The following is a 115343-nucleotide window of genomic DNA, read 5'->3' as shown; positions in this document are numbered from 1 at the left end:
ATCATCAACTTGCACAAGGATCGGCATAACAGCCGTGACACCAACGCTCCGGAGGAGAGCCAAAGTGTCGTTGCAGGCGACTCCTTCATGGAGGTGATTTAGTAGGACCAGATCAATGTCCAGCTCGGCAACCTTCTCCGGGGTAACCTCGCTGCAAGGAAGTGATTCCACCTCCACTCCTTCTGAAGTGAGCATTGAAGCAACTTCGCTTAACTGCGCACTTTCGCTGTCCACAACAAGGACGCGCTTGTTACTGAGTACTGACATATATGAAATAATAGCACCTAACCTTGGCGTTACATGCTAGTAACTCACAGACTACTTGGCATTCTGCTCTTCCAGGTATTTGATCTCATCACGAATGATGGCAGCTGTTTCAAAGTCTAAAATGGCTACGGCTTCCTCCATCTGTCGGCGCTTTTCTTTCAGGACTTTCTTAGGGTTTTTCCTAAAGAGCTCCATGTCTACCTTGAGTAATGTGTCTACCGTCTCGTCGTGATCAGTGCGGAGTTGATCAGCAATCGACTTGATCTCTTTAGCGATAGTCTTTGGTGTGATCCCGTGTTCCTTGTTGTATGTCAGCTGCATTTCACGACGACGTGTTGTCTCACTGATCGCATATTCAAGTGAATCAGTTATCTCGTCCGCGTAGAGGATCACCCGACCGTTTACATTTCGAGCAGCACGACCAATGGTCTGAATGAGGGCTGTTTCGCTGCGGAGAAACCCAGCTTTGTCAGCATCGAGAATCGCAACCAGCTCTACTTCAGGTAGGTCGAGCCCCTCGCGCAGGAGGTTCACACCGACCAAGCAGTCAAAGGTCCCTTTTCGAAAGTCGGTCAAGATCTCAATCCGTTCGATGGTCTCCACATCACTATGAATATACTTGGTCTTGATGTTCTTTTCTTCAAGAAACTCTGCCAAGTCTTCAGCCATTTGCTTCGTGAGTGTGGTTACGAGCACGCGCGCTCCCCTGCCGATCACTTTTACCGACTCATCAATGAAGTCCTTCACTTGGCCTGGATACTCACCTTCCTCGACGATCCCGCGCACATCGATCTCGGGGTCTACCAGTCCGGTCGGGCGGATGATCTGCTCAATTGGCTTCAGACCCTCTTTTTCAAGTGCTGCCAGCTCAAACTTGCCAGGTGTTGCGGTAGTGTAGATTTGTTGCCCGACACGTTCTTCGAACTCCGCGAACTTGAGCGGTCGGTTGTCGACCGCGCTCGGGAGACGGAAACCAAATTCAACCAATGTCTTCTTGCGTGACTGGTCGCCGGCGTACATACCATTGAGTTGTGGAATCGTCACGTGTGATTCGTCGATAATGGTTAAGAAATCTGGCGTACCGTCTTCCTTGTGTGGGAAGTATGAAAGGAGTGTGTATGGCGCTTCGCCGGCCTTACGACGGTCGAAGTGGCGCGAGTAGTTTTCGATACCATTACAGTACCCAACCTCTCGAATCAGCGCGAGATCGTGCTCGGTTCGTCGTTTGAGACGCTCAGCTTCAAGGATCTTCCCTTCCTTCTTGAAATATTTGAGTTGTTCATCAAGCTCAAGCTTGATGTCAGCCATAGCGACCTTTCGTTCGTCCTCTGGAGTAACGAAGTGCTTGGCTGGAAAAAGGAAGAATACCTCAGGTTCATCGATGATCGAACGTGAAACGCCGTCAATTTTTGTAATATTCGATACCTTGTTGCCAGAAAAGCCAAGTCGATAAATAACTCGCTCGTTGGTCGGCATGATCTCTACTGTGTTCCCTACTGCTCGAAAATGTCCTGGAGTGAGGTCAGCATTGGTGCGCTCGAAGTACATGTCTACCAGGACTCGGAGCATGTCAGTGCGAGTGGTCTCGAAACCACGTTCAATGCGCAAATGCTTCTTTTCATATTCTGCCGGAGAGCCCAGGCCGTAGATGCACGAGACAGACGCCACAATGATCACGTCTTCTCGGGTCAGAAGAGCTTGAGTACTGGCGTGACGAAGTCGATCGATCTCTTCGTTGATCTGCGCTTCCTTCTCGATATAGGTATCACTGGTCGGCATGTATGCCTCTGGTTGGTAGTAATCGTAGTACGACACGAAGTAGTGTACGGCATTGTTTGGAAAAAAATCTTTGTACTCTTGTGCCAGCTGTGCTGCGAGTGTTTTGTTGTGTGCGATCACTAGGGTTGGCTTCTGGATCTGCTGGATCACGTTTGCGGCGGTAAAGGTCTTACCGGAGCCAGTCACTCCCAAAAGCGTCTGGTGTCGATTACCAGCTTTGATCCCCTGTACCAGCGCCTCGATCGCCTTCGGTTGATCTCCGGCTGGTTGCTTGTCGGTTGCGATCTCAAATTTCACCTTGCTACTATAGCGTGAATGAGTAAATGTGGAAACAGCGCTAATTCTGGCAGTTTACGCAGTATCCTGGGTGGTTGATTGGCTTCGAAAGATGCGAACGACAAGCGCCTTCCACACAGTAGTAGACTGCACTATTGATATCAAAACTAGCAGCCCAATCTGCGTCTGGGAACTTACATTGTGCAGGTTGTCCGATCGGGCAAAAACGAATACTGACCTGCATGATCCGCTTTGATGGATCATCTGGGTCTTCCCAATTGTCCCAGTCAAACACACTGCCAGGCCACGCTGCGTCGGGCCAGATACCAGGGCCGAGGAACTCTTCTAGACCAGGGGGGATATTACGGTTGGTATCAGCTGGATACTCACCATATTTTGAACGGTACTGCACTAGTGATTTGTGAATTGAGCTTAGCTCTTGTGTCGCTCTAGCAAGACGCGCTGATTCTCGTGCTTCCCCTAGCTTGGGAAGAATAATGCTCGCAAGAATAGCAATGATACTGATGACGATCAGCAGCTCAATGATCGTGTAGCCACGATTGTTATTTTTTTGCAAAAATGCGTTCTTTCTTATAGCGTGCATACACAAAAAGACAGAGTAAAAAGATATGGATACCAAACGCAGCGCGATATAGATAGTACGCTGGTTCCCCGACATCGTATGTGACACGGCCATACACAATGAGCGAACTTAATGCTACATGCAGTAGCGCGAAGAGCCATCCGAATAATGATACTTTGTACCAAGTCATATTAAAAGTATAGCACTTAGAAAATAAAAAAACCGGGAGTGTCCATACTCCCGGTTTAGGCTAGTAAGTCGTGACCCACTTCACTGTCTTCGTTGTCATACATGTGGTCGGACTTGATCTGCTCGGCGATCGCTAGGTGTAGCTCACGCCAGAGCAGCTTAACTTGATGCGCCATGGGCAAGTAGTAGATGGTAGTCTCCCGTATCTTGCTTTGCTTCTTCCGTGGTGTGCCCCAGAGGGTGAGCATGTTGTGCAGCCTGTCTGCCAACTTGAGGATAATGGCAATCCTGCCCCCCATCCGCACCTTGTTAGCAGTGGCAACTGCGTGCCGTTCTGTCTTGCCGCCGTAGCGTGAGTACTCTGGCTTGGTCACTGCACGCACGAGATTCGCGACACGTTTGCCATACTTAGCTTCGATCTTGCGAAGCGTCCACAGGTGTGGCTTGTCTTCGACCAGATCGTGCAAAAAGGCTGCGATGATAAGATCAGCATCGTGGATCTTGAGCCAGCACAAAATGATGATCACGACTCCAAGCACATGTCTGAAGTAGCGCTCACCGCTATCGCGTGTCTGATCTCGATGCCCCCGAAAAGCATCACAGTACGCTTCCTGGATATCAGCGTATTCAGCCGAACCTTTATCCCACACTTGTGCTACTGCCCGCATGACAGATCGCTTGTCAGTGTGACTTTCAATGAGCTCCCAAATATGAGGAAGCATGACGAGTACCTCCTCGCATTACTTGGTTAAAACTACCGTGATAGTGCCACAAATTCACAAAAACGCAATCCTACATGCGCATGATCTCCTCACGTAAACGCTTTGTAAAATTCACTATGTAATAGAGATTGTGGAGGCTGGCGAGGTGTGGCCCCAGCATTTCTTGGCTGCGAAAGAGGTGTGCGAGGTAGGCTTTGGTGTAGTTCTGGCACACATAACAGTCACACGATTCATCCGGCTTGCTGAAGTCGCGTTGATATTTACTATTTAAAAGGTTTGTACGCTTATGTCCTTCATTAGTGCGCTCGTAGATGGTGCCGGTGCGAGCAATGCGGGTTGGTGCGACACAGTCAAACGTATCACAGCCAAGTTTTACGCCCTCAGTGATATCTTCTGGCTCGCCAATGCCAAGGAGATGTCGTGGCTTGTCTTCCGGCAAGATCTCATTTACTACCTGTACAGCCTCACCCAAATCTTCCTTAGTGAAGCTACCGCCAATTCCAAAGCCAGCAAAATCCATAGCGCCAAGTATTTTGGCGCTTTCGGCACGGAGGTCGAGATGACGCCCGCCTTGCACGACGCCGTAGAGACCTTGCTTCTTAAGCGCGTCATGGTTGCGCATGTGCGCCAAAATACTGCGCTTAGCCCAGCGGTGTGTACGATCCATCGCTTCGCGCTGATAGTCCTTATCAGCCGTTGGGCTGGTGCACTCATCAAACGCAATGATGATATCGGCACCGATATTATGCTGAATGTCGATCGAGCGCTCAGCGGTGAAGCGATGCATAGAGCCGTCGTGGTGTGAAGTAAAGGTCACCCCTTCTTCATCGATCACACAGAGCTTGCCATGGTCTTCTGCCATTTTCTTAGAGTAGACATTCAGCTCAGACTTTTCAGGATTTTCAGACACTTCTCCTTTGGCGAATTTAGTTACACCCTTTCCAAAGGCCGCGCCGAGTGAAAAGACCTGAAACCCACCACTGTCAGTGATGGTTGGCATGTTCCAGTTGGCAAACTTATGGAGTCCACCCGCTTCCTTGACCACATCATCACCCGGCTGCAGAAAGAGATGGTATGTATTGGCTAGGGCAACTTGATTGCCTACGTAGTCGCGCACGTCTTCTGGTTTGATGCTTTTCACCGTACCCTTTGTGCCGACTACCACAAAAGCTGGGGTTTGGATGTCCCCGTGTGGTGTATGAATTACGCCAGCACGCCCTAGCGTGCCCGGAATACGTTTTTCAATTTCAAATGTGATCGGATTACTCATAGGTCGCTTAGTCGCTCAGTTCTTCTGACGACCATACCGGCCTTCTGCGGGCCGGTATTGACGCTTCGCCGAAGACTTTCTGACGAAAGACCAAGCACTTCGGCTCCAGAGTCTCGTCAGAAGGACTGAACGACACGCTAGGATAGTATTTTTACTTGATTTCCATTAGCTCAATCGAGAAGACTAACGTTGCTCCACCAGGGATCGGGCCAACTCCAGAGTCACCATAGGCCATCGCTGGTGGAATAACGAGAATTCGCTGTCCGCCTACTTTCATGCCGACTAGTCCTTTATCCCAACCTTCGATTACTTGACCGCCACCAACTTTGAATTCAAATGGTGCTCCTCGCTTGTGCGAGTTATCAAATTCTTGTCCGCTTTGGAGTGTTCCAATGTAGTGCACTGCAACCACATCCCCCTCTTGTACTGCATCGCCTGTTCCAAATTTTACATCGTCAATTACCATACTTGCTAGTTTACCTTGATCATTTGCTGCTTGTAGAAAAGCGTTCGTTCGTGCCTGCTCAACATTGTCAGACGCCTCTACCACCACGATGCCTGGCTGTGCATCGATCGCCTGAGCGGATTGTGCTCCAACCGGACCTGAGCTGAAAAGAAGTGACTCTGCCTGAAACAGATAGAGACCGAGAGCCATAAAGAAAACACTTACACCAGCTCCAATGAGTTCAAATTTATTAAACATACTTACGAATTTACACGTTCAATCATAGCCATTTTTGATGAAGATGCAACCGAGATCTTCAACGGTAGCACACCAGACTGTATATACGTAGAGAGCTCTGGTGTACTCTTCTTGGCTAGTTCTTCTAAAAATTCTTGATGATCTTCTTGCTTCATCCCGTGCGGTTGTGAAAATGTGGTCTCACTCGTAACAGGAAGAAGTGAAACAGTGGGCGTGTCTTCTAGTGTTACATGCAGCATGAGCCCTTCTACAGTCTCCTTATCAGCGTACTGATCAAAGATGTAGTTGCCAAGCGAATAGAATACCGGCACGGCGTCGATGAGTTCGATCTCCTGGACAACGTGTGGGTGGTGTCCAACAATCATATCTGCACCAGCTTCGACTAGCTCTTTAGCGAGTGCTTGCTGCGTCGTATCACTAGTTTCTTTGTACTCGGTTCCCCAGTGAACATAGACAAACTGATACTCACTTTGCGTATTTGCGTAATTAAAAATAGCTGTCAGCTCTGCCTGAGTCGGTTTTCGCTCTAGTGCATGGAGCGCAATGAGCGCAACAGTAGTATTGTCAATTGTTACGAAAGTCACTGATCGTTCAGTGAACTCTCGCGGATGGCCAAAAGCAGTAAGTTGTGCTTGCTCCAATTGCGACACAGTATTTTCAAAATCGTGTAGGCCGAAGTCAAAACTGTGATTGTTAGCAACTGAAAAATGGGTAAATCCAGCTTTGCTCGCGACTGTGAGATACTGTGGATCAACCGAAAAGTTCAGCATGAGCATTTCAGTTGGTTTGTGTACCATCGGAATAGCTGACTCGAAATTACCAACAACCATTGGACTGACAGCATAATCACTGAAATGTATGCCTGAGAATGGATAATCTGCACCATTCCTTTCCATCAAGAATTCAACATTACGCGCAAGCAGGACATCTCCCACAAAAATGAGCGCATCAGCATTAGTATCATTAGCAGCGACAAAACGTGCCGGTTGAAAGGAGGGTCGTATTGCGTCTTCAAGTTCTGCTAGACGCTCTCCGATTGCTCCGTGTAGTGTGCTTGGCACGATCGGAATGATCTCGATCGACAATAGTTGGACCAGCAGTATGCTTGAAAGAATTCCACAAAAGAATGCGCGAACGGTCATTACCTATTTCTTAAAGAGTGTTAGTTGATTGCTGGGGTGAAAAAGACCGATGTGATGCAGGTTCATGTAATACAGGACGCCACCAGCCGCAAGTAGAATAGAAAGGATGCCAACAGTGAGTATTTGTAGGCCACTGAGCTTTCTGGTGCGAGTTCGAATATCTATCTCATCCTGTATCTCTACATCAATTCCAAGTAATTGAGAGATCTCAGTGGGTCTAAGCGCTTCGTCTGTGCGAAATATCTTGTGTAGACCATCGACACGAGTCTTGTTGGTCTTGGTGTTTTCACGAAGGACCATCATAGCTGTGTCAACTTCATCCTTTGTGTACCGTGCACTCAAAAGTACAGACCTGATCTGTTCATCTGGTGCTGTTGGTTCAATACCGTTGATCTTTAAAATAGCTTCGATCTGTTCCCTTCCGATCATACTAAATCTTCTTTAAGTCCTTCTTCAGTTATTTTTTTCTCCTGAACTATATACTGATTATATATCTCAAGAAGCACCAAAAAGAGAGTTACCACCACTGGACCGATAACGAAACCAACCGGACCAAAGAGTGAGATACCCCCAAGTACAGAAATGAGAATGATGAATGGATGCAAGTTATTACCTCGACTGATCAAATATGGGCCGATTAAGTTGTCTACCAATCCTACGATCAACATAGACCAAATGAGCAAGATAACGCCACTCACAAGATGGCCTGTAAAGAACAGATAAATGATAGCAGGTGCGGTCACGATGGTTGTGCCAACTCCCGGGACCAGAGCTCCTAGTGATGCGATCGACCCCCATAAGATGGCACGTTCACCAAGACCAACGATCGAGAAGCCGACAGCAACAAGTGTTCCTTGTATCAAAGCAACGAGCAGTGTGCCAGTGGCAACAGCGCGAACAGCTCGTCCCATGCGGTCAAAAATGATCTGGTCTTCATGGTCTGGTAGTGGACTGGCCTTGATCACTAACTGCAAAAACTCTTTTCCATCACGGAAAAAGTAGAATGATCCGATCATGGCAATGAAGAAAACAAAGATGGTAGAAAGTGTGCTTGCAAAGATAGCGCCTAGATTACCAGTGAGCCATTGTGCAGTTACCTTGATCTGTTCGGTCAGATCGATCTGGAAACCAGGAGCAAAAGTCTGAATCGAACTCTCAAGAGTAGCAATCGAGTTTTGGAAGGAGTGACCACCAGTTTCAAGTTCTTGATAAAAAGAGACAATCTCTTTTACGACCAGCGAGGATACAATGGTTACAGGAATGATCACCGCGATCAGGACGATCATTGTCGATGCGAAGGCGGCTAGAGATTTGTTTTTCCTCGGGACAATTTGTCTGATGCGTGTGTACAACGGGTGACAAATAGTGACGATAATGGCTGCTAATGCTAGCGCACTCACAAACGGCGCCATGATAAGCCACACCATGTAGCCAGCTAGACCAAGCAAACCAAAAAAGAACGCATACTCTACGACACGACTTAATTTCATGCTTCTAGTATACCCTATTAGTTTTGAAATTTAAAAAGCCGGCATCTGGGTAGAAGCCGGCTTTTCGGTTAATTCTGGAGCTGTGTTTGTAGCTGTTGTTGTGACACTATCGCTGCCATCTCGATCGTTTTGAACGATTCACGAGCAGCGCTGTCTAAAGCTGCAAATGCAGATCCGAAGAACTGCGATAATCCCCATAAGAGGATCAAGAGACCAATTGCTTTGAACATATCGTTCTGTGTTGCGAACCGAAACCTCATCGACGAGGCTCCACTACATATGGATGGGTCGCAAAGGCAGTCGATCTCTACTTCTTAAATAATAAACTAGAAAATTGATTCTGTAAAGACCTTAATTTCCAGTGTTTTCTTGCAATTTTCCTTGCAGTTCAGAAGCATTAATTCGACCTCTTTTTCTATACACCTCATTTCCATTAGGGCTGAAAATGATTGTTTCTGGCATAGAGAATGAATCAGTTGAATGGTAGAAGTGGTCATCAGGGTCTAAAATATAGATAACATCCCCTGCCAGTTTAAATGTATCAAGAAACGCACGCGCTGTTGCTTTGGGCTCAGCTCTATTAATTGCCAGAAAGACTACCTCTTCAAGATCATAATTTTGTGAGATCCTGTTAAATAAAGTGAGGTCAGTGCGACATTCAGGACACCAGCTTGCCCAAACAGTCACTACCAAAGTACGACCCAAGAAATCAGTAAGAAGAACTTGATTGCCGTCTAGATCAGTGTATGGAGCATAACCAGCAGATGAAAGCGATCGTTCAGCTGGGGTGGGGATTGTTTTACTCGTTTTATTTTTACTACTGACGTACCAAACAGCGCTGGCTAAAAGTAAGACAACGATAAGCATTATTGCTAGTGTTACAATCCCGTCCTTTTTCATAAAAATTAGCCCTTAATAAACAATTCAAACTCGTCTGGGTTTTCACCTTCTGCTGCTGGGATCAGATTGAGTTCAATGTGGCGATCCATAAAGTGTGCGCTGATCTCAGCTGCATCAGAAGCGGTAAACGAAACCTTGAATCGCTGTGGCGTCAGTACTTGCGCGCAGGTGTCAGCATTGTTAATAACGTCAAAGTCAACATCTACTTGCTCTGGGTATGATTCCATGACCATGGCAGATGTCTCAAGCAGATCACATGGTGTCGGGAAAACAATCTCTCCCACTAGGGTGTGTACTCCATCAATGAAATAATGCTTCGCATCGATCCGAGTGATATCAGGATATGGTACTGATGCTGGTTCTTCAGTGACTGTTGGTGTGTCTAGTGGTTGTTGGAGTTCCCCCTTTTTGAGATTTGCAAAGATGAACATACCTACAACAATAAGCACAAAGAGTGTCACAATGAGAACGATAGATTTTTGACTCATATTTTTTAAATGATTACGAGTAATAAGCTATCTCTATTGTACCTCATTTTCGAAATCTCGTCCGACATAGACCGTGATTGGGACGTCTGCATCTGATGCCTCAGCAAAAGCCGAGAGGAGCGCGCCATTGATAAGCTGGCTGAGCGCAAGTGCTTCCTCTGCGTATTCAGGAGCATACACAATGACAGTGTTGTTTTTGTCGGCATTCAGGTCAGTACTGAGATCAGCGATTGTGTATCCCGCAGCCTCTAGCTCGACTCGAAGTGATGCGGCGAGACCAGGAATGCTACTTTGGTTGACTATCCGGAGGGTTGGCAGCGAATCACTTGTCGTAGTAGCGTTTCCGAGTGGTGCGGGGGCACTATCGCGCAACGCTTCATATTCTACGTCCTCAGAAGTAATTGTGACTGGATGCTCACCAGTACCTATGGTCACTTCATACGACCGCTCCTGGGTTGAGGCAAGTAGCACGAACCATACAATAAGAACCACTCCAATTACCATGAGTGTACCTGCAACAAAGAATGTTCGGTTTACTCGTACAAATTCGCGCACTGATGTTAGTTTATCGGAAAGGCTATCCGAAGTCTTTAGGCGATCGCTTAGGTCTAGGATGCCCGCCTCGATCGGCGCTACGACTGATACTTTTCGCGGTGAACCTTGTATCCTCCGGACCCTTCCTTCTGGAGCGACGCCTGCCATTGAGAGCATTTTGCGCACGTATGCTTTGATGGACCAGGTAACAATCACAATAAACGCCGTCACAATGAGTAATACGATCATGAGCGCCTTTAGAGGTACTACCCAAAAATTAGTTTCTGCTGAAGCAAACTTTCTTCCCTCTTGTCCGTACGCAAGCGTTGCGACCGCTGAATAGCGACCAATATCTCCGATCGACCACTGTCCAGTCCAGGTAAAATCAAACTTTCTGACACTGTCTGGCAACACATTTCCAAAAAGGGTTTCGCGGTTGATCGGTATTACTCCGCGCTCTTGTCCCCACATATTCGTAATACGGATCTCACCCTGGGGCAGCAAGTGAACATTGCCTGTGTTCTGGAATCGCAACTCAAACTCAACCTGCGGCTTATCAAATAGGTATTCCGTCGGGCGGAATGATCTAATGATTCCACTTTCTTCAACGTCCCCGCTCACTCGTAGCAACATGAGAGAGGTGATGATCTGCGAAGTTTCTACTTTATTACTTCGGTTATCGCCTTTGGGTGGCTTGGTACCGACGAGAATGGCAGCAAAATGACCACCTGGCTCAGCGTCTTCTGGAACATGCACTGTAAACGGCACCTGGACTGTCTGTTCGGGTGGGATGAGTAGCTCCGTTTCGCTGAGTTCGATCCATTCGGCGATCGTATTTCCTTGTGCTTCTCCATCGAGCACAGGTAAGAACTGCGCATTGCCCTGTTCCCCTCTTGGTGCAAAGTTCACAACATCTAAGTACACTTGCAGCTCTTGCGGGTTTGAATTGATCACTCGAATACTACTCTGCCAATCCTGGCTAGGATTCGCAGACATATCAAATATGGTCGGAGAGACACTGAGCGATACGGTTTCTTGTGCGCTAGCTGACGGCACTCCAAATACTGCCAATAAGAAGAAGCTGGCAAAAAGAGTGAAAAGGCCTCGTTTATTCTTTTGGCTTACTAAGGTCGATATCATGTTCATGTGGATCAGCGTCGTGGCCTTCTTTGATATACATTGTAACCTCATCTGTCCCGTCGTGGAACTCCTCACTCATGAAAGTGCGCTTGAAGAGGAAGGTTACTAGCAATGAACCAAAGATAACAAAGATCAGTCCAATAATGAGGAGGTGTAGTGGCACTATGTAAAATATGGTGCTGTCATGCAGTGAAGCTGTTTGCTTTTCTCCGTAGTCGAGTGTGAGGTTCGCTTTGAAACGACCAAGTCCCTCTCCAAGTGGCACTTGACTATGAATGGTTGCTGTGCCACCCGGCTCAACAACAGTGCCTCCGTCCTGGTTCACCTCAACTGAAGTGATCTCAACGCCGCGTGAGTCGTAAAAGATGATCTCCCCTGTTGGTGCTGAGGCGATATCCCCTTTGTTTTCAAGCGTGATATCGATCGATCGATTATTTTCGCCAGTAACAAACCGATCCACCTCAAAGCTGCTGATACGCATACTTTCCTCCCGCTGATCAGAGATGGTTATCTTGACCACTACTCCGTCTGCTTCACCGTCCATGGCGATTCGTTCGGCAGTCGGTCGATTTGGAGCTGGAACAAATCCAATGAATGCATGGTATGTTCCTGGCTCAGCATTTGGGCTGATCCTGAAAGTGACGGGCACTTCGATCTGTTCCCCTGGCGGTATCTCGATACGACTGCGTTTTACCTCGATCCAACTCGGAAGTGTGACTGAACGATCAGTCATGACTGGCGAGACGAACTCCTTTATCTCGCCTTCTTTGTCAACGGAGATCTCATTTACTGTTGCGAAAATGACATATTTCCGGATCGGACTATCATTGGTGAGCAGTACGGTATCAGTGATCACGTCGCGCGGCACTGCCGTGTGATCGAGTAAAAATGGCCGGACCGTGTATTCTCCTGCAAACACAGATGAAGCTGGCAGCATAAGTGCAAACAAGAGCGCTGTAAACAAGAAGTTTTTCATGTTCTCTATCATACCACCTAAAAAACAGGAGTCACCAAGTAACTAATAGCAGCTTCGTAATCACCAGCTGGTTGGTATTGAGAAACAAACATTCTATACACAATACTATGAGTGTCGTCGCTTGGGATAGAACTGTACATAATTTCTGCCGCACCGGTACTGAGCGCCGCGTATGAATCGATCGGTGCGAATCGGGCAGATGCATTTTCTAGGACCGCATCAGTTGTATGGTAGCCAAAGCAACTAACTGCTGTTGCCACACATCCAGTTGCCCAGCTTACCGGTGCTGCGTTTGTGCCTGTGATAGGTTTGATCTCGTCACCGTATGCATTTTCAAGCTGTTGATCAACAAAGAGAAAGAGCTGGTAGCCTTCTGTAGCGTTTGTGTTGATGGTGAGGTGTTGAGCTGCCTCTTGTGAAGTGCCTATAGACACACTCCCGAAACCAATAGCTGTCGCAGTGGTGGTCGCATCTGTCACAATACCAGCAATTGCGGTTCCAGCATCTACACCCGAAAGTGTGGAGACAAGTGTCGGGCCCTCAACTACGAGTGATGGATATGATGAACTAGCGACAAGAGGCTGGTCGAATGAAACATCGTATAATCTAAAGTAGTACACTGCATTGACCCGAGCACCCGCGTTTTTGAGCGTGAACTCAAACTCAGCATTAGCACTTGCTCCATGAGTGAATGTACTAGTAGTCGTTGCAGCTTCGTTATGGGTTCCACACCCGCTACCAACACCACCAACACAACTGTCAGCATCACTCAGAGTTGCGTTTGTAACAAGATCACCATCAACACCTGCTCCATCTGCGTAACACCAGATTGAGTTCTCAACGCAGGAACTTGTGCTTGTAAGGAAGGTTCCGCCGTCAGAGAAATCGGCGTACTCTGAGTACTGCAATGCAAACTTGACGTTGGTACCAATTGCATTTTCAACTTCTGCTGCAGTGACTCTCAGTTTTATTGTGTTTTGATTTGCGATATCTGTGGGTGCAATATTCTCTTGATCGAGTGGACTAGACGGTGTCACATTGATTTCGTCATCGTACCATCGCCAGTTCGCTACAATTGGTGTGTAGCCTGTTGTGCGAATCACTGGGTAATTGATGTATCCAGCGATTTCACTGTCATCACTATTCACAACTCTAAAACAATAGTCTGATCGTTGTGCTGCACCGTTGTGCTGCACTACCCAGTCGTACTCAACATCCTCCCCAATATCCACTTTGTAAGGATTAACTGCAGAATCATTTTGCTCCTCATAGGTACCAGCTACATCAGACGGAGTAAGAAGTAGTGTGCCAGCTGCAGGTGTGCTGGTCGCAATAGCTGTGCCGTCAACTTCTGTTCCATTGTAACCACGCCAGATCGTTCCGCTTCCTGGCGTACCTACATCAGTCCAGGCGCTAATTGCTGAGCAGGTTGTTTCCTGAAGCCCATACTGTAATTTAAAAGTTTTGGTTAATTCCGGTAGGGTAGCATTACTGATTCTTAGAGACATTCGGATGCGCACACGTTCTCCTTCACCAAGCGGATCATCTGCAGCAGTCAAGGTGGTATTCTCACCCAGATCTTCAGCACCCACAGGCCAGGCATCAGTTGGTGTGAGACTGTCGTTATCAACATAAAATCGATAGTAATTTTGTCGCACCGCAGTTTCAGCTACTGGCCATGTGACAATCTCGGTACGGTACGTTTGCGGCTGTCCAGTGTCGGAACGCCAGTACTCGATCTCTGTTCCCGAGTTAACCAGTCGCACTCCGACAATTGGACGAGGAAACAACGTACCTGATCCCGAACTCCTGTTGGTCACCCACGGTGAAGCATTAGACTCATTGACGGCCGTGATCGAAACAACTTCGGTACACGGCTCTACTCCACCACAAGGTGTATTTCGTGCCAGAACTCCATTCGATCTCTGAACACTCATCGCACCATTACTGCTTTGGGTATTTTCAATTACCCAAGCAACACTATAGTGATTAGTAGGACTGGTTACGCCAGATTCTAGTGCAAAGGAAAGGTATCCAATACTAGAAAGCCATACTTCATGACCTGTTTCATCGAGCCCGTGTTCAGAGGTGCGTTTTTGCGCATGGACGAACGCTCGTGAAAGACTGTTTACTGCTGACACAGACTCGACCTCAGTTACACCACCAGCCGCGTAATTATGTTCAATTCGCTGCACTTTCCAGTTATCACCAGTGAATTCAACAACCGCATAACTAACCTCACCTGTGTCACCACTAACACCACGAGTGAAGACAGGTTCATCAGTAGAACTAGACCATTCAGAAGTGTACAACCCCGTACTGTAATTAGTGCCCGTATCCGTATTGAGCTGACCAGTGACAAACACGACAATATCACTGTCGTTTGAAACTCCTGAAACAGTTGCCCCAGTAGCAGTCAGATCTGTAGTACCCAATGAAACAACACCATGATCACGCACGATCATTTCATTATCGCCACCAGCAATGCCAATATACTCGATGATTTCCCAGGCCACACGCGTGTCATCAGAAGCACCAGTAGGACGAGCAATAACAATGTTGTTTAAAATATTGTCTGGGTTTTCAATATACGCTGTAACATCATCAGCATTTTGGGTCGCGTTTCCGGCGCTACGGCCCGCACCAGTAAGCTGTGTGTTTGTAATTCTGATGAATGCTGCATCTGCTGCAGAAGGTGCAATGTAATCAGTCCCAGCTACTAAAGTGGTGCTTGTGCCAGAAACAAAAGTGACTCCCCGTTGAATGTAAAAATCCTGCTTCTCGCGTGTAGTCAGTTCTGCGTACACATCATACCCTTGCAGCTCAGTACCAGAATCAGTGACCCTAAAACAGTAGGTCGTATCATACCCTGAATCAACCGTTGCTTCGATAGAATACTCGAGTTCAGTGAATTCAGTTGTGGTCAATGTGATCGCACCAGACTCAGAGGTAGATTCACGCAACGCCCCCACTCCATCGAAAGTCGTATTCTCATTGGTCAGCGCACCATTAGCGCCAAGCGCAATATCGCTTGTGTCGCCATCAGCAATATTTGAACTTAAGGCCATGTCCCAGGCTCCAGCGACTTCCCCAACATCTGTCCAGGTCACGACAGCATCGCATGTTGTGATTTTCGTACCATACTCCAAGCGAAAGTTGGTCGCCAAGGCATTAACAGTCCCTTCGTTTGACACTTCAAGTCGCAAACGTCTGATCGACTCTTTAGGCACTGCACTGATCGGTGTATCTTCCACCCCACCGCTGACTGAGGTTGCCCCAGATTCAGTACCGTCATCATTCCGCCAGTGGTAGTGCATCTGTGTCAGTATTGGCCCGGCGATAGTAGTACTACCGGTCGGAGAGACTGCTGTGCTTGGGCCAACTGATGAACCTGTCACCACAACATCAGAAGATGGACTAGCAATCTTGATATCGATAGTTTCTCCGTTTGATGAACTGGCAGTGGTGTCGTATACCACATACACACACATACTGGTTGTTTCGTTTATATTTACCCCAGCAGAAGTAAATTGAGATGTTCCGTCCGAACCAGAGAATCCATTCGTGTCAGTCGATCCAAATTGTGTTTCTCCCCCACCGTAAGACTCTCCGGTACAGTCATACGGCGCTGTAGTATCAAGGTCGTACCAAAGTTCAATGTTATCAAGTCCCTCCTGGCCATCAACTGTTCCTGATTCAGTGATGGTGATGTCTGTAACTGTTCGATTTGTTCCTGGTCGTTCAATAACAAAGACCCCACCAAGGTAATTATTAGCCGAGTTAAAACTCACACTCGTAGCTTGTGTTCCGCTTGCACTCACATCGACATCAGCCGAAATGGTTCCTTCTGCATACACGTCATATCGGGGTAGTGGTGTTCCATCATCACTCAACCTAAAACAGTAGGTGTTACCTTGTGGTGCGCCACTGGTCGGCTCGATCGCAAACTCCAGCTCAACAAACTGCGTACTCGAGAGGATAAGCGAACCTGTTTGTGAGGAAGTGTCTCGTACACCGCCATTTGACGAGAGGAAACTACTGTTTTCGTCAGTTAGAGCACCGTAAGCGGCTGAGGTGATGTTGGTTGTGTTCGCGCCGTTGGTGACATGTGTAGAATCAACGACATCCCAATCTCCACCGTCGGACACTCCAACATCAACCCACTCTGAAAGTACGTTACACGCTGCAGTTTTAGTTGCGTACTCAAGCTGAAACACGGTTGGAAGTGATGACGTGGATCCTTCGGCAGAAACCTCAAAGCGGAGCCTTCTCACTGTGCCGTTAGCGAATCCAATAGCTGGAGTGTCCTCTGCACCTTCGATGGACGTTGCTCCCCCTGCATTGGTCGGCTGCAATGAAAAAGTGAAACCATTTGCTTCATTGCTAGCTAAACTAAATGTCTTAGCGCCGGTTGCTCCTACTGTTGGGTATACTGCATATACGATTCCAAGTGCTGCACCAGCGTCACTAGCTGGACCCCAACCGCTGTTCACGACTGTAGAACCTGTCGGAAGTGCTGTAAAAGTCGCATTGTTATCTTTAAATGCAGCGTGAAATACGATCTCATTTGTTTCAGTGGTGGTCACGCTTGGAGCATTGATGCTGGTTTGATTACCAGTGAGTAGATTAGTGTTAAATTCACCCCAGCCTTTCACATTATTGAGCAAAATCAGTTGCGCAGCCTGTTCCTCGCTGCCAGCACTGTCTTGCCAGGTATAGGTCTTGGTCCCCGCATTGGCCTCATCATCAGCTGAAACAAACTTCGTATAGATCCAAGCGGCCGGAGGTGAGACGGCAGCTGTACCGTCAACTGGCATCAATCCAGACTCTTGGAGTGTCCAGGTTTCACTACTCGGGGGTGTCGGGGTTTGTGTTGGGTTGTTATCATCGGTGGTAAAAATAACAACCATATAATCACCCTCTACAGCGTTTGCCGGAACAGTGAGCACAGGGTCATTACCAGCAGTACTGGCGCCAAAACCGCTTGAAGTGGTGTTCTTGACTGTCGGTGTGGCATTTGCAACTGTATCTGTCTCGTCGCCATCATCGTTACGCCAGTGGTAGTGTGTCTGCGTCAGATCAGCACTCCGGAGAGTCGTCGCTCCACTAATCGCCTGTGTTGTTGCGGGGCCGATTGAGGCACCACCAGTTACTACTACATCAGTAGTAGGATTATCGATTGAGAGTTCTATAGTATCACCATCAGTTGCGGCAGCAACAATGTCCATGACAGGATAGAGACACAGTGCTTTAGTGGTTGTAATCGCTACAGAATCAGAAAAGCTAGAACTGCCGTCTGCGCCCGAGAAGCCGTTTGTATCAGTACTACCAAACTGCGACTCTCCTCCGCCGTAGGATTCACTAGCACAGTCATACGGACTCGAAGTATCGAGGTCATAGTACAGTTTGATGTTATCAAGACCATTTGCCCCATCAACGGTACCTGACTCAGTGATAGTGACATTCGTGACATTGCGTGATCCAGAATTTTCCGTGACTACAAATTGTCCACCGACGTAGGTATTGCTGGTTGGGATGTCGACAGCTGATGTCTGTGTCCCGCTAGCGCTAACCTCAACGTCTAGACCAAAAAAGTTATCATTGAGTGCGATACCTTGGAGCGCTACCCTCCCAGCATTAAAAGTACCGTTTTCTGGTGCACTTGTTGTCTCATCTATATATTTGAGGTGTACGTAGTCAGACGTACCAAGTCCATTCAGCAATATGGCACCAGAAGCACCGCCACTAAAGGTACTGTTGCTGCGGTTAAACGCCCCAAAACCACCGTAATTTTGCTGCGAGCCTGTTTTATTCCAGTCTATTCTGAAAGGTTCTCGATTATTATCAGAATTTGATGTAGTTGAGTAGGCAGTTGCAAAGAAAAGATAGTCTCCAGCAGCACTTATAGTAACTCTGTCTTGGTTGGCTGAAGTGCTGTGTCCAAAAGCCGAAGCATCAACCTCATCATTCGTGTCAAAATAAAGAGGCTTTGAAGTTAGGGCTGGCTGTTGAGTACCCGAGTTATCAGTAAGACGTACCACTTCAGCAATGTCTGGCAAGGCCATGATCGCAAGACCTGCTTTGTCGCCCTGTATCACTGTGGTCGCGCCACCAGTGGATTCACGCCTGATCTCAATATTGAGGGTCTGATCCGAGGCTGAAGTCTTGCTGATGATTCCCATGTATGCGAGCGTCCCATACCAGGTATTGTCTGAACCGCGCAGGTATGTGGTCACGCGACTACCAGGCACTTCAACTCCGTCAAGTGTCAGTCGCATTTCATAATTTTGACGAGTGGTTCCTCCGCCCGATACGTAGAGACCAACATTAGCAGTGATCATAAAGTTAGTACCTGCTGCACCTTTCATAGTGATGTTTCCAGACGACGGCGTAAAAGCAAATGAGCCTGTATCGACCTCATCAGCAGTATCCCACACGACATCGGTAAAGCTGGTGTTAGCACTGATACTTGAGCTCGTGGCTGCAATTCGCGCACGCAAATAATCAGCAGATTCAGGAAGTTTAAGCACCGATATGCCATTTACACCAGGTTGCAACTGAGTGCCAGCGGTTGCATTACCATCATTTCGCTTAATGTAGGCTTCGAGGTCATCTCCGGCAGCAGCACTAATAATAGCGCCTCCGTTCGCATACGCGCTTGTATCACCCTCATTGTCCCGGATGTAGCCAGAACCGCGACCGTATGCAAGCGGAACGTTATTGAGTGTAAGATATGTATCTACTGTACGTCGATTAGTACCACCAGCGGTGCCTTCATAAGCCCATGCACTGTAGGTAACAAAGTATTTGCCACCATCTGCTAGATCTATATCCGAAGTATTCGCTTGTAGACCAAGGTTAGCATTAGAGCTAATCGTAGTATCCCATTTGATAGCAACTGGGGGTCCGCCTTGTGAAATTGTGTCACCAGCGGTACTTTCGCGGAAAGTGGCGAAGTCTCCTGTAGCTGCAAATGCGGTGCTGGGTCCAATCGGCGCATGGTCACGGATAATGCCCGGTAGCAGCTGAAGAAGCGGGCTAGTAACATTAGAAAAAAACACGAGCAGTACTAAAAGAAAAGAGGCCGCTCTTCTATACAGACCAAATCTACTTTTTTGGTTCACAAAATAAACCCTCAAGGTTTCCCACTGAAGCATAAGTATATTTTACTTTATGAGACAGTCATTACTAGGTTATTCCTGTGTACTAGTGCTGATCTTAATCGAAGTGGTGCCGAGCTCATATCCAGTATTTAGTATCGAGTTAGTTGAACTTGCATTCTTGGTGATCACTAGGTCATACTCTGTGAGTTCAAATTCTGGAATTTCTGGCAGTGTCGTACTTGCCAGATCTGGATCTAGGTCCGGCTGTGTGTCAATCACAAGGGCTCCTGAAGAAGTCGCCGTGCTACTTGCAAGGTCAAGATCCACATCATTGTCAGCCACTGGCACGGTCACTACGTCTTTATCTTTCTGGGTAGACTTATTCTGGATCAAAGCACGGATCTCCCCCACTGGATCAGGTTCTGGAATATCAAATGGCAACTCTGCAGGTTTGGCAGAGACAGGTTGTGCCAAACCAGTTACCGGGTCGAAACCAACCGTGACCACGTCACCGTTCTCAAACTTAGTGTCGTACACAAGCACAAAGCGAGGATTTGCAACCGTACCACCTTCGTGACCAGAGATCGTCATTCGTTCGCCGCTTTCTAGTGAGTACACTCTCGCCTCAGACTTCTCACCACCAAGTACACTCCATAGGATGTACCCATCTTCTATAACTGGAGTAACATCCTGAATTCCGTCATTCTGAGTGATCTGATCAGTGAATTTCCCGTCAAAATACATGATCTCCCAGTCAGTACCATCCCAGGCTTGCCATACAATGCCCTCCTTCGATACTTTTGGTTCCATGCTGTTGTTGCGAGAGAATGTCAGCTGAGTTTCTTCACGTGTCTCTAGGTCGTACGAAATGATCTGGTATCGTCCATCAATGATACGCTGCCATACCACGCGCATAGTAGCGAGATCAACATCTGGTGATGTATCATCAAAATCATTATCGGTGAGCTGCTTGATGTCACCTTTTGAAGTACGTAGGTAGATCTCCATATCACCGTCAGCGTCTTGTTCTGCATACACCGCGCTATCAGGATCAAGCGCAGTTTGTTCCTTGCTTGTACAGTGGTACGTACTATCACCTACAGCAACACAAGACTGCTTACTGAATTGGTAGTAGTTTTCCTCCGTCACAAGCTGTCGGGTAAGATTCACTACTTCGTTGACTACATTATCAACAAGGCCAGTAACACCATCCTCGATAGTGTCTGCGTCGATAAGATCATCTGGTTCTGAAGGATCTTCAGTGGTATCAGGCAGAATTTCATCACTAGCTTGATCTTCCTCAGACGTGCCATCATCAGTGCTCGATGCCGTTGTTGTCACGGTTGAAGTACTGGCGCTGTCGGTTGTGGTCTCAGTTGAGCTCGCTGTACTGGTGCTTGCTGTATTTGTTGTGCCTCCAGTATTGCTGCTGCCTCCTGATGACCCGCCCGAGGTGGATCCTTGGTCGTTAGTGTCAGTTTGTTCAGCATCGGTAGAGCTTGCCTGGTCGTCAACAATCTCTGTTTCAGTGTTGGTCGATGTTGGCGTCGTTCCTGTGTCGATAGGATCTTGGGTTGAAGTGTCTGTCGTAGTACTTTTGGCTACGTTAGCAGGTTCCGCCGTGTCACTTTCAGCAACATCGTCAGTAGTGTCATTCGTAGACACTTGCTCCTCAGCTTCTCCAGTTGCTTCGTCAATTACTATGTCGGTACCGTCACTATTCTCAGCATTTGTATCTGAGCTTGGTGCAGAGTCAGAGAGCACTTCTGGCTCGTCGCTGGTTTGGTCTCCTGCATCTGGAAGTTGCTCTTCAACCTCAGCTGGCAGTTGTGGCGCCACCTCTTCAACTTGTTGTTCTGCAGCTGCCTCATTCGCGTATGCTTGATGAATTGGTTGTAGAAGGAAAGATCCAAGTAATATAAAAACAAGTAACACAGAAAAACGACTGTTAAAAACAACAGCGTATATGTACGAAACTGGTCGCTTACCGTTAGGTAGCAGTCTTGGCGCTTGAATCATTTGCTCTACACATAATTCAAGCTCTACGTTATACATCAGCCAGGTAGAAAACCTCGCTGATTATAATAATACCAGCCTCTCGTGTAAGACGCTGGTATTCTTATCAACAGATATGCGGCCTATTTGAAGAAGAAATCAGCCAGAATGATCGAGAAATCTCTGAACGTCATTCTACCATCGCCGTTGAAGTCATAAAGCACCTTTTTATCATGCCATGCGGACATAAAGGCACTAATATCTCGCAGGTCAACTTTTCCGTTTCCGTCAATGTCGGTAAGAATTCTAACTTCGACGTTAACACCTATACTCTCAGGACTAGTATTTTCATCGTAGACGAATAAGCTGACTGATGAATCAGTTGTCTGACCTATGCTTACTGGAGTACCTGCTCCATCACCAGCAAGCAGTACCACATCGGAAACAGAGAAACTTTTTTGTCCTGTCTGCAGTGAGCGCAGGTTTATCGTGGCGATCAAGTGCTCAGACACAAACCCCTTTCTATACGTACCACCACGGAGTGTTACGCTGTTCTTTTCGATGACAGGTTCCTCTGTCCAGATCGTGATAACAGACTGTCCTGTATCGACACCAGTAACCTCGACCGCATTGCCGTCAAACTTAAGTTTGATATCGACTGCATTTACTGGAACGTGTGCGTAGGCATACACCGCAATTGAAAATGGTTGTCCTGCTTCAACGGTCGCAGACGAGCTTTCAAGGCGTACATACGAAACGTCATCAGCTGTGATCACAGCAGCGCCGAGCACTGCTGCAAACGAGATCACTGCAGGAAACATGAAACGAACTGTCCGACTTCTCGACTTTAGTGTAAGTGCTCTTTTTAGAAGTTGAAAGATTCGATCCATAATTCATACCTACAATGCAACAAGGCTGGTACGGAGATCAGATATCTGCTTTGTCACAACTATAAGGGTGTCTTGCGCTTCGCGTACCTCATACAAGATTGGTGTCATTTCAGGCGATGTTGCACTAGCACCATTGAGCAATGTGGCAATGATCTGATCTTGTAAGTTAACAAGAGACGCAAGCAACTCACTGCGCTCTTGCTCATTTGTAGCTAAGGCTTTCCACTCAGCTACACGAAATTCTTCCGCATGATCTTCGCCAGTGACCGTACTTAGCTGCTCTACGTAACTTTCATAGATCTCTGTCTCGCGAGACAGACGAGAAACCATCATTGCTTTTCGTTCTGAGTAGAAACTACCACACCGACCAAACAACCGTTCAAGTTCAGTGAGCTCACTGTATGAAAGTCCTTTATCCAAACGACCAAGCAAAGTGTCAAAACTACTTCGTTCAGTAAGTGAGCAGTCCTGCACCACTCTCTCAGTTACCGCATCAGCACCGTTGCGTGCGGTTGTCTCAGCGATCGCAGCCAGCAGTACTTCTTGATCAGAAAGTCGATCTCTGATGTTTTGCTCAACTGCCTGCATGCGAGTATCTACCACTGAGGTAACGAGCATGTACGTCAGTACTGCTCCCAAGAGCGCTACAAATATATTCTTCTTGGTGATCCATCCTGTCTTATGATTTTCTTGCATACGGTTATTCTTGTTTACGGGTTAAATCTGTAACATCTTCGATCTCCTTCTCTACCTTCATCTGTGATTGCTGCAATGCCCTATCGAACACTTCGATCATTGCTGCCTCTGCCTTGGTAAGCTTCTTGGTCTTGCGTGACTGCTGCAGGGCTGACTCTTGCTGACGTAAGGTCATTTGCAGGTCGCCAAACTCGCGACGAAGGATCTGCATTGCTTCAGTCGACTCAACACGCACACGACGACGGAAGCGCCGCGCATACATGAAGAGATACCAAACACCAAAAATGAGAGCAAAGAGCAGTACAATGAGTGGTACGATCACTGAAAGAACACTGACTAAGAATGAACCAATACGAAGGTATCCGGACTGCTGCACCGCGATCCTGATCGCATCAGACACTTCACTCCTGGCGCCAAACTCGTCTGTAGCAACTGCTGTCAGCTCATAGACACCAGTCTCAAACCTGCCCTCTGGTATGAACACAAACTCACCAGCCGCATCACTTGATATGGTATACAGCACCGCATCACTTCCAACACGGCTGAGTGAAACCTCCACAGAGGCATTTGAACGTGTCTGACCCTTGATCACTGGAATCACCTCTGGAGTGATCTCAGTTGGATACTCAGTGAATTCCGGTCGATCAAATGATTCAAGCATGAAGGCATGCGTACCGACAATGAAGTTGCCTGCTGCATCGTATGCCTCTATAACAATAGTGTGATGACCCGGTTCTAGTGAAGGAAGTTCAATGGTGCTCGAGCCAGTTTTGTCGATGTACTCATACTTGTCAGCGCCGTCTACTGATATCATGAAACGATTCACAGGCGAGAGGTCATCTTTCACCTCTACAACTAGGGTCTGGATCGGGTTCGCAAGATTTGCTCCTTCTGGATGTTTGATCACGATCGAAGTTGGTGGTCGTGTATCAACTGCCAAACGGTAGTGATTGATCACTCCCCAACCATCTTCATTCTTGAATTGTAAGTGGAAGTACTGCACTCCCTCATCAAGATCTGACAAGGTAATTGAGCTAACTGGATTGTCATAGACCTTTGTGGGAACACTGGATGATACATCGTCGAGAAGTGTACGGATCGCAGTAATGCCACTTGGCAGTGTCCAGGTCAGCTCAGCTTTATTGTTTGCGTACCAGCCATCAGGGTCAGGATGAGTCTTCGATGAAATAACTGGCTTACCTGGAGTGTTTGCCGGAGCAACATACTCTATCACTTCTGGTATCGGAGCCTCACTCTTTGCTTGAATGGTGTATGTTCCACCGCCCATGGAAGTGAGAATATTCGTCCCGCGTCCGTCATTGGCTAGCACTGAACCGTTCTTGAAATTTACTTTTGCTGTACCAGCACCCACTGCACGAAATATGATGTTCATCACCGTACCTGAATTGCCACTATACCCTGATGGCACACCACCGCTGAAGGAGATCGTTCCAGCACTGTTTGAAAAAGTAGGCTCAGTGACCCAAAGATTGAATATGGAGCCAGTTCGATTCACAGAGACAACTGCAAGTTCGTTTGGATTAAAGGCCAGAGTCCCTTCTGCCGCATTGACTGACTTCCCTTGCGGTTGCACTACTACCCGCGCCGTAAACGTGTTGCCTGACGCATAGACACCAGTCGCTGGTGAGAGTGAGAGAGTTGCAGCGTCAGCAACCGCTACAAATACAGCATGAAGCACTAACGACACTGCCAGTGCGACGAGATACTTGCCAACATGCTGCATTGTACAGTGATACTTAGTCATGTTCAGTTTCGATTACTTCTTCTGCATCACCCTCGTTCTCTTCTGGAAGAGAATCTTTGCGCTGCTGGTGTTTTCGTTTTATGTAACGAATTAAAGTGATCACTATCGCTAGGACAAGCAGTACGATGAGAATAATGAATAGAACCATGATCATCGACGCTTGAGAAAGCGTTCGCAGTGAGTCTTCAGGTATAAAATGAGCGACGTATTCATTACCAGCCTTATCAATCGCTTTCACGCGAATGATGCTATTGAGATTTTGGTCTTGAAGTACATATGGACTACGTGCTTCAATCCACGGTGCATCAGAGGCGCCCCAACGGAAGGATCTGAATTGTGAGATCGGCTCTTCCATGACCTGGTACTGGTCAATACCTGTCTGCTTGTCAGTTGTGTTGAATACAATGTAGTACTGTCCTCGAGACTCAGAACCAGGTGTGACCAATTCAATCGTGAATGGCTCAGGAGGGATATTGTCAGCAGCGACCTCTGTGCGCCAATCATTCTTGAGCTCAGTGCCAAGACGATCGTTCAAAGCTATTTTTGCACCATAAGTAGTAAGGGATGCCTTTGTACCAAACCCATCGTTTAGATACGCAGTCGTAGCATCCTCAAAAAACACCTCTGCCTTTGTGCGGTCAACATCACCACCACCAACAAGCACACCAGGAGAACGAAATACGATCTCAGCAAGAACGTTGGTCAAGCGAGGGTCTCCAACAACACGACCACAGTATCCATTTGGAATTCCGCCTGCAAAAGTGATGGTGCGGCTCTCTCTGTTGATGGTTGGACTTTCAACCCACATGCTAAAGATCGAGTCACCGACCGAAACATCAATTGGTTCGATCGATTGAGAATATGAGATGACTGCATCAACTGCATTGACGCACTCACGAGCATTTTCGTCAGTATCGACTCGCACTGCCATGGTGACGGAGTCCCCACGATTGAGTTCGCTAGTGGCAGGATCAATGTATAGTGAAGCGGCGCTGGACACACTTGGCGCAGCAAGGAAAAGTAAACTGAAGTATAACCAGCTAAAACGTCCCGACATTCTCTTCATGTACCTTAAGTATAGCAATGGCAAGCAGTGATTTTAAGTGACTGTACACAACGTGCACAAAGGAGTTTATGCCTGTTCTTAGAGCATTTGTTCACAGCTCGCTACCGCCAGATTCCGAATCGTGAAGATTTGACACGCCGATAATTTGCTTTAGGAAATAAGCAAATTACTGGCGTACTTTCGCCATAGTCGCTCCGCTCGTTGGCTCAAGCAACAAAAAACCCCACTCGTGGTGGGAGATAGGGTTTTTTGCGTTTTAACTCCAAGCTTAGAGCCAATATTCTTTAGAATACTGGTGTTGCTACGTATGTCAGCGTAGCTTCATAGTCCGTTGCAGCTTCCTGCAACGCACTCACCTGCACGGTGTATCCTACTCGCGTCGTACTAGTACCAGTTGATGGGAAATTAACACCATCTACAGGACTATCGTGAGTAAAGATCTGCACTGCTGTTGTCGATGCTGAAACGTATGTCTCAGTTGCGGCAAAGATGTCCGTATCGTCTGAGGTAATACCCCAGTGACCATACGTATTTTCCTGACCGATCGTCACACTTGGTGCTTCCCATGCCTGTGGCGTATCATCGTAGCCCCCGTTTCGGAAACCATCGATGTCAGCACCAGTAATAGAATCAAGCTGACCGTCTGAGGTCACTGTCACCGTGAAACCATTTCGAGCGTTAGTCACAACTGTAAGATCCTGGGCGGCTGTACTGGCTGAACCAGCGGACAGTTCACCAAATGGGATCAAAGTTGCACTTGTTGCTCCACCTGTCGTCGTTCCATTTACGGTTTGTCCGGATGTTACTCCAGCTACTGAGAACTGGAAGTATGTATCAACCGAAGCAGTAACTGTAACTGTATCAACGATAGCAACCCGTGTTTCTCCTAGGTCAGAAGCTCCTGCAGTAAGCGGGATCTGATATGACCCAGCAGTTGGGTTTACAAGTTTATTTGTACCTCCGATTGCAATGGTAGTTGTTCCATTAGCTGGAATACTATAGCCTTCAGAAGCACACAATGTCAGTGTGAGTGTACTGTCATTGGTACCGAATGCAGCTCCAATCTGCTCACCACCACCACAAGTTGCGGCTACGGTGAAGGCAGAAGTTGTTGAGACAGCGATATCGGTTGCTGTAATAGAACTTGTTCCGTTGAAGGAAGAAAGGTCAATGGTAATTGTATTGTTGTTTGCAACACCTGAAGGGGTTGTAAACACAATAGTGTGATCTGCGGCAACGCTCGGCTGTGAGGTCGAGAGTGTGTCGCTGTACGAAGTGACATTTGCAGCTTCCGCAAAGTGGAATGATGGTAGGCCGAATGACCAAAGGATCACTGCGAAGCTTACGATCGCTGCTGTTGCTTGGAGCACTGAGAACGTGTTGGACGCTCTGTGCATATACTCTACGTTGTATTAGTCTTACAGCCTGTATTCCGTGGTGTGGTTATACAGACGAGCTTCGCTCGTACCAAGAAGTGGTCTCCACTCCGCTTCTTGTGATAATGCACTGTAAGCATACCTGCAAAGTGACACTCGGCTGAAGTGCTCACGCATTTAAAAAAACGCGTGCAGTGATACTAAACATGATCACCTCCTTTGCAGATACAACCTAATTGTACGACATCACACTTTTCGAATGTGTCACTTATACACAAATTTTGCTCAAATAAAGTAAAACACTGACGGTCATCAGTGTTTTATCCGGTCCAGTTAAATAGCAAAATAGAAAAGTCTTCCAAGCTAACTTGTCCATTCTGATTAATATCAGCAGGAGGATCAGAATCGCCACCACTTGTACCCCACCAGAAGATCAGAATAGAAAAGTCGATCAAGTTCACGAGGCCGTCGCGATTAAGGTCTGAAGGTTGACTTATCTGTCCATCAACTCCAACAAACAACTGTAGTGAGGTACTAAATGCACTCTCTGTAGTAAGTGGCGGAGTACCAACTACTGTGCGGGCTCGAAGTATGTGCTCAGCTATGCTCAGCCGACTGGTGTCTAGAGATATGGTCCAGTTTCCATTTGAACCCGCGGTGGTGGTTTCTACAAGATCGCTATCGTCTACATGCAACTCAACTCGCGCACTTGGAACACTCTGACCTGATACGGTAATCACCGCACCAGGGTCAATGTTTTGACTTTGCACAGCAATGGTTGGTGGCAGTAAGATTCCGTTTAAGTTAGTGATTGCTCCTTGTGTAATATCAAAGGTATTGTTTAGAGTAATTGAACGCCTCCCAGAACTATCGGTGGACCAGATTCCAAGAGTTGCAGTGCCTGGTGAAGCGTCAGTCGCAAACTCAAAGTTACCCTCACGATCTGACTGCACAGTTCCGACAGATTCTGTGTCTAGCAAAAAATTGATGGTACGAGATGGGTATCCGCGCCCAACAATATTCACGATAGTGTCGCCGAGTTCTGTATCTCTTCCTCCCCCGCCACCGGTATTACCGCCAGACGAACCGCCGCCGCCAGAACCTGCCGGTTCAATGCGACATACTGCTGAACAGAAATCCCCGTCATCATTATTACCATCGTCACACTCTTCACCGTGTACTGTTTGCAGAATACCGTCTCCACAGTACGGACCCCAGAGACACTGTGGTGTACACTGACGACCAGCAATGGTTTGGCTATAGGTACCGATTTCACCAATGACATCACAGTCCTCCCCATCATCAACAAGTTCATTACCACAAATACTCAAGGAGAGAGTTGTTGTTGCATACTGATTACCAGCCCAGACTGAAACTGGAAGTACGAAGAGAATGAAAGCGATACAATAACGAACAAGTGCAGCCATACTACATGCTGGTCATTTTGTTACGTCTGCGTGCATGCAGTACGTAGAGACCAGCAATAATCACTGCAAAGATCGGCAACAAGATTGAGACCTTGTGTGCGAGTGAGAGCCCGATGAAGCCAAATCCTGCCACGTCCAATGTTCCAGCAGGCAGTACATTCAAGGTTAGATCTCCTTCTTGCACTACGTCCTCACCATTGTAAATTTTATATCGAGCAATGTATCCACCAGCGGGCAAACGAGTTGGCAGAGCTGCTGTAACGGTTTCAGTACCATATGGTGCCACTTTTACTATTTTACCAAGGTTAGTAGTTTCCTCGAGCAGTACCTTGCCTGCACGATCAAATATCCTGAACTCTACTTGAGATGGTGCGACATCTACATTTCCTGTATTTTCAATCATCATGTCAAAGCGAATCTTTCCAGGAAAAAACAACCAAGCAACTTTTTTACCTTCGTTCAAATCATGTACTGAAATTCTACGTACTCTAAACTCCTTGATTTCTCTATCGATAACTGAGAGGTCAATGTCAACACGTGCCCCGAGTGAAATATTAACTGCTCCAGAGGGGACTTCACCGCTAGCTGGAAGTGTACGAATACGGATAGCGCCCTCATAATCCTTGAACTCAGCATCGCTCGGCACTTTGATTCGTACAGTCATTGGCACTTTTTGCACACCCTTTGGCATTGGAATAACTTCACCTTCAACAATCTCGATCCAGTCTTGGATCTCAGGAGCATCAATTGAAACTTCAGCATTATGTGCAACGTTTGCTTCACCGCGCACCAAGAGAATCTGTTGCTCATAAATGGAATTACGAGTCAAACTAGTATTACGAACATACGGCGGTGTAATACCGAATCCAGCTAGCACTTCAGAAACACCTGTACTGAAAAACAGTACAGGCACAAAAAGAGCCAAAAATAGCAACTTTGTCGCGCGCACTTTCATGTATGTATACCTCCCTATTATCAGAAATTAAAGGGCAAAAAGCAACAGCCGCTGTTGGATAACAGCGGCTGTTGCAAAATGTGAGTCACCTAGTTCCAGAGGTCTTCTGACGCCACCGCGTAGAAGGTGTTGAGTCCAGTATACGAACCTGCATAGGTGATACCTGACGGGACCCCAATACCCCAGTAAGTGTCCTTTTGAACAGGGCTGGATGTAGACGTACTCTTGAATGCATTTGTCTCAATCTCCTGAACTGTTGTCGATGATAGCTGAAGTGCTGGAGCAACACCGTATGAGAATGCAGTTGATGTTCCAAACCATTGATTGTTAGCATCGATTGTAGAAGTAGCTGAACCCTTACACAGTGATGAGAGTGAGAAAGTATTACACATTGACTCTCCTTCAATATCTTGGTCGAGTCCTGTATTACCAACATTGATCAGTGTTGAAGTGGCAATGAGCGTTCCTGTATCACTTCCTGGTTCAAGCTGACCGTAGGCAATATCTGCAGCAGCAATATCAATAGCAGCATAACCATTGAGTTCCTTTGCATTTGAGGTGGTTGCCATAGTACCGGTAGCAAAGTCATCATCTACACCGTAGACACCGGCTGACCAATTGTCTGCTGAGAAAAGTACTGAGCCAGCATCAGTAGGGTCAGCCACGAACCACAGCGGGAAGGTACACGTGTATTCAATGTTGTCTTGTGATGGCCCTGAGCAAGTTGTGGTAGCGGTACACTGAAGATCCCAGACTGCAGAAGATACACCACTATCGTAACAGTTGTTAGGGTCATAATTTGTCCCCGAACCATCACAGGTTGTAGTGCCGATGCTTGAACGGAAGACTGAAAGACCGAATGAAACGATCTCGTCACCACCGCCAGCCTTTTCACAACTGTTATTGTCAGTAACCTTAAAGTCAATCGTACTACTTGGAGTTTCACCTCCTTCCACTGAGAGTACTAAGTTTGAACCAATGCCAGCGTCACCGTACAGATCTATGTCTCCACCAGCAACATACGGCGGTACGTTATTAACAACGTATGGCGCATAGAATGGACTTCCAGTTGCAGTGTGGCCATGCTCATCAAAGATGTACGCGTACGCAGCATAGCCCTGGTCTTGCATCGGTGCTGGAATAGTGATTGAAGTAGAGGCATTTGAATAGACGCCAATGGTACTAGAACCAAGTTCTGTAGTACAAGTGTTCGTTGAACTGCTGTAGTTTGAGTTGGTTGAACAAACAAGAATGTAGATGAAGTCATCGTTAACATCATCGTCCACCACGTCAGGGTCAGACGATGTTGAATAGAAAGTAAGCGTCGCAAGCGGATCGACGCCACCGTCGTTGTAGAAATTAATGAGCTGTGGTCGATAGTTCATGTGCCACGGCGATGATGAGGCAACAGTTGAAGTTGGCCCGGTTACAGAGTAGTTGTTACAGCGAGGACTGGTCGGATCATCGTCACATACCCAGGCATACCACTCTTGCTTCTCAGCAAACTGCCCACCTTCTTCCGTAGTAGTCGACACAGTAGCTACTGCTCCACTGACTGTCGCAGCAGAAACACCCCACTGTATGGCACTACCATCACATTCTGGTGGTTCTGTACCAAGACTAAATGAGTCTAGCGCTGCGTTGGCTGTTGGCGAGGCGTTATTGCTACAGATGAGGAGGAAGTACGGAGCACTGTTACTGTCTGTACCGATAGCAGCCCATTGCATAACATCACCAGAGTTAGTTGGAGTTGAGGTTGAAGAGTCAGTTACTTCGTACGCGTTAAGCGTGAATTCAGGCGGGGTATTCAACACAGTCAGTGTTGTGGTAGCAGAGTCCTGTGCCTGCACTTTACTTAGCTCCGCTGCACCAAAGTCAAACATCCAGGTCATGAAAAAGACAAACAACCCGACTGTGGCTGTCAGGATGGTTACTTTTCCTGCTGTGCGGACATAGCGCGGAAACTCTTCGTGTTTATACATCATACATACTAAATAACTAACTAAACCTTTGTGTATATTGTACCGAGAACAGTCTACTGAATCAGTCAGTTATACACAGCATTTTACGCTAACTGTGTATAACTTTACTCGTAGCGAATCGCATCAAGCGGATTGAGCTTTGATGCGCGACTAGCTGGGAAAATACCGGTCAAGTACCCTACTGCAGCAGAGAAAAGTGCAATGAACAGCAAAAAATCGAACGGGAACGAGAAGAGGCTTACAGCTTGACCACCCTGGCTCTTCGCTAGCCAGTTAAGAAGCACATTTACTGTGAACCCAAGCACCACACCCATTAAAATTCCCGTTATTCCTCCCAGAAAACCTACTACGATCGATTCCGAAACGAACAGATACTTTACGTCGTTTGGCGCTGCTCCAATGGTACGCATAATACCGATTTCTTTCGTACGCTCCAAAAGCGTTACTGTCATAGTGTTGAACATGCCGATGGCCGACACAACTAGCGCAATACCACCAAAGACCGCTAGTACTGCCTGGATGCCTTGAAAGATCTTGGAGGCTTGTTCAACCGTCTTAGACAAAGCAGTTACTCTAAACTTTTTCTCCTCTACGAGCCATTTTTCAACAACTGGTAGCGCTTCATTGTCGATCACGTTAACCTGAATGCGTTCATATTTATCGATACCAACGTAGTTTCTGAGCTCTGGAAGCATCATCATCACATTGAGTACTCCCTGCTCTTTAGTTATGCCGCGCACAGTGTACTCTTTCTCGATCACGATTTCGCTAACATCTTCAGGGTTGGTCTCCGAAGGTACTAAAAGCCGGAATGAAACTTTCTCACCAATAAATGAATCCATCTCATCATCAGCAACTCCGAAAAGTTTCAAAACGGCTGGTGAAAGCATAATGGTATTTGTGTCACCCGCATCTTCATCAGTAAAGGCTTCTCCAGCTTCAGCAGTTACACCCGCAAAGCGCAAATATGGTGGCTCAACACCTTGAATGAAAACGTTACCTGTTAATCCTTTATACGTGACAAGAGCTGGAAAACGTGCGAGCGGTGCAGCGTCTACCACCAATTCATTTTCCTCGATCTCCTGAACAGTTTCTGGAGTAAGCTGCAACTCTTTCGCGCTACCACTTGCTGAGACACCGAGAGAAAGCAGAGAATCACCAAACACGATCTGCTCAAGAATGATCTTCTGGAGACCAAATCCAAGCCCCACCAACACCACCACCGCGCCTGTCCCAACACCCATACCAAGAATAGTCAACCATGTACGGAGTGGATTGGTCTTGAACATACGAGTTGAGAGTTGTGCTAGATCTTGGACGCGCATATCTATTTTTTGTAACTTACGTCTACTCCTTGAGCAACGATCTTTTCAAAATGTCGCGAGAGGTCGTCTGCCTCCTTCTCACTCAAAGCCAAACCACCAGAGCGTATGCCCTTCGTCATACGTTCGTTCATCTCTGCCGCTTCAGTTACCCCTGTTACGCGGTCAGCGATCAGTTCAGTCATGTTGTTATTTTGCTCTTTGGTAAGCTTAATCCGATATTCATGCATCAGATGATCCCGCATACGCTCAGCCAGCTTATGCTGACTAAAGAACACATTGTCATTATCCTTTCTAGCTCGATATCGCTTGATATCAGCCGCCTGATCGAGCATGCGCTCAGTGACACTTGCCATACGGCGTGCTTCTGTCTCACTCACCTCTACCCCACCACGCTCGAGTGGAAGTATCAGTGCTTTGATGAATGAGTCTCGATCGATCTTGCCTTGAATAAACAAACTCGTTGCTCGTTCAAGACGCTGCAACTGATCAAATGTGTAGTCCTGAGTCAGGTAATTGACCATACTTTTTACTCGCCAAGTGTCTACAGAGTCATACGGATACAGACGTGCAAGCTGCTCAAGCTCAGTCACGATCGTCTCCCCTTCTCGGACAGGCTTTATCTGCTTACGCTGTGGATTGACCACCTCGCGCAAAATACGTCCGTCCTTGAGGTAGTACACCCGGTGCGCATAGCTCAGGTGAGCAGCGTTGTGGGACACCATGATAATGGTACGGCGGTCAAACGTGTTGATCTCATCGATCTTGTCCATTACCTGCTGTGTCGAAACGGAGTCAAGGTTACCGGTTGGTTCGTCGGCCAAAAGGATCTTCGGGTCATTCACCATGGAGCGTGACACAGACACACGCTGTTGCTGACCTCCAGAAAGCATTGCTGGGATCTTGTGTGACACGTGACCTACGCCAAATCGATCAAGGAGTGATTGCGCGCGACGGTTACGGGTCTGCTTATCTTCATTACAAAAGATCATTGGAAGCGCTACATTGTCGAGCACTGAGAGTGACATGATGAGGTTGAACTGCTGGAAAATAATACCCATCACGTAACGCTGGAAGTAGACACGCTCGGCCGGCGGGTACGAGTACACATCATCACCCTTGATAAGCAAGGTTCCTTCTCCCGGCGGTAGAGAACCTTGGATCGAATACATGAGGGTAGATTTCCCACAACCAGACGGACCGAAGAGAATAATGTACTCACCTTCGTAGATATCAGTGTTCACACCCTGGAGGGCTTTAAATTCATTCGACTTACCCTTGTTGTAAATAATCGAAAGATCCCTAGCTACAATGAGCGGTTTTGCCATGTTTGTATTATCGCATCATTAGTATGACTTCTACCAGCGAGTCGTCCACACTAGCCTACGCGCCGATATTCTTTACCCAACCAAAGGTTGATTCAAAGTTCTCGATGATCAAGTCAATGATGTTTTTCTCCTGGATCGGTGTGAAGAGTACATAATTTTCTGACTTTATGTCGTTACCAGCTTCATCTGCACACACAAGGAAAAACTGATACACCGTCGCTGGCGCAAAATCAACTACCACTTCAACATGGCTGGTCTTGTACTCTATTTGCTCTTTTTCAATTGTAACTGCCTCTTCAGCCAATGCACCGCTTTCGTTGTATGTCATTAGACAGTACGAGGGTTCGTCTGTGTTCCACTCAACAATGGTCTGAATTCGTGATTCATCACCCGGAAAGAGCGTGGATTCGTTTGTTACATTGGTGATGATCGGAGCTACCACGTCGCGGACGGTAATGAACTGAATTGGCTGACTACGCACGCGGTCACCACCTGAGTTTTCTGCAGTTACAAAGGCCACGTATCGAGTGCCCAATGTAAGATCAGAAAGGCGCATCTGGTGAGTCGTAGCCAAGGTCGGACGACCGACAGACTGCTGCTCACCGGTGGTTTGATCTTGATACTCTACCAGAGCCTTTGCTGGAACGTTTGTGTCCCACGCGAGTGTCGCAGAGTTTTCTTCCACCTTAACCACCCGAAGATTGCGAATATCTGGAGCTGTGGCCTTGGTCTTAAAGGTAAAGTTGCGACTAGCACCCTCAATACCGTATGTGTCAGTAGAAAGCACCTTAAAGCTGTACTCGGTAAACGGATCGAGACCAATAAGCTGCACTTCGTGATCAGTTGTATTACCAGCTGTAGACCTCTGTGAGTATGCATAATTTGTCCCATCAAAGCCCTTTGTTGGTGAGAAAAGCACCTCTGAGGACGCTTCACGATCCGTGGTCCAGCGCACAATTGCTGTGGTAGTTTCAGGAATAACTGTTGGCGGACCAACAATGGTAAGGTCTTCGGTAATACCTTGGATCGCCTTGACAGTTTCGTTCACGATCTCCTGTAGCACTTCAGGGTCAGTGATCTGTTGGATCTGTTCCATTACCTGCTCAGTGGTCTGACTCTGGGTCTGGCTTTGCGTTGTGCTTTGGGTCTGCGATTCTGTTTGGGAACTATCACTATCACCCGCTTGTTGTCCTGCGCCGTCGCCTTGCGCCGGTGAATTGCCTTCGCCAGTACCGGTACCGTCACCAGTCTGTGGCGTACCTGAGGTCTGCACTCGGTAATCAGCAGAGATGCCTTGGTTGCCGTTATCATCTGCTGAGACCACGCGGAAGTAATACACGCGACCTGGCTCGAGATTATCGAGTGTGATCGAGTGAGAGGTACGCTCAGCAACTGGAATACGCACAATACCGTAGTCTGGCTGCAAGCCGTAGTTCACTGCAGAGTCAGCATCCTCGTCTGTCTCCCAGGTGATCGTCACAGATGTTTCAGAAACTTGAGAGACTTCTACATTTGTAATGCCTGGAGCCTCTTTGTCACTCGATTGAGCCACAGCAAGGTGAACACTAGAGGAAAACAAGAGTAAACTGCATATCAATAAAGCTACAGGGGCCTTCATTCCTGTCAGTGTAACATGTAGTTTTTGAAACAAATGAGCACTCATGTTACTAATCTGAGATTGCTGTAAAAGTGTTGACGCCACTATGTGGGTTACTTGCAACTCCGAATGGCACCTCTACTCCCCAGTAGACATCATCACTAATAAGCGGACTATCGACGAGTGGCTTATTCAGATCTACCTCAAGATCACTACCAACTACACTCAGAGCTGAACAGCTAGTACAGGATTCATAGTTAAACGTGGACGTTGCATACAATTGCTGAGCAGCTGGGATAATCGATGCGACACCATCGGTCATATCAGTACCAGCAATCTCAACATCAATCGCCTCATTTCCAAGATTCAGAAGTGAAACAGAAGGATTAAATGCTCCGGTATTTTGATTTATATCTACAGTTCCATAGTTGATTGCACTCTGGACTTCAAGTGCCCGTAGAGTCAGTAGTTCCACGCCAATAGATGTGTCAAAGTCAACACCTCCTCCAAGATCGCTTACTTCCATAAAAGCAAACCATTCCTCGCCACCATCATTATCAGTTGGATCTGCGTGGAATTGGAAATCAGCGCTACACGACAGCGTACACGTAGTTGCTGTGCAGCTACTAAAGCTACAGGTACTGGTAGCAACATAACAATCATTGTTATCTGGTGTACAGGACGCACCAACAGAGGTCTTGTAGAAGGTTGTGGTTGCGAGGTACAAATCAGCAACACCATTTAGGTCAGTAACTGTGGTGGAGGCTACAACTGTCGTGGTTGCTCCTGGTGTCAATGTGATATCAAGACCACTGTTAAGGCTAACAGTATCCAACGATGGGTCAAATGCGAGCGTTAACTCAGGAAGCTTCGCGTAGGAGTCCAAGGTTGCACCTCCATCAGTTACTCGGAAACAGTATGCGTCATTGGTTGCGTTCACCGTCAGAGCAATAGCATATTCAACTTCAGTGTACCGATTCTGAATGAGATCAAGATTGCTGGTCTGATTACTGGTATTTGCCACAATTTCACCAGCCACAAAATCACCAGCTGCTGTCACCAAATGATCCGTTGTCGGATCGCCATTTGTAGTACTCGCAGAAGTGGTCATACAGATTGCTGAAGTGCCACAACTAGCAGCAACCGGCACCGCCGTAAACGAACCACCTGAGACAGCCTGACAGCTCGGAGCAGCGAGGCGAGGAGCGAACTCAAGTCTGAAGTTTTGATTCTCAATATCGAGACCTGTATTTTCAATACCGATACGCAAGCGTGCTGTTTCATTAAAGGCCAGTCCACTCAGCGCAGTATCTTGAGCAGCAGCCCATGTTGCACCGCCTGTTACTTGCTCGTCACCAAAGTACACCACCGGTACAGAATCTGTCCGCGGCCATGCGACGACACTATCCCAGCCACCATTTTGGAACCAGAAGGTGAATCCAATACCTCCTGATGAATACGTACTGTCAGTGGCTGAAGTAGTGGCTACCAAACTTCCTGCAGCCGTATAGAGCGCAACATCAATGGTATCGTCAGTTTGCCAGTCAATTTCAACTTCATACCAACCGGTACTAAATGTCGCATTAGCAGTATCAAGTAGCGTACCTGTTGAATCTGTGTTCTGCACATCCTTTACCAAAGAGATTCGATCTGTTCCAAATTGTTCAAGACAAACAGCATAGTTGTTGTTATTGGTCACTGGAGACTGCACCGCGAACATGGTACACACCTCATCACCACTACCGGCTGTAGTATCGACATACTGCATGTATCTGATGATCTGCCCTTGCGAAACAGTTACGTCGGTACGAGCAATACCATCAGTCGCTTTAGCGCTCTCATTCCCGGCAGTATCAAGTCCATATCCTCCACCGTAAGCAAAGGTGCCAGCCGTATTGAACAAGTGTGTATCACCTGAATATTCACTGATGTCATTGTCCTCAAAGTCATCGTACACATCAAAGGTATTGCTCGCATCACTACTTGATGTAGCAGACACATTACCGTAGTACATGTAAATCTCTGTTACTGCATCAGCAGCAAGTGTTGGCACCTTAATCCACACTGTAGCTTCCGAGCCAGTATTGTAGCGCTCCTTCCAGTATTCAATTGAAGTTGTGCCTGATGCGTCAGTAAAGCGAAGATCATCGAAGTCAGTTTGCATGTCGGCATCGTACGGCACTGTCAACTTAACTGCGACGTCTGTGTACGGTGTTGCGTCAGAGTTAATGACACGAACTCGTTGCCGCTTACTCCAACTGGTGTTGAACCAAGTACTCGAAACAGCTCCTTCCCCGCCATCATCATTTCTCCAGCGGTACGTAGTTTGTTCAGTGAGGAGACACTGACTATCGTCCCAACGCACCGAACTACAATCATCGCTTCCATCAACGTCATATGCCTCACCCCAGAGATCACCCAGAGATCCTGTAAAGCTCCAACTGTTTGTGGTTGTTGCGTCAAGTGTGACGTTAGCCCCAGGAGTGAAGCCACCAGTCGCAAATCGAGTATCTGTAATGAGTAGTGACGCGTTTGTGTCCAACGTCGTCGACGCTAGTGTAATTAATGTCCCGCCGTTTGCTGCCTGTTCAAAATCACCATCATCCAAAGAAGTGATCATTAGCGTGCCGAGCAACTGCAGACCAGCTGCATCGAGATTTCGGAAGGAGTAGGTATCAGCATTCAAGATACCATCTGTCGCACTAAAGGTGTACGTACCAGAACCCTGATTAGTTACTGATGTCGTTGCACCTGAGCCGCCAAGCATATTGAGCACACCACCATCGAGAGTCACTGCTGCACCGCCCGCAATTGAAACCATAGCCTGTCGTGACGAACCACCAAGAGCAGTTCCATCAAAATCTGTCGAGTAGTTCCAGTATTCAGTCGTAGTGGCAATGTGATAATCACCATAAATGTTTAACGCACCATCAGTACCAGCATGATCTTGCGAATACCATGAGGCGGTCGCAGCAACTACGGTCGCGGTCGCAGCAGTGTTCCAAGTACTAATATCACTGTTTGCACCAATCTCAAGAATATTGTATTGCTCAGTACTGATCAGTTTACCACCAATTTCGTACTCATTGGCTCCGTCAAGTACTATGCGTGTACCTTGCCAGTCAGTCGCACTACCACCAACGAGATTGGTGAAGACTCCACCAACGTACAAGCGAGTTCCTGAACTCATGGTGAACGAAGTCGCTCCAGTGAGTGCAAAGTTACGTGTGGTCGTTGCATTACTCAACACTGTCCAGCCACCAGCTAGACTACCGAAGGTTGCATTATAGAGAGCATTGTCACCCAGATCGACCGTTTCTCCAGTATCACTTGAGTTGAACAAGACGGTACCATTATTGTGTGCAAACACTGCAGCACTCGTGTCAAAGGAACCAGCAACAGACAGCGTGCCAGCACCAGCAGTGAAAGTGCCTGAAGTGATTGTCAGATCACCAAGAAGTGCCGCTGACGCATCAGACAAAGTGTAGTCACCACCACCCGCCTGAACATCAACGCTATACAGATCACTGCCGCTAAGTGTAAGGATTGAGCTACCAGCCGTATCGATAAGCTTCACCAGACCGTTGTTGTGCAGCACCGTATCGAGCACCACAAAATTTCCATCAACAGTTATCGTTCCACCTGGGAGTGTCACTGTACCGTTTGCTACAATAAAGTCAGCCGTTGTTGTTGCTCTCACATCTGACATCGACCAACTACCTGCTCCAGCAAAGAACACAGTTGCAGCATCTGATCCATTAAAGGAGACATCATTCCCTGCGTCACTCGCTGTGAACGCAAGAACGCCGCTATTTGCGTCGAATGTACCGCCACTAACTGTGAAAGATCCGCCGATGGTGGTTGTCGCAGCCGGCAAAGTAATTGATCCAGTTGACTGCACATAATCACCTGCAACTGAAAGGTTTGTGTCTGAAACTGTCCAGCTACCACTACCGTTAAGCTCAAGATTGTAGAATCCACTTTCGTTTGTATCGATAGTTCTTGCTGCACCCGATGTTGTGAACGTGGTGGTTGACTGTCCTGGATTAAAGACTGCACTTGATCCAGAAATGAGACTTCCACCGATCGTGTACACCTCGCCAGAGCCGCCACTAAAGGTTGCGCCCGTTCGAAGCTCAAACGTTCCATCATGCGCTCCTCCAGCACCACCTCCAGAGATAGTGACGTCGCCATTTGGATCAAATTGCTTATTGTTCCATACGATCAATTTTGTATCTGATGGGAGTGTCAAAGAGTCGCCGCCCGCTGTCTCAACATCGAATAGTACATCGGGGTCATCGTCACTATCCCATGTGCCCATATCAGCCACTGTCATCGGAGCCGCAGCTTCATGCTTAATGATGACTCGATCTTCATACAAATCAAAATTGTTAATTGAAGAAATCGGATCTTGAGTGATGGTTGTAGCCTTTTCAGCCTCTCCATTAATATACACAGTCAACGTATTGCCCAAGCCATAACTAACACCTGTAAATGAATACACACCCGTACCAATAGCACATGTCGTGTCGTAGAAGGTTGAACCATTCACGCTGAGGCGAATACTATTTGTAGAACTATCACAAACCGTCGCACCCATTGGTGATGAACCTTCATCACTGTAGACAGTACCAGAGATGTTGATAATAGCAGCTGAATCTTGCCAAGTGATGTAGCCAGGATCTCCCCCCGGATCAACATCTTTTGCTTCACCGCCAAGGTTCCCGTATATGTTCACATAACGCCACGCACTCGCACTGGTTCCAGTTGCAGTTACGTTGAAGGCACTTATCGCTGTCGTAGTTGCCATACTGATGTAGTTGTATTCTTGTGCTGGATTTACGTCGATTACCATGCCACCCACTGTCATGGTCGAGCCGCCTGCAATCGCCACTTCAAAATCACCATATGACAGATCCGAAACATTCGGCACACCGGTGAAGATGAGACCATCGCTCGTAGTGTCTCGCACCACGTAGTAATTCATTACCACATCAGTGTCACCTGCAAGTGTCATTTCGTAGGTTCCGCTCGTTGCTGAGATGGTTGTTGAAGCTGTATCAGCGCCAATGACAGAAAGCGAACCACTTGTGTACAAAACCGAACCTCCGCTCTCGATCTCTACAACCGCCTGACGTGACGAACCGCCAAGTGCAGTTCCATCAAAGTCTGTCGCGTAGCTCCAATGATCGTCGTATGTGTCACTCATCAGATCACCATAAATATACAAGTATCCGTCAACACCTTGATGATCCATTGAATATAGCGAACTTCCAGCTGCTGTGGTAACTGCGGTAGTGGTCGAATTCCAGAATCGAGGATGCGTATTATTTGATACAACTACATTCTCATACGCATCGCCTGTAGACTTACTATTTATTACATATGCCGTTCCACTGTATAAACTCAAAGTTGTGTTGGTCCAGGTTGTGTTTGTGTCTGACATGCTGTTCGTGAACGAGCCACCAACCGCCAAAGCCTCCCCGCTCGCTAAAGTAAATGAGCCAGTATTCAATGTGAAACTCGCTGTTGCAGTAGCACTCTCTGTAAAGGTGTATGTCGCAGTACCAAGAACATTGACATTTGCAAATGATGATCCGCCCGCAGCAACCGATGCGCTACCACCAGACTTAGAGAACTGGACTGTTCCACCATTCGCAGTAAAGGTTCCGTCGTTATCCCAGTTACCGAGCACAGTCAAAAGTGCTGAGTTACTTCCAAGCAGTGAGCCAAGCGTGCCAATATGCACCGATCCACCAACAGCAGTTACAGGGTCATTGGTGTTTAGATTAAGAGTCGAAGTACCAAGCGCACCAACGGTTAGATTGCCCAAGACCTGTAATCCAGTACTAGGCGCAGCCGCAGTGACACTACCGCCACTTTCAGTATCAATGACTAAGTTTCTATATGTAGTACGCAAGACATTTGGTGTCGCACCACTATATCGAATGGTACTCGTTCCTTCGAGGAAGGTTCCACTCTCAACAAACGTGTTGCCGTTTCCTTGAATATCCCACACAGAACCAAAAGCATCAAGGAAGTGCGCCGTAGAAATCGTAAGAATGTTACGTACTGTAGTTGTCGCATTTGAGGCGCGAGTAGTAACACCGGCAACAGAGCCACTACCGAGCGTTAGGTTATAGAAATTCCATTCGTTAGAACCACCTAGTGTGTTTGTATTATTGATTCTTGTCGTGCCTCCGGTCATATCAACAAGACCATCACCGTAGAGAGAACCATTAGTAACTGTTACATTTGCAATACCGGAAAGCGTACCATCAGCCACAAGAATGTCAGTCTGGGCTGTGATAGGAGTCAATACGCGCCACTCACCTCCAGTTCCCGTGAACGCAAGATCGTAAAAAGTAAAGGTAGAACTTGCAGACGAGGTTATAGTTTGTCCAGTTGAGGTCGATGTGAAGGTCACCAAACTTGAAGCACCAGTAAAGGTAGCACCTGTCTCACCATGGAATGAGCCGCCGATAGTAATGCTATGGGTACTTGAACTGGTGAAGGTCGCCCCCGCACCGATTGCCAATGAGCCATCAGCCGTAGTGGTACCGTTACCCTGGAGATCAATTGTTCCGTATGGAGCGAATTCTTTATTGTTCCACACGTAAAGACCACTGCCTGGCAGTATAGCGAGGTCATCAGGAGATCCGGCAGTAGCACTAAATGGGAGATCAACATCATCACTGTTATCAAAGATCACCATGTCAGCAATAGTAAGCGGTGCTGAATCTTCATGACGCACGATAACTCGATTCTCGTACAGATCCATATCAGCGATTTCACTCGGGACTGATATGGCAGCAGGACGAAGTGCAAACTGTCCAGTATTCACGTCGTCAGTGCTACCACCGGTAATCACAGCTGCGCCGGTATTGCCGTATGATGGCATTGAGCGGCCTGCCAGAGCCAAGAGGCGATTATTAGTGACAGCGTCCTGAACAAGCGTGTCCCAAGGAGTGCCTGGCATATCCAAGTTTGAATCATCAATGACGTACCACGCAGCAAGCACATAGGCTCCATCCGTCACGGTGGTAACTGCCGGTGCAGCAGGTGAAGAATCGTTTTGGAGATTACTCCATGACGGAGAAACATCAAAAATATTTGTCGTATCTACCCCATCAAATGACCCGATCCAGTATGAGTACTCCTCAACACTAGTATCATTACTCGTAAAGTTGTAAGTCGACGGCTCTAATCCAGCATTGGTCACTACGTGATACCAGATTGCAGTGTACATATCATTACCGGTAGCCTCGATTCGTTCAGAACCAAGCACCCAACCAGATGGCGCTGTAATATTGAAGTCGTCTTCCTTACCAATCACCACCACTAGCACATCACCATTTTCAACATGTGGACTTGGTACAACAATATCAGCTGCTGCAGCAACAGTGCCGTAATCATTTGCCTGGTCTCGCAACATCACCACGCCATACGGAGAACCACTATTACCAAGCGGTGTCTTTGTGACTGCTGCCGCAATTGCCGAACTACTGCCTGTTGGACTTGCCGCAGGACGGAACACAAACTGACCTACATGTGTCTCACGACTTGCAATGATACCTGTGGTGGTTGCATCACCAGTTGCCCCAGCAGTTGGCATCGCAAGCGATGCAACGCTCAAGTTGTTCGTTTCAGGACCTACCAAATTGTCAGCTCGACTCTCCCATGCATAAACTGGTGGCACAGTTTCGGTATCACGATAGGTATACCAAGCAGAAAGTACTAAGGCACCATTGGTAACCGTGGTCACTTCTGGAGAAACTGCTGCATATTGATTCTGTAACTTCGTCCAGGTACTCGCCACATCAATCGGTGTGCTTGTATCAACATTTATTAATGAACCCATCCAATAACTAAATCCCTCACCGTTATCAGCAGTAAAATCGTATGTGGCGGGTTCCGTACTTGCATCAGCTACCACTCTGTACCAGGCACCGGTATCAATTTGATCACCCGTAGTATTACCCAAGGTATCGATTGCGGTCCAACCGGCTGGCTCAGTGATAGTCGGATCATCATCTTTACCGGCAATCAGCACCAACACCGACCCATCAACTACACTTGGCCGACTCACTGTCATTACACCGCCCCCCACTGTGCCAGTACCAGTAGTCTCATCGTAAATTGACACATTGACCTGCGGCGTTGCAGCGCTACTTTCAAGATACGTAACTATCTCAGGCTCACCAGTATACGTGATACCAGTAACAGCATAACTACCATCAAACGGATCACATGGTGCAGTGTATGTATCAGTACCATCAAGCACAACAGTTACAACTTCGGTAGAACCGTTACATACTGGGTACGTTTCTGGAGTCACGCCATCATCTTGGAACACGATACCTGAGATCGTAATTGCGAAGTTACTATCATCCCACTGAATCGAACCCGGATCTCCATCATCATTATCAAATGCTTCACCGTATAAATTGCCTGAACCATTTGAGAAAAGCCAAAAAGTAGAAGGAACGCCATCGACTGAAACGTTGTACTGGAATGTCTGCGCGGCACTGGTCGCATAGAAAGCGCTAGGTGTCAAAAGGTTATTGTACTCAGCATCAATGCGCGCAGTCGATGGTTCAGATGTTGTAAAGCGCAATTCGTCGATATCGATATCCATGTATGTACCACCTGTATACCGACCGATCTGGAGACCGGTCTGTGAAGGATTTTCACCACTAGCGGTCTGCGGATACGTATCGCGCAATATGTTGTCCTCATAAATATCAACAGACTCTGTATCTGCAGACCGGCCAATTGTCGTGAAATGATGCCAGATGGTATTGTTGCGAGCAAAGGCATAGTCGCTACCAGTCAGTTCACCAAAGCGGTTATACCCAGTAGTACCGGTGTACCACGGTAGGAACGCAATACAGGTATCAGCAACACAACTAGTTCCAAATTCCCACAATGCTCCTGTATCAGCCGCTGACTGGAAGTACAAACCTGAAGAAATTAGATCTTGACCAGCTGGCCACGTCCAGCCAATACTTTGCAACGTAACATTTCCTGCTGTCATATCGATCGCCGTACCTATCTGGCCAGACGTTGTAGCCGCAGCACCAACAGTTGGAAATAGGTTGCGTTCATTCCCTGTCATATCAGTAATCTGAATTGATGGATCTTCATCAAAGTGGTACACCGCTTCGTAATTTACCCATACAGCATTTGCGCCATATTCATCATCTGCACCATATGCTGTTGCGGCAGGATTATCAAAGTGGATGTAGAATGCTGTGTCATTAACAGTCGATAGTTCTGGTGCTAAGAAGTGCAATTCACCAGTCTGTGCAGCGCTATCAATTTCAACTAGGTCGATTGGCAACTCAACTCCCGCATCAGTGGTCACACGAATGTCTCGACCGTCAGACTGAACTCCCGCCCAGAAACCAGCACCCAAAGTTGAAAGATCAACATACAACGGGAACTCAGTCATTGTCTCACTAACCACCCCTGACGGCACAGTAACAACTACTTGATCATTCCAAGCTGGCTCGTAAATACTGTTTGCAGAAGAAGTTGCGAAGTACACGCTTCCGAACTCAGATGACGGCTGCGCATTAACCGTATCTGCATCTACAGTGATACCTGAGCGACCGCCAGCAACTGAAAATGCAGCACGCGTCAGGGTAGAGACTGATGTTCCGCCCGTAAGTGCCAAGCCAATTTTGCCGGTATTTTGGAATGAAGCATAGTCAACAGCAACTGTACCAGCATTAACAGACAGTGAGTATATTCCGGAGATCGCAGAGACCGAAGTGGTAGCACCGCTTGCACCGATCACACCCAACGTGGTTCCCGTTGCCATTTGCACACTTGCACCATGACCAAGCTGGACGGTTACTTGTCGCTCACCACCTCCAGTGAGATCAGTACCATCAAAGTCAGTCGCATACGACCAATACTCACTGCCGCTAGTGCGGATATAGTCACCATAAATTCTCAACACCCCATCGCTGTTATTGTAATCTGGAAGGTAAATTGATGAAGTATCGCGGACTGATGTTGTCGCAATACTTGAATTCCAGATGACAATATCAGTATCACCCAACACGATAACTGTTGCGTAACTGTCACCAGAATCTAGCCGTCCTGTTACTGTATAATCCCCACCTGACAGAGCCAGCGTACTTTGAGTCCAATCTGTTGCAGCAGCTGCAAATTGATTTGAGAAGATACCACCTACTGCCATTGTTGTGTTGGTTGCCTGAGTATAGCTAGCACCATTTGCAAGGGTAAGATTCGCTAGAACTGTCGTTGTCGAAACAGTCCAACCGCCACCAACTCCGTCAAACGCAAGGTTGTAAAAAGAAACATCCCCAAAATCAAAAGTCTCGCCAGTGTCATTACTGTCGAATGTTGTCGTCGCATTATTTGGATCATACGATCCACCAGTATTCTGAGCGGAGCCACCAATGGTAAAATTATTGCTTGGTGCCACCAAATTTGAGAAGTAGATCGAGACATCACCATTGACATCAGTAATAGACTCACTAAGAGTAAATGACGGCACTACTTCCAAATACGCTTGTGACGATGTGCTGTAAAAATTAGCCACATCGGTCAAGTTGTTGTACTCAGTCTCGATCCAGACAGAGCTTGGTACCGTTGTTGCAAAACGCAGCTCATCGATATCAATATCCATGTATGTGTTAGTAGTAAAGCGTCCAATCTGGAGACCGGTCTGTGAGGGGTTTTCTCCTGATCCTGACTGCGTGTACACATCTCGCTGCACGGCATCTTCATAAATCTCTACCGACTCACCATTGGCAGCACGGCCAATAGTCGTAAAGTGGTGCCATACGGAATTGTCTCGTGTGAAGTTGTAGTCAGTTCCCGTCGTTTCACCAAAGTTGTGATACCCTCGTGTCGCATTGTCATACCAAGGTCGAAACGCCAAACAATCATCTGTGGCACATGAAGTACCAAATTCCCACAATGCTCCTGTGTCAAAGTTGTTCTGGAAGTAGAGACCTGATGAAATAAGGTCATCTCCAGATTGCCAGGCCCAGTCAGAATCTTCCATCATAACGTTTGTAGCTGTAGTATCGAGAGCTACGCCCAGTAAACCAGCCGTAGTCGACGGCGTACCGACTGTTGGCGCCAAGTCTTTACCGTTGCCAGTGACGTCAGTTACACCAAATGTTGGATCTTCATTGAAGTGGTATACCGCTTCATATCCAACCCACACATTTTCTGAACCGTACACGCTGTTTGCAGCGGGCAGTTCAGCCGAGGTGTTCCCAAAGTATAGATAAAAACTTGTATCAGCGATACCTGATAGTAATGGTGCCAAGAAGTGCAATTCGCCAGTTTTGGTGCCTGGATCGATCTCAACGACTTCAACTGGCACTTCTGTACTACCGTCAGCTGTTGTAACTCGAATGTCAGCACCGTCTGAAGCAACTGCCGACCAGAACGTTGCTCCAAGAGATCCAAGATCAACATACACTGGGAAGTTAGACAGAGCTCCCGGAACTGACGTTGATGCGATCTGAATGTAGATTCTATTATCCCATGCTGGATCGTACCACCCCGCACTAACACCACTCTGTCCAAAGGACACATCTGCAAATGATGAACCACCAGTCATCACACTCTCATTTTCAAGTGACGCAAATACTACCAAGCCTCCGTTTGCATTAAATGACCCGCCGGTGTTCTGTAGTGTGCCCCCTATACTGAGAGTGCCTGATGGGAAAACAACAGTACCGTCATCGATGATCAGATCACCGCTTGTTGTTGCGTTCGCGTCAGTGAAAGTAAATGTACCTGATCCGTCGAATGTCACATCATACAGAGCGTTGAAGAACTGCGTTCCGTTCAATGTGATCGTAGCAGCGCCGTTACTTATGAACTCAACTTCGGCATTATTGTGCATGAAGTATGAATTGTTGATGAATGAACCACCAACAGTCAGCTTACTATTTGGCAATGTTACGGTACCAGTCGCCACTGTGAAGTCCCCATTCACCACCACCGATGCTTCAGTGAACGCAGGAGTGGTCGTAGCATCGTCAAATGTAATGTGATTGAAAGCTGAGCCTCCTGCAGTAATATTGTGAGTTGCTTCATCGATAACCAGATCTGCAACATATGATTCAATCGAACTCGTCGCATAGAAATTTTGCGGCGTGTACTGGTTGTTGTACTCAGCAGTCATCCAATCCGTGTCGCGAAGCAGGGCGGCAAAACGCAATTCATCAATTTCAGCCTCGAGTGAGCCTGTGGTTCCTTGTCGACCGATCTGCAAACCAGTTCCGTTTGTATTACCAGGATTAGCCACAGTCTGAGCCTGTGACTCTCGAAGAATATTGTCGTGATAGACATAGTTAAAGTCACTGGTAGAAGTCGCACCTAGTGTGAAGAAATGGTTCCAGTTAGAGGTATCACGCGGCGAGAATGTGTATGTATCACCAGTAGTGTTACCAAAATCAAACTCACCATTGTTGGTGGCGTACCATGGGCGGAAGAACAGCTGATCTGGATCTGCGCCGGTACCAAACTGCCAGATAGCTTCACCTGAGGCAGCAGGCATCTTGTACCAGCCAGACGTTGTAAGTGGACTACCTGTTGTCCACTGGAAGTCAGACGCACGCAGCAAACCGCTTACCCCTACTAACGAGATACCGTAACCAAGCTGTCCAGTCGAAGTAGCCAGAGCTTCTGTCTCCACAAGCAAATCATACCCATTACCAGTAGCGTCGGTCACTTGATTACCGATGGTCGTTGGATCATCATGCATGTGGTACACAGCAGTGTACTCAGACCAAACCGCGTTTCGTCCGTATGTGCCAGAGACAAGGTAACCACTCGCGCTTGGATTGTTGTAATACAGGTAGAACGTTGTAGTCGCTGTACCACTGATAGAGTTAGCCAAGAAGTGCAATTCACCAGTTTTGTTTGTCGGGTCAAACGACACTATCTCGTACGGCAACTCAGTCTGACCATCACTTCTAGTAATACGGATATCGTCACCGTCGCTTTGCACATCGCTCCAGAAGTCATCACCTAAGTGAGAAAGGTCCACGTACACCGGGAAATTGGTAAGCGTGCCCGGCACTTCACTGTCTTGAATCACGACCGGAATACGGTCAGTGAAAGCTGTATCTGCATACCAGTCCGCAGAACCGGGGATAATCGGCGGGTACGTACGGTCGTCAACTGTTACCTCAACTGTACTTGACTCAGCATTGAACGTACCTGCATTGACCCAGTCACCGCCGACGTAAATAGTATTATTGCCACCAGCTAACGTATCGTTTGCACCGATAACGACATCATATGCGGCCACATCCGTAGTAACCGTTAGGAAGGTGCTCGCCCCATCAACGACCACATTACCGATATTCTGAGTAGCAGGATTGTTATCGGTCCAGGTCTTGCTGCCAGAGCCGTCAAAGGTTGTGGTTCCCGTACCACTCCAATATCCTCCAGTTCCATTTGTAATATTGCCAGCAACGGTGAAATCATACCCATCACGCGCCAATGTACCACTCGCTACTGTAAGATTTCCTGAAAGATCTAGATCTGCAGCGATGGTAAATGTCGCACCACCCGCACCACTACCAAAACTTAGATTATGGAAGGCTAATGGATCTTCGCTGCTCACGATGGTTTCTGTTCCGGTAGACGCAGTGAGGTTAATTGTAGAAGTATCATTTGATGAGGTTGCGTTGTTGTACCAGGAACCAGAAATATTGAAGGTATTACTATCAAGCTCAATAAAACCATCATTTACAAAATCATGTGTATTCGTAACAACACCTCCAGCACTATTTGGAATGTAAATGTTACCTGAGCCAACATACAAATTGGCATCAGTACAGGTCCCTTGACCACACACAGTGAGATTATTGAATCCGTCAACCTGGTAGAAAATGTCTTCATCACCGATTGCGGTACTGTCGTTGAGTCCGAGCAACGCATTGGTGGTAGTACCATTTTCATCAGCTGAAATTGAGAGATGTTGTTCAAACATCTCAACTCCGGTGATGTCACCAGTTCCGTCGTACACAAAGGCGGCAACAGCTTCATTAGCCTCTGCGGCACCATCAACCCACACCGTCACAATGTCTCCTGCAAAGGCAGTAACATTACTCATTGTCCACGTTCCCGCGCTGATCGATCCGGTGCCAGCAACAAGCGATCCATTAACTGCCGCACGCACCGTACCTGACGTAACATTAGTTATGCGATCATACTCCTTGATTGTGCCCGACATATTGACTCCTTCACCCCACTCGAGCTGCCAATCATCCAAAGTCGGACAACCACCCCCGCCACACGTCAGCGTTGCGTACGCCCGAATAACTGGGTACGTATTTATGTCGACACTAGTCAGGTCAATTAGACCACTGTTTATGCCGCTACTGTTGCCAGGTATTTGAGAATCTGGGACAAGCGCATACACGCCTTCACTCACTCGGTATTGTATCTGCACTGTAAGATCACTTGTACCTGCCGTGGTGCTACTCCAGGAGAAATTATCAAACTTCGGGCCAGCTCCATCACTAAAGATAATATCTTCACCTGCGATCGTGCCACTCAGTGCTCCAGTATTATGTCGATCAATAAGACCAGAACTATTCTGGAAAGCGATCACACTTACAACTTCCTGCGTATGCTGATCAGCTGACGCACCATCTTCTAGAATACTCATGAAGATTGAAGTTCCGTTCTGCGTGCCAGAGGTGTCTTTAAGCGCGAAACCTCCGTTACCACCGTCCTCTGCGTTATTGTGGACGACCGTTACAGCTGGTGCGCTTGCAAAGGCAGTCGGGAATGTCTGTGAGTAGCCACCATTGGTTGGCACGTCGTCAACAGCGTCGTTTGAATTAAACGCCTCAAATTGCACACTGTTGTTGGTACCGTTGTTCTGAGGCGCCATGACTATGTAGTCAATGTCTTCAGGTCCCGAATGTGCACTCGTAGTATGGCGACTTACCGCGAGCGCGAGACGCATAGTTGATGCTGTAACCTCGCCATCACGCGTGCTTCCTCCGTCCACATGAGTCGCAATCCAATTGCTGTCGTTGTTACTAGAGACTGTTGCGAGCACCACCGGCGGAGTTGAGAACGCTGGACTGAAGTTGATTGTTACACCAGTCGTATCGTTATATGTATCGATCTGAACGTCGGAGACATCAGCCTCTGTACCAGCCAGTACGCGGGTACCAGAACCTCCATCTGCGATGGTCCAATCTCCTGCTTCCATGACTATGTAGTCGACAATGGTTGAGCCTGTGAAGCCGTCTGTATAATCATCAACCTTGATCTCAAAACTATCAGTTGTTTTGTTGCGTATCCGTGGCGTACGACTATTGCCATGCGAAGAGCCGTCAAACTCAGCCGAAGCAACCACCACCATATCAGTGTATGAGCGCAGGGTGTTAATGGTGAGCCAATTGTTATTTGTAACTACTGCTGTGCCGTACTCACCAATTTCACCACTAACAACAACTGAATCACTCGTTGAAGCAACCACCCCAGTCAATTCCCCTTGCTCAAACTGCGCCTGAGTTGTTTGGTACCAAGTCGAAAGCGTAACCGCAGTATCGACCGTGAACGAATCAGGTTGCGACCATGGAGACCACGAATCACCACCATTTGGATCCTTAGCGCGAGTGCGCCACCAGTACGTAGCACCGTTTGTAAACGGAGTTCCAAATGGAGTACTGAAGGTAATTGTCTGATCAGTAGTAAACGGAGACGTGTCTCCACCATCTAGAGTATTAGCAAACTGCGGACTGGTGCTAGAGTTGTACGTGGTTGATGCTGCTACAAAATCAATATCTGTACTAAATGAGATTTCATACTCAAGATCATCACCTTGCGGGTCGCTCGACACAAAATCAAACACTGGTGTTGTCGTTGGAACCTTCTGATTATCAAATGGATCACCTTGGGTCGGAGTCTCTACGCGCAAGCCCCATCGAACCACCCAATCTTGTATTGAGAGAGTCGTGCCGGTGAGAGTGGCTACTACACGAATTTCGTTGTATGTGCTGGTATCAAGGTCTAGCAAGCTGATTGGCCCAGTAGAAGTACCAGTACTATTGTCAGGTAATACTGAATCAGGCACTAGCGTCCAACTGCCATTGTTGTTGTACTCAATTTGATACGTGATGGAGCCACTGGTTTCAGTGTCATTCCAGTCAAGCTCACCCCAAGCATTACCAAGTGTTGCGTCGTCGAAATCAATTGCAGTACTCACAACAGTGCCTGGACTAGCACTTACAGCAACCTGATCGCTACCAATAGTCACCCCACTATTAGTGTTTGTATTAAATTGCTCGTCAGTAGTCTGGAACCACTCCGAAACAGTCAGTGTTGTGTCAGTTGTGAAGCTAAACGGTGTTGACCACGCACTAGAAGTAGCAGAACCATTTGGATCATCGGCACGGACACGCCAGTAGTATGTCGTCGTTGGTGAAAGCGCGGTGAGGGCCGTAAACCGAATTCGTGCTCCAGAAGTAAACGGGGCTTTATCGGAAGGAGTGTTGATATTTTCAAACAAAGTAAAGTTATCGTCTGAATTCTTATCAATAACAGTTGAACTGAAGTCATAGTCATCGTCTACCTGAACTTGATAATTGATATCATCGTCTGCAATGTCAACCGTAGTAAACTCCAGCACCGGAGTTAAGACGGTTGTGCGTTCATTATCGAAAAAGACAAGCAATGTTGGAACATTTGGTGGACCAACTGTTTCAAGCTCAGGATACGTCGTGTATATCTCAAGCGCAGATCCTTGAGCTCGTGTCAAACGGAAGCAGTAATTAGTGTTAACACTCACGTTTGTTGCCTCAATCACCCAATCATATTCGACTACATCACCAACCGGAACGTCACTCGGCAAGAAATCTGAGTAATTTCGCTCCTCGTACGTACCCGAGATAGTTGTGTCGGTCAGGAGCGTGCTTGGGAGTGTAGCACCATCCGCCACCCCAGCGTTATTGTAGCCAGAAAACGAGGCTGTTGTACTCCCTTGCTCACCAAGGTCAAACCACGCTGTCACCAAATCACACTGCCCACTTGCTGCAGCTGCATACTGAAGCGTAAAGGCATTCGTATCTACTGAACCAGTTGCATTACTTGCCTCTAGATTTAGACGCAATCGCAGTACATCTCCATTGTCAACAGCTCCTGCACCAGTAATAGCCACACCTTCAGTCACTCCTTCAGTGCCAATTTGCCATGGTGTAGTCGGGGTTACCGCAGCTGTATTTTCATACCACATGAAGGATAACTGCTCCCACTCGGCATCTATAGCAAGTTCTTGAGGACCAAATACATATGAAGCAAACTCACCACTACTTTTTCGTCCTTGCACAGTACCCATTATGTTCTTTTCATCTTGCTCAACTGACACATCCTCGTACGTAACGTAGAATGGCACACCATTTGTAGATATGACCTGGTGACCAGCAGTGTAGACAACAGAGTCACCATCCGTACCGAAGTACGCCTTGCCAGGATCATTTGCTCCTGGCGTGCAGGTGCCAGAACTGATCGTACTACCAGAGGAGTCAATTACTTCAAGATCAACACTTGCAAAACGGGGCGAACAGACAACGGCTGCGTACGCACTGTCGTTTGTCATTGCATAGCGAGTTCCAAAATCATGCTGCGCCCAAAACGCTGTAGCCTCATTACCATCAGAGTCTGCAAACTGTACCGCTGCGATTGGTGTTGCTGCACCAGCAAAACGCACAGCAGAACCTGTACCTTCAGAACCGGTTGTACACTGAGTGATATCATCTTTCTCACCCCGAGTTGTACCTGTAGGACTTCCTCCAGAACCATTTGAACAATATACTGTTGGATCCGGATCATCAGCAGTAGCAGATAGATGGAAATACTGAGAATCGACACCGAAAATGTCTCTTGTTGTTGGTGGGTAAGCAACAATACCATCACCAGGATTGGTACTTCTGTGAGAGACCAAAATAGGACTGGTAGACTCGATCACAACACCACTACCGTCCGTCCCGGTTCCCGAATCTGCTGGATCAGTGGTTGCAGTAGCACCAGCCCCTGTAGTGATGTTAAATGTTTGGTTTGCTGTTCCGCTATTACCAATGTACGTGCGTACTGTCGTGCTCGCGTACGGAGACAGCATGTACCAACGGTTGGCTGAGCGGTTAAGCGGAATCGCAAATGTTGTGGTAGCAAAACTAATAGGCGCAATACTATCTGAGCTATCATTACCAGAACCAGTGAGCGTTCCTGAAATAGGACCAAGCGCACTAATCACAGACGTGTTTGAGACTGAACCAAACGTAGTTGACTCTCCTTGATCAAGAGCGATTGCGGCTGCGCCATCGAGTGACACCTCGTTACCATCAATCAAGCTTGTTACCGACAACTGCGTTACACCGCTATTATCTACAACGTAGTACAGATCAGTCGAAGTGCTGTACGAGAAGGTTGCTAGCTCATCACTAACACTTGGGGCACCTACGTTGCCGTAGTAAAGATAAATGACTGCATCTTCGTCAGCCGGCAAATCTTCAACCTGAACCCAGATGTCAGCCTCATCAGCAGTGCTGTCAAAATACTGCAACCAATAATCTAACTCAACGAAAGTAGTGGCCTGGAGGCTTTCAGATGATGAGGTCGAGATGAATGAGCTTTGATTAGCCATGTTGTCATACACAGCTGCAGCCCAACCTTCACTACGAACAACACTTGCAAAGCGTAGTTCGTCCAAAATACCTTCGAAGTTCTCAGCTGTACTAAAGCTACCGCCAAGGGCGTCCTGATCTTGACCAATGATCAGACCACCTGGTTCGATATCGAGCGCAACGATCGGTTGTGGGTCTGGATTTTCATTATCGGGCACACCATTACGATAGAGATTCATTTCGTCAATATCATCCTGTGATGTGGTCATGAAGAACTGCCAAGTGTCATCGTTGTAAGTGGATGGGTTATCAAGAGTAAATGTCTCTCCAGCACCCTGTGAGTACACAACAATTGTCGTATTGTTATCAAGACGTTCCCAGAACTCATTGAATTGAGTACTATTCGCACCGCTTACAATCGTCTGATCTCCAGAAGTTGAAGAAATATGCCACCACGATACAGTATTATCAGTGAGTCCATCCATGACTTGATATGGCAAACTAATGTAGTCAACTTGACTGTCGCCAAACTCCTGACCTGACCCAAAAAGTCCACTCTTACCATTTGATGAGTTTTCGTCATCACCATGATATTCGTTGGCTGTTGAGTCTAAGTACACATCTGGATTACCGGTACCACTAGCGTCTTCGCTAAGGTGGTAAACAGCTTGGAACCCGTTGGTCCACACGTTGTGCGCACCGTAGGTATCATCATCACCATACGCACTTACGTCAGAATTATCGAAGTAGACGTAAAAATCATTGGCGCCTGAGGTTGATAAGTCAGCCTTAAAGTACATTTCACCTGTCCCTGCTCCTGTATTAATCTCTACTATTTCAATTGGCACCTCAGTCACACCATCACCTTCAGTCACTCGTATATCTCGACCATCACTTGCTACACTCGTAAAGAATGAGCTACCCAGTGTTCCAAGATCTAGATACACCGGGAAATCTGTTAGATCCTCTTGGATCTTTGCTGCTGGAATCGATAATCTGATGCGACCATCCCAACTAGTGCTATACCATGACAAGTTGGCGGCATTATTAGGCACCTGAATCGGTTGTAGTACGTACAACTGCTCAGGAGCTTCAAGGGCGATTGATTCTGCTTTTATGCGAGCTTCTGAACGGGTACTCGTTGCAACTCGAAGCTCATCAATAAAGGCATTGATTGAGCCACCCCCTTCTCGACCCACTTCAAATCCGATCGTGTTGGAAGGGTTAGCAATTGTCTGAGCAACACGAAGCACCTCCTTACCGTCTTCAAACGCTATATTCTCCCCAGAAGCGGAGGTTGTACCCATCACCGCAAAGCCATGCCAGGATGTCGTCGCCTGCGGTAAGGTGTTGTATGTAGCGCCACCAGTAACACCAAAGTAGAACAATCCATTGGTTGTGTTGTACCATGGTCTAAACTCTATCTGATCTCCAGCACCGCCATTACCCCACTGAAACAGGCCTTCGTTCTGCTCAGAAGTCATGTAGTACGAACCTGTTACAATCAGCGGATCTCCACCAGGGAATGACCAAGTAGTACTCGAAAGGTATCCAGACCCTGTCCCGGTAAGGTCAACAGCCAAACCAAACTGACCTGTAGTTGTGGCAAGACCAGCACTGAACACCTCTAAATCATTACCATTACCAGTTTCGTCGGCGATGATATTTCCAACTGTCGTTGGATCATCATTAAAGTGATACACCGCATTATAATTTACCCATACTGCCTGAGATCCAAGCGGGTCCGTGTCAGCATATCCAGACAACGTACTATCTCCATAGTACAAGTAATATGTTGTTGCAGACTGGGCCGGCACAGATGACGCCAGGAAATGCAACTCACCCAGCTCAGTCGCAGAATCGAAGTGTGCCAGGTCAATGGCCACTTCTGTACCTCCTGATGTGTACACGCGCACATCACCACCATCGCTTTTAACATTTGTCCAAAAGTCAGACCCAAGCGAAGACAAATCAATTGAAATTGGGAAATCAGTTAGATCAGCATCAACTGATCCAGCAGGAATTTCGATTGGAATGCGATGCGTAAAATCAAAGTCAAGCCAATTATTGACAGCTGTACCTTCATTGCTAAATGTGCCACTTGGCAACTCTTGGATGAATCGGATGTCTGAACCATCACTGTTTACATTACTCCAGAAATCCGTTAAAGCGCTGTCGAGTTCAAAGAAGACTTGGTACTCTGTTTGATCGCTTCCTGTAGGGTTAGAAACCCGTATCGGCATTCGATATGACCACTCAGAAGACCAGAACGGGTCAAGTAGACCATACTCACTATCACCAACAGCTTCAATCCAGTACTCACCACGAGAGAACGGTGGAAATGCAATATTCATCTTGAAGTACAGCGTCTCACCTGGCTGAATAGTGTGAGTATCAGGCGTATGTGTACGTACTTCAAATTGCTCAGGAACCTCCTTCACATCAGGACCAAAGCCAATAAACTGAATCGCCCTTTTGAAGAATCCCGGCTCTGACATTGCCCCTTCAGCTATAGCTGTCTGCACCCAACCCGGCGCATACTTCACAACCTCATATTCTGCCACCTTTACCTGATTCACCCGACATGCGGTATTTGAACCATCTAACTCATCACACTTACGCACAACATTTGTGTTTCGACAAGCATATGCTTCAATCAGATCTTCACCGTCGCCAAGATTAGCTTCATCAGAATTAGCCTCTGACGACGAACTTGTTACATCCGACAACTCGTTGTCATTGTCGATCAAAGTTGTAGTAGAAAACTGCAATAGCGCAGAAACACCTGGCAGTTGCCGTAGCACAGTGGTTGTTGCAGATGATGCTGGAAGATCAAATTCTACCGTAGGAACTTCTATCTCCTCAGTCGAAGTAGCCACCTGTTCAACCTGATTTACTGAATTATCAGAAGCAGTCGACGTGCTGGTTTCCAGTATTTCTGCTGGAGCGGAAATTCTTGGCAAAGAAAGCTGCTGCGACAACTCCTCGAGACTCTCCGCCGTAACTTCACCAGCGTATTCCCAGCCAGCTTCACAGTGATACACATACGGTCGATACTCAGGAACGACAACATCTCTAGGCTTATTTTGTGTAAACTTTTCTATTGACACCACTTCTCCAACCCCATCTGGGAAGTACGCTTGTACCGTAATGTCATCAACCTCGTCGCTCGTGTTCGTTACACTGAAATAGGTTGCCACCTCAGAAAAACCTTCGTACGTACGTTCAGTTGTCTTGATTACCAACGACTCATCAGTGTTGTCGTCAGTAAATTTAAAGCGTAAATGCTCACCATCTGGCAACTGTAAAATATCGCCGCTCAACATCTCATCTGAGTAGCCATCATCAGCCAAAAGAGCTGCAACATCCTGAAGGGGTTCCATTTCAGGGGGCTCAATCGTAAAGAGCTCAAGCCAGACACTCTCGACAAACAGGCCAGAAAGATTGTATGGATCGTCATTGTACTTGAGCTTAACCGACAAGGTATTAAGCGAGACCTGATCAGTGACCTCAGGCAATGCAAAAAGGAAGAAACCGCCGTTGATACTATTTGAAACCTCCTCATCAATAAGAATAGTTCCTGCTGCCAGCCACGTTTGTTCACCATCGACACTGTATACAAGAGAAAATTCAGGAATAGCATCTCTGGTGGTTCGAGTTTGTGCAGCAAATGATAGCCGTAATTGAGCACCAGTTATCTCAACCTGCTCACCAAGTGGATAACCAAAATCATTAAGAGCTATCTCGTACGATCCACAATTTTCAGCGCACGGAGTACTAGATGCAGACTCAGTGTTCTGAGAAGGTTCTACAAAATCAACAGGCTCTGTCTCCACAGACACTTCACTCTGCACAGTCGTTGTCGCTGATGTTGCAACAACATCAGCGACAACTGAAGTGCTTGCGCTTAATAACAGTGCACTCGTTGACACCATCTCACTTTGCGCACCAAAGACGACTGAGTCAGTACTTGTTGGAGATGTCTCCAAATCAAGCTCTGGAGTAGACGTGGACACAACCTTCTCAACTGTTGTAGTTGCAGTCTCCATACCAAAGAATTCGGTAACTGCCTCAACCGCTAAGGCAAATACGGATTCTACTTTTTTCAGCACTGTCGTCGTTGAGAGATCAGTCGAGACAGAATCAGTTGTTGTTACTACGCTAGTTTCTGGCACTATCAAAATATCAGCTTCTGTAGGAGCTTGTGACTCAGCTTTAGCACTCGTGGAAGCATACATCTCGGCAGACTCAATTCCAGGTGTTGATGTGCCACTTTGCTCACCACCAGCAACTGATTCTGCAGATGGAACCACAACATCATCTACTACTTCATTCAAATCTGAATTCTGATCGACCACTGTTTCAATAGACGAATCAACGTACTCTTTCCCACGCTGATACATTGAAGCTCTGCTGAGATTCATGGTCGCTGAATTGATGTCATTAAACTCATCAAACAAAGCGTATTCTTCAAGATTCTGGAAAGTAATAGATTCAAGATTATTCCAACCATCACCCGTAACTACTGACGGAAAGACATGTACGGTTCGAATAGAGTACGCATCTGATGAAAATTGCGCATGCACGTAAGGAAGCGCCACCAGAGCCAGAAGAAGTAAAACAAAGACCTTTGGATGCAAGACTTTTTTGACACCACTAAAACACTGCTTCCTCCGCTCCGGCGCTTTAAAATTGGCTTTTATTCTATTCTTTATTGAGTTGTGCAATCTACTTACACTCACATCAACTACAGCCCCATTCCCCACTTGGTAGAGAAAGGGCTAATTATAATTATACCGCGCACTTTGGTAGAAGTGCGCGGTATATGCATCAAAGTTGTGGATTTTTCGTAAACGTTACTTGAGAATTGTCTTTACATCATTGATTTCCTTTTCAATCAAGGTCTCGGAGACTTCAAGTGCTTGTGTAAGTGCTTCAACTGCTTCCTTCTCCTTTGCTGACAAACGCTTTCGTTTTGTGATGGTGTTTATTTGATCGTAAATCTCATCGCGAAGTGCTGAGAAGATCTTCTCCATCTGATCCTGGATCTCTCTCGTTTCGCGACGCAGTTTTTCCTCTCGCTCCTTAAGTTTCTTGTGCTCGTACCAGAAGTAGATGATCTGCAGAATGATGATAACAAGCAAGAAGAAGATGAAGAGATTGATCGGTGTGAGAAAATCCCAGAATGATCCTTCGTCTACCACCTCAACTGGTTTTACCCAACCAGCAGTGATCAGTACAGCCACACTACTTTCACGGGTGTTACCGGCCATGTCAGACGCTACAACTTTCACAGTGTAGGTACCATCCTCAAGTTCTTTGAGCAAATAGCCAAGGCGAGCTTCATCAGGCGTGATGCGGATCGGCTCCTTATCAGCGATGGTCATGTCATAGTACTCGACGCCTGACGTGCGGTCATTTGCCTCAAACCGAAGAATCGGGAATGAGTCTTTAGAAGTACCAGCCTGCACATTGATCGCAAATGGCTCAGGTGCAGTTGTGTCGATCATGAGCTTACGGTTTGTCACTGCTCCCCAACCAACTTGGTTCTTGAAGTTGACGCTTACATACTGGACACCATCAGTAATGATATCTTTTGTAATCAAGAATTCCTCAACTGGTGGATCGATAACCGCATCCTCATTTTCCTCTGGACGGTTTTCTGGATCGTCAGTGATCTCGATTGCAACTACGTTAACATCAAATGGTAGAGTCCAGGTAAACAAACCTTCAGTTTCGCTGTACCAGACATCCGGGTCTAAGAAAACTTGTGAACCAATTTCTGGCTGTCTAGGCGGATCCCCGAAGATAATCGCCTGGTCATCATCTTCCTCATCTGGAGTTGGGGTAGGGGTTGGAGTTGTGTCTGGTGTCGGTGTAGGGGTTGGAGTTGCTGCACCGGTGATGGTGTAGTTTGCACTAGCTCCATTTTTGTAAACATCTGTACCGCGACCATCTGCAGCGAGCACTGATGCATTTGAAAATGTGACAGAACCAGAACCTTCAGCAACAGTTCTAAAGGTAACAACTACCAGATCAGAGTTCGTAGTAAATGGAGTTGGACTTCCGCCGCCAAATTCAATGGTTCCGGCAGAGTTAGAGAACTTTGGCTCTGTCGTCCAAAGTGAAAATGCAGAACCATTCTTACTCAAGCTGACAACCGAGAGAACAGCAGGGTCAAATTTTAAAGTCGCCTCAACTGCGTTAATGTTATCGCCACTTGGCAAGGCACGAATGGTCGCAGTGAATGTCTGACCGACAGAATACGAACCTGTACTTGGAGAAAGTGAGAGATCTGCTGCAAAAGCAGTCAGTGCTCCAAACGCACAAAATACCCACGCACTGACGAGGAGTATTAGGTAAGGAACAATTCGTCTCACAAGGTACAACATAGAACAAATGAACAATTACAATTATTTGGTATCTCTCTTTAGTGGCTTACGTCCAGTAGTAACTCGAAGTTCGACCTTCTCTTTCTCACTTGGCTTAAGCAGTGGGAGTACCAAGATAAGCACACCGTTTTTAATCTTTGCTTCCGCCTTATCGATGTTCACACTCTCAGGCAAAATGATACGACGGTAAAAATCACCCCAGACACACTCTTCGGCCACAAATGATCCTTTAACTTTTTTCTTTGGGAAGACGATGTACTCTGGTCGCACACGCTTACCTTCGATCAACACAATGTCAGCATCGCCCTCGATAGACACATGTACATCATTCATGTCTGCGCCTGCTGACTGCGCATACACCACAATGAGACGCTCTGTTTGAAATACGTCTACATGTAGCTGAGCAACTTTATCAACCGCTGTTTCTTCAGCGTCAGACAAAAGCCCCTCACCATCGCGGACGCCCCTACCCTTGAGTCTTTGCAGAAAGGACATACAACAACATTATACTGTCTCGCTCGTAAATAAAATCATAATTACCCACACTATGAACTAACCTGTCCAGTTAAAGAGCATGATTGAAAAGTCAGTAAGGCTCACTGTACCATCGCGATTGATATCTGCTGGCGGATCTGAATCCCCGCCATTAGAAGCCCACCAGAAAAGAAGGATCGAGAAGTCGACTAGGTTAACCTTTCCGTCACGGTTCAGGTCGGCATTGATCGGCACATCCGCTTCCCCACCAACACCATAATATGTGTACTCAGACCAGTTTGTCTTTGCTCCCCCGGTCTGCTCAGATTTTGCCCTGATCTGGTAAGTCCCTTCTGAAAAACTAGACGTATCTATCGTCGTGCTCCAAAAACCAGAAGCGTTTGACGTAAGTGTAAAATCTTTAATGATCGTCGAGCGTAACTTACCGTTTTGCACCGAAACTGTTGCATTTGGCAGCGCGTATCCTGACACTGTCAGTGTCTCACCAGGATCGACTGGATCTGGTTCAACTAAAATTGATGGAGCGACGTTTACGTTTGTAAGCTCGGACGTTCGTGCTCCTGTAACTGTAAACGAGGTGCTGAAAGTTGAAGACCTTGTATCGTCTGGACCACTTGCGTACACACCGAACGTGTACACACCACGCGCGATCTCATCGAGCGTGATCGAGTACTCACCAGAAGAATTGGCACGCGTGGTGTCGAAGAAATTACCATCAACCAAAATACCAACCGTACTATTTGGATATGCGTATCCAGAAATGATAACGCGACCGTCTCCGCTCTGATACGGTGCATCATCCTCAAAGCCGCCACCGGAAGTGCCGCCACTATTGCCGCCTGAACCACCGCCACCGCCACCGCCTGAACCACCAGAGCCTGACGAACCACCTTCAAGTGGTTGTTCTCCGTTTGAATCACCAGACTCACCTCCGCCTCCACTACCAGTACCTGTACCCTCATCACCAGAACCTGAACCGTCTCCACTCGTGCTACCTTCAGTGTTTGCACTACCGGTTGGGATCTCGTTGACCGTAAAGATGATCAAGTAGTCATCAATATTGAAGTTATCCTCGTCGTCAATACAGCGCACATAGAACTGCTGTACCGAGTCTGGCGTCACAGCTACTACTTGCGAATGGAAGATGAGACCGGTGTTTGAAAAAGTATGAGGCATAGCTGCAAAAGATGTGCCAGCGACCGTATCAAACTTACAGATCGCGAACTCATCGGTTTCGAGAGAGATCTCTACACTGAGTGTCGTACCACCAACTGAGCTAGTCGGAGAACCATTGAATCGATACGGTGGAATTTCCTCAGTGGTATCAACACCCGGAACTGACACTTTTTCCACCAGGAAAATGAGAAAATCGATGTTCGCGATCGTTGTGCCATCAATAACTTCAAGTGCGACCTTCTGAAGACCGGTCGTTCCTGCATTCACGATCGGTTCAGCATCACCAGGCACCGTCGTAGACCCGGTGCTTGTACTATACACAGCATAGGGCTGGATAGCTGTTGATGCCTGACTTCCAACCCTAAACTCTAATCTACTTCCCGAGGTAATGCTGTAGTCAGGCGCGAGAGTATACTGGATAAGACCAGGAGATCCTGTCGTGATATCAACTTGATCTACCCCCGGAGAGGCAACTGCAGCTGAGGTGCGAACCGCGCCGTTGACCCACAGTTCAACATTACGCTCAGCAAACGTAGTGGTAGACAGAATGGCAAACCCAGCTGGTGGTGTAAATTCAAACACAGTACCAGGACCTGCATCAGCATTGAGCACAAACTTAAACGTATGATTTGACTGCTCGTTAGGACCTGAGTCGGAGAGGGTGTCGCTGTACTCAATGATGTTGTTGAGGGCTTCGGCAGATTGTGGCACAGACAAGTACCCCATCACACACACGATGAGCACCACAAATAACTGAATCCACTGTCTCAAAGCAGCTTTCATGTCGTACTTTCTAGTACATTGTACCCTGCCGAACTAAGGGTTTTTGCAGCATTACACAGGTTGCACCTCACGCTCCTCACGAGACCGTAAATAGTCTAATGCGTAGTTGAGTATGATAAGCACCAACAGTACGAACAGGATGCTGGAGAGTACATATGAAGACGTATTCGAGCTAACAGCACCAGAGTTAAGATCGACTGCAATTTCTCGCTCACGAAGTGCTGCTTCGCGAGCATCAAGTTCACGCTGTTTAGCAGTCAATTCAGCTGTAAGGGTATTGAGTTCTGTTGGCTGTACAGAGGCAGACATTCCAACTGCGTTTGCGAGATATGCATGTGTACCCTCAGCAACTCGTGCGGTTGATTCACTCAACAGCCCACTCTCAAACACCAACACCACCGCACACACGACAAGTGCTACGCGTAAAAATTTGTGATATGTGCTGTGCTGTATATCCATACAGATAGTGTACCGCAGCTTACGCAAAGAGCGCTAGCAATACGATGAGGAATAGTGCGGTCACGGTAAGCATCACAACAGTGAACAGCATGAGGGATGACGGACCACCACGACGACGCTGTCTAATAATGCGACGACCTTGAGTCATGTGTGCAAGTGAACGCTTGATATACAACCGCACAAAAACGAATGTGACCAAAAGAACCACCGCCAACACGATCAGTGCCGGACCAATGATGTTCATCGGCAGAACCCAGAAGGTTACCGTACTCGACATTGTATTGATAGCTCCTGTTTCACCGTATACCGGACTCAAAATCGCTTCATAGCGACCAAAACCAGTCGTACCACCATCCCAGACGATTTCGTCAAACTCCTTGGTTGACTTTGGAAAGACTCCAGCTTGTGCTTCATTGAAAATGATCGTACCAACCTTGTTACCAAGCATGTTGTGGATCTCAAGCGGACCAACCGGACGAACGAGCACATTACCTTCGTTCTCGATACGCACGTTAAAATTGACCTTTGGTGCACCATAGATAAATTTATCTGTTGAAAACTGTCGGATATTTGCCTTCTCGATCACATCACCAGAAATACGAATACTGATGATATTGGCAACTTGGTAACCAATCGCTGCGCCCACCATATCCACCTCAGGAGGTTCTACTGAGAAGAATACACCACCAAAGTGACTACCAGGTGAAGCATTTTCAGGCACGTTCATAGTGATGGAAAGAGAAACCTTCTGACCTGCAGGGATGGTAACCTGTGTGTATGGAAGCTCTATCCAGTCAGCTAACTCATATCCTGTCTTCTCCAAATTATCTTGTGCAAAGATCGGAACACCACCAGGTCCAACACCAGAGATGTTTCTAGTGAACACAAAGTATTCTTGATCTCTAGGATTCAAGTTCTCTACCTCGATCACATACTGCTGCACCGCACCAGGATCAAGAGATTCTTCGATAACGGCAGGCTTGATACCAAGTCCTTCTTGTGCATGAACTGGAAGTGAGAAGAAAAAACTGAGCGCAAGAAAAGCAGAAAATATAATGAGAAATCGAGCAGACAGAGCCACAACAGAGCGATGCGATAGCATATAATAATAAGTGTTCAATTAAAGATTAACCTTACCATCATACCACCTTACAGCAGTGTGAGACCCGGGTTGTATACAACAAAAAACTTCCAGTAAAGGAAGTTTTTTGTTTGCATCGTTAGAACTTAGAAGGTCGGAGTTGCTATGTACGTCAAGATAGTACTATAGTCATCTGCCGCTTCTTGAAGTGCCGTGATCTCGATCTGGTATCCAACAGTTGTTGAACCAATATTTGTTGTCCATTCATCTGCTGGACCATCGTGACTGAAGACTTCTCGCGGCGTTGTTGAAGCTGCTACGTATTCATTTGCTCCAAGGTCTACTGTAGCATCATCGTCATAGGTCATACCCCAGTGACCCCACGTAGTTTCATCGGTTACGATGTTGGCTGGCGACACCCAGGAGTTCGAGGTAGTTGATAAGTCTGCCCCGTTGGCAAAGGTGTCTATGATAGCACCAGTTGAAGACTGAAGGTCACCGTCTGTGTGCACCGTTACTACGAATCCGTTACGAGCGTTAGTAGCTACTGTTAGGCGTTGTGCAATGGTCTTTACATCACCGTTACCAATAGTTCCGAATGGAATCGTGGTTGGAGTGGATGAACCGCTAGTGGTTGTTCCGTTAACTGCGGTACCAGTTGCAGTACCATAAATAGTGAAGTCAAAGGACGTATCGACGATAGCCGTAACGAGTACGTTGTCAATGATAGCTACCCTCATGCGACCTGTATCTGGAGCTGTCCCCGCAGTAACGACAAACTCGTATGAGCCAGCTACACCTGGATTTACGATCTGATTGTTACCAGTTGTTTGGAACGTTGCGTTTGTTCCGATCTCAATAGTAGTTGTGCCGAATGCAGCGATTGCACCACCTTCACCAGTACAAACTGTTAGAGTAAGCACATTACCAGCGAAGGCAGCGCCAATATCATCACCACCACCTCCACAAACTGCTGCAAGTGTAAGGTCACCAGTACCAACAACACTTACATCAACATCATCAAATGAGAGACCCGTTGTATCAAACGGACCATCAGTAAAGTCGATGGTGATTGTTGAACCATCAGCAGCTACTCCCGAAGGAGTGGAGAAGGTAATGGTGTGATTTGATACAGCTGACAAATCTGAGTCTGAGAGGGTATCACTAATAACTGTTAGGTTGGCTGCTTGCGCAGTGCTATACACTCCGATTGACCAGAGTAACATTGCACTAGCAACAAGTGTCGCGACCACCCGTTGCGCAAAGCCAACATTAGTTGCTTTTGCGAACATGTTTATTATTTATATAGTTTTGTGAATAACTTTTACTTCTGCGTTGTACAAACGAGGAAGTTCTCGATTGAAGTTTTCTGTGGAGATGACTCGGTATCCAATGTTTTGAAAAGGCTCAGCCTGTTATGGACACTTCGTCACTTCAATCGATCTTCCAACATTCTACTAGGTCTTTTTTACTTTGTCCGAAAGTATCTGTTGATAACTATTTTTGACTGACCTTTGCATTAGTGTAAAATCGTGCATTTTCAATGAAAAATTGAGTTCGATGAGACATGACGCTTATAGAAAGTTAAGTACAAATGTCGATTATGTTTTATGCGGACACAGAAGCAACATCAGACCAACGCGTCGTATATGCCGGCGAGCGCACATCATGGCGCGACTGCCACTTCTGGCTTTTAAGTCGACTACCAAGCAACACTACTTCCCTGCCTGTATGATCATTGAGTGTATCGATAAGCTCAGAAACCGCCGCCGTAGCCTTGGGTGTAGATGCTGGTTCAAATAGCGATTCCTGCTGCACCTCAAGTGAACGCAAGCCACTCACCGTCACTCCAGCTTTCTTGTATGGCACACCCGCCTCATACAGCTTCTCCGTCAACCGTGCAGCAGCCCGCATAAGCTCAAACGAGTCACTGGTCGGTGTATCAAACGTAGTCAAAACCGTACCGCCACGCAGCATAAAATCCCCGTGTCTACTCGGCCGAATGGAGACTGCAAGCTGCGTTGCACCCTGCTCCATTTTGCGGAGATCAGCCGCCACATGACGTACGTGATACGCCACTGCATCCATGAGCGTAGATGAGTCAGAAACGGTATTTTTAAACGAACGCGAGCTCATAATGCTCTGCTGCGGTTCGAGTCGTGGCGCTACAAAATACGACGGCTCGCCACTGAGTTCACGCTGCAAACGCAGGCCAGAAATACCAAACAATCGACTGATCCGAGCAGTGTCTGCCGCCAGCAAATCCGCCACCGTTGCAAGGCCGTGTTGCTTGTAACGAAGCTCCATTTTGCCTCCTACTCCCCAGATGGCTACTAGGGGGATCTGTGAGGCAGTTGTGAGCAATTCAGGCGTATCAAGTACCCTAATTCCTACGCCTTTTTTGGCAAGAACATTGGCGTATTTTGCGAGGGTTTTGGTGCGTGCGATACCAACCGAAACCGGGATCCCTACCACTCGTTCCACTTCCTGTTTCAGTCGCTTTGCTACCTCTTCAGGGTGCTCAGTGACAGTAAAAAATGCCTCATCTACCGAGTACTGTTCGACAGTATCGAGCTGTTCACGTAAGACCGTCATCACTCGCCGCGAAATATCGCGATAGAGTGCGAAATGCGAAGAAAACGTTGTAATACTATGTTTTTTCACTATGTCCTTTATCTGAAAGTAAGGGACACCCATGGGGACACCAATGTCCTTTACCTCTTGGGAGCGCGCCACCACACAACCGTCATTACTTGAAAGTACCAAAACCGGCTTCCCTACCAGATCCGGCCGAAACAGCCGCTCGCACGACGCAAAGAAGTTGTTGCAATCAAGGAGACCGATCCAGGCATGTTTCATTCTGGATAGTATAGCAATCTTTGAGTAGTAAAACTCAAATTGAATCATAAAAAATCGCCCGGTGTCAGAACCGGGCGATGAGGGAACTTTGATGTTAACGGATGGGAATGGTGATACTGCTCAAACCCTTCTCATCCATCATTTTCTTAAGCGCTTCCATGTCAATTGACCTTACTGCATCATCGAGCTGCTCACACCTCGAATTGACATGCACGTCGCAGGAATGACAACTGGAGACACCATCGTCGTACGACATGATGCTGCCGCATTCAGGACAACGCTTCGTACTGTGCGCCCTACCGGAAGACTGCTGGGAACTTCTCCTTATCTTAAGGTCGTTCCAGTTGTGTGCCAAAAATGCGATTTCGAACACTAACACGATCGGACCAAACCCCAGCATAATCGGTAGGTCACCGCCGGTGTCGTCTGGACCATCCCAATCACGACTCACACGATTGAATTCCAGTGGATCAGTCTCCCTCCAGCGGAAAATCTGATACATATGGACCATCCAGCTGGCGAGGCCGGAGAACGGCCAAAGACTCCACCACCATGACACATCCTCCATTGAATAGAACGCGAGGACGATGAAGAGCATCGTCGACACCCAAACAACATTAAATACCTTTTTGCTCATGAGCATCTCCTGGTTGATATTGTGATTCAGGTCTACAACTAGTTGATAATTATGTACCAAATAAAACATTATGTCAATATAAGACCTAGAGTTTGTGTTTCTACTGGGAGAAAATAAAAGAACCGGCCGGCCCCTTCGGGGGCCGGTTTTTCCTCTCTGTCTTCTATCCTAGAAAAGCTTCCACACGTCCGGATCTTCCTCGCCGTCAACCTTAAAGATCGCAGTTCCCTTGAGGTCGTACTTTTTCACCAGATCAAGCTTCTCATCGATCGCTTCAGCATCGCTCCAGATCACGACTCGAACCGGGATCTCAATATCGGCATAAGTCGCTACCATAAGCGCTTTAGCGGCAGCTTCAAAGCCCTTTGGGGTGCCTTTGGGGGTCGGTAGCGCATTAAAGATCTTCCAGACAGAATCCTCAGGGAAGTAGCTGATCACTGCTTCGCCGCCTTCAGTGCGGCCGATTGGTGCGTCGTACTTATCAGCCAGTTCCATGATGCGTGGATGATTAAGCGAAGCTACCCGCTCGTAATCTCGATACCAATCGGCCGCCACCGTCACATCCCAGGCTCGTCCGTAAGTCGGTACGCCGAGTAATACCTTATCTTCATCAAAATCCTCAAGCGCAAGTTCTACCACCTTTTCTACCCATTCGGTGTCTGCCACTGGCATATACGGTACCCCACGACGCTCGTCATTGAGCTTTAAGTCGGCTCGCTGCTGGTCATAGGCCATGATTTCGATCCAATCACAGTGCTTGTTCATTGCTTCATAATCATTGGCATAGTTGATTACTTCTGGCACTTCTTTCCATCGTGATTCTGGGGGAGTGCGAGCCTCTACCGTACAGGTAAGATAGCGACGACGGCCAAGCTCATCATTGAGTTCCTTGAGGAAATCAGAGTAGTCATCGATCGTCTCCGACAACTTCCCTTCATAGTCAATATTTACCCCATCAAAGCGGTATTTACGCACCATTCGCGCGATCTCATCGATGTGCTCCTTGCGAGCCTTTCTGTCGCTCAAAACCTCATGGATCGCATCTCCATCGAACCACATCACAGTCGGGATCACTTTTACACGCTCATCATCAGCCTCATCAAAGAGGTCTTCCCACTGCTTATCATCAAAATCAACGCGATTCAAAAGGGAACCGTCCTCCTTCACCTCGAACACGAATGGGTACAGAATATCGATCTTCTTCATGTGCTTTGTCGCACTTTCGATCCCAGCCTCTTCAGACCACCATGGTAGCCAAGCTGCTACTTGCTCACGAGCGTCAACCGAAAGTGGCGTTGTGATAAAAAGCGCCAGCATGGCGACAAACCCCCATTTTGTTACTCTTGTATTCATATGTTCGAGGACGAATTTACTGTCTATTTCTTACTAAAAAACCCGCGCACTGCCGGTCACTACACCCCAAATATAACATCCTTCGGCCTCATCAATACTGATCGGTTCGTAGCCTTCTTGCTCTGAAACGAGCGCCATACCACCAGACAGCTTACGCAAACGCTTCACTACCAACTCGCCGTAGACCGCAGCCACTACAATCAGGCCGTTCTTAGGCTCAATCGAACGATCTACTACAAGAATATCACCATCAAAAATCCGAGCTCCTTCCATAGAATCACCTGATACCCGCACGAAAAAGGTTGCGGTTGGATGTTCAACCATCAGATCATTGAGATCAAGTGGACGCTCCACCAGATCATCGCCAGGCGCAGGGAAGCCGGCAGCTGGTCTTGAAGCAAAGAGGTCGTGCTCTTGTGACCCTTTGGACACGGCAGGTCGAGCTGAAGTGACCAGAACCTTATGCTGTGGCTTTGTCATGCCACTAATAGTATCAAAAGAAGGCGACTAGACAATGACTGCGCCAGTCGTGAGAAGTGAGTGTGCGTACCAAAGTCCCCCCATTGCAATAATGAGAGCAAATCCATATGCCACTTGCACGTAGTGCAATCGTCGCAGACCAAGCGCAATCGAAGTACTGAGCATGAGTAGCACAAGTGTACCAAGTACAAAGTAGGTCCACTGCAACACTTCATTTGGTCGCGTAGCATACGATACAATGGTTGCACCTGCAGGCTGCTCTTGAGGCACTATGATCTCAGCTACAGCAAGGCCAGAAGAAGTAGCGATGACTGGCGAGCTGACCACCACAACATCATTGATGAAGCTAATAGTTTGCTCTTCAGTAGGCTCAGGTTCTGCTATTGGTGCAGATTCTGGTGCTGACGTCTCTTCGACAGCTACCACAACCGGAGTCTCTATAGCAGCCTCTTCGATCACCTCAGCCCGAGATGTAGATTCAGAATCTACTGCAACCGGCACCGGAACAGGCAGAGAAGCTAGTTCTGGAACAGCCTCAACCACTTGTTCAGGAGCACTGGCCACCACAAGTGGTTCTGGTGCCGGAGTTGGAGTTGGTGCGACTGGAACAGGTCTTGGCGCTGGCGCTACAGCCGGAGCACCAAACAGTTGCACGACGTATACCGTGTTGTAACCTTCATACGTACCTTTAGCAGTACCAACACCGATCTCGGTGTACTTTGGATCAATAATATTCTGACGGTGTGTTGGCGAATCCATCCACGCCTCAACCACTTCATCTGAATCAGTGAAGTGGATCGCCAGGTTTTCACCGGCGTGTGCGTAGACATAGCCAACTTCATTGAACCAATGCCATGGTGAAACACCAGATGGACTGTAGTGAGCGAAGTACTCGTTCTTAGCCATATGTTCGGCCTTCAGCCGCGCCGCTTCGTCTAAGAGCGCATTTCGCTGAAGCGGCGCGGCTGAAAGTTCCGCACGCTCCTCATTAGTGAGATCAACAACCACTGCTGGCAATACCGTCGAAACGAGCCACTCTGAAGACTGCCACAACAGTGCATGAAGATTAGCGCCAATGAACGTCAACAAAACAAGCACTCCCATGAGTGACATTGAGATCTTTTGTAGTGTATGCAAACCGCGGACTGGCGCTTCACCAATATTCATGTCCTAGTATTTTACGTCATAAATTATTGTTTTGTCAACACATACAAAAAGGACCCTGTGTATAGGGTCCTTTTTGTATCTTCACTTCCCTCCTAACTTAGTCGATATCTACGTTAGACTGTAGATTCTCACCATCGAAGCTTGGGTATGCTTCCCAGCCTGGACAGATGATATCGTTGATCTTCCATCGTGTGGTCTTGTACACAAAGCCAGTTGGCTGGTCATGCGGCACAATTCCCTTCACGTACCATGGATCAAGCACTTCGCTACGGAAGTACTCCTGGAAGGCCTTCACGTTTGCGTCTGTGGTTCGGTCGAACACACCAGTTACTGGCTGTTCACCGCCACCAAAGAGACTGCGGAAAGCACTGAGGAAGAGCTGTAGCTTAGTGACCTCCCATGGATCATTCTCCCAACCGATCTGCATATAGTCCTCAAGGAATGGACACTGGGTGGTTGCGCCGAGTACCTGACCTTCAGGTGCAGGACGTCGGGTTCGGGTACCAGTTTGATCACCTGGCTCTTCTTCATTATCGCCATCATCTGAGTAGTTGCAGTTCTCAGCGTCCTTGTTACCCAGTGTCGCATTTTCAACATAGTTCAATGCGTCTGGATCAGTACAGCCAAGCACATCTTCTGGCTCATCGTCTCCCACATACTCGTTGTAGAAGTCACAGTCGTATCCGTTTGGCGCGACCTGTACAAGCTGTTCGGTCACGCGAGCATAGAGGTAGTCATACTCGTAGACCTCAAATGAACAGTGCTCAAGATCAGAGTCTGTATCTACTGGATAACCGTTCTCGTCGACTTCTACCTGCACCCAGTCGGTCTGCATAGCCTCGTGCACCTCGTAGTAACCTTCCTCAACCACAAAGTAGTAGTATCCGGTCTCATCAGTAGTAGTACTCATGATGATCTCATCACCATCAGTCAAGTTAATGGTCCAACCAGCCAAACCAGTTGCGATTTCACCATCTACACCATACTTCTTACCATCAATGATGAAGGTATCTGGCTCTGGGTCTTTTGGATCTGTGTCTTCGTCACAAGTCGCAACTGAATCCTCGTCGAGGGTAATGGTAATACCATCAGCAGCAGTATCTACCCAGAAGTCAAAATCAACTGACATTGAATCTCCCGCAACTGCGAATGAATCGAAGTTGTCGTTTGAGAGTACAAGGTCGTCTTCTGGGTGATTCTCAAGCTTGAAGTCACCTGGAATCTGGGCTGCAGACGCGACAGAAGCATCATTGAACTCGATCGTCGCACGGAGTGACTCGTAGTTCACATCACCACCAGGGTTATGGAAGCCGTAGAGCGCCACCTTTACCTGTCCGTTACCCTCACGGCTCACAAAGAGTCCGTCGAGGTCTGCTGGACTTGGGTAATTGGTTACTGTCTCAGCATCATCGATCCAAGTAGCTGATGGACCAGGATTTGCCTCAGAAAGCTTGAACCACTCTCCAAATGGCACCGTTGAGCCATCACCAAGGATCACCTGTGGAAGAAGGTTACCTTCACCACCGTTCATGATCTCTTCACCGTCCTGAAGCACGATACGTGCTTCTACTTCTGCATTACATTCTGGACAATCGAATGCCTCACCAGCGTTTACAGCTACTGAAGCAGCATCGTCACCAGTAGTGAGCCAGAACTTGAAGTCTACTGAGTCAGTATCTTCGTCGACGTCAAAGACGTCTACGTAGCTACCAGTATTCTCAAGTGGCCAACCAGTGATCGGGCTTCGATCAGCTGCACCAAGGTCAATACCGAGGGTCTCGATCGAACCGAAGACGTAATCAAAGTGATTGTTTGCATTACCACCTTCTACCGCCAACACAAGGTCAGTGGCAGTACGTTCTACCGCTAGACCTGTTGCTGCGAGTGCAGTGTGATTAGCTGCAGCGTCACCAACTTCAGCAAAGTTGAACCAAGTTCCGTTAGGGATCGGGTTTGACTCAGAACCAAGGTAGATCATACCGTCGAAACTGTCAGATTCAGGAGCCTGTGGATCAAGAGTGATCTTCACGAGCTGTAGGTTGTCTGTACATTGGTTGGTACAGTACGCAGTACAGGTGTCAGTAGCTGAACCTTCGTCACACTGCTCCCAGCCTTGTACAACTCCGTCTCCACAGTATGGTCCGAATTCTACATCTGGCTCTACTGGTGCATTCCAAGCGACACAGTAGTACTCACCATCAGCTTCTACACCATCAATACGGTCGTAGTTGTCGTAGTTGAGTCCATCGAGGTGACAGTAGAATTCAGCTGTAACATCATTGATATTCTTACTTCCTTCAGAAGCAAAGGTGAATGGGATGTAGTCCTCTTCAAGCACTTCTCGCATCCAGAGCTTGTTCTGGTCATTGAGATCAGACAAGAGGATATTAGTGGTACCAGTAAATGGTGTTGACCAGTTACCGCCAGCCGCACCATAGAGTGCGTCACCTGGGTTACTGGTGCCGTATGGCGCCCACTGGAACTGCCAACCTTCTACTAGTCGACAACTGTCGTGCTCTGCTACCCAATCAGCGGCTGTGTTGCCGGTAATGGTCGGTGCACCATTTTGCACGGTATTCCAGTTTGGCAGGTCTGCTTCATCGGTACACACCACCTTGTAAGTATGGATCGCGATCATTTCTGGATCTGGTTCTGGCTCGTCACATACTACGTAGGTAGCGTCGACAGTGTCGAGATCAAATCCGTCTGCGTCATTTCCATGAAGTGATGGGTCGGTTGTATCAGTGATAAGGACATACTTGATCCATGAGAGTCCTGTCTCATCAAAATCAAGCAGTGTTACGCCGTCTCCACCCTCTGAACTGTCATTGTGAGCTTCTTCTGATAGCACATGCCACTCTGAGCCATTCTGACTCACCTCAACACGTGCCTTTTCTAGTGGATAGGTGCCATTAGTAGCTTCGTGGATCGACAAGTCATTTCCTTCTACGTTTACCACGTACTTATCGAATGAAACGATGATCCAACCACCAAAGCCGAGACTGTAGAAACCAGTGCTACCGCCTGAGGTCCAATCTGGATCACCAGTTGCATCTTCTGGGTTTGAACGATTTACAGCTACTGCTGCACCACCCTTAGTAAGACCTTGGTTTGAAGACCCAACATTGTCAGCAAACACGTATCGTTCTGGGACACATTCACCAGGACCTTCAGTACATTCAAGTACTTCAACCTTCAGTACCAAGTCGTTGTGATCATTGTCATAACCTTCATGACTTTCTGGGCGATCTTCAAAAGCTAAGAGGTATACATTCTCCTCTGGGTTGTATACCGCGAGATTATCTTGGTCTCCTGAATTCAAGTCGAATTCTGAGTACCAACTACCTGATGGGTTGCCAACGGTCATAAGGCCGAAACCAATAGTCTGACCTGGAATCTCAACTTCCACTGAGTCTCCAACGACTGCAGTCGGAACCGAAAGCAGTGAGACAAAACTTCCAGTATTGCCAGCAGCGTAATACCCGAAGGTCTGAGTATTTCCAGCCTGCTTGCCAAGCACAGTCACCTTTAGCGTTACTGTGTCAGTATCAAGAGACTCTAGAGACCAAGTCTCAGTACTCATCTGCTCGTTGTCTACATCTACTGAACCATAGCCAGCGGCTGCAAAGATCTCCTCGAGAGTATCTTCTGCTGGGTACAAGATCGGGCCACGAGTGAACGCCTCAAAATCACCATCTGGAAGGAGACAGGTGTTATCCACCTTCTCTGGTGGCTGTTGATCCTCTACACAGTTACCTGCCTGGTCAATATGATGATCGGCTGGCACCTCTGATTGTGGTCCGTCGATGTTTGGACACACGTCAATGACCACTGGCTCAACACAATCGTTGCCAAAGATAGCCTCTCCCGCAGCGTCCCAGTTGTAGCCAGGAAAATCGCCAAACGGTGGAATGATGTTGTGCTCATTGACACCAGGTCCGATAAGACCGGCATCATCACCATCATGCAATTCCTGAGCTTCAGCTGGATTTAGTGTCTGCTTGTGGAAACCTTCGTTACCTTCTGCCTTACAGAAGTAACCAGGTGCTGTAACCAACGTGACATCGTAGGTCACGATCACATCAGTCTCACCGTCTGATGAGAATGTTGCAGTGATAGTGTCAGAACCTGCTGTATCATTCTTGTAACAGAATGAAGCAGTGCTCTTGTTGCTGGCAATAGTAATGCTTGTCTTATCAAAGTCACTTGTACAAGCGCCACCATTGTTTCCAGTACTGAACACACCGCCGTTGCTTGACGCAAGCGATACATATACAGTCTGTCCATCTGCAAAGCCGTTATCGTCGGCAGTGAATGGTACTTCTTCACCAGTCACGAACACCGTTACCGGTTCTTCTTGCGGCTCAATTGTTGGGCCAACTGCCGCTTCAGCGACAAAAAAAGACGCTGGAAAAGCGCTCAATAGTAAAGACACGATCGTAACAATTGCGTACACACGCGCAGTAATTGTCCGTCGCGAAAAAATAAATGAATTATTCATAAGCCTCTACGGTTAAAAACCAATAAGAGTTAGCTGTTAACATCTCACCTTAGTAATAACTTTTATTTGGTGGCCCCACACCAATACCACGATCCCATCAATTAGTTGTCGTGCTACGTATAATAGTACTCCCGTATTTCAAATTTTGCAAGTTTTGACACAGAAATAACCTTTTGGCAAGGTTTCTTGTCTGCGCTCTGAAAAAAGAGATCATTCCTTCCTTACTGAGGCCTGACTGGCATCCGCCTGACTGCTGCCGACTCAGCACAAGGACCGATCTCTGCCAAGGTTGTCGACGCTAACGCATCACCCTCTTTATGTACAAAAATCGGTTCTGGTGGTCTCGCATGGAGTGTTACTCGTTCAATGAACTCTTCACGCTCAGTACTCATATCTTTAACCGTTACCTTTGGTTCAAGCATCCACGGCATCGCTCCACAAGCATGAAAGATCTTGACCTCTCCTTCAGTTGGCACTCCAAGTAAACGAACCGTCTGCTCTGACGCAAGAAGATCCATATCGCGAGTAGAAAGCTCACTCAAATCAACTCGCCAGCGTGCCCCGGTAGTATCCTCAAAAATGATCGTACTGGTCGGTTGGACTGTTGTGTATACCTGCCGACCGATCAGACGTCCTTCTGAAGGAACTTGCCACATGATCTGCTCAAGTTTGCTCTGAGAGGTGTACATACCCAAGTGTGATCCCAAGAGTTCATCAACCTCGTGCCCAAGACCAAACAGATGGATCGCTGAACCTCCCGCAAAACTAAAGACCATGCTACTAGCAATGATCATCCACATTGGCCAGCGATAGCCACGCTTAGTGTGGCGCAGATTGAACACAGCGACAGCGATCATCAGGCCAAATACCATAAACCAAAGGTACGGAAGCACATCTACTAAGAACGTGAAGAAATTCTCATGTGTGGCTTCGTACAGTGCATACTGGTGATGGATCATGACGAACAGTGAAATACCAACCGCTAAAGCACCGATGAGCACAGAAATACCCCAAAAGAACCACACAACACACTCTCGGCTATGGAAAAACCAGCGCGACCGCGGTGAAACCTGCTCGGACTCGATTCGTTCGAAAATACTGGTTTTGAGACACTTCTTGTCGTTTTCTTTACATTCCATATCTAACTCGCTCTTATATACGTATAGCTTCTTGATTTAAAACACTTGCCAGCTGTTTTTTGCCGCGATGTAGCAAAGTTCCAACCGAACCCACAGGAATTTGCAAAATATCAGATATCTCCTCGTACTCCTTGTGCTCGAAGAAGCGCAAAATAATGACTTCGCGGTACTTTTCATCGATCTGTGCCAACGCCTCCTTTACGCGCTCTGCATTGATCTCTTTATCAAAACTGACGTCCTGCGCATCTTCCTTTGAGCTAATGAAAGAGATGATCTCCTCACTATCAGCGATGAGATGTCCTTCTGGTCGCACATTCTTCTTGCGGTACCAGCTGATCGCTTCATTGTGTGCAATACGGTAGATCCAGGAAGAAAATTGCAAAGAGGGATCAAAACCATTGAGATTTCGATAGACCTTCAGGAAGATCTCCTGTAACACATCCATCTGATCTTCAGGATCACGAACACCAAGACGCGTAATATACCGCGTTAACTTTGCCTGATAGCGGTCAACCAATTCGCCGAAGGTCTCCTTGTCCTCCAACGTCTTTTGCACCAGTTCTTCATCGCTTGGTGGTAATGTCAGTGGTTGTTCCATACGTTTGGTGTTGTATGATAGTGGCATGAATACATGCAAATTGAAACTAGCCGGATGGCTATTCGTCTTTTCTATATTTTTGATACCACAAGCATCGGAAGCTTATTTTACTACTGATCAGACCGCCACACGGCTCACTGCTAACAATATCCTGTTTACAGTCACCTACTCCTTTGGCTTTGCAGAGCGAGACGTGCTCATGCCGATCTTTGCGACACGAGCTGAGTCAAGCGACAGCGACACACTGATGGGCTATGAGATCCAAGATGATAAGGCAACCACTGCACTTGGCACCAGTGCTGGACTTGTCTTAACCAAGCATCCTGCAGTAGCAATCGAAGACGGCAAATACTACCGAGTACCAGCAGGTGAAGCTGCCAGTTTTACTCTGGTCACGCTCATGAGCGTGACTGATGAGGAGCTGGACTCAAATCCTGACCTTTCACTACTCGTTACACATTTACCGTTTACGATGATCGACGAGGGTGTGGAGATACCTGCCAAACTAAATCCATCTGAACTGCAGTACTATCACACACCAGAGATCGATCTGTAATATACGAGACAGAAATGGCCGGCGCCCGAAGGGCGCCGGCCATTTCTGTACAAATCGCTCAATCTATGACATAGTATCGGCCATGGAATTCCCAATGCGAATCAACAAATACCTTGCACACACCGGTGTTGCATCTCGTCGTGAAGCGGACGAGCTCATTGCCAAAGGCAAGGTCAAAGTAAACGGCAAAGTCGCTGAAATGGGACAACAGGTACAGGAGACTGATTCGGTCGAAGTAACCGGTAAGACCAAACCGAAGACCTACCTCGCCTACTACAAAGGCCGTGGTGTTATTACCCATTCCCCAGCTGAGGGCGAAACTGATATCGCCGGCCGACTCGCGAAGGATTTTGGCATTACCCACGTGTCGCCAGTCGGCCGGCTCGACAAAGACTCTGAAGGTCTCATTATCCTTTCAAATGATGGTCGGATCACTGGTCCAATGCTTGATCCTGAGGCTGGTCATGAAAAAGAATACGATGTCACTGTCGACAAAAAGGTCTCTGGCATGTTTCTTCGAGCCATGCAAAACGGAGTTGATATTGAAGGCTACCGCACAAAAACAGCACACCTAGTAGCCAATGACCGCAATGACAAGCGCTTCACCATCGTACTTACCGAAGGCAAGAAGCATCAGATCCGCCGTATGTGCGCTGCACTTGGCTATCAAGTACAGTCACTCAAGCGAGTACGGATCATGAACATTGAAATGGGTAAACTAAAGCCAAATCAATATCGAAAGATCCAAGGGAGTAAGCTCGCTACCTTCCTCAGAGAACTCGATCTAGCTGCATAATCATAATATAGAAATCAAGGGCCCACTAACGTGGGCCCTTTCGGAAGCTTCAGCGCTGTTGATCAACCGCCGTCGCACTGACCGTCATACTGATCGGTCAAAGCCGTCTCGGCTTGGCGAAGTGCATCCATGTATGGATCCACGGTTCGCTCAATTGTCGACTTGTCATCTGGCTGACTTTCGATCGACGAGAATCCCCTCTCTTCAGAAGACGCTGCTGGAGTGCTCATTACTGTGCCTCCACCAGTTTGCCAACTCGCAACGCCGTTCTCCAGTGCTCTTCTGCACCACAGAGTTCAGCCAATGAAAAAGTCGCGACAACGGCCCCCTTGATCTTTACCTGGAAAGCCGGTTGAGGCTCATCGCCTTTCTCGAACCGGTGAACGCAGCAGACTGCCAACACCTGACGAGGTACACCGTGCGATTCCATAACCTCCCAAGGGAGTTCAGAGATCACTACCGACACACCATCCGGGAACATGACGGGATTACCGTGGTGACAGTTGTGGTTACCAACCAAAGCTGGACCTTGAGAAGTATTCATTACATGAAGGATCTCCCCTCCTACCGCGTTCAAGTGAGCTGCGTCACCCTCCTGATCGGTTTCACCGACTGCGCAAACAGATGCCACATTGCTTTGCATCTACGTTTCTCCTCTTGTCTATTTTACATGCCGCAAATTGCGACTCCGCAGAGTCAAATTTCTTCGTACACGCGACTCCTTTTTGACTATAACTCTCTAGCGGATTAAGTGTCAATTCGACAATGTGCTTAACTATGGCCAAATAAAAAACCCGCGCCTAGCAGCGCGGATTCGTTGATCACACTAGCGGTGGATACTCAGTTAGCAAAGGCCGTCAGAACCTCGATTGATGTCGCTGCTTCCACAGCGACTGAAGCGAGCTCCAACACCTTTATCCGAACGCCAGGCACAGCCAGGTCTGACGCGTGGACACAGCGCACTGGTTGCACCGGCGATCCCGTCTCAAATGCGAAGCTTGACTCGCGACGAGAACCAACACCACCGATCCCAGCAGAGAAGACTGCCTCACCAGAATCCTGCCGCAACCGATTAGCCTTGACAACCGCCAGCGGGATACATTCGATCCACACTCGATCGTTGTCATGCAAGTGCACTTGCGGACCAAGCTCGCCGCGGTCGCATCCTTTACAAGACGCATGAAGCGCCGTGCTGCCATTTGGGAGCCTCACTACCTTGAGCCAGTCACCAACAACGGCATCTACCTGATCTTGCACACACACATTCGCTTCAGTCATGTCACTACTCTCCCCAGTTTTGATCAAATTACAAAAGAACACCTTTACAGGTGATGCAATATAGCCTGCACCTTTCACTCAGTCAAATGATCCTATACACAAAAAACCCGCGCTATTGCGCGGGTGGGATTGTACACACATCGATACTGAAGCCGGACGTTCAGGCTGCAGCAGCAGTGCGGATTGTCACATCAGACACCGGTGTGATGACCAACTCCTCTTGCTGACGAGCCTCATCAACACCTGTTCCAAGTACTCTGATGAGTGCTTCCGTTTCGCTAGAAAGAAGCAGAATTTCATCGATGACTTCAGCATCACTGGACTGCCGATCAACCACCGAGAGGACCACCGCGGTCGCACCGCCAGCAGCGAAAAGCGAGAGGGCAACAGATGGCCGTTTCGGATGCTTCACAAATACCACCTGATCCTGGATCACCTGAGAATCACTGCCGGGCGTCTGCCAGAAGACAGCTTCCTCGATCGGTGCAAGACCGTACTGTTGCTGCAGAAGAGGCGGAATCGTGACCGACAGACGGTCTCCTGTCTTCGTGCACACCACACACTCATTCACCGGAACACCCGGCTCATGGAACGCTCCATGACGAGTCTTGGTAATGCCGATCGAAAGCAGCTCGCCTTCTTCAGCAAACCGCCAACGCTCAGCGAAGATCGATGCTTTACACATCAGTCTATACCTCCATATTGGTTTTACTATCTGACGGCAATGGCCGCCCCAGGTTCGACTATACCGTCTCCACGAGGAGTGTCAATCACTCTATACCTCTTCAATATCATCATCCTCATCGACGATCTCCTGCTGAATGATCTCTTCGATAATATCTTCGAGCGAGATAACACCGGCGTACTGCTTGCTTCGATTACGTACAATAGCCAGATGCTGTCGTGATTTGAGCATCTTTCCAAGAACGGCGTCAAGGAGATCGTCCGTGCGAACAGTTATGAATTTGCGATCGAATGCCTCCTCCGTTTCTTTGATTGAAATATGGTCATCTTCGACGATCAAGTCTTTAACATACAGAATGCCAACTACATTAGCCTTCTCGCCGCTATAGATCGGCAAGCGAGAGAAGCCATGCTCGTTGACCTCTTCGAAGAATGCGTCAGTGAGGCGCTGATTTTCATCAAATGAAACCACTCGTTCAGCAGGAGTCATTACTTCACGCACTGACATGTGGGAAAACCGTAGCGCACCATGCATAATGCGTTCTTCATCTTCATCGATCGAACTTAGTTCAGAATCTTCATGCTCAGAGATGATATCCATGAGCTCCTTGTGTGAATAGGTAGTTGGCAATTCAGCACCCAGAAAGTAATCGAGAGTCTTTGCAATTGGATACGAGATCGGAAAAAAGAGCACGATCACCACACGAGTGAACCAGATCGTCTTAGCGCCAAACCAGAGTGCGTAGCGAGAGATCACTGCCTGCGGAATGATCTCACCAAAGATCACGATGAGCGCGGTTGCGATAATGCCAGCAACAATACCCGACGCAATACTACCGAGATAAATAGACAACGTCGTATTAACCGCCACGTTGCCAAGCAACAATGTCGTGAGTAGTAAGTTACCCTTTTCTCGTACTGGGTAAATGATAGCTGCACTTCGATCTCCATGCTTCGCACGGCGTCGCAATGACTGTAGATCGAGAGAGAGTAGCCCTAGTGTTAAGCCCGAGAAGAGCCCTGATAAAACCACTAGGACTAGGGATATTAAGTAGTCCTCCATTTAAATCTTTATGTCTGTAATTACTTTATTAGAGCACAACTCATTTCAATTAGCAATAGATACTCCACACAGACCGGCTGCAACCTTTTCAATGTCACTACGGTATACTTAAGTATCACTATGGCAAATCTCGCACCAAACGCACTGATTAATGGTAAGATCGTGCCTTTAGCTGAAGCACACCTTTCTGTTGCAAGCTCTGCTGTGCTCTACGGACTCAGCGTCTACTCAGTCTTTTTTGCCAAGCACACAAGCGAAGGAATGCTTTGTTTTCGCATTCCGGAGCACCTCATTCGACTTAAGCAATCAGCACGGATGATCGGTTTAAACGGAGCTGAAGAGTATGTGGTCGAGGATCAATTTAAAGCACAAATCCAAGCATTGATCGAAGCAAACAAACCAACCAAAGATCAGTTCTTTAGACTCACTGTACATGCAACTTCCCTTGCGCCTGGTGTACGCACCAAAGACCTTGAACTCGCCTTTAGTGTGTTCATGATGGACGCTGACAAGATCCTTCCTGAAAGTGGCGCTAGACTGAAGACCAGTCTCTGGCGACGCACCACTGACAGTGCGATCCCCGCGCGTGCCAAAGTGAATGGAGCTTATGTAAATTCTGCCCTCGCTAAACAAGACGCCCTTGACGCAGGCATGGACGATTGTCTGTTTCTCAACAACAATGGCTATGTAAGCGAGCTCTCTGCAGCCAATGTCTTTATGGTAAAGCGCGGCCAGCTGATCACACCCGACTGTGCGTCAGACATCCTAGAAGGCATCACACGTCGGAGTGTGATCGAGCTGGCCGCGCGACTCGACATCCCAGTCATCGAGCGCAAGGTCGCACTGACCGAGCTCTACACTGCAGACGAAGTCTTTGCGAGTGGTACTTCGGCTTTCATTGCACCAATTCTTGAGATAGACGGACGTGAGATCAATGACCATACCCCCGGCACGATCACAGAAAAAATCCGCACTGCACTTGCTGCAGAGCAAGCAGACCCAAATAGTGCCTGGGTGACCACTCTCTAGCTATTTAGTGATAGGTGTTTACTGGGCCAACGAAGAGCCTTTTCTCCCTCTTCCAGTGTGGCGCAAAGCGGATCATCCAAGCAGAAAACTTGGCACGCCACCGGCTCATACCGTTTTGTCGCATACGCACGTACCAGAGTTTCTGAAAGGCATGGAGATCATCTCCTTTGTATGTTAGTTCCCCATTTTTGTAGCAGTAGCTGCAGTAGTATTCGTGCTCGCGTACCCCAGGATCTTGCGAGAACGGCATCAAACACATATCACAGTATTTCTGTGGTATGTATGTCATCTTTTGCAGTATACACCCGATTCTAGTGTGCACGTCTTTGCGACACTGGAAGTGTCCGTTGTCTACCTACCGTTCCATCGCGTCAGCCGCACCGCGAGCCGCATCGAGTGCATCGCCGTAGGTTGGCACCGGTGAACTTTCCGGATCTGGCGGGATGACATAGAACGAGCTTGAGCGATCCTCTGCAGATGGCGCAGTAGCTGGTACCTGCACCAGCCCTGTACTCATCCACCAACCAATGATGGCTATTACGATAATGAGCGAAAGTAGTCCGAAGAGTTGCATGTTAGTTGAAATTTAAATTTGGATACTGGTACTTCATCATACCAGTTCTGGTCTGTGCATCGTATACACCTTTGTTATCAATAATGAGCTTATCTTTCTGAAACTCTGCCAGCGCAGCAGTTGTGACCAGCCCAAAGTACCCGGTTGGTCCCGCTGCTCGCAGCTTGTCTCGCGCCGGCCCGTTACCGGTGTAAATAAGATACAACTGCAACAGCTGCACAGCCGGCCCCTGATCGCCACTACGAAGCTCCATTTGAAGCGCCATCGGGAGTGCTGCAATAAGCTCAGTAAAGCGTTGCAACTGTTGCGACTGCGTACTCGCACCAGCATCTTCAAGCACCTCATCGATCACATTCGGCATGGAGTAACCTTTTTGATACGCTGTCATGAAGTCACTATTGAATGTCTCTACCAAAAACTCAGCATACTCCTCGTCTTGTTTCATTCCACTAAAGATGTCACGCAAGAATGACATTTTTTCCTTAAGTGTGAATCCTGCTGGATCAAAACGTTCAAATGGATCAGTTGGATCATTGTCTTCATTAAGGATCTCAAGATGGAGATGATAGACACCCTCGGGAGCATTGCCTGTATCACCGACAGTACCAATGAAGTCCCCCACATCAAGGAGGTCGCCAGAATCAAGATCAGAAGCGATCGTATCAAGATGCATGTAACGGAAGGTCTCACCGCCAGGATTGGCAGTGTATACATACTTCCCCGAGTACACACCATCACCGGTCTTGATCACGATCGCCTCGGTCGGGGAAACGATCGGCGTTCCTTTTGGTGCGCGAATATCTTGCCCTTCATGAGAGCGTTCTCCACCGTCTCTGGGGTCACCAAAGTCTGGTACAACTGTTGAGAGATCGACACCAAACAAGATCGGGAGAGGAAATTGATCGACGATCTCATCATCGAGATTGTTACGATCAATTCTACCGAACCCATCGTAGGCGGAAGTAGTTACGGGCACGACCAAAAACGCGAGCAGCATCAGAAAAGTGTTTCGTTTCATATAAAATCAGTATACCGTAATTCCAATCACTGATCTGTCAGTATTTCAACTTCACTTGGCAGAGCAGCCTGAATCACATTTAAATCATATGTGGAATACTGCGTTCCACGAAGATCAAGTGTCTTCAAGTTTTGCAGATTCCCCAGCTCGTGCGGCAGTCCAGTCAGTGGATTATCGGACAAATTGAGCACTTCAAGTTTCGACAATTGACCAACTTCAGCGGGTAAACCAGTGAAGTTGTTGTGTGCAAGATCAAGTTCGCGTAGCTCAGTAAGCTGGCGAATTTCCGCCTTTAGCGATCCGTTAAGACCTCTGCCTGAGAGATCTACCCTCCGGGAGTCAACCGGCACACTAACTTCATCATGGATAAATATTGCATAGCTCGACAGCGGGACTTCAGGTTCAGCCGGATTCTCGGCCGGCGCCTTCGGCGCCGGCCAACTATACAACAATATGCCACCCAGAGTGAGCAAGACAAAAACAATGAGAGCATTTTTCATACCCTTCTACTATACACCCAAAACAAAAAGGCCGCGTGAGCACGGCCTTTCGAAGAAAGGCACTCACGCGGCCGCATCAGGCAACTTCTGGCCAGTTGCTATCCACCAAAAGTACGGGAAGCTTTTTCGAATGCTGGCAGCCAGATCATCGTGCATAGGACCTTGGAGCCACATAACACACTCGATCGACGGCATAACACCAACTTTTTGTACTTCACCGATCCGTTCAGCTACATAGTAGACGTCATGGAGACGAAAGACGTCGTCTTTGTCCCCCGCCCGCAACCACTTAACTTGCAGCTCACGATAGTGCTCCTGCATTCTTACTGCTTCACGCTCCGTCACTGACTGCTTACGAACCGGGAATTGCCACATCTTCGTAAACACTCGGCGACCATTAGCTTCCGGTATATACACGATCAAGCTGATGTATGCTTCATAACTGAATTTGTTACGACTGAGATGCAGCATGATACGGTTACGCACCACGAAACGAACAAATGCCTCACCAAATCTAAGCAGCATCTCTTGCATCAAGTCACGTATGCGCATGACAAGCTCTCCCAATGAACACTTTTCTCTACCCTACGACGTCAGGGGTTTTTGTCAACTAAAACTGCATTAACGCTGTAGCTTCACTGATCGTGCTAAGTAAGGCAGGAATAGCAAACACAAGACCCACCAGTGGCAAAACGATCACCGCGATCGTCACCCAAGCAGTGATTAGCATGTACTTGCGGATCTTCTCGACTGACGTATACACCGCATTAACCTTCATTTCGAGCTCGTCGAGTTGTTCTTGTACTTTTGGATCCATATGAAAATAGTGTAGCACAAGGGCCGGCGCCTTCGGCGCCGGCCACCTTACAGCTCCTCACCCTCAATATCCACCAACGTTTGTAAGTACGCACTCACACAATGCTGCGTAAAGTCGATACGCTGAGTCAACACCTCTTCACCCGTTAAGAAACCACCGTACGCTTGAGCAGGATCTGTGACTGTTTGTAGTTGCAACACACCATCTATAGTGTTCACGCGATATGGTGTCGTACGACCAACCTGCAAAGCCGTCGTGCGAGACAGCCAATACTGGATCTCATCGTACAGTTGCGTAAGCAGTTCATCGTCAGCGGTTCCTTCAAGTACGCTATACGCACTCACCAAACCTTCTAGTGGCGCGCAATAGTTATGAGTAAGATGATGGCGAGTGGCCGCGCTCACCAATCGCTCATTAGTAAAATCCTTTGCGTATGTTACATACGCTTCATTTGGCCACAGCACTTTCATTTCCTTGAGCGCGGCCATGATCCATAAATAAAGCGGCGACTCGTGCTCCTGCTTGCGTAAATGCTCAAACGTCTCTTGGAGCATATCTTTCACCTCGTTATCCGGTCGGTACTGATAATACTTCACTAGAGCCAACATAGCTTCACCGTTGTAGAATGGCGACTCCTTTGCACTAAAACTATCTTCAGCGTCGTAATTTGCACTAAAACCCTTCCCAACAAACTTCGCTACTCGGAGGTAGTTAAAATAATTTTCAATCAGCGACTCATACACCTTCTCTTTCTCTGGCACCGCTGTCACATAGTTCACAAGGCCGATCAAAGCCAGACTTGCGCTACCAAGTTCACACTTCGTACTACGCTCTGAATTCTTGATGCACCAAAAAGAGCCTTCTTCTAGACTGATGCTTTCAAAATAATCGATCGCTTGTTCAATTGCAGTGGCGATCCTTGGATCTTTTTCAGTCTGCTGCAGATATACTTCAGACAACATAAAAAGTGTACCCGCCTGCCGCACCATCCCTTCTCCTCGCAGATACACACCATCATATGGTGCGTACTCATATCCAAAGTGCCCATTCTCCTCCTGCGAAGCCACTGTCCACGCCGTGCCGGCTGCGATGATGTCTCGCTTTTCAGCGGTATCAAGTGGCGGATGCACTCCAAGTAAGCGTTCCACATACTCAGAGATGGCAGTGAGTTGCCACACGTACTCCTCATTCACTGCCGCCGCTTGCGCCTGTGGCACGCTCATTAGCAAGACGAGTGCAGCCAAAAAACCAGAAGCAATTTTCATACTGAATCAGTGTATCAAAAAAGGCCGCCCAAAGGGCGACCTCAGTAGTACTATTTGCTGTCTTCGATAGTCGGACCAAACGCGATCAGCCCAGACTCTTCCCAAAAGATGTCGAGTGCTCCTTCGCACAGTTCCATGAAGGGACAACCCGGATCACGCAAGAGCGCGACGCACTCGACCGTCGGTGATGCTAGACCGTACGTCTCGATCCCGACACGCTTGGCAACATGATACACGTCACCCTCACTACGAATCTGAGTATGCACTCCATCATTGTCACTGATCCACCTGTAGTACAGATCGACCCAGGTCTTATTCATGCGCCCAACTTGCTCTTGCGACAAGCGAATGTCGCCAATTGGCGCCATCAGTGGAAAGTCTTTGTATTCAGGCATGCTGTGCCTGTAGACGAACGGCACACGAATACGCATGACCAGAAGCCCATCACCGATGTAGTCCGACGAGAGCAGCATTGCTTTCATGATCTCACGCATGTCATCTTGAAACACTTCGACTGGCTTGGTCATTCTCCAACCAAGCGCCAATTCCCCTCTTTGAAGCATGTACGTTCCTCCCTTCTGCTCATTGGACAATACAACATGTAGTGCACAGAGTCAACAAGAAGCCTAGTGTGTCCATTAGGCTTTTTGCAATTCTGCTAACTATTCTCTGCTACATTCCAGCGTCGTTGAAATTCAGCAAACCATTCTTTCTTCTTTTCCTCATTTCCACCTTCCATGACTTCCTTATGGTCCACCATGTAGTGTGGCATCATAGCCTGCATTACTTCTTCAGGAGTTTCACCACTGAATTGCTGACTGCAATCTAAACACGCAATAGTTTTCATATTTTACTAAATGGTTAAAAACTACAGCACCATATTGACAGCCACCATAACCGCGACCATGGCCAATATGTACCCCGCTTCTATACGTGCAGGCACGCATGCCTTTGGATTCTTGTAGAGGTTGCTCGACATGATGAAAAACGCAACTGTCACTGCCACTATTACTGCGTGCCCTACATGTCCATCTTGAGCAGCCATGTTGGTAATGACTGCTAGCAAGAGGGTGCCGGCAGCTTGTGCCACCATTGGTTTCAGTATGCCAGTCTTTGGTCCCGTCGTATCTATGCCGTGTCCTGCTGCCCACGGCTTAAGGAACATCTTTGGCGAATACCACAACCAACCGAGTAAGAATGCCAATACAAATGACACTAGAACAGTCACGACATCAAGATTACTAAGTAGTTCTTCCATACAAATTGAGTGAATTGCTAATGTGAATATTGTAGCAACAAAAAGGGCGCTTGTACCAAGCGCCCTCGACCGTCAGTAGAACACACGAGAGAATTCTCCTTTATCCCAGAGTTCAACGAGCTCGTCAGGGAAATCTTCAAACAACTCTTCCAGATCGAAGCCTGGCAGGCATAAGATACATTCCACCGCAGGCGAAGCGATGTTGCCGTCCTCGATGTCGAGTGAGTAGCCAACATGAATGATGTCGCCAGATGTTCTGATGAGAATATCAGGATCTTGACGCCAGATCTGTTCCAACTCTTCCCACCGCGCCATGAAGGCATTCATGGCGCGGTCCGACACCTCATCAGTATTGATCGGCACCACCCATCGATGTGCATTGGCGAGACTACCATCTTCTGGAAGGATGAAAGGCAGGTAGATCTTCACTCCACCAACCCCCTCTTGACCATATCCGTACGATGTAACCAAAGCGAGCACATGATCATATACCGCATTGGTAAGATCCTCGTCTGAGACACCTTGGCGCCAGTAGAAGCGAAGTGGCTGCCGCTCACTTGGACTTTCAGTATGTACTGTCTCTTGCATCAGTATTCCCCTTCTGATTACCTAAAATGTAGGGTAATCGGTATGATTGACACTGTCAACAAAAAGGCCGCGTGAGCGACCTTTCTCCGAAAGGTTCGCGCTCACGCGGCCAAAATACTTTCTTTGTGCCTTGGATACACAAGGTTCCAGAACTCAGTAAAATGCTCAATGCAACTTTGAAGCATTTCTATCGACCCGGCACCAGCAATGTCTGATGTGAGCATGATAGATCCACGCTGACCCTGATCACCAACATACCCAGTTTTCACGCCAGCAAAATATACTCCGTTCCAGAACACAAGCTCACTACGCTCTGTTCCTTGAGCATTCCATTCATGAGTCATCAAAGAAGTTACATGCAAACATCGATCCGATTCAGCTGACGTAGTCTTTTCGTCTCCAAGCATGACCACCGACCAGCTGCGCCTCAGACCGGTTGGCGATGGAAGCACCGCAAGCACCCCCACATAACCTTTACTGATCCCGAATGATTTTGCTAATTTTCGCAGACGTCTTCGTACTCGATTTTCGTGCAAGAAGTCATTCCACACGTCTTTAAGGGTGACGGTTGTCATCAGACGATACCTCCTTCTTGATTAATCTGAGTGAAAAATACCACAAAATGCCTTTGTGTAAAGAGAAAGGCCGCGTGAGCGACCTTTCTCCGAAAGGTTCGTGCTCACGCGGCCTGCACCCCTTCACTCCTACAAACACCCAAACCCAACCGCAGTCAGATACGCACCAAAGAGCGCAGCCAGCACTAGTGTGACCCAAGCTCGTCGCTCAGAGCCATAGACCACATCAGCAGCCAAGATAAGCGACTGTGGACGCACCAGCGCCAAAACACCCTTGATGAGCCCGCCCCAGCCAATGAGCGTGATAATAAGTGGCCAGCCAGCAACCCAGACATTGTGTGTCAGTACGATCGCGAGACCGCCACCGATCGCAACCATGCTAAAGAAGAGTCGCACCAGCGGTGAAGCCTGCGCAAGGTCATCGGTGACGTCACGCAAGAAGTGCGGACGAAACAGCGCACTGACCGCAAAGATCACGATCAGCAAACCAAAGAATTGCGCCAAAAAAAATATGAAGTTTCCATAGTTGTCGTGAGTTAGTCCTCGTGAGTAAGTCTATTGTTAATTATACGACAATGTGCAGCAAAGTGCTTCACCGTAGTAACTCTAAATTTCTGAGTTACCCCCTTACTCTATTAATGGTGAAATAACCCTTGGACTTCTTAAACAAAATATCAAATTTATCAAAGAAGTTTCTGTGTCCAAGCAAGATTGAAAAGGGCAAGTTGTGTACAAAGGTAACAGGGCCGGAAAAAATTTTACCTCCACCTGCGACATAGAAATCAATCTCACTCATATACCCAGTACCTTCACCACAAATTCCTCCCACTTCTGTTTCTGGGCAAGTTGTTAAATCAATACCTAAGAAGTCAGCGATACTTGAATCAGCCATCGTCGATACACAACCTGAATCGATCAACCCATGTGTGACAAACTGTTTCCCCCCGCTACTAAGAGTCACTTCAATAACAGGCCTTTCACAACAAACATCACCCGATGCTCCATCAATCTGGCAACTGTAATTAAATCTTTGTACTGCCATAGCTGCTAAAAGCGTAAATCTTTCGAGGGTCTAGAGCTTTCGTGTAGACAACTTTTTTATTACCAACCTTATTCGAGAGCGTTTTTAAATCTCTTGAATAAGCTAGTATCTTACCGCCACTACCTAAAGCGACCCACTTGCCATAGTGCTGCTTAGTAAAACTTGGTGTTGTAGTTTTTTTACTCATACACAAAACTTACAGTTTTAATACTACACTACTTAGTACGTACAAAACGTCAAGTTTTATACATACTTCTTTTAAATGAAAACTACTTTCCTCGCTTTCGATCACTTTCCTTCAGCTTCTGCTTTCGCAAGCGAATAGATTCTGGACACACTTCGAGGTACTCGTCTTCCTGCATGATCTCAAGACCAATCTCAATCGAGAGCGGGCGGTGTGGAATGAGTGTCACCGCATCGTCGCTACCTGAAGCACGCATGTTGGTAAGCTGCTTACCCTTGGTTGGGTTCACGGTCATTTCTTCACCCTTTGAGGTGTTACCGAGCACCATACCTTCGTAGACTTCAGTACCAGCTCCGATATAGAGCTCACCACGATCCTGGAGATTGAAGAGCGCGAAGGCGAGTGCCTTGCCGTTTTCCATAGAGATCATCGAGCCAACCTGACGCTTCTTGATCTCACCATAGTACTCGCGGAATTCGATAAAGCGTGACGCAAGAATACCCTCGCCACGTGTGTCGATGATGAATTGGTTCTTGTAGCCTAAGAGACCACGAGTTGGGCCTTCGAAGAGGAGACGCACTTGGTTCTCGTGCGGGATCATGTTTTGCATGATAAAGCCACGATTACTGAGACGCTCAATGACCGCTCCCTGATATTCGCTTGGGATGTCGATGGTCACTTCTTCAAACGGCTCTTGTTTCTGACCGTCTACTTCCTTGATGATCACCTGTGGCTGTGAAACAGAAAGCTCGTAGCCTTCACGACGCATATTCTCAAGGAGAATCGCGATGTGCATTTCACCACGACCCTTTACTTTATATGCATCTCCGCCAGCTGGCTCTACCTGGAGACCAACGTTGATCTCCATTTCCTTCTCAAGACGCTCACCGATCTGACGAGAAGTCACATACTTCCCTTCGCGACCCGCAAATGGTGATGAGTTCACGAGAAACTGCATTTCGACTGTTGGTTCGTCTACATTGATTGCTGGCAGTGGCTCAGCATCTTCACTGTCGGTGATCGTGTCTCCAATATTAATATCTTCAAGTCCAGCGATCATGACAATGTCGCCAGCAAACGCTTCGTCCTGCTCGATCGGGTGAATACCGACGTAGTTTGAGAGCTTTACCACCTTGCCTTTATGCATTTCTTCACCCTTATGCTTCATAAGGACCTGCTGACCTTTCGCGATCTTGCCTTCGTAGATACGAGCAATAGCAAGTCGGCCGAGGAAGTTGTCGTAGCCAAGGTTGAATACCTGCGCACGGAGATCTTGCCCTTCTTCGTACACCTTTGCTGCTGGCACGTGTTCGAGGACTACATCGAGGATCGGTGAAAGATCCTTCATTTCATCCTCCATGTTGCGCTTCGCTACTCCATCGCGACCGATCGCGTAGACGACTGGGAATTCACATTGCTCTTCTGAAGCTCCAAGCTCCCAGAATAATTCGAGCACTAAGTCTGCACAGTGTGCTGGATCAGCGGCTGGCTTATCGATCTTGTTGATCACTACGATCGGCTTGTGGCCGAGTTCGAGTGACTTCTTGAGCACGAAGCGAGTCTGTGGCATTGGGCCTTCCTGGGCATCTACCACAAGAAGCACACAGTCGATCGAGCGGAGCACCCGCTCTACCTCTGAACCAAAGTCGGCGTGGCCAGGCGTGTCCACGATGTTGATCTTGGTGTCTTTGTACGTCACCGAGGTGTTCTTGGCATAAATGGTAATACCACGCTCCTTTTCGAGCTGGTTACTGTCCATTGACGCACCCTCGTCGCGTGAACCTGTGAATTCCATAAGACCATCAGTCAAAGTGGTCTTACCGTGGTCTACGTGCGCGATAATGGCGATATTACGGATCTCTTGTGACATAAATACTAAAAATAAACGTTCTGTGCTCCTGATAATAGTTGAGAAAGGCGGCGGCCCTAAAGGGCCGCCGCCCACGAACACCGCTAGAATACGTTGTTTTAACGCTTTTGTCTATATGACTTGTATCAAATATAGACTGTGCTACAGTGACCTAAGATAACCAACACTTCAAGAGGCACAGTCTGATGTCAGAACATTCCAACTTGATCCAAGAAGAGCAACAACTGACCAAAACTCTACGGAGGAAACTCTCAAGAGCAAAAATCAAAACATTCCGACAACTTGCCCGCCACAAGCCCTGGACGCTAATAAGAAAAACGCCAGGACTTTACCCTCAAGACCTGGAATCATTGTCGAAAGCACTGCAAGCCAGATCGCTAGCATTTTCCCCTGACGACACCATCATACCCTCTGACGACCTGAAGCTGAGTAAGGTACATCGTTTCTGGGATCGAGGCTACAAGCGCTACCGTGGCTTGAGACATCTCTATTTGTGTGAAATTGAAGAGATTGCCGGCGGCAAAAAGATCAATGCTTCCAAAAACCTACTTGTCAGTGACTGGCTGGAAAAGAATGACATTCCACACCGATCAGTAGCTCAGAGTAAACTTTGTCAAAGTGGCTTCACGGAAGAAACTGCCATGATGCTTATCTGCAGCGGGATTCAGCACCTCAGGGATCTTCGCGATCTCCCAGATACAACTCTTGCGAGCATTTTTTATGGCGACGCAAAAATGAGGTCATTTACTCAAGCACGTATTCGCGAGACTGATTACGTCCTCTGGAAAAACGGACTACGTCGCCCGCATCGCCCGCTCTAAGCGGGCTTTTTATTTACATCTCACCCAAAAACGCCAAGTTGGCAAAATAAAACAAAACAAATGCCGCTATGATGATGACGATCGCTTTAAGAATCATATTTGATCACATTACGATACTTCCAGGTGCGATGAATGATGAGTAGCAAGAAAATGATGCCGAGCGGGTAGTATACATACGAAGACATGAGCATACGTACGATCGAGTATCCAAAGTGAGCCTGCGTCGTACGCACCTGCCCAACTGTCGCGAAGTACCCGAGGGGATCTGATTCACTACCGATAGTGAGTCGATATGAGCCAATATTAACTGGCGTACTTACTTCAAGACGATACATCCCTGGTGTTAACTCCTGCACCAGTTTCTCGCCTTCTAGAAAAGTAAGTCCGTACACCGAGTCTTTAAGGCGTGTCCAGGCATTTTCATTGCCGGGTTGACGGACTACTTCGGTCACACCACCGTCGTCGTCATTCTGTCGCACGAGCATGAGTGAAAAGCCAGTAGGTTCAATTCGTGCTACTTCGCTCAGCTGAAATGAGAGTTCCGTCGTCGAATCAATGACAAATTCATACATCACCGGAAAATTGTTGAGTGTACCAAGCTGCACCTGCTTATTGAATTCATCCACCGCGATCGGAACGATCTCATATGGTTCGTCCACCTCGGTCACCGTAAGCTGATACGCCATTGCTGGCGCAACCAAACACAGCCACAAAAAGAGAGACGTAAAATACTTCATCCTACTATCATAGCAAACAAACACAGCCCCTCGCGAGGGCTGTGTTTGTAATACGTATGAGGCTAACGTGGTGAAGTATGTCTTTTAGTGCATGTGTCGTGGACCAAGGTCAATACCCGCTTCTTCAAGGATCGCTTGGATAGTAGCTCGGTCATTTGCCTGATGTGCCACCTGAAGTGTCTCGCGCTGCTCATCTGTAAGCTCTTGCAGTTGCGGCATATCGCCACGGTGTGGATGTCCGCCAAAATGTGGTTCAAGACCTAGTTCGTCAAGTATCTCACTCGCGACCTGCACTTCTCCGGCCATGCGCATTTCGTGTGCTTCCACCAACTGCTCAAAGTCTGCTTTTGAGGTGATAATGTCTGCCAGCGGAGCGTCTGCGACAGCAACTTTGAAGGCTTCATAATCATCTGCTTCTATTGCCTCTCTGATGGCATCTTTTACCTCTCGTGCCGCATCGCGCATGGATCGCAATGTCTCCTCATCGATGCCGGCTTCTAAGAGTTTGTTGCGTGCGCCAGTATGATCACCCAAGGCTCGTAGTTCACGAGCTTCTTCAATGGCTTCTACCTGTTCTTCGGTCAAACCTGCTCGACCAAGTATTTTTGCGCCGCCATACGCCTGCACTCCAGTGGCGGTCAAGGCAAATGCAGCGATAGCTATAAGGAACGATTTTGATTGCATAGTATTCAATAGTTCAAATTTCAATTGATTGATATATCCGAATGCAAGTTCGCGACCACTTGCTTCTGTTATTACGACACGGAAGCTAGAGAAGTTTCAAAGCGGGCCAATTCCAAAATGGAATTGGCCCGCTTTGAAGACGTACGCACGCAGACAGAAAATATTTCCACTAAAAAGCCCCGCATCTGCGGGGCTTGTTCATTCGGCAGTAGTTACTGCGGCTGCCGAGGATGGATGAGGTGCTTGTATTTCTCGTCAGCAGCGCTCATCAACGCCACCGACCCAAAGACGATCGTGAGGATGAACGAGACCGTGAGCAAGGCCACGACGTTTCGTGACCACTCTGCATTGAAATTTGCCACGTAGTAGACGACCGTTGCCCAGGCGGAGATGTGTGCCAGGATAAAGCTGGACGACGGGCCGTGCTCCCAGAACAAAAACGTGCGTGTCTTGAAGACATCGACGACGTACAGCATCAGCGCCCAGACCAGCAGCAGATCTGCCACCGTCTCGAAGTTACCGCTTACTCCTGCATAGACAGCGATCGCGATCGTAGCCAGATTCGCATCAAACCGAGACCGAAACAACTCGATGATTGTCATAACTCCCTCCACTCCATTTCTTTGTACTGACAAGTAGCAAGATAATCTTTGCCACAAACCCAGAAAGGAGCATAGCACACCCGTTTGCTTTGTCTATGAGCCTATGCTCCACGCTCAAAGTAGTCCCATACATCGCTGAGCGTACTCCACACCGCACCGTCTGGATCAACATCGGTACCACACGAATCTAGGTAATACTGCGTACCATCAAGGGTAATGTCGTACAAAATATCGATACCATCAGTATAGGAATTGCAGATGGCTGGTTCGATCTCACGCGACTGCATGTTCAGTGCTGATACAGTGAGCGCTGATCGTAGTTTGCGCTTAAGTTCAGCTGGCAACTCCCCTTCGCGCAAGATCTGCTCTGCGCCCGCTCTCGGCGTGTATAGGTAACGATACGTGCCATCTGCTTGTACCTGGAACGATGGGCAGGTATTACGACAAACACCATACACATCACCTACGATCATAAACTGACTCACCTTCTCTTCAGTCGGAACGTCATACTTATGCACGACTGGTGCCGCCTGAGACAAAAACAAATAGACACCGGCCGCAAAACCCATGACGAACGTAATGATGATACTAAGCGCATCTTGCTTTTTCATACCAACTGCGGAGAGAGGGGGATTCGAACCCCCGATACGCTTTCACGTATACATCCTTTCCAAGGATGCGCGATCGACCACTCTGCCATCTCTCCAGTGGGTACTTTTATACCACACCAAGCCGACACTACGCATCCATATCGCGCAGGCGCGCGATACGCTCTTCTGCTGGTGGATGTGTCTGAAAGAGTCCGCCGATCTTCTGCATCACTCCCCGCTCTCCTTTAAATGGATCAGAAATGAACAGGTGCGCAGTCGCATGCGAAGCTTTCCGCATTGGCTGCGCATGTGTGCTGATCTTCTCAAGTGCAGACGCAAGACCTTCTGGGTAGCGAGTTAGGAGCGCGCCAGTCGCATCTGCCAAATACTCTCGCTTGCGAGAAATCGCCAGCTGAATAAGCTTCGCAGCGATCGGTGCCAAAATGATACCGACAATACCGATGATCAAAAAGGCGGGGTGGCGGTCACGGTTGTTCCCGCCCCCGTACATGAGTGTACGACTGAAAAAGTCTGCCAAGATCGCAATAAAGCCAGCGAGAACAACCGCGACGGTCATGACCAACATATCGCGATTACCCACATGTGAAAGCTCGTGTGCCATCACGCCCTCAAGCTCAGTGCGGTCGAGTATCTGCAAAAGGCCTGTAGTAGCAGCCACAACAGCATGCTCTGGATCCCGCCCGGTCGCAAAAGCATTCGGTGCGGGGTCTTCTACGATATACACCTTCGGCATTGGCAGACCAGCGGTGATAGCAAGGTTCTCAACGATATTGTACAACTCGGGTGCTTCAGCATGACTGACTTGGCGCGCATTAGTCATACGCAGTACAATTTTGTCTGAGAACCAGTAACTACCAATGCTCGTAGCAACCGCAAAGATCACGCCAACATACAAGATAGCTGAACTGTTGAGATACCAGGACACACCATAGCTAATAGCGATCACAAACACCAAAAACACCCCCATGAGTGCAAAGGTCTTCCGAACATTACTTGCTTGGTGCGTATACAAAGTCGACATACCGTATCAGGATTCACTCTTTATACTACTCTACAGAGGAATTCCTTGCACACTTTCATGTGACCGGTACTGCACATCAGCTGACCAATTTAGGAAATAGCCATGTTTATAGCCACCTTTTTGTAATAGGTTGCTCTTGCGAGCATTGATCAGTTCTTCCTTGGTTATATCCAGCTGCTTTATCAGCGTATCGAGCACAACCATCAAGTCACTGTACTCCTCAAGAAACGATTCCTTAGTGCGACACATCGCTACTGACGCAGCTTCCTCCTGAACCTTTTTGAACAACTCTTGCTGCAGCTCTTGAATATCAGTTACCTTCCGAACATTACACTCGATATGCTTTGCGTCGATCTTGCCCGGCACGTTGTCGCGGACCAACTTGTTGTAGTAGATACGATTAATTTCTGACATAGTGTTGTAATAATACTATAATTTTTAGGTTCGCAACTACCAGGAACCCCCACCTCCGCCACCTCCGCCACCGCCAGAGAAGCCGCCTCCGGAAGAACCCGACCCTGAAGAACCGCCGCTTCTCGTCGAACCAGAGAACGCACTTGCGAATGATCCCATGTCAGTTGCAAAAGCACCTGCACTAAAGTGCGAACCAGACACATTCGAACTGTACCAACTTGGATCATTGATCTGCACGTCCTTGAACACTTCAGCCCATTCCTTTTCGACTCCAAAAGCTATCGCGTACGGCAAATACTCCATGAACTGTTCAGGACTCTTACTTGGCGCATTATGGAATTTGTAACGCTCAGACTCAGTAGTTGACAAGAAGTCTTTAAATCCACTTAAATGATCGAGTGCAGCGTACCCTTTTTGTGTCCGTCGTTCGCCACCAACCAGCAGTAGTGCAAAGAGACTCAAAAAAGCAACAACAAAGAAGGCTACGATTCCGCTATGGAGAAGCTCTAAGTGTATGCCATACTCAAATTGAATGTATATCACCAAGAAAATAAAGATCGGAATGCCTGTTAAATACACACGATTGATACGCTGCTCCAAGAAACCTAAGTCTACAAGATCCTTGACCACAGCCTTTATCATTTTCTGAATAGTTTGGTAGTTAACCCGCTGCTTACTAGTGTCACGAGACACCTCAGACAATTTAACTTTCGTCCCAACCGCACCTGCATATCTAAACAAAAGAGACAATATTTGCTTTTGAAACTCGGTCTCTGTCTCAGACTCAGGACGCAAGAGGGTTATCTCATAGTCTGTCGTCTCAAATAGCCACAGAACCTTTTCCGTCGTTTGAGTGATCTTAATAAAACCCTGTTGAGCCAAATAGATAATTCCAGCTGTGATGTCACGCGAGTCAAGGCGGTTGTCAAACAACACACCAGTGAACATTGGTTTAAAGTCTTCAAACGGCTCGTATTGCGGCACAATCGCTTGCTCGATACGATACTTGGTACGCCAGCGATACAGCCAGGTGATCAAGCCGCCAAACCAAACAACGACCAGGCCAAACCCCAACAACAGTGAATTGTAGCGCTCAAGTGGTGGCGGGATGGTCGGCACAGTGATCTTTTGAGCGACGGTAAGATTGTGTCCAGCTGGCAGATTCTTTTCAGTAAAGTATGCCATGCGACCATTTGTTTGCTTGCTGTCACACGGAGAGGGTTCACCAGGTGGTCCAGCATAACAAGCCTGATCAACCAAGAGCAGTACTTGACCTTGTGCTTCGATCGATACGGTCACCAATTCCATCGGCACCTGCCAATCGAACCCGGTAACATTCCAATAGAGCTCTAGACCCTCTTTGTACGATGCGAGCGCACCACGAACCTTATATGTGATCGAATAGATCTGTTCACCGTTCACATACGTACCAGCATCACCAATTCGAATGTGAACATCATCGCCACGCTCCGACACATCATATGGCTCTGGTAGACCATTACGAGTAACGCTCAGCGGCTCTATTTCGACATATCGCTCCTTATACCAATGGGACGCTTCCTGCGGATGTGCGCCAAGCAGATCACGATAGATACCATGCCGAGACTCCGCACCAAAGTCATACGCAATGGTCTCGGTCACCTCCATTACTCCGTCATCTTGGAGATGTATATGTGCATCAAAGCGAGTAATGACCTCTGCTGAAGCAGACGCAGTGAGCGCCGCCCAAAGGGCGGCGCTCACAAACAGAGTCGTAGCGACATCACGAACGATATGCAATGTGGATTGCAGTTTCGTCATGCTTCACTAGAAACTCACTTTCACTGGCTCTTTTTCCTCACTTCCTTCTTCGAGCTCAAAGAACTCTTCTGACTTGAAGCTGAACATTCCCGCGATCACATTTGATGGGAATGACTGTATCGCGATATTGAGATCACGTACGTTGCCGTTGTAGAAACGACGAGCTGCCTGAATCTTATTTTCAGTATCTGAAAGCTCACGCTGCAACTCAAGGAAGTTGGTGTTTGCCTTAAGATCTGGGTAATTCTCAGCGACTGCCAAGAGTCGGCTCAGTGCTCCTGAAAGAGCTGATTCAGCACCAGCCATAGCAGCGATCTGTTCAGGGGTGATGTTTGACGGATCAATATGCGTCTGTGTTGCCTGTGCACGCGCCTGCGTCACATTATCAAGCGTCTCACGTTCATGTGACGCATACCCTTTTACAGTCTCCACCAAGTTTGGAATGAGATCGTAACGACGCTTCAACTGCACGTCGATATCAGCCCAAGCCTCCTTGGTACGCTGAATGAGTTTGATAAATTTGTTGTACGCAGCAATCGCCCAAATAGCAACAACTGCAATAACAATGAGTAAAATCCACATTGCGCTCATATACGATAAGGTTATTCTTAACGACAATAATTGTACCACACACGAGAACGACTCAAAAATAAAAGCAGGGTAGATAGATATCTACCCTGCTTTTACTTAAGTTATGAATGAGAATGTTACATCATCCCCATACCTCCGCCCATGCCGCCCATACCAGCCATAGCTGACAGGTCAGGCTTGTCATCTTCTGGCTTGTCAGCAATTGCTGCTTCAGAGGTGAGCAAGATCGCTGCAGCAGATACCGCATTCTGTACCCCAGAACGTTCTACCTTTACCGGATCGATAATACCCGCCTTGATCATATCGTCTACCATTTCTGCTTTGGCAGCATCGTAGCCAGCGTTGCCACCAGCTTGCTTTACCTTCTCAACGATCACCGCGCCATCGTGCTTGCCGGTGTTATCAGCAATTTGCTTCAGTGGTACTTCAAGCGCTTTGAGTACGATATTGTAGCCAATCAACTCTTCACGCTCGAGATCCTTCTTACCAAGGATGTCTTTCTCGACGATCGCTGCTGCACGCGCAAGCGACGTACCACCACCAGGCACAATTCCTTCTTCGATCGCTGCCTTGGTCGCGTTTACCGCATCTTCGATCTTGAGCTTGAGGTACTTCATTTCTGTTTCGGTTGCAGCACCTACGCGGATAACCGCTACACCACCAGCCAACTTTGCAATACGCTCTTCGATCTTTTCCTTATCAAACTTACTTGAAGCCTGTTCAAGCTGTGACTTGAGCGCACCAACCCGCTCGTCGATCGCTGCTTTCTCGCCGCCGCCGCCAACGATAGTCGTACTGTCCTTAGTTGCGATCACACGTTCAGCGCTACCAAGCTGTGCGATCTCGGTATTCTTCAGCTCCATACCAAGATCTTTTGAGATCACCTGCCCGCCAGTCGTAATAGCGATATCTGCCAAGATCTCCTTCTTACGATCACCATACCCCGGTGCCTTTACCGCGAGTACTGAAAAGCCACCCTTAAGCTTGTTGACCACAAAGGTCGCAAGTGCTTCACCCTCCACATCATCTGCGATGATAATGAGTTCCTTCTTACCAGTCTGAGCGATCTTCTCGAGGAGTGGAAGAATATCCTGTACATTCGCGATCTTTTCATCGGTGATGAGGATCTGTGTATCTTTGTATTCAGCTTCCATGCGCTCCGGGTTGGTCACCATGTATGGCGATACATAGCCCTTATCAAACTGCATTCCTTCGGTGAGTTCGGTCTCAATACCAAATGACTGACTTTCCTCAACCGTTACCACACCGTCTTTACCAACCTTGTCAATCGTTTCGGCGATCTTCTCGCCCAGCTCGGTGTTTTCAGCTGAAATGGTCGCTACTTGCTTAATCTCATCAACCGAGTTGATCTTGGTCGCCATGTTCTTGAGCGCCGCTACCACATCGGCCGCAGCGTGCTCCATACCTGATCGTACCGCCATAGAGTTGATGCCCATAGTAGTCTGCTTCAAGCCTTCATTTACGAGCGCCTGGGTCAACACGGTCGCTGTGGTGGTACCATCGCCAGCCAGTTCGTTGGTCTTGTTAGCCACCTCCTTGATGATCTCCGCGCCCATGTTTTCGAACTTGTCCTCGAGTACGATCTCCTTTGCGATCGATACACCATCATTGGTGATAGTCGGACCACCAAAGCCCTTGTCGAGTACCACATTTCGTCCTCGTGGGCCAAGTGTTACTTTCACTGCGTTTGCCACTGTATCAACCCCCTTCTGCAGGCGCTTTTTTACGTCCTCACCAAAAATTACCTCTTTTGCCATATTTCTATACTTAATTAAGGTTAGCCGTTAAAAATACCTAAAATGGAAGCTTCGGACACGATAAAGTACTCCTTGTCTTCAAATTTCACTTCATCGTAGCCGTACTTAGAGAACACCACCCGGTCTCCTTCTTTTACCTCAAGTGGAATTCGTTTTTCACCATCTTCATCCCACTTACCAGGCCCAGCAGCGATCACAATTCCCTGTTCTGGTTTTTCTTTCTTCGCAGAATCAGGAATGATGATGCCTGAGGCAGAGACTGTTCCTAACTCCTCTTCAGTGAGTGGTCGGACCACTACACGGTCTGCAAGTGGCTTGATCGGACTTTTTTCTGACATAACTTCAATAAATCTTAAGAACTTATTTATAAATTTCTCTTTATCAATACAAAATGTGCAACTCCAAAAACCTCAAAAACGTTCCGTTGCGCGCACATTATACGACAGGTGTAGATGTTTGCAATTTTGCCTTCTTACGGTGATTTTCTCAGTCAAAAACAATACGCTCCGTGGCGTCTGTGAGGTGAGTTGTACACTCTTGCTTAGGACTCAACTTTCTGCTACTATCTCACGGCATGAATATTATCCAATCAGTGCTTCCAGCACTGCCGTATATCCAGATCGCACTCTCCATCCTACTCGTTGCCGCAATTCTCTTGCAGCAGCGCGGTTCAAGTTTGGGTGGCGCATTTGGTGGCGACAACTTCAGTTCTGCTTTTCATAAGCGTCGTGGCGCTGAGCTTTTCTTGTTCAAGTTTTCGATCGGGATCTCAATCCTCTTTGTGATCTCAACCTTCCTAAACATCCTCGCGTAAGCTACACACGCACTATTTGAATTCTGTCGCACACTCGATCGAGTGTTGTACGGCTCTTTGATCATTCACTTACACCTAACTCCATTATGAACCAGACACCCGGATCGTCGCTCTCGCTATTCGATCGACTCCTTAACCTTATTGAAACTGCGCGTGGTAGCGACAAGTTTCTGCTTCGCCTTGGACTATTTGCAGTCATTGGCACTGCAATTTGGCTGACCCTCGCATTCAATCAGCAACACTCTGAGATCACCCCGACTCGTGGTGGCACTATTACTGAAGGTATTTTGGGCACCCCACGCTTTGTGAACCCAGCGCTCGCTTCCACCCGAGCTGACCAAGATGTGACTGCGCTGGTATATAGCGGACTCATGAAGATCGCACCAGACGGTATGCTGGTCAATGACCTAGCAGAATCTATTACAACTTCCGAAGATGGACTCACCTACAACATCGTCTTACGTCGCGACGTACAGTTCCATGACGCAACACCACTTACTGCCCACGATGTTGCCTATACGATTCGACTCATCCAGGACCCGGACCTCAAGAGCCCACTACGCGGCAACTGGACTGACGTGGTCGTTGAAGAGATCGGTGAGTACGAGCTCAATATCATTCTTGAAGAAGCATACGCGCCATTCATTGAGAATTTTACCGTTGGTATAATGCCGGCACACGCATGGAGCAGTCTGCCGATCGAACAACTACCATTCAGTCAACTCAACACTGAACCGATCGGTTCAGGGCCGTTTGAGATCATCAATGCAACACGCGACACCTCTGGTTTGATCGAACATTACAGCCTCCAGGCTTTTCGAAGCAACCTTTCAGACCCAAAGATAGACTCCATTGAGTTGCAGTTTTTCCAGAATGAAGAATTGCTTCAGCAAGCACTGCACGACCACAAGATCGATGCAACTGCCTACCTAACAACAGATCATATTGCGCCGTTTTTGGAAGAAGGATACAAACTGGTTGAGGTCGCGCTACCGCGCACCTTTGGTATTTTCTTTAATCAAAACCGCTCAACTGCACTCCGCGATCCTGCCGTCCGAGAAGCATTGACAGCAGCCTTAAATCGAGACGCACTGATCGAAACAGCACTGTTTGGGTACGGTGTCCCCATCACAAACCCTACCATTGCAGTGAGTTCTTCGTTAGAATCAACGAGCAGCATTGCTGAAACCAGCACCACTACTCAAAACGAACGAGCGCAAGACATCCTGATCGACGGTGGCTGGGAACTCAATGATGATGGGCTCTGGGAGAAAGAGATCGATGACGCTCCTGTCACTCTCTCATTCACACTTCGAACAAGCAACGTGCCACTTTTTGATGCGGTGTTGGACGCCGTAACCTCACAATGGCAAGCCATTGGTATCGATGTGACCACTGAGCAATTTGAGCAAACTGGCCTTGTGCAGTCTGTCATCAGACCACGAGACTTTGAAGCGCTGTTATTTGGAGTTGATATGAGTCGTTCGTATGACCTGTATCCGTTCTGGCATTCATCGCAACAAGATGATCCTGGGCTCAACATTGCACAATACGCAAACGTTGAGGTGGATGATTTTCTTGAGACTGCACGCACAGAGCAAGACGAGACTGCACGGCAAGAAGCCCTTATGCAGGCAAGCAATATCATTGCAAAAGAGACACCAGCGATCTTCCTGTTTCAACCAACACTGACATACGTCGTGGATGAGAAGATAGACACCGCAGCTATGAACAACTTAGGACGAGCGGCTGATCGATTCAGCAGCGTGTCCGAGTGGCATACCGAAAGCGATTCGCTGTGGTCTCACTTCCGAGATGATATGTAATCCGATTTGTATATTAGAAATTGAAAACACTTAAAAGAAACTGAAATTGATATGAACACAACTGAAAATTCACAGACACGATCAGCGAGCGGAACACCTGAGCGACGACCACGTAATCGTCGTCGAGTTCACACAGCTGGCAGTCGGCCACCACGCCGCAATAACAACAACCACCCACGCAGCAATGGGCATCATTCTAGTACCAAGCCTACAGCAGGAAAGCCTGGTGCAAAGAAAAATGGTCGTCGCAATGGTCGTCGTCGCAATGGTGGTGGACAGCACCGCCGTCGCCCAGACAAGGCACCAGCACTAACTCATCGACTCACTACAAGCGATGAAAAAACTACACCGATCCCAGAACTCATGGATGAGGATACCGTGCGTATTATTCCTGTATCAGGCGTAGAAGAGATCGGCCGAAACATGAACATCATTGAAACCAAAGATGACATCATTGTCATCGACGCTGGTTTCCAGTTCGTGAGCGAAGAATCAAACGCACCTGGTATCAACTACATCCTGCCAAACACGCAGTATCTTGAAGAGCGCAAGCACAAGATCCGCGCGCTCGTCGTAACTCACGGTCACCTCGACCACATTGGTGGTATTCCATTCATTATGGAGCGTATCGGTAACCCACCGATCTACACACAGTACCTTACCTCGCTCATGATCCTGAAGCGTCAGGAAGAGTTTCCACACATGGAACCAGTGCAGATGAACGTAGTGAAAGAAGGTGAAACGTTTACTGTTGGTAAAACCCGCATCAAGACCTTCCCAGTTACACACTCTATTCCAGACGCGATGGGACTCGCGATCGAGACCAAGCACGGTGATATCGTAGTGACTGGTGACATTAAGCTCGTGCACGAAGACGGTGAAGTAGTGGTGGAAGAGCGCCAGGAATGGGAGAAGATCGGGCAAAACAAGAACCTCGCCCTTCTTTGTGACTCAACCAACGCAGACCGTGGTGGCTTCTCAGCCACTGAAGCTCGCGTGTTTGAGACACTCGAAGAAATCATTCGTAACTCAACTGGTCGTTTGATCATTGGTACGTTTGCGTCACAGTTTGATCGCCTTATCAGCGTGATCAAGGTGTGTGAAGAACTTGGCAAGAAGGTGGTGATGGAAGGCCGCAGCATCAAGACCAACATCGATATTGCACTGCAGGCGAAGCTTATGGAAGTTGACCCAAAGGTCTTCATTCCGGCGAACGACATGAACCTCTATCCAGCAGACAAGATCGTGATCCTTTCAACGGGTGCGCAAGGTGAGCAGTTTGCAGCGCTCATGCGAATGGCAACTGACAAACATAAGTTCATCACATTGAATGAACGTGATACGATCGTCCTCTCATCTTCCGTGATCCCTGGTAACGAGATCGCTGTTCAGAAGTTGAAAGACAATATCTACCGCAAGAACGTAAAGGTCGTGAACTACCAGGGCTCACACGTGCACTCTTCAGGACACGGTAATGCAGGTGAGCTTATTTGGGTAACTCAGACCCTTAAGCCAGAATTCTTGATCCCAGTTCACGGTCACCACTACCACCTCAAGAGCCACATGTATGCAGCGGTTGAGAACGGATTCCCGCGCGATCATGTGGTCGTACCAGACAACGGCACCATCATCGAGATCAAGAACGGCACCGAGCTCACTGTCCTCCCGATGAAGATCCCAAATGAACTCCTCATGGTAGACGGATTCACCGTAGGTACGCGCCAGGAAGTAGTGCTGCGCGACCGTCAGACACTCGCTGAAGATGGTATGTTCGTCATCATCGCAACAGTCAATACCAAGAACGGTAAGTTGCGTAAGTCACCGGACATTATCTCTCGTGGTTTTGTCTATCTTCGTGAAAATCAGCAACTGCTCTCAGAAGCGCGTGTACTGATCAAGAAGACGGTTGAGAGGCAGACTGAACACATGCATCCAATCGATCTTGAACTCGTGAAGGATGAACTTACAGATGTCGTTAGCGGATTCCTTATGCAGAAGACGCAAAAGAATCCAATGGTGATTCCGGTGCTGATCGGAATTTAAAAGATGTAAAATGGTCGGCCCCGAAGGGGCCGGCCATTTTACATACAAAAAGTCCCCACCTATGGGGGACTTTACTTTTTCGGCGTTGTCAGTCGTCGGCAGACTCCAGCTTCTTCAGCTTGCGACCACGCCAGAGGCTGATCATGAGTACGCAGAGGAACGCTGCCGCAAAGAGAATTGCAGCTACTCCGGCGTCGCCTTGCCCCATGCCTGCAAACAAACCGATTGCAAAGAGGACCAAACCGAGCAAATTCAAGAGCATGATACTTCTCCCTAGTCACTACCCACGACGGATTCGCAGGTACTTTTCTAGAGAGAAAGGCTGGTGAGATACTATAATAAATACTCCATATGTCAATATTTAAAACTTATTCTGTGACTGTTTATAGCCGCCAAAAGCGAAGCTTTTGGCGGCTATAATGTACCCATGCCACGTTCTGCTCATTACAGTCTATCGACTAACAAACTGCCAAAACGGCACCTTGTGCCTATTTACGCCGCTTCCCTACTCTTAGTGTTTCACAGCTTTGTAGTTGCCTATATCAACTCATCCTTTTTACAACAGTTCATCAAAGAAGAAGCTGTCGGTACTATCTATACGATCGGCTCGGCGCTCAGCGTCCTTATCTTTCTCTTCGTATCGCGCGTACTCCGGAAGGTCGGCAATTTCAAATTGACAGTTACCCTCTTGCTCTGTAACTTCCTGGCGGTTATCGGCATGGCCTTTGCCACTGAGCTTCGCGTTGCCATCCCTCTGTTCCTCGTTCATTTAATCACCGTACCGTTGATCATTTTCAATCTCGATGTCTTCATGGAAGAACAGATCGGCAATAATGAAACCACGACCGGCAGCAAGCGCGGACTCCTCCTCACTCTCACCAGCCTCATTGGCGCTATTTCTCCGCTTGTTGGCGGTCTTTTGGTTGACGGTTCTGCCACTACCTTCACCTACCCATACGTAGTGAGCGCTGTAACACTTCTGCCGATCATAGTCATACTCATTTTTTTCTTTAAAGACTTTTCAGATCCTACCTATGGAGAAATCGACCTTTTCTCAGCCATCAGAAGTTTTTGGCGCAATCTCAACATCCGCTATGTCCTGTTGGCTCACTTTACACTGCAAGTCTTCTTTATGATGATGGTGGTGTACACACCACTCTTCCTAACTAAGCACATTGGCTTCTCTTGGGCTGAGTTTGGTATCATCATGTTCTTTGCACAGCTTGCGTACGTTGTGCTTGAGTACCCGATCGGGCTCATCGCAGATAGATACATTGGTGAAAAGGAAATGATGGGTATTGGTTTTCTTATCCTCATCATCTCTACTAGCTGGATGTCTTTTGTCTCTGTGGCCAGTATCTTGGTCTGGTCGATCATCATGTTTACGACTCGCGTTGGCGCTAGTCTCGTTGAGGTAACTACCGAAAGCTATTTCTTCAAGCAAACAAAAAGTAGCGACGCTCAGATCATCAGCTTTTTCCGCGTCACTCGCCCACTCGCCTACATTTTTGGAGCCTTGGCCGGCAGCCTTGCTCTCCTCTACATTCAAGAATTTGGTCTGATTTACATTGTCTTTGCTGCCCTCATGATCCCAGCAATGTTTTTTACCCTCAACATTGAAGATAGTAAATAACACCTCAGGTTACCGAGGTTCGCAAGTACACTTTAAGATGGATTTTGGTATGGTGTTCTTGGATGGAAACAACGGGGATTGGCTGAAGCTACTGATTGGCCAACCGTAAGCAGAGAAATCTGCGTAGCTGTATGGGTTCGAATCCCATAACCCGGTTCTTGAGATAGTTCATTTTGCGCAGACCCATTCGGGTAAACGCCAAGTATGTCTGGTAACAGGACTAATAAATTTTCTTGGTAGAACCTAGTAGGTGGTAGACAACGAAGTGATTCTCTCGGGAGTCACGGAGTCAACCCTGAGACACCACCCTGAATGAATGAAAACTGCCTTCCGATACAGACAGAAGCTCAAGAATTGCATCTCCCCTCCCGTCAAACGGAGGGGTTAGTTTATTATGCGAGCCTAAGTTGACCTGCCTTTAGATGTATCATCTGCTCATCCTTTAGTCGGGCGAGTTGCGTAGCAACTCGCCCGCTATCGTAATCTGGAAGCTCGACCTGTAGTAATTTTTCTAGCTGGACTTTCGTAAGCTTGCCTCTGTGTGTCAACACGCGCAGAATCGCGCCACGAATCTGTCGATCACTGCCCTGAAACTTCGACTGCTTAGTGTAATGTTTGCTTTTACTATTGATGTTACCGTGTTCTTTTTTTAGATGTGCACCATAGTCCATCAGTGCCCAGTACCACTCTCGTGGATTATCATGCGGTAGTGTTTTGGCTACGAGCTTTAAAATATTATCATCGTGAACCTCTTTCTGCCTTGCAAAAAAGTGCTGTAGAAACACTTGTCTGACATTGGTCTCGATAAGCACCACTGGTTCGTTATACGCAAACGCCATCACCGCAGACGCTGTGTATGAGCCCACGCCTGGCAAGCTCCGCAAGCCAGGCTCATCATGTGGCCATTTCCCTTTCTGGTTTTTCACTACCTCTTTGGCAGCTTGATGTAAAAACTTTGCCCGGCGATTGTACCCAAGTCCTTGCCAAGCCCGGAGTACGTCACCAAGTGGCGCGGCGGCAAGCCGCCGCGCCGTAGGAAACTCCTTCAAAAAAGACCGGTACTTAGATAAGACACGGTCAACTTGTGTCTGCTGCAGCATGAGCTCAGAAACCAAAATTCGATAGGGATCAGCGGTCTTTCGCCATGGCAGATCATGACGACCATGATCGTGATAGTGTCGCCAAACGGTATCAACAAACCTGCGCTCTTTTTGATTCATGACACTACTCGACCACCTCGTAGTCGAAGTGGTCAGTGTTATCAGCTTTTGGCATCACGATCCAAGCACCCAGATAAAAAAGTAACCCCGGAAAGACACCGGTCAAAATGAGAAACACGATCGCCATGATACGGAATAATACCGGATCCTGATCAAAGTAGTTTGCCAACCCGGCCAACACACCACCAACAACCGCTTTCTCTTGATCTCTTCGTAACCGCTTCTTTCGTTTCATACCAACACTATACCAAAAACCACCCTGCTTATAAATGATAGATAACATCCTTCCGCTCCACGATAATTGGCCACTTTGCGCGCTTTGCGTACGCATAGAGCGGTTGATTTGGATTGAAACAGATCGGTTCAGAAACTGATTCAAGCAGTGGGATATCACCGTCTGTATCACCAACCGCAACGGAGCGTTCCTCGGTCAAACTCTGATCTCGCTCAAAGACACGCTTCACGATATTGGCTTTATTCTGTATCAAATGCTCATCAAGCACTTTGCCGGTAAACTGGTCTTGCGGGCCGATCTCATAAAACCGGCCGTACACTTTATCAAAACCATATTCGGCACAAAATTCATCAAGTACCGTCTTTGGTGATTGTGAGATCGCAACAATGTAGTACCCCTCTTGCTTGAGCTTCTTGATCAGATCTCGCGTGTACCGGTACACATATCTACTCTGTTCATCTACAACGTGTCGGCCGATGTCAGCAAAGGTGCTGTAGTGCACACCCTTGATGTGCTTTAAAAAGGTTGCAATGACTGCCTCGATATACTCCTGATACTTTCCTTCTCGTGATCGCCAATTCTCAAGCTCTGTTTCATACTCAAGCGCTGCTTCTGGTGGAAAGACCTCTTCTGCGATCAGTTGTTCAACCAGCTCAATAAGCAAGCTTGAACGGAAGACCGTACCGTCGATATCAAAAAATGCTACTGGTTTCATACAACAAGTGTACCAATCTACGAGAAATTTATAAATACAGGACGCCACTCTCGCCACTCATCACGCATTAGTGTTTCAACAATATACTCTCCATCGATATCCCGCCCCACGCTGCGTAGTACGATCGAATCATCAGGATGGACAGCCTCAACATAGCCCAAGAAACCTCGCTCCACTGCCTCAGGAGCATGTTCAAGTATAGCTCCAGTACGAGGCTCAACATCGATCCGTACTCTTGGGACACCACGAAGTAACTGCTGCCATTGCCCAGGAATACGTGGACGAAGCTGCGGCCACGGCACCACGATCCCCCGGCGAGACAACTCATACAGCGCATATTCTAGAGATTGCAGTGGCAAATCCATTACGCCACCACCACACGCATCACGAAGAACACGACGAATAGCCACCGTTGCTTCGTGGGTAGCATGATAGATATGATCTTGCACTAGTTGCGGAAATACCTGTCGTTCATCTTCACTAAGCGCTCCACTCTGCACCCACCCTTCTAATTGTGGCGTAAAAACAAGTGAGAAATCAGGCTCGCGTTTCAGCACAGACACCGTATCACCATAGTGGAAGGAACCCAGCTGTAAGTCAAAACCAGGCTTTGGCCTCGCCAAACAAGACAGCTCTGGAATCGAAACAAAGGCTGTCTTCCCGTACTTATACGAAAGATCAGCAAGTGATGGTTCGGGTGCAGGCAACTCAACAGAAACCGGATCTGGAACATTCGGCCTCGGCATTGGCGTCGGTACTACATCAAGCCTAAAAACAAAACGCCACAGATCCTTCAGGACCTCGATCAAAGCAACAAACATAGATCATTATCCTCGAGCACGGAGCAACAGGTCGACGATCGCACCAAGTGTAACAAGCATACACAGGAACAACGCAACCTGCCCTACGACCGGCAACATTACGAGTAAAATAACCGCAAAAACTCCAACCACCAACGTGACGAGCGATAGTCGAGCAGATGGCTGATTGAAAACTCGCATCAAGACATGTCCGATCACAGCAGACAGTCCAGCGAAGGAGAGGGTTACCAAAAGGGCATATAGGAAGAGGAAGACAATACCAACGAACATGCCAATGACACTGAAAAGAAGAATGATCGTAGCTAATGGCGCCAGAAGTAGCACCAATAAGCCAACTACAAGTGACCTAACGCTTTTTGTCGCCGCCTCCTTCACAACCTCCTCAAGCGAACGACGCGAAATAAGGAACCAGACCAACACTGTGAAGAGCACGACCAAGGCTGAGACAAAGAGTGATTTGAATTGATATTCGTTTTTATCGATCACTGGATCATTGCGGAAGATCTCACCTCCCACTCGATGATCGGGAGATAGATTAAGAACATCTGAACTGACGTAGCGCACCGACCCTTCGATCGCAGCACGATCACCTAAAGCAAACTCATCAACTTTAACATCAACATCACCTGCTACCGGTCCATTGATCCGGAGATTCTTCATAGTTCCAAGCACATCACCACCAACCGAACCTTCAATATTGACCTGTCCGGCATAAATGACGACATCACCAGCGATACTGGCGGTCGAAAGAATGTGTACTGACGAACCAATCACGAGTAGGTCACCCATGACTGGTTCGGCGATCGTTGCTCCGGTTGAGATGATACGTAGGTCATCACCGATCGTGCCGTGCACATCAGTCTGAGACCAGGTTGCTATAAACGCGTCACCATTAACAGAACCATTGATTGTTGTCTTACCCGTAGCGGCGACCAGATCAGATTCGATAACGCCTGATACATTAAGAATGTTTGCTGCAGTGTAAAAATCTCCAGCGATGACCTGATCCTCAGTCACCGAAACAGTGTAATCAGAACGGACGACAACCTCCGCACTCGCTGCAGTGACTGACACAAAAAACAGCACCACACTAAAAAGTACGAGTTTTAAGACACTGTTAAACTGTTTTGTGCAGTCGATCATGAAGCCGTAATATCCTCTTTAATTACACGTTTCTCCATAGTCTTTTGTTCGGTTATCTGCTCTGTAACTTCAGCGATCACCTTGTTCTCTTCTTCCAACTTTTCCTCTTCACGCTTCACTGTAGATTCAGCGATATGCTCCTTCTCAGACAGGTTCATGAGCTGGAAAATAAGCATAGCGGTCAAAATGATACCGAACAGGTTCAAGATAAGAATCATTGCAGCGCCAGCAATGATAGTCATATCAAGTGCAGCAATACCTACACCAACAGTTGCGAGCGGTGGTACGAGTGCAACAGCGATCGCTACACCAGGTAACGCATCGTTCCACTCAGGCCGCGCGAGCATGTATGCCACGGCTGCACCAGCCACAACTGCCACAATAAGGTGCAAGAAGTGTGGCTCAGTGCGAGCCATTACCTCAGCTGTAGTGAACATACCAGGATCGCTTGTCCCAAAAAGAGCTGCAGCCACCACCGACAACAGAAGTCCAGCACCAAGAGACTTCAAGAGAGTAGAAAGGGCACGCTGCACCAACTTGATGTTGTTGTTCATCATTACCAAACCCAAAGAAACACCGAGGATAGGATACATAAGTGGCGCAATGAGCATACTGCCAATCACGATCGAACTGCTATCAAGCAGCAAACCCAGAGTCGCCATTAAAGTGGAGAGACCAATGAGATAAAAGTAATCAAAATCTGGCGTTCCATTTTGGACCAATTTTCGAATAAGAGCAGCCTTGTCCTTGTCGGGCAAAGCTCTAAAGCGTGCAATTACAGACATAACGTGTTTATTTCTCTAGTAGTATACGTGGTTTGACAGTGCTTGCAATGACTACTCTGCACGCAAACAAGGGAGCAGACGGGTCGTTTCAAGAACACTTGGCGCCGCACCACCCAATACTTCAGAGAATCGTGCCGAGCCAAGAGTCTCCGCTGCACACGACTGCATAGCAGGAGTAATAACAAAAGTGTCCACATCAATCCCAACTTTATCAAGCACAGACAGCTGCGCATCACTGAGCGCCAGATCACGCAGTGGAATACCTGTTGTTGCGTCCGATGAAGCGACACCTTCCGTATCTGCAGACGTCGTTTCATTTGTCTGTGCAGACCCTGCTGCAGGCTGAGGAATGTTTTGTAGCACATACCAAAAGACGAGTACCGTCGCGACTAGTGCGCCAAGTAAAAAACTTCCAGAAATGATTAAAAACTTCTTCATGGTGCAATGTATTCTATCGGGGCTTGCAAAATACTGATAATAGTCAGAGCTAGCATGAGGAGAAACAAGCCACCACAAAACAGCGCAACTCGGGGTCGAGACAATTCCTTTACCCCCGTATCCCAATTTCGAACATACAGGAAGGAGAATGTAAATTTCCAAAAACTCATGTCAGCCTAGTTTTTTGTACAAAGTACCAGTTGCTACCAGCAAGAAAATACCGATCGCAAGAATAACTGCCGGATGATCTTGCAACAACTCACTTCGAATCAACAGCTGCTCCATGCCCGTGATGGTAGCAGTAAAACCAAACGTAACCGCTAGCAGAAACAAGACAGGGAAACGCTTTAGAATGCTCTTGCGTACCGGCGCAGCTACTCGCTGGATCTGTACCTCAGCGGTATCTACCACCATCTGCGCATCATCAAGAACCTCCTCAGCTACGCGAGAAAACTCCCCCACAACACTGTCAGTCGCACGTCTATTGGTCATACCAATAAGTATACCTTATGGCGTACGCCGAAGAGTAACCCGTACTGTGCGTTCTTCCCCGTCCTGCCAGAGCAGCAACTCGACCTCCTGCCCCACTTCTTTACCACGCAATACTGTCGCTAGATCAGTATCTCGCAACTCTTCGCCATCGATCGACAGAATGATCGTATTCTCAACAATTCCTGCTTTGTCGGCTGGAGATCCTGGCAAGACCGCCAACTCGTCAGCAGATTGACCACGGACCACGAGCGCCCCATGATCTACAGGCAGATCGTTTAGCTCGATCATACGATCAGTCACCATTGCATACCGCACTCCCAGAAACGGACGCACGATCTCGCCGTGTTCACGCACTGAATCTACCACTGATCTGACCACGTGTGACGGCAATGCAAAACCGATGTTATCTGCACCTCGTGAGGTTGCCACATTCACACCGATCACTTCCCCGTTCAAGTTAAGCAACGGTCCACCTGAGTTTCCAGGATTGATCGCAGCGTCAGTCTGAATGACTTCATCCAGCTGTTCACTGTGTCCAAGACTATCGCTCGCCACGATCGATCGTGACAGACCTGAGATCACACCGACCGATACTGAGTTGCGAAACTCAGCAAGCGCATTACCAATAGCAATGACTGTCTCACCAAGACGTAATGACTCAGAATCACCAAAACGCACGAATGTAAGCGCGCTTTCGAGCGGATCGGTGATCTTAAGGATAGCAATATCGAGCTGCGGATCACGCGCGAGCACCTCCACTTTGTATGACGTTCCATCGTTAAGAAGGACGGTATACTTCGCCTCTTCATCATCAACGACATGACGGTTCGTAACGATCATCCCGTCGTTACTTACAATAAAACCTGACCCACCACCAACCTCTCGTTCTTCAGTGCCATTTTCACGCACCCGTGGCACACTAAAGCCCCCGAAGAACCCAAACGGGTCATACGATTCATAGTATCGTTCGTATACTGGCACATCCTTGGTGACAACGACCGAAACCACTGCGTCATTGACCAGCTCGATGGTCGAGACTACCTTACTGTCCTCTTGCACGATCTCTGTTCTACTTGCCACTGTATGAGAAGCCGGAGTCTGAAAATAATCACTGATCTGACTACGAAGCGCATACCCAGTAGTACCAATGATCAAAAGTGTAATGACGCTACTGATGAGCGCTGTCTTTGCGATCTGCTCTGACTCCATACGTTGATTATATACGACGAGGTGACTAGACATCTTTCATTCTGCGCCACTGTTACATTCCACCTACTCATTGAACAATCTCTCA

At 47.7% G+C, this 115343-nt stretch carries 92 protein-coding genes and 1 tRNA gene (2 of these 93 running past the window's edge); 8 read left to right on the top strand and 85 right to left on the bottom strand.

The features are described from left to right. From H6786_01075 to H6786_00870, 42 genes are all read right to left on the bottom strand, one after another. Positions 1 to 267, bottom strand: partial view of a response regulator gene (locus H6786_01075; protein ID MCB9815963.1) — the 5' end (the start) only. It extends 543 nt beyond the left edge of the window; only the first 267 of its 810 coding nucleotides appear in the window; the start codon lies at positions 265 to 267; its stop codon lies beyond the left edge, outside the window. Positions 268 to 318: 51 nt separating this feature from the next. Beyond that, positions 319 to 2388 carry an excinuclease ABC subunit UvrB gene (gene uvrB / locus H6786_01070; GenBank protein MCB9815962.1) on the bottom strand — a complete coding sequence of 690 codons (2070 nt, stop codon included), beginning with the start codon at positions 2386 to 2388 and terminating at the stop codon, positions 319 to 321. Then, positions 2384 to 2926 carry a prepilin-type N-terminal cleavage/methylation domain-containing protein gene (locus H6786_01065; protein ID MCB9815961.1) on the bottom strand — a complete coding sequence of 181 codons (543 nt, stop codon included), beginning with the start codon at positions 2924 to 2926 and terminating at the stop codon, positions 2384 to 2386. The genes uvrB and H6786_01065 overlap by 5 nt, the downstream gene beginning before the upstream one ends. Positions 2927 to 3150: 224 nt before the next feature. Continuing rightward, positions 3151 to 3816 (bottom strand): HD domain-containing protein, encoded by a 666-nt coding sequence (locus tag H6786_01060; protein ID MCB9815960.1) that lies wholly within the window; start codon positions 3814 to 3816, stop codon positions 3151 to 3153. A 70-nt stretch (positions 3817 to 3886) separates the two neighbouring features. Then, on the bottom strand, positions 3887 to 5086 hold the full coding sequence (gene tgt, locus H6786_01055; protein MCB9815959.1) for a tRNA guanosine(34) transglycosylase Tgt: 1200 nt from the start codon (positions 5084 to 5086) through the stop codon (positions 3887 to 3889). A gap of 151 nt (positions 5087 to 5237) precedes the next feature. Further along, complete coding sequence (locus H6786_01050) at positions 5238 to 5789, bottom strand: FKBP-type peptidyl-prolyl cis-trans isomerase (GenBank protein MCB9815958.1); 552 nt, start codon at positions 5787 to 5789, stop codon at positions 5238 to 5240. Positions 5790 to 5791: 2 nt separating this feature from the next. Beyond that, positions 5792 to 6931: a CapA family protein gene (locus H6786_01045; GenBank protein ID MCB9815957.1), complete on the bottom strand. Its 1140-nt coding sequence runs from the start codon at positions 6929 to 6931 to the stop codon at positions 5792 to 5794. A 3-nt stretch (positions 6932 to 6934) separates the two neighbouring features. Beyond that, positions 6935 to 7360: a hypothetical protein gene (locus H6786_01040; GenBank protein MCB9815956.1), complete on the bottom strand. Its 426-nt coding sequence runs from the start codon at positions 7358 to 7360 to the stop codon at positions 6935 to 6937. After that, a complete protein-coding gene (locus H6786_01035) occupies positions 7357 to 8421 on the bottom strand; it encodes an AI-2E family transporter (GenBank protein MCB9815955.1) in 1065 nt (354 codons plus the stop codon). The genes H6786_01040 and H6786_01035 overlap by 4 nt, the downstream gene beginning before the upstream one ends. A 68-nt stretch (positions 8422 to 8489) precedes the next feature. Then, positions 8490 to 8651, bottom strand: coding sequence for a hypothetical protein (locus H6786_01030; GenBank protein MCB9815954.1), 162 nt, complete (start codon positions 8649 to 8651; stop codon positions 8490 to 8492). A gap of 121 nt (positions 8652 to 8772) precedes the next feature. Beyond that, a complete protein-coding gene (locus H6786_01025) occupies positions 8773 to 9321 on the bottom strand; it encodes a TlpA family protein disulfide reductase (GenBank protein ID MCB9815953.1) in 549 nt (182 codons plus the stop codon). Between the two features lie 5 nt (positions 9322 to 9326). Then, the gene (locus H6786_01020) at positions 9327 to 9809 is read right to left on the bottom strand and encodes a hypothetical protein (GenBank protein MCB9815952.1); all 483 of its coding nucleotides are present in this window, start codon (positions 9807 to 9809) and stop codon (positions 9327 to 9329) included. A 33-nt stretch (positions 9810 to 9842) separates the two neighbouring features. Further along, positions 9843 to 11489: a LytR C-terminal domain-containing protein gene (locus H6786_01015; protein MCB9815951.1), complete on the bottom strand. Its 1647-nt coding sequence runs from the start codon at positions 11487 to 11489 to the stop codon at positions 9843 to 9845. Continuing rightward, complete coding sequence (locus H6786_01010; protein ID MCB9815950.1) at positions 11452 to 12459, bottom strand: hypothetical protein; 1008 nt, start codon at positions 12457 to 12459, stop codon at positions 11452 to 11454. Before H6786_01010 ends, H6786_01015 begins: the two co-directional genes overlap by 38 nt. A 17-nt stretch (positions 12460 to 12476) precedes the next feature. Next, the gene (locus tag H6786_01005) at positions 12477 to 19520 is read right to left on the bottom strand and encodes a hypothetical protein (GenBank protein ID MCB9815949.1); all 7044 of its coding nucleotides are present in this window, start codon (positions 19518 to 19520) and stop codon (positions 12477 to 12479) included. A 132-nt stretch (positions 19521 to 19652) separates the two neighbouring features. Then, a complete protein-coding gene (locus H6786_01000) occupies positions 19653 to 21617 on the bottom strand; it encodes a hypothetical protein (GenBank protein ID MCB9815948.1) in 1965 nt (654 codons plus the stop codon). An 83-nt stretch (positions 21618 to 21700) separates the two neighbouring features. Continuing rightward, positions 21701 to 22378, bottom strand: a complete 678-nt coding sequence (locus tag H6786_00995; GenBank protein MCB9815947.1) for a hypothetical protein — start codon at positions 22376 to 22378, stop codon at positions 21701 to 21703. Positions 22379 to 22456: 78 nt separating this feature from the next. Beyond that, the gene (locus H6786_00990) at positions 22457 to 23143 is read right to left on the bottom strand and encodes a hypothetical protein (GenBank protein ID MCB9815946.1); all 687 of its coding nucleotides are present in this window, start codon (positions 23141 to 23143) and stop codon (positions 22457 to 22459) included. A 4-nt stretch (positions 23144 to 23147) separates the two neighbouring features. Then, positions 23148 to 24908, bottom strand: a complete 1761-nt coding sequence (locus H6786_00985) for a hypothetical protein (GenBank protein ID MCB9815945.1) — start codon at positions 24906 to 24908, stop codon at positions 23148 to 23150. After that, positions 24901 to 25974, bottom strand: coding sequence for a hypothetical protein (locus tag H6786_00980; protein ID MCB9815944.1), 1074 nt, complete (start codon positions 25972 to 25974; stop codon positions 24901 to 24903). Before H6786_00980 ends, H6786_00985 begins: the two co-directional genes overlap by 8 nt. A gap of 284 nt (positions 25975 to 26258) precedes the next feature. Then, entirely contained in the window at positions 26259 to 27371 is a 1113-nt protein-coding gene (locus tag H6786_00975; protein MCB9815943.1) for a hypothetical protein, read from the bottom strand. A 299-nt stretch (positions 27372 to 27670) separates the two neighbouring features. Next, positions 27671 to 28777 (bottom strand): hypothetical protein, encoded by a 1107-nt coding sequence (locus H6786_00970; GenBank protein ID MCB9815942.1) that lies wholly within the window; start codon positions 28775 to 28777, stop codon positions 27671 to 27673. A gap of 1 nt (position 28778) precedes the next feature. Further along, positions 28779 to 29732, bottom strand: coding sequence for a hypothetical protein (locus tag H6786_00965; protein ID MCB9815941.1), 954 nt, complete (start codon positions 29730 to 29732; stop codon positions 28779 to 28781). 89 nt (positions 29733 to 29821) lie between these two features. Beyond that, the gene (locus H6786_00960; GenBank protein ID MCB9815940.1) at positions 29822 to 31717 is read right to left on the bottom strand and encodes a hypothetical protein; all 1896 of its coding nucleotides are present in this window, start codon (positions 31715 to 31717) and stop codon (positions 29822 to 29824) included. A 101-nt stretch (positions 31718 to 31818) separates the two neighbouring features. Next, a complete protein-coding gene (locus H6786_00955) occupies positions 31819 to 33039 on the bottom strand; it encodes an ABC transporter permease (protein MCB9815939.1) in 1221 nt (406 codons plus the stop codon). Positions 33040 to 33041: 2 nt separating this feature from the next. After that, entirely contained in the window at positions 33042 to 34364 is a 1323-nt protein-coding gene (locus H6786_00950) for an ABC transporter ATP-binding protein (protein MCB9815938.1), read from the bottom strand. A 55-nt stretch (positions 34365 to 34419) separates the two neighbouring features. Next, positions 34420 to 35916 carry a fibronectin type III domain-containing protein gene (locus H6786_00945; GenBank protein ID MCB9815937.1) on the bottom strand — a complete coding sequence of 499 codons (1497 nt, stop codon included), beginning with the start codon at positions 35914 to 35916 and terminating at the stop codon, positions 34420 to 34422. Between the two features lie 115 nt (positions 35917 to 36031). After that, positions 36032 to 59248, bottom strand: coding sequence for a DUF2341 domain-containing protein (locus H6786_00940; GenBank protein ID MCB9815936.1), 23217 nt, complete (start codon positions 59246 to 59248; stop codon positions 36032 to 36034). Between the two features lie 216 nt (positions 59249 to 59464). Continuing rightward, positions 59465 to 60988 (bottom strand): hypothetical protein, encoded by a 1524-nt coding sequence (locus H6786_00935; protein MCB9815935.1) that lies wholly within the window; start codon positions 60986 to 60988, stop codon positions 59465 to 59467. A gap of 33 nt (positions 60989 to 61021) precedes the next feature. After that, positions 61022 to 61495, bottom strand: coding sequence for an Hsp20/alpha crystallin family protein (locus tag H6786_00930; GenBank protein MCB9815934.1), 474 nt, complete (start codon positions 61493 to 61495; stop codon positions 61022 to 61024). A gap of 57 nt (positions 61496 to 61552) precedes the next feature. Further along, positions 61553 to 63454 carry a hypothetical protein gene (locus tag H6786_00925; GenBank protein MCB9815933.1) on the bottom strand — a complete coding sequence of 634 codons (1902 nt, stop codon included), beginning with the start codon at positions 63452 to 63454 and terminating at the stop codon, positions 61553 to 61555. A gap of 51 nt (positions 63455 to 63505) precedes the next feature. Continuing rightward, the gene (locus tag H6786_00920) at positions 63506 to 63913 is read right to left on the bottom strand and encodes a hypothetical protein (protein ID MCB9815932.1); all 408 of its coding nucleotides are present in this window, start codon (positions 63911 to 63913) and stop codon (positions 63506 to 63508) included. Between the two features lie 19 nt (positions 63914 to 63932). Further along, positions 63933 to 65015, bottom strand: a complete 1083-nt coding sequence (locus H6786_00915) for a hypothetical protein (protein MCB9815931.1) — start codon at positions 65013 to 65015, stop codon at positions 63933 to 63935. Positions 65016 to 65140: 125 nt separating this feature from the next. Continuing rightward, the gene (locus H6786_00910; protein MCB9815930.1) at positions 65141 to 66286 is read right to left on the bottom strand and encodes a hypothetical protein; all 1146 of its coding nucleotides are present in this window, start codon (positions 66284 to 66286) and stop codon (positions 65141 to 65143) included. A gap of 316 nt (positions 66287 to 66602) precedes the next feature. Then, positions 66603 to 67853 (bottom strand): Y-family DNA polymerase, encoded by a 1251-nt coding sequence (locus tag H6786_00905; protein ID MCB9815929.1) that lies wholly within the window; start codon positions 67851 to 67853, stop codon positions 66603 to 66605. Between the two features lie 94 nt (positions 67854 to 67947). Continuing rightward, positions 67948 to 68490 (bottom strand): hypothetical protein, encoded by a 543-nt coding sequence (locus H6786_00900; protein MCB9815928.1) that lies wholly within the window; start codon positions 68488 to 68490, stop codon positions 67948 to 67950. Positions 68491 to 68658: 168 nt separating this feature from the next. After that, positions 68659 to 69843 (bottom strand): hypothetical protein, encoded by a 1185-nt coding sequence (locus H6786_00895; GenBank protein MCB9815927.1) that lies wholly within the window; start codon positions 69841 to 69843, stop codon positions 68659 to 68661. Positions 69844 to 69876: 33 nt separating this feature from the next. Continuing rightward, complete coding sequence (gene umuD / locus H6786_00890) at positions 69877 to 70323, bottom strand: translesion error-prone DNA polymerase V autoproteolytic subunit (protein MCB9815926.1); 447 nt, start codon at positions 70321 to 70323, stop codon at positions 69877 to 69879. Positions 70324 to 70350: 27 nt separating this feature from the next. Continuing rightward, a complete protein-coding gene (locus H6786_00885) occupies positions 70351 to 71490 on the bottom strand; it encodes a hypothetical protein (protein MCB9815925.1) in 1140 nt (379 codons plus the stop codon). Positions 71491 to 71587: 97 nt separating this feature from the next. Beyond that, positions 71588 to 75991 carry a DUF4114 domain-containing protein gene (locus H6786_00880; protein ID MCB9815924.1) on the bottom strand — a complete coding sequence of 1468 codons (4404 nt, stop codon included), beginning with the start codon at positions 75989 to 75991 and terminating at the stop codon, positions 71588 to 71590. Between the two features lie 221 nt (positions 75992 to 76212). Continuing rightward, positions 76213 to 77130, bottom strand: coding sequence for a hypothetical protein (locus H6786_00875; GenBank protein MCB9815923.1), 918 nt, complete (start codon positions 77128 to 77130; stop codon positions 76213 to 76215). Positions 77131 to 77143: 13 nt separating this feature from the next. After that, positions 77144 to 77728 carry a sigma-70 family RNA polymerase sigma factor gene (locus H6786_00870; protein ID MCB9815922.1) on the bottom strand — a complete coding sequence of 195 codons (585 nt, stop codon included), beginning with the start codon at positions 77726 to 77728 and terminating at the stop codon, positions 77144 to 77146. 25 nt (positions 77729 to 77753) lie between these two features. Here H6786_00870 and H6786_00865 point away from each other — a divergent pair, with 25 nt between their 5' ends. Both H6786_00865 and H6786_00860 read left to right on the top strand, forming a co-directional pair. Beyond that, positions 77754 to 78284: a hypothetical protein gene (locus tag H6786_00865; protein MCB9815921.1), complete on the top strand. Its 531-nt coding sequence runs from the start codon at positions 77754 to 77756 to the stop codon at positions 78282 to 78284. Positions 78285 to 78366: 82 nt separating this feature from the next. Continuing rightward, positions 78367 to 79080: an rRNA pseudouridine synthase gene (locus tag H6786_00860; protein ID MCB9815920.1), complete on the top strand. Its 714-nt coding sequence runs from the start codon at positions 78367 to 78369 to the stop codon at positions 79078 to 79080. A 62-nt stretch (positions 79081 to 79142) separates the two neighbouring features. Here the strand turns inward: H6786_00860 and H6786_00855 are convergent, their stop codons facing one another. The 5 genes from H6786_00855 to H6786_00835 form a co-directional block, all read right to left on the bottom strand. Continuing rightward, entirely contained in the window at positions 79143 to 79310 is a 168-nt protein-coding gene (locus H6786_00855; protein MCB9815919.1) for a hypothetical protein, read from the bottom strand. After that, complete coding sequence (locus tag H6786_00850) at positions 79310 to 79711, bottom strand: hypothetical protein (protein MCB9815918.1); 402 nt, start codon at positions 79709 to 79711, stop codon at positions 79310 to 79312. Before H6786_00850 ends, H6786_00855 begins: the two co-directional genes overlap by 1 nt. Before the next feature lie 209 nt (positions 79712 to 79920). Next, complete coding sequence (locus H6786_00845; protein ID MCB9815917.1) at positions 79921 to 80358, bottom strand: hypothetical protein; 438 nt, start codon at positions 80356 to 80358, stop codon at positions 79921 to 79923. 160 nt (positions 80359 to 80518) lie between these two features. After that, the gene (locus H6786_00840; GenBank protein MCB9815916.1) at positions 80519 to 81043 is read right to left on the bottom strand and encodes a hypothetical protein; all 525 of its coding nucleotides are present in this window, start codon (positions 81041 to 81043) and stop codon (positions 80519 to 80521) included. A 90-nt stretch (positions 81044 to 81133) separates the two neighbouring features. Beyond that, complete coding sequence (locus tag H6786_00835; protein ID MCB9815915.1) at positions 81134 to 82105, bottom strand: DUF21 domain-containing protein; 972 nt, start codon at positions 82103 to 82105, stop codon at positions 81134 to 81136. Between the two features lie 120 nt (positions 82106 to 82225). Here H6786_00835 and H6786_00830 point away from each other — a divergent pair, with 120 nt between their 5' ends. After that, on the top strand, positions 82226 to 83134 hold the full coding sequence (locus tag H6786_00830; protein MCB9815914.1) for an aminotransferase class IV: 909 nt from the start codon (positions 82226 to 82228) through the stop codon (positions 83132 to 83134). Positions 83135 to 83138: 4 nt separating this feature from the next. Here H6786_00830 and H6786_00825 read toward each other — a convergent pair whose 3' ends face one another. The 16 genes from H6786_00825 to typA all read right to left on the bottom strand — a co-directional run bounded on the left by H6786_00825 (position 83139) and on the right by typA (position 92825). Continuing rightward, positions 83139 to 83384, bottom strand: a complete 246-nt coding sequence (locus H6786_00825) for a hypothetical protein (GenBank protein MCB9815913.1) — start codon at positions 83382 to 83384, stop codon at positions 83139 to 83141. Between the two features lie 105 nt (positions 83385 to 83489). Beyond that, the gene (locus tag H6786_00820) at positions 83490 to 83708 is read right to left on the bottom strand and encodes a hypothetical protein (protein ID MCB9815912.1); all 219 of its coding nucleotides are present in this window, start codon (positions 83706 to 83708) and stop codon (positions 83490 to 83492) included. Between the two features lies 1 nt (position 83709). Then, a complete protein-coding gene (locus H6786_00815) occupies positions 83710 to 84726 on the bottom strand; it encodes a peptidoglycan DD-metalloendopeptidase family protein (GenBank protein MCB9815911.1) in 1017 nt (338 codons plus the stop codon). A gap of 26 nt (positions 84727 to 84752) precedes the next feature. Further along, positions 84753 to 85226, bottom strand: coding sequence for a leucine-rich repeat domain-containing protein (locus H6786_00810; protein ID MCB9815910.1), 474 nt, complete (start codon positions 85224 to 85226; stop codon positions 84753 to 84755). A 63-nt stretch (positions 85227 to 85289) separates the two neighbouring features. Then, entirely contained in the window at positions 85290 to 85778 is a 489-nt protein-coding gene (locus tag H6786_00805; protein ID MCB9815909.1) for a hypothetical protein, read from the bottom strand. Positions 85779 to 85836: 58 nt separating this feature from the next. After that, entirely contained in the window at positions 85837 to 86043 is a 207-nt protein-coding gene (locus tag H6786_00800; GenBank protein MCB9815908.1) for a hypothetical protein, read from the bottom strand. A 47-nt stretch (positions 86044 to 86090) separates the two neighbouring features. Then, positions 86091 to 87308 (bottom strand): hypothetical protein, encoded by a 1218-nt coding sequence (locus tag H6786_00795; GenBank protein ID MCB9815907.1) that lies wholly within the window; start codon positions 87306 to 87308, stop codon positions 86091 to 86093. Positions 87309 to 87358: 50 nt separating this feature from the next. Next, positions 87359 to 87871, bottom strand: a complete 513-nt coding sequence (locus H6786_00790) for a hypothetical protein (GenBank protein ID MCB9815906.1) — start codon at positions 87869 to 87871, stop codon at positions 87359 to 87361. A 95-nt stretch (positions 87872 to 87966) separates the two neighbouring features. After that, positions 87967 to 88155, bottom strand: coding sequence for a DUF1059 domain-containing protein (locus H6786_00785; GenBank protein MCB9815905.1), 189 nt, complete (start codon positions 88153 to 88155; stop codon positions 87967 to 87969). 21 nt (positions 88156 to 88176) lie between these two features. Further along, on the bottom strand, positions 88177 to 88566 hold the full coding sequence (locus H6786_00780; protein ID MCB9815904.1) for a DUF1761 family protein: 390 nt from the start codon (positions 88564 to 88566) through the stop codon (positions 88177 to 88179). 72 nt (positions 88567 to 88638) lie between these two features. Then, positions 88639 to 89154, bottom strand: a complete 516-nt coding sequence (locus H6786_00775; GenBank protein MCB9815903.1) for a hypothetical protein — start codon at positions 89152 to 89154, stop codon at positions 88639 to 88641. Between the two features lie 101 nt (positions 89155 to 89255). Beyond that, positions 89256 to 89729 carry a hypothetical protein gene (locus H6786_00770; protein ID MCB9815902.1) on the bottom strand — a complete coding sequence of 158 codons (474 nt, stop codon included), beginning with the start codon at positions 89727 to 89729 and terminating at the stop codon, positions 89256 to 89258. Between the two features lie 129 nt (positions 89730 to 89858). Beyond that, complete coding sequence (locus H6786_00765; protein ID MCB9815901.1) at positions 89859 to 90233, bottom strand: hypothetical protein; 375 nt, start codon at positions 90231 to 90233, stop codon at positions 89859 to 89861. Between the two features lie 115 nt (positions 90234 to 90348). Beyond that, entirely contained in the window at positions 90349 to 90771 is a 423-nt protein-coding gene (locus H6786_00760) for a hypothetical protein (protein ID MCB9815900.1), read from the bottom strand. Then, on the bottom strand, positions 90752 to 90958 hold the full coding sequence (locus tag H6786_00755; protein MCB9815899.1) for a hypothetical protein: 207 nt from the start codon (positions 90956 to 90958) through the stop codon (positions 90752 to 90754). The genes H6786_00760 and H6786_00755 overlap by 20 nt, the downstream gene beginning before the upstream one ends. A gap of 82 nt (positions 90959 to 91040) precedes the next feature. Beyond that, on the bottom strand, positions 91041 to 92825 hold the full coding sequence (gene typA, locus H6786_00750) for a translational GTPase TypA (GenBank protein MCB9815898.1): 1785 nt from the start codon (positions 92823 to 92825) through the stop codon (positions 91041 to 91043). A 185-nt stretch (positions 92826 to 93010) separates the two neighbouring features. Between typA and H6786_00745 the strand changes: the two genes are divergently transcribed. Then, positions 93011 to 93646, top strand: coding sequence for a hypothetical protein (locus tag H6786_00745; protein MCB9815897.1), 636 nt, complete (start codon positions 93011 to 93013; stop codon positions 93644 to 93646). An 86-nt stretch (positions 93647 to 93732) separates the two neighbouring features. Here the strand turns inward: H6786_00745 and H6786_00740 are convergent, their stop codons facing one another. The 11 genes from H6786_00740 to H6786_00690 form a co-directional block, all read right to left on the bottom strand. Beyond that, positions 93733 to 94383 (bottom strand): hypothetical protein, encoded by a 651-nt coding sequence (locus H6786_00740; protein ID MCB9815896.1) that lies wholly within the window; start codon positions 94381 to 94383, stop codon positions 93733 to 93735. Positions 94384 to 94467: 84 nt separating this feature from the next. Then, positions 94468 to 95067, bottom strand: coding sequence for a hypothetical protein (locus tag H6786_00735; GenBank protein MCB9815895.1), 600 nt, complete (start codon positions 95065 to 95067; stop codon positions 94468 to 94470). Positions 95068 to 95279: 212 nt separating this feature from the next. Next, complete coding sequence (locus H6786_00730; protein MCB9815894.1) at positions 95280 to 95669, bottom strand: hypothetical protein; 390 nt, start codon at positions 95667 to 95669, stop codon at positions 95280 to 95282. Positions 95670 to 95770: 101 nt separating this feature from the next. Further along, the gene (locus H6786_00725) at positions 95771 to 96280 is read right to left on the bottom strand and encodes a hypothetical protein (GenBank protein ID MCB9815893.1); all 510 of its coding nucleotides are present in this window, start codon (positions 96278 to 96280) and stop codon (positions 95771 to 95773) included. A gap of 8 nt (positions 96281 to 96288) precedes the next feature. Then, positions 96289 to 96375, bottom strand: a tRNA-Ser gene (locus tag H6786_00720). A 32-nt stretch (positions 96376 to 96407) separates the two neighbouring features. After that, the gene (locus H6786_00715) at positions 96408 to 97301 is read right to left on the bottom strand and encodes a M48 family metalloprotease (protein MCB9815892.1); all 894 of its coding nucleotides are present in this window, start codon (positions 97299 to 97301) and stop codon (positions 96408 to 96410) included. Between the two features lie 30 nt (positions 97302 to 97331). Next, complete coding sequence (locus H6786_00710; protein MCB9815891.1) at positions 97332 to 97715, bottom strand: nucleoside triphosphate pyrophosphohydrolase; 384 nt, start codon at positions 97713 to 97715, stop codon at positions 97332 to 97334. A 36-nt stretch (positions 97716 to 97751) separates the two neighbouring features. Continuing rightward, the gene (locus H6786_00705) at positions 97752 to 99515 is read right to left on the bottom strand and encodes a DUF2207 domain-containing protein (GenBank protein MCB9815890.1); all 1764 of its coding nucleotides are present in this window, start codon (positions 99513 to 99515) and stop codon (positions 97752 to 97754) included. 6 nt (positions 99516 to 99521) lie between these two features. Continuing rightward, a complete protein-coding gene (locus tag H6786_00700) occupies positions 99522 to 100106 on the bottom strand; it encodes a LemA family protein (protein MCB9815889.1) in 585 nt (194 codons plus the stop codon). Between the two features lie 116 nt (positions 100107 to 100222). Further along, complete coding sequence (gene groL, locus H6786_00695) at positions 100223 to 101884, bottom strand: chaperonin GroEL (protein ID MCB9815888.1); 1662 nt, start codon at positions 101882 to 101884, stop codon at positions 100223 to 100225. A gap of 20 nt (positions 101885 to 101904) precedes the next feature. Then, on the bottom strand, positions 101905 to 102222 hold the full coding sequence (locus H6786_00690; GenBank protein MCB9815887.1) for a co-chaperone GroES: 318 nt from the start codon (positions 102220 to 102222) through the stop codon (positions 101905 to 101907). A gap of 236 nt (positions 102223 to 102458) precedes the next feature. Here H6786_00690 and secG point away from each other — a divergent pair, with 236 nt between their 5' ends. The 3 genes from secG to H6786_00675 all read left to right on the top strand — a co-directional run bounded on the left by secG (position 102459) and on the right by H6786_00675 (position 106567). Further along, entirely contained in the window at positions 102459 to 102698 is a 240-nt protein-coding gene (gene secG / locus H6786_00685; protein MCB9815886.1) for a preprotein translocase subunit SecG, read from the top strand. Positions 102699 to 102784: 86 nt separating this feature from the next. Continuing rightward, positions 102785 to 104524: a peptide ABC transporter substrate-binding protein gene (locus H6786_00680; protein ID MCB9815885.1), complete on the top strand. Its 1740-nt coding sequence runs from the start codon at positions 102785 to 102787 to the stop codon at positions 104522 to 104524. 51 nt (positions 104525 to 104575) lie between these two features. Then, the gene (locus H6786_00675; protein MCB9815884.1) at positions 104576 to 106567 is read left to right on the top strand and encodes a ribonuclease J; all 1992 of its coding nucleotides are present in this window, start codon (positions 104576 to 104578) and stop codon (positions 106565 to 106567) included. Positions 106568 to 106655: 88 nt separating this feature from the next. On the opposite strand, the gene H6786_00670 is transcribed toward H6786_00675, so the two are convergent. Continuing rightward, positions 106656 to 106829 carry a hypothetical protein gene (locus H6786_00670; protein MCB9815883.1) on the bottom strand — a complete coding sequence of 58 codons (174 nt, stop codon included), beginning with the start codon at positions 106827 to 106829 and terminating at the stop codon, positions 106656 to 106658. Positions 106830 to 106994: 165 nt separating this feature from the next. Between H6786_00670 and H6786_00665 the strand changes: the two genes are divergently transcribed. Then, entirely contained in the window at positions 106995 to 108200 is a 1206-nt protein-coding gene (locus tag H6786_00665) for an MFS transporter (GenBank protein ID MCB9815882.1), read from the top strand. 392 nt (positions 108201 to 108592) lie between these two features. On the opposite strand, the gene H6786_00660 is transcribed toward H6786_00665, so the two are convergent. The 10 genes from H6786_00660 to H6786_00615 all read right to left on the bottom strand — a co-directional run. Beyond that, entirely contained in the window at positions 108593 to 109420 is an 828-nt protein-coding gene (locus tag H6786_00660; protein MCB9815881.1) for an A/G-specific adenine glycosylase, read from the bottom strand. Positions 109421 to 109424: 4 nt separating this feature from the next. Continuing rightward, positions 109425 to 109655 carry a PspC domain-containing protein gene (locus H6786_00655; protein ID MCB9815880.1) on the bottom strand — a complete coding sequence of 77 codons (231 nt, stop codon included), beginning with the start codon at positions 109653 to 109655 and terminating at the stop codon, positions 109425 to 109427. Positions 109656 to 109683: 28 nt separating this feature from the next. Next, positions 109684 to 110370: an HAD family phosphatase gene (locus H6786_00650; protein MCB9815879.1), complete on the bottom strand. Its 687-nt coding sequence runs from the start codon at positions 110368 to 110370 to the stop codon at positions 109684 to 109686. 17 nt (positions 110371 to 110387) lie between these two features. Then, positions 110388 to 111191 carry a hypothetical protein gene (locus H6786_00645; GenBank protein MCB9815878.1) on the bottom strand — a complete coding sequence of 268 codons (804 nt, stop codon included), beginning with the start codon at positions 111189 to 111191 and terminating at the stop codon, positions 110388 to 110390. A 6-nt stretch (positions 111192 to 111197) separates the two neighbouring features. Further along, entirely contained in the window at positions 111198 to 112334 is a 1137-nt protein-coding gene (locus H6786_00640; protein MCB9815877.1) for a hypothetical protein, read from the bottom strand. After that, a complete protein-coding gene (locus H6786_00635; GenBank protein ID MCB9815876.1) occupies positions 112331 to 113119 on the bottom strand; it encodes a DUF389 domain-containing protein in 789 nt (262 codons plus the stop codon). Before H6786_00635 ends, H6786_00640 begins: the two co-directional genes overlap by 4 nt. Positions 113120 to 113170: 51 nt before the next feature. After that, positions 113171 to 113557: a hypothetical protein gene (locus H6786_00630; protein MCB9815875.1), complete on the bottom strand. Its 387-nt coding sequence runs from the start codon at positions 113555 to 113557 to the stop codon at positions 113171 to 113173. Positions 113558 to 113728: 171 nt separating this feature from the next. Then, on the bottom strand, positions 113729 to 114049 hold the full coding sequence (locus H6786_00625) for a hypothetical protein (GenBank protein ID MCB9815874.1): 321 nt from the start codon (positions 114047 to 114049) through the stop codon (positions 113729 to 113731). Between the two features lie 15 nt (positions 114050 to 114064). Then, complete coding sequence (locus H6786_00620; protein ID MCB9815873.1) at positions 114065 to 115258, bottom strand: trypsin-like peptidase domain-containing protein; 1194 nt, start codon at positions 115256 to 115258, stop codon at positions 114065 to 114067. A 63-nt stretch (positions 115259 to 115321) separates the two neighbouring features. After that, a protein-coding gene (locus tag H6786_00615) for a beta-galactosidase (protein MCB9815872.1) crosses the window boundary here: on the bottom strand, positions 115322 to 115343 show its final stretch. 974 nt of this gene lie beyond the right edge of the window; 22 of the gene's 996 nt are visible here — the last part of the coding sequence; its start codon lies off the right edge, out of view; the stop codon is at positions 115322 to 115324.

It is taken from the genome of Candidatus Nomurabacteria bacterium, assembly GCA_020632075.1.
Lineage (GTDB): Bacteria > Patescibacteriota > Minisyncoccia > Phycocordibacterales > UBA918 > OLB19.
Note: the sequence above shows the minus strand (reverse complement) of the source record. Positions and strands in the feature narration are given on the sequence as shown.

Coding starts and splice junctions, on each gene's coding strand:
- groL (MCB9815888.1), bottom strand. CDS start 101,884: ATGGCAAAAGAGGTAATTTTTGGTGAGGACGTAAAAAAGCGCCTGCAG.
- H6786_00710 (MCB9815891.1), bottom strand. CDS start 97,715: ATGTCAGAAATTAATCGTATCTACTACAACAAGTTGGTCCGCGACAAC.
- H6786_00690 (MCB9815887.1), bottom strand. CDS start 102,222: ATGTCAGAAAAAAGTCCGATCAAGCCACTTGCAGACCGTGTAGTGGTC.
- H6786_00865 (MCB9815921.1), top strand. CDS start 77,754: ATGAATACATGCAAATTGAAACTAGCCGGATGGCTATTCGTCTTTTCT.
- H6786_00770 (MCB9815902.1), bottom strand. CDS start 89,729: ATGACAACCGTCACCCTTAAAGACGTGTGGAATGACTTCTTGCACGAA.
- H6786_00920 (MCB9815932.1), bottom strand. CDS start 63,913: ATGGATATACAGCACAGCACATATCACAAATTTTTACGCGTAGCACTT.
- H6786_00965 (MCB9815941.1), bottom strand. CDS start 29,732: ATGAAAGTGCGCGCGACAAAGTTGCTATTTTTGGCTCTTTTTGTGCCT.
- H6786_00795 (MCB9815907.1), bottom strand. CDS start 87,308: ATGAAAATTGCTTCTGGTTTTTTGGCTGCACTCGTCTTGCTAATGAGC.
- H6786_00620 (MCB9815873.1), bottom strand. CDS start 115,258: ATGGAGTCAGAGCAGATCGCAAAGACAGCGCTCATCAGTAGCGTCATT.
- H6786_00930 (MCB9815934.1), bottom strand. CDS start 61,495: ATGTCCTTTCTGCAAAGACTCAAGGGTAGGGGCGTCCGCGATGGTGAG.
- H6786_01060 (MCB9815960.1), bottom strand. CDS start 3,816: ATGCTTCCTCATATTTGGGAGCTCATTGAAAGTCACACTGACAAGCGA.
- H6786_00800 (MCB9815908.1), bottom strand. CDS start 86,043: ATGGATCCAAAAGTACAAGAACAACTCGACGAGCTCGAAATGAAGGTT.
- H6786_00950 (MCB9815938.1), bottom strand. CDS start 34,364: ATGGCAAAACCGCTCATTGTAGCTAGGGATCTTTCGATTATTTACAAC.
- H6786_00640 (MCB9815877.1), bottom strand. CDS start 112,334: ATGATCGACTGCACAAAACAGTTTAACAGTGTCTTAAAACTCGTACTT.
- H6786_00905 (MCB9815929.1), bottom strand. CDS start 67,853: ATGAAACATGCCTGGATCGGTCTCCTTGATTGCAACAACTTCTTTGCG.
- H6786_00875 (MCB9815923.1), bottom strand. CDS start 77,130: ATGGAATGTAAAGAAAACGACAAGAAGTGTCTCAAAACCAGTATTTTC.
- H6786_01020 (MCB9815952.1), bottom strand. CDS start 9,809: ATGAGTCAAAAATCTATCGTTCTCATTGTGACACTCTTTGTGCTTATT.
- H6786_00670 (MCB9815883.1), bottom strand. CDS start 106,829: ATGCTCTTGAATTTGCTCGGTTTGGTCCTCTTTGCAATCGGTTTGTTT.
- H6786_00855 (MCB9815919.1), bottom strand. CDS start 79,310: ATGAGCACTCCAGCAGCGTCTTCTGAAGAGAGGGGATTCTCGTCGATC.
- H6786_00955 (MCB9815939.1), bottom strand. CDS start 33,039: ATGCGCGTCCAAGATCTAGCACAACTCTCAACTCGTATGTTCAAGACC.
- H6786_01015 (MCB9815951.1), bottom strand. CDS start 11,489: ATGAACATGATATCGACCTTAGTAAGCCAAAAGAATAAACGAGGCCTT.
- H6786_00815 (MCB9815911.1), bottom strand. CDS start 84,726: ATGAAACGAAACACTTTTCTGATGCTGCTCGCGTTTTTGGTCGTGCCC.
- H6786_00810 (MCB9815910.1), bottom strand. CDS start 85,226: ATGAAAAATGCTCTCATTGTTTTTGTCTTGCTCACTCTGGGTGGCATA.
- H6786_00900 (MCB9815928.1), bottom strand. CDS start 68,490: ATGAGCAAAAAGGTATTTAATGTTGTTTGGGTGTCGACGATGCTCTTC.
- H6786_01000 (MCB9815948.1), bottom strand. CDS start 21,617: ATGTATAACGTAGAGCTTGAATTATGTGTAGAGCAAATGATTCAAGCG.
- H6786_00975 (MCB9815943.1), bottom strand. CDS start 27,371: ATGCACAGAGCGTCCAACACGTTCTCAGTGCTCCAAGCAACAGCAGCG.
- H6786_00990 (MCB9815946.1), bottom strand. CDS start 23,143: ATGCAAGAAAATCATAAGACAGGATGGATCACCAAGAAGAATATATTT.
- H6786_00870 (MCB9815922.1), bottom strand. CDS start 77,728: ATGGAACAACCACTGACATTACCACCAAGCGATGAAGAACTGGTGCAA.
- H6786_00915 (MCB9815931.1), bottom strand. CDS start 65,015: ATGCTATCGCATCGCTCTGTTGTGGCTCTGTCTGCTCGATTTCTCATT.
- H6786_00910 (MCB9815930.1), bottom strand. CDS start 66,286: ATGTTCGCAAAAGCAACTAATGTTGGCTTTGCGCAACGGGTGGTCGCG.
- H6786_00675 (MCB9815884.1), top strand. CDS start 104,576: ATGAACACAACTGAAAATTCACAGACACGATCAGCGAGCGGAACACCT.
- H6786_00880 (MCB9815924.1), bottom strand. CDS start 75,991: ATGAATAATTCATTTATTTTTTCGCGACGGACAATTACTGCGCGTGTG.
- H6786_01035 (MCB9815955.1), bottom strand. CDS start 8,421: ATGAAATTAAGTCGTGTCGTAGAGTATGCGTTCTTTTTTGGTTTGCTT.
- H6786_00805 (MCB9815909.1), bottom strand. CDS start 85,778: ATGCGCATACGTGACTTGATGCAAGAGATGCTGCTTAGATTTGGTGAG.
- H6786_01065 (MCB9815961.1), bottom strand. CDS start 2,926: ATGCACGCTATAAGAAAGAACGCATTTTTGCAAAAAAATAACAATCGT.
- tgt (MCB9815959.1), bottom strand. CDS start 5,086: ATGAGTAATCCGATCACATTTGAAATTGAAAAACGTATTCCGGGCACG.
- H6786_00680 (MCB9815885.1), top strand. CDS start 102,785: ATGAACCAGACACCCGGATCGTCGCTCTCGCTATTCGATCGACTCCTT.
- H6786_00985 (MCB9815945.1), bottom strand. CDS start 24,908: ATGACTAAGTATCACTGTACAATGCAGCATGTTGGCAAGTATCTCGTC.
- H6786_00820 (MCB9815912.1), bottom strand. CDS start 83,708: ATGCAACTCTTCGGACTACTTTCGCTCATTATCGTAATAGCCATCATT.
- H6786_00925 (MCB9815933.1), bottom strand. CDS start 63,454: ATGAAAGCTGCTTTGAGACAGTGGATTCAGTTATTTGTGGTGCTCATC.
- H6786_01030 (MCB9815954.1), bottom strand. CDS start 8,651: ATGTTCAAAGCAATTGGTCTCTTGATCCTCTTATGGGGATTATCGCAG.
- umuD (MCB9815926.1), bottom strand. CDS start 70,323: ATGACAAAGCCACAGCATAAGGTTCTGGTCACTTCAGCTCGACCTGCC.
- H6786_01025 (MCB9815953.1), bottom strand. CDS start 9,321: ATGAAAAAGGACGGGATTGTAACACTAGCAATAATGCTTATCGTTGTC.
- H6786_00970 (MCB9815942.1), bottom strand. CDS start 28,777: ATGGCTGCACTTGTTCGTTATTGTATCGCTTTCATTCTCTTCGTACTT.
- H6786_01045 (MCB9815957.1), bottom strand. CDS start 6,931: ATGACCGTTCGCGCATTCTTTTGTGGAATTCTTTCAAGCATACTGCTG.
- H6786_00730 (MCB9815894.1), bottom strand. CDS start 95,669: ATGACAATCATCGAGTTGTTTCGGTCTCGGTTTGATGCGAATCTGGCT.
- H6786_00980 (MCB9815944.1), bottom strand. CDS start 25,974: ATGAAGAGAATGTCGGGACGTTTTAGCTGGTTATACTTCAGTTTACTT.
- H6786_01010 (MCB9815950.1), bottom strand. CDS start 12,459: ATGAAAAACTTCTTGTTTACAGCGCTCTTGTTTGCACTTATGCTGCCA.
- H6786_00790 (MCB9815906.1), bottom strand. CDS start 87,871: ATGCTTCAAAGAGGGGAATTGGCGCTTGGTTGGAGAATGACCAAGCCA.
- H6786_00995 (MCB9815947.1), bottom strand. CDS start 22,378: ATGTTTCCTGCAGTGATCTCGTTTGCAGCAGTGCTCGGCGCTGCTGTG.
- H6786_00745 (MCB9815897.1), top strand. CDS start 93,011: ATGTCAGAACATTCCAACTTGATCCAAGAAGAGCAACAACTGACCAAA.
- H6786_00700 (MCB9815889.1), bottom strand. CDS start 100,106: ATGAGCGCAATGTGGATTTTACTCATTGTTATTGCAGTTGTTGCTATT.
- H6786_00960 (MCB9815940.1), bottom strand. CDS start 31,717: ATGATGTATAAACACGAAGAGTTTCCGCGCTATGTCCGCACAGCAGGA.
- H6786_00665 (MCB9815882.1), top strand. CDS start 106,995: ATGCCACGTTCTGCTCATTACAGTCTATCGACTAACAAACTGCCAAAA.
- H6786_00760 (MCB9815900.1), bottom strand. CDS start 90,771: ATGGCAGTACAAAGATTTAATTACAGTTGCCAGATTGATGGAGCATCG.
- H6786_01040 (MCB9815956.1), bottom strand. CDS start 7,360: ATGATCGGAAGGGAACAGATCGAAGCTATTTTAAAGATCAACGGTATT.
- H6786_00895 (MCB9815927.1), bottom strand. CDS start 69,843: ATGAATACAAGAGTAACAAAATGGGGGTTTGTCGCCATGCTGGCGCTT.
- H6786_00715 (MCB9815892.1), bottom strand. CDS start 97,301: ATGTCGACTTTGTATACGCACCAAGCAAGTAATGTTCGGAAGACCTTT.
- H6786_00860 (MCB9815920.1), top strand. CDS start 78,367: ATGGAATTCCCAATGCGAATCAACAAATACCTTGCACACACCGGTGTT.
- H6786_00625 (MCB9815874.1), bottom strand. CDS start 114,049: ATGACCAATAGACGTGCGACTGACAGTGTTGTGGGGGAGTTTTCTCGC.
- H6786_00645 (MCB9815878.1), bottom strand. CDS start 111,191: ATGTTTGTTGCTTTGATCGAGGTCCTGAAGGATCTGTGGCGTTTTGTT.
- secG (MCB9815886.1), top strand. CDS start 102,459: ATGAATATTATCCAATCAGTGCTTCCAGCACTGCCGTATATCCAGATC.
- H6786_01050 (MCB9815958.1), bottom strand. CDS start 5,789: ATGTTTAATAAATTTGAACTCATTGGAGCTGGTGTAAGTGTTTTCTTT.
- H6786_00740 (MCB9815896.1), bottom strand. CDS start 94,383: ATGAAGTATTTTACGTCTCTCTTTTTGTGGCTGTGTTTGGTTGCGCCA.
- H6786_00650 (MCB9815879.1), bottom strand. CDS start 110,370: ATGAAACCAGTAGCATTTTTTGATATCGACGGTACGGTCTTCCGTTCA.
- H6786_00845 (MCB9815917.1), bottom strand. CDS start 80,358: ATGACTGAAGCGAATGTGTGTGTGCAAGATCAGGTAGATGCCGTTGTT.
- H6786_00840 (MCB9815916.1), bottom strand. CDS start 81,043: ATGTGTAAAGCATCGATCTTCGCTGAGCGTTGGCGGTTTGCTGAAGAA.
- H6786_00755 (MCB9815899.1), bottom strand. CDS start 90,958: ATGAGTAAAAAAACTACAACACCAAGTTTTACTAAGCAGCACTATGGC.
- H6786_00830 (MCB9815914.1), top strand. CDS start 82,226: ATGGCAAATCTCGCACCAAACGCACTGATTAATGGTAAGATCGTGCCT.
- H6786_00835 (MCB9815915.1), bottom strand. CDS start 82,105: ATGGAGGACTACTTAATATCCCTAGTCCTAGTGGTTTTATCAGGGCTC.
- H6786_00775 (MCB9815903.1), bottom strand. CDS start 89,154: ATGCAAGAGACAGTACATACTGAAAGTCCAAGTGAGCGGCAGCCACTT.
- H6786_00725 (MCB9815893.1), bottom strand. CDS start 96,280: ATGAAAAAGCAAGATGCGCTTAGTATCATCATTACGTTCGTCATGGGT.
- H6786_00735 (MCB9815895.1), bottom strand. CDS start 95,067: ATGCAATCAAAATCGTTCCTTATAGCTATCGCTGCATTTGCCTTGACC.
- H6786_00885 (MCB9815925.1), bottom strand. CDS start 71,490: ATGAATATTGGTGAAGCGCCAGTCCGCGGTTTGCATACACTACAAAAG.
- H6786_00780 (MCB9815904.1), bottom strand. CDS start 88,566: ATGGAAGAACTACTTAGTAATCTTGATGTCGTGACTGTTCTAGTGTCA.
- H6786_00825 (MCB9815913.1), bottom strand. CDS start 83,384: ATGCCGTTCTCGCAAGATCCTGGGGTACGCGAGCACGAATACTACTGC.
- typA (MCB9815898.1), bottom strand. CDS start 92,825: ATGTCACAAGAGATCCGTAATATCGCCATTATCGCGCACGTAGACCAC.
- H6786_00785 (MCB9815905.1), bottom strand. CDS start 88,155: ATGAAAACTATTGCGTGTTTAGATTGCAGTCAGCAATTCAGTGGTGAA.
- H6786_00660 (MCB9815881.1), bottom strand. CDS start 109,420: ATGAATCAAAAAGAGCGCAGGTTTGTTGATACCGTTTGGCGACACTAT.
- H6786_00630 (MCB9815875.1), bottom strand. CDS start 113,557: ATGAAGAAGTTTTTAATCATTTCTGGAAGTTTTTTACTTGGCGCACTA.
- H6786_00655 (MCB9815880.1), bottom strand. CDS start 109,655: ATGAAACGAAAGAAGCGGTTACGAAGAGATCAAGAGAAAGCGGTTGTT.
- H6786_00705 (MCB9815890.1), bottom strand. CDS start 99,515: ATGACGAAACTGCAATCCACATTGCATATCGTTCGTGATGTCGCTACG.
- H6786_00635 (MCB9815876.1), bottom strand. CDS start 113,119: ATGTCTGTAATTGCACGCTTTAGAGCTTTGCCCGACAAGGACAAGGCT.